Raw genomic sequence first — 115,107 nt, forward strand, 5'->3', positions numbered from 1 at the left:
CGGGCCGGGTCCGCTGGTGACCGAGGATCCGGCGCTCGGGCTGACCGAGCCGCACAATGGGACGAACCCGTGGCAGGGCCGCTTCCGGTTCGGCCACTTCGACGCCGTCGCCCACGCGTACGCCCTGGCGGTCGCCGGTGGGGTCGACGGCCTGGCGCTGACCCACCTGGATCTCGTCGGGCAAGGTCTCGACCTGCGGATCTGCCAACGTTACGCCGACCCGGACGGACTGCGGCCGGGTCCACCCGGAGACCTCGACCGGCAGGCGGCGCTCACCGCCCGCCTGCTGCGGACCCGACCGGTGTACGACGACCCTGCGCCGGTCGACTGGCCCACGGCGGTGGAGCAGGCGCTGGGCGTACCCGTCGTGTTCACCTCCCACGGCCCCACAGCCGAGGACAAGGCGGTTCGGCTCGACGCCAGCCGTTCCGAACGCGGCACGGTCACCCGGTCCACGGTGGCAACGGGTGGAAGGCCCCATTAGCGGTGATCCGTCCGTCCCGCCCCGATGCCTCCGTCCGGCGGCGAGCATGTATCCATGGAAGCCGCGCTCGACCTGCTCCGGCACACGCTCACCTCACCGTGGGTGTATCTGCTGCTGTTCGGACTCACCGCGATCGACGCGATCTTCCCGTTGGTGCCGGCCGAGGCGGCGGTCATCACGGTCACCGTTCTCGCCACCGGCGGCGAGCCGAATCTGGTGGTGGTGATCGTGGTGACCATGCTCGGTGCCATGCTCGGCGACCACGTCTCCTACGCCATCGGGCGCGGCGGCGGCTCAGGTCGTCTGGATCGTTCGCCGGAGGACAGCCGACGCCGGGCCGGATCGCAGTGGGCGCGGCGGGCGGTGTGCCGGCACGGCGGCGTCATCCTGACCTCCGCCCGGTACCTGCCCGGCGGGCGGACGGCGGTCACCCTGACCATGGGGGCGGTGCGCTACCCGCTGCGCCCGTTTCTCCTCTACGACCTGATCGGTGCCGGCACCTGGGCGCTCTACTGCGTGCTGCTCGGCCTCTTCGGCGGGCTGGCCTTCGAACGTGAGCCGATCTACGGGATCCTCGCCGGAATCGGCCTGTCGATCGCGGTAACCCTGCTGGTGCAACTGGCACGCGGACTGCGCCGCCGCGCCCATCGCCGGGCCGCACGACGCTGAGGGGCGGTGGGGTCACCCGGGCGGGTGCCAGGTGACGCCGCGCAGCAGTTGCCCGGCGCCGAGCCAGGCGACGTTCATCATCTGGGTGGCGGTCTTCTCCGGGTCGGCTTCCGGATGGTCGGCCAACCAGTCGGCCAGTGACTCGCTCGCGCCGACCAGCGCGTACGCGACCACCTCCAACTCGGTGTGGGCCACCTCTCGCCCCTCGGCGCGCAGCGCGTGGTCGAGCATCCCGGCGGCCACCTCCACCAGCCGCGCCCGCATCACGGTCAACTCACGCGCGAAGGGTTGCTCGGCGCGGGCCTGCCGGTAGAGCACCGCCCAGCCGTCCCGATGCGCGCCGACGAAGCCGAAGAACGCCCGCAGCCCGCGCCAGAGCCGCTCGTCGGCGGGCAGGTCGGGGTCGGCGGCACCGGCGATGGCCTCCATCATCCGGGTGCCCTCGCGGTGCAGGCAGGCGACGAAGAGTTCCTCCTTGGTGCCCAGGTACGCGTACACCATGGGCTTGGAAATGCCCGCCACCTCGGCGATCTCGTCCATGCTGGCGCCGTGGTACCCACGCCGGGAGAAGATTCGCACCGCGGAGTCGAGCATCTGCTGCTGCCGTACGGCGCGTGGGAGGCGCTTGAAGGCGGGACCGGTGGACACCTTGCAAGCATACCTACTCGTGCGTAAGGTTACGCACGAGTAGCCACTGTCCGAGAGGTGCTTTTCCATGACTGACTTCGACCCGGCCAACTTCGCAAACGTCGGCCCGAAGGAGTTCGCCCAGCTCGTCAAGAACACCCCGGAGAGCAAGCTGGCCGAGGTGATGTCCGGTGACCTGCGCGGCAAGATCCTCGGCGAGGTCTTCGGGCGGATGCCGCAGCTGTTCCGCGCCGACCGGGCCGGCTCCACCAACGCGGTCATCCACTGGAACATCACCGGCGCCCCGGACGGCGGCACCGACACCTACGAGGTGGTCATCGCCGACGGCACCTGCACGGTCAACGAGACCCCGCAGCACGACCCCCGGCTGAGCCTGACCATGGGCCCGGTCGAGTTCCTGAAGATCGTCTCCGGCGGCGCCAACCCGGTCATGATGTTCATGACCGGCAAGCTCAAGGCCAAGGGCGACCTGGGCCTGGCCGCCAACATCGCGAACCTCTTCGACATCCCCAAGGCCTGACATGGCCGAGTTCTCGCTCGACCTGAACGAGGAACAGCGGGATCTACGGGACTGGGTGCACGGCTTCGCCAGCGTGGTCGTGCGCCCAGCCGCGGCCGAGTGGGACACCCGCGAGGAGACCCCCTGGCCGATCATCCAGGAGGCGGCGAAGGTCGGGCTCTACGGCTTCGAGTTCCTCGCCACCTGCTGGGCCGATCCCACCGGACTGTCGCTGCCGATCGCCAGTGAGGAACTGTTCTGGGGCGATGCCGGCATCGGGCTGAGCATCTTCGGCACCTCGCTCGCGGTCGCCGCCATCTACGGCGCGGGCACCCCGGACCAGCTCGTCGAGTGGGTGCCGCAGTGCTTCGGCGACGCCGACTCCCCGGCCGTCGCGGCCTTCTGCAGCTCCGAGCCGGAGGCCGGTTCGGACGTCGCCGCGATGCGTACCCGGGCCAGCTACGACGAAGCCACCGACGAGTGGGTGCTGCGCGGGCAGAAGGCGTATGCCACCAACGGCGGGATCGCCGGCGTGCACGTGGTTACCGCCTCGGTCGAGCCGGAACTGGGCTCGCGGGGACAGGCCGCGTTCGTCGTACCGCCCGGCACCGCTGGGCTGAGCGCCACCCGCAAGCTGCGCAAACTCGGCCTGCGCGCCTCACACACCGCCGACGTCTTCCTCGACGACGTCCGGGTACCGGGCCGGTGCCTGCTCGGCGGCAAGGAAGCGCTCGACGAACGCCTGGCCCGCGCCCGCTCCGGGCAACGCGCCTCCGGCCAGGCCGCGATGCGTACGTTCGAGCTGTCCCGACCCACCGTCGGCGCGCAGGCGCTCGGCGTGGCCCGGGCCGCGTACGAGTACGCCCTGGACTACGCGAAGGAGCGGGTCCAGTTCGGCCGGCCGATCATCACCAACCAGGCGGTCGCGTTCACGCTGGCCGACATGCGCATGGAGATCGACGCCGCTCGACTGCTGGTCTGGCGGGCCTCCTGGATGGGGCGCAACAACCGGCCGTTCACCGCCGGTGAGGGCTCGATGTCCAAGCTCAAGGCCGGCGAGGTGGCCGTCTCGGTGACCGAGAAGGCGGTCCAGCTGCTCGGTGGTGCCGGTTTCCTGCGGGACCACCCGGTCGAGCGCTGGTACCGCGACGCCAAGATCTACACCATCTTCGAGGGCACCTCGGAGATCCAGCGGCTGGTCATCTCCCGGGCGATCTCCGGGATGCAGATCCGCTGACATGGACCTGCCGTTCATCGTCAGCACGCTGACTCGGCGGGGCCTGCTCGCCCCGGGTCGTCCGATCCGCGTCGCATCCCAGCTCAGCGCGCTGCGCAAGTGGGGTTGGAGCCTCGCCGGTGAACTGCGCCAGGCGGCGGCCCGGGACCCGGGCCGGGTCGCGGTCATCGACGAGCAGGGCACCGAGCTGACGTACGCCGAACTGCTCGACCGGTCCATGCGGCTCGCCCGCGCGCTGCGTGCCGCACTCGGCGTCCAGGCCGGCGACCGGGTCGGCGTGCTCGGCCGCAACCACCCGGGGTTGATCGAGACCGTCGTCGCCGCCACGCTGCTGGGCGCCGACGCCGTGCTGGTCAACACCGGCCTCTCCCCGGCGCAGCTGGCCACCGTGGTGCAGGAGCAGCGGCTGCGGGTCCTGGTGCACGACGACGAGTTCACCGAACGGACCCTCGGGCTGCCGGCGGAACTGCACCGCCTCGACGAACAGGCCCGGAGCGAACTGATCGACACCGCCCTACCCGGTGAACTTCACCCGCCCGAACGGGACGGTCGGATCATCGTGCTCACCTCCGGCACCACAGGTGCGCCGAAAGGCGCCCGCCGGCCCATCCCCAACGGCTTCGGCCCGCTGGTGTCCATCATCGACCGGATTCCGCTGCACGTCCGGGACCGGGTGCTGATCGCCGCCCCCATCTTTCACACCTGGGGGTACGCGGCCCTACAGGTCTGTTTCGCCCTGCGGGCCACCATCGTGCTGCACCGCCGCTTCGACCCGGCCACCACCCTGGACGACCTGGTGCGGCACCGCTGCCAGGCCCTGTTCGCGGTGCCGGTGATGCTGCAACGGCTGATGGAGCTGCCGGCGCCGGAGCACCGGCCGCCGCTGAAGGTGGTCGCGGTGAGCGGCTCGGCGCTGCCCGGCGGCCTCCCGGCGGCGTTCATGGACACCTACGGCGACGTGCTCTACAACCTGTACGGCTCGACCGAGGCGTCCTGGGCCTCCATCGCCACTCCCGCCGACCTGCGCCGGGCACCCACCACCGCGGGCAGGCCGCCGCACGGGACCCGGCTGGAGATCGTCGACGACGACGGCCAGCCGGTGTCCGGTGGCCGGGTCGGACGGATCCTGGTCGGCAACGAGATGCTCTTCGAGGGCTACACGTCCGGCCCCGACCGGGACCGGCACGACGGCCTGCTGGACACCGGCGACCTGGGCCGGGTCAACGCCGACGGACTGCTCTTCGTGGACGGCCGCGCCGACGACATGATCGTCTCAGGTGGGGAGAACGTCTTCCCCGCCGAGGTGGAACAGTTGCTCGCCCAACTCCCCCAGGTACGCGAGGCCGCCGTCATCGGGGTACCCGACCCTGACTACGGCCAGCGGCTCGCCGCCTTCCTCGCCCTGTACCCCGGCGAAACCCTCGACGCCGAGGCGGTCCGCGAGTACGTCCGGCACTACCTGGCCCGCTTCTCCGTGCCCCGCGACGTCGTCTTCGTCAAGTACCTGCCCCGCAACGCCACCGGCAAGGTGCTCACCCGCGAACTTCGCCGCTACTACGCCTGACGCCAACGGTGCTGCCGCGACCTGCGGCAACGCCGAAGGGCGCGGTGGGCGCAACCTGCCGCCACACCAACGCCCTCGACCGGATCCCCAGCGTCGCACCGGCCCTGGCCGTACACCCCCCGAACCGGGCGACGTCCGGGTCAGCCGACGACGATGTCGCAGTCGGCCTGCCCGGTCGCCACCAGCGCGTCGAAGCTGACCTGGATGAACGGCTCGTACGCGGCGGCGTTTAGGCTGCGGGTCTTCTTACCCGGCACCCACTTGGTGCCGGTCGACTTCCGCAGGTCCGACGAGCCCAACGTCAGGTCGCAGATCCAGTGCGCGTTGCGGCCGATCAGGTTCCCGTTTCGGGCGTCCGCGTCGATCTCCCAGTTCCCGTCCCGGCTGATCGTGAAGGAAACGTTCCCGCTTACCTTCCGGCTGCTGTCGCTGGTGTTGAAGGTGACGGTGTCGCCGTCGGACGCCACCGTCTTGGTGGTCGCGTTGGCGTACGCCGGAACGGCTCCGAGCAGCACGGAGCCGGCGACCGTCCCGGCGGCGGCGACCAGCGCCAGTCCACGCCGGCCGAGGATGGCGGCGGTCACACCGGAGTTGTTGGATCGCATGTCGTTACCCCACTTCTCTCGTGATTCGACGGATGCCCGCTGCTGGCGGTACGGCACGCCGCAGCCGACACATGTAAGTGTCGTTATCGGCGTCAGCGTTTTCTTGTGGGAAGTCTGAGGAAGAAATAGGGAAATGCTGAGATTCGGAAAGCGGGCCAAAATCGGACGTTGTTTTCGATTGAGATCCGACAATCCGCTACTTGACTCGACAGCGATTTGTGCGAGGTTGCCCGCCGACCGGACCTAGTCACCGGCGGCGACCCGGTGGGAGGGGGAATCGGGACACGCCCCTACGGGAGAGTCCTCAGGGGACGGTCGGGTGGATTCCGGATACCTCCCGCTCCGCCGGGCTCGGCAGGCTCTCCCCATGAAACTCACCAGGCGTAATCTCCTCGCCGGAGTCACCGTCGGCGCGCTGCTGGCCGGCACCCTGGCGGTACCCGCCGGCGCGACCCACCGCGACTGCCCGATCGGATCGTTCGACCCCACGAGCCTGATCACGGCGGTCGGCGAGATCCCCGATCCCGAACTCACCACCACCAGCGTCCAACTGCGGGTCACCACCCCGACCGGCTGTTTCGAGGACACCTTCGGCGTACGCGACCTGCGCTCCTCGGCACCGGTACCGCAGGACGCCCGGATCCGGATCGGCAGCGTGACCAAGGTCTTCACCGCCGTCGTGGTCTACCAGCTGGTGGCGGAGGGCCAGTTGGACCTCGACGATCCGGTACGCCCGCACCTGCCGGACCTGATCCCGGCCGACTGGCCGACGATGACCGTACGGCAGCTGCTCGCCCACACCAGTGGCCTGCCCAGCCCGGTCCTGCCCGACGGGCTGGCGTGGCAACTCCAGCACCGCTTCGACCGCTGGACCCCCGAGCAGATCGTCCGGACGGCGCTGACGAACCCACCGGAGTACGTCCCGGGCACCGCCCAGCGCTACACCAACATGGGCTACATCGTCGCCGGCATCCTGATCGAGCGGGTGACCGGCCGGTCGTACGCCGAGCAGATGCGGCACCGGATCTTCCGGCCGCTCGGCTTACGCGACACGTACGCCCCGGGCTACGCCACCGGGATCCGTGGCCCGCACGTGCGGGGCTACCAGCAGGTGGACCGCGACGGGCGGACCGAGCTGGTGGACGCGACGCGCTGGAGTCAGAGCTTCACCCCCGCCTCGGGTGACCTGATCTCGACCGTCGCCGACCTGGACCGGTTCGCCGCGGCCCTGTTCGACGGCCGGCTGCTCGCCCCCGCTCAGCAACGTGAACTGTTCACCCTTCCGTGGGCGGGCGCGGAGTACAGCAACGGTGGCCTCTCCTCGATCCGACTGCCCGACGGCCGGGTGTTCTGGGGCAAGTCCGGCGCCCGTTACGGCTACCAGGCGGCCGTCGGTGCCCTCGACGACGGCGGCCTGCGGCTCGTGTTCGCCGCCAGCCCGACCGATGCCAAGGCCGAGGGGCAGACCGCGCTGGTCCAGCGGGTACTGGGGGCTGTGCTGGCGCTCACCTGAGGTCAGCCGCGACACCGCAGTGTCAGGAAGGGCCCCTGTCGTACTGGAGGCGTCGGCAGGGGCCGTGCCTGACGTCGGGGTTCAGCGGTCGGTGGCCCGGCCGATGGCGGCGGCGACGCCGCTGACCCGGTCGGCGAGCAGGCCGAGCGCGCCCACCGCCCGGTCGACCGGGTCGTCGCCGGTTCCGCCGAGCGCCCGCGAACGCTGGAAGGCGGCCTTCACCTCGGCCCAGCGGGCGGCCTGTTCCGGGGTGAGCCGACCGCGCAACTCGGCGAGCTTCAGCAGGTTCGCCTCCGCGCCGGCCGCCAGGGTCTGCGCCTCACCCAGGTAGTGATCGTCGATCACCGCCTCCAACTCCTCGTCGGTGAGCACCGGGACGATCCGTTCGGCCAGCTTGTTCATGTTCCGGTAGGACCCCTGTAGCTGGAACGGCGGTTCGGTGCGGGCGTCGTCGGACTGCGCCGCCGAGGCGATGTACGCCTGGTTGTTGGCCAGCACCACCTGCTGCACCCGCAGCAGCTTGCGCAGCACCGAGACGACCTGCTCCAGCTCCACCGGCTGGTACGGGTGCGACAGCTGGTCGGGGCGGACCGTGTCGTCGCCCCGGGCCATCCGCACCAGTAGTTCCAGGTCGGCGCGATCACGCCCGGACAACGGTGCCAGCACCGGGTTCGCGGTGAGCGCGTTCTCGACGTAACTGAGCGCGAAGACCGCCTCCCGGCCGGAGAGCACGTCACCCAGGTTCCACACGTCGGCCCGGTTGGCGAGCATGTCCGGCACCCGGAACCGCTTCCCCGACTCGGTGTACGGGTTGCCCGCCATGCACACCGCGAACCGCTTGCCGCGCAGGTCGTACGTGCGGGTCCGGCCCTCCCAGACACCCTCCATCCGGCGTTGCCCGTCGCAGAGCGAGATGAACTTCTGCAACAGCTCCGGGTTGGTGTGCTGGATGTCGTCCAGGTAGAGCAGGACGTTGTTGCCCAGCTCCAGGGCGAACGAGATCTTCTCGACCTCCTGCCGGGCGGTGGCGTCGGGCGCCTCGGCCGGGTCCAGCGACGTGACCTTCGTGCCCAGGGCCGGCCCGTTGACCTTGACGAAGACCAGGCCGAGCCGGCTGGCCATGTACTCCATCAGGGTGGTCTTGCCGTAGCCGGGCGGTGAGATCAGCAGTAGCAGGCCGGACTGGTCGACCCGCTTGCCGTCACCGGTAGCGCCGAGCTGCCGGGCCAGGTTGTCGCCGATCAGCGGCAGGTAAACCTCGTCGAGCAGCCGGTTGCGGACGAAGGCGTTCATCACCTTCGGCCGGTACTCCTCCAGCCGCAGTCGCTCCCGCTCGACCTCCACCAGCGCGTTGCGTCGCCGCTGGTAGTCCCGGTACGCCGGGACCAGTTCGGTGCGGAAGCTGCGGGTCCGGGCCAGCGTCTCGTCCAACCGGACGTCCAGGGTGGAGCCCTCGACACGCGAATGCGCGCCGAGCAGGCCGCCGACCGTTTCGGTCATCGTCGCCGCGCTGTCCTCCCGGGCCAGGTCCGGGCCACACAACTCGACGGCGACCGCCTCCGGCAGGTCGTAACCGGACAGGCCGCCGTCGTCGGTGGCCAGGAAGGCGGTCAGCCACGCGTCGATCAGCTGGTACCTGCCGGCCAGGTCGTCGCCGAGCGCCCGCAGGTCATCGTCGAACTCGCGGGACGAACGGGACTGCGGGCCACCGAGCGCCCGGCGGAACCGGTCCAGCAGGGTACGCGCCCCGCCCCCGGTGACGAAGCGCACCGGCGGTGCGGCGAGTTCGGCGAACAGGTACTCGCCGGCGAGCGCGGTGCCACCGGGCGGCACCGGCAGTCCTGCCCCACACAGGAACACCTCGATCGCCTCGGCCAACTGGTCGCAGAGCAGGTCGGCGGCGTCCTCGCCGTCCGGGCGACCGAACCGCGCCCGAGCCCGGGCCAGCGAGGCGGCACGCGCCGTCCAGGTCGACCGGGCCGCCTCGTCCGTAGCGTACCGCCAGAAAAGCTGGGCGGCGGCGCGGTCGGCCGGCGGGTAGCGCAACAGCCCCGCCCCGGCGTGCAGGCGCAGCAGCACCCGCAGAATCTCGGCCGCGTCGTGGTCGTGCACGCCGCGCTCGTACCCCTCGTCGTAGCGGTTCTCGGCGATCCGCCGGACCAGCTCCCGCAGCCCGTCGGGATCCACCGCCACCGTGTGCAACTCGTCCAGACCGGGGCCGTCGCGACCGGCCTCGGCGGCGGCCAGAATCGAGGTCGCCAGGTACTCGGCCCGATACACCTGCGCCGACTCGGAGACCAGCAGCTGATCCCAGAACCGCCGGGTCTGCTGGAACTCCTCGTCGCGTACCGGGGCGCGATAGTCGGTGCCGGTCACCGCCACCACCATCCGGCCCTCGGCCGGCACCACCGCCACGTCGATCGGTTGCGTGTTCACCGCGAAGCGGTGCCGGCCCAGCCGGATCGTCTCGCCGCCGTCGGCGTACAGGTCGAGACGGTCACGCAGGCCACGCCCGGCCTCCTGGCGGGCGGCCCGGATCCGGCCGTCCAGCTCCTCGGCCCGCACCACGTCGCCGAGCGTACGCAGCTCCTCGACCACCGCGCGCAGCTTGTCCACCATCGGATCGGCCGCGAAGTAGGTGTTGATGTCGTCGAGCGAGCCGAGACTGCCGGCTCGCCGGTGCACGCTCACCAGGATCCGTTCGGCGGAGGTGACGAGCCGGTCGGCCCGGCGGGCCCGCTCGTCCAGCAGCGCCTGCTTGCGCGAGGAGAACGCCTCGTAGATGTCGGTACGCCGGGTGGCCAACTCGGCGAGGAAGTCGTCGAACTCGCCGAACCGGGACTCCAGTTCCTCCACCCGCAGCAGCAGCCGGCCCAGCTGCTCGTCGCAGCGCTCGGCGGTGTCCGCCGCCGCCAGCGCACCGGTGACCGCCTGCCCGAGCAGGGCGAACTCGGCGGCGAAGCCGGCCCGTCCCTCCGCCGCGGCCAGTTCCTGACGGCGCTTGTCCAGCACCGCGCGGGCCCGGTTGACCGCGCCCAGCACCTCACCGACGCGGCCCAGGATGCCGGTGCGGACCGTCGCGTCGGCGATGTCCAACCCGCCGACCACGTCGGTGATGGTCTGAAGTCCGTCGGTACGCGCGGCCAGCTCGTCGCGGACGGTGCCCGCCTCGGCCACCGTGCCGATCTCACCGGCCTTCGTGGCGAGCCGCTCCACCTCCTGCTGGTAACCGGTGAACGCCTCGTCCCGGCGCAGGAACTCCACCGCCCGACGACCGGCCACCGCCAGTTCCTCGTCGAGTCGACCGGCCAACTCGTCGATCCGGGCGTGGTCGACGTACCGCAGTTCCCGCAGCGTTTCCAGGTGGCCCCGGGCGCGGCGCAGGCCGCCCAACTGGGTGACCCAGTCGTCGGCGGTCAGCGGCGCCTCGCCGCGCGCCCGGCGGGCCAGCGAGGCGATCTGCTCCGCGCTGTCGTCCAGTTCGGCGCGGGCCCGCTCGGTGAGCGTCCGGACCTTCTCGTGTTCCTCCAGCACGGCGGCGGCGGTGCGGCGCAGCCCGGCCAGCGGCGTGGCCAGGTCACCGAGTTCGTCCTCGCCGAGCCAGTGGTAGTGGTCGGCGATCCGGGCGCAGGCGGCGATCAGCGCCTCGTAGAGCCCGGCGGTGGCGGTGTCGTCGACCATCCCGGCCGCCGAGAGGCAGTCCGAGATGCCGCGTACCAGGTCGGCGTTGCCGATCCGCTCCAGCGGCCCGGTGCCGGCCGGCTGCGCCGCCGCGTACGCGTCCGAGACGTACGGCGTCTGCCAGACCTGCATCGGATGGACCCGGGTCGGTTCCTCGGACACGGCCCGGAACACCACGAGCGTGCCGTCGTCGAACAGCGAGAAACCGTGACACGGGATCGGCGCGGCCACCTCCTTGCGGATCGCGTTGTACGGCAGCAGCAGGCTTCGGCCGTCGGCGCGGGCATGGAAGACGTAGAGCACGTCCTCGCCGTTGGGCGAGCGCACCACCCGCTCGAACTCCAGGTCCGACACGTCGGTGTCGAACGTCCTGGTGACTCCGGTGACCAGGTGGTACCCGCCGGGAAAGATGATGCCGTGGTCCTCCGGCAGCCGTTGACAGGCGACGCCGATGCCGTCGAGCCGGATCACCTCCCGGGTGAGCGTGTTGAACACCAGGTGCCGCCACTGCGTCTCCTTGTACGGCCGCAGCCGCAACAGGATCAGCGGCCCCACCCGGGCCCAGTGCACGTCGGCGTCGGCGAGGCTCTGCAACGGCTCGTCCACCGGCTCGCTGTAGATGCCCTCGCCGACCTCGGTGTTGTTCTCCACCTTCACGGTCAGCGTGCCACCGACCGTCTCCACGAAGACCTGGCCGTCGATGGAGATGTGCGGGTGCCGGCCCAGGACGTGGTCCTCGCGGGTCGTCTCGGTCCACTCGAAGTCGTGCGACGGCGGGAAGACGTGGTCGCGCTCGCCCCGGCTGTCCAGGTACTCGGGCACGCCGTCGACGCCGACCCGCCACCGCAGCACCCGAATGTCCTCGGTGCGCGGCCCGGTCTGGAACACCGCCAGCAGCCGGCCGTCGACCCGACGCAGCTGCAACAGGCGGGCCTGCCGGTAGTAGCGGTACAGCTCACCGAAGTCGCGGACGAACTGCGGGTCGCGGAGCAGCCCGGGCAGTTCGTCGTGACCCGCTTCGTCGAACCGGAACCCGGCCACCTCCGGGCCGCCGCCCTTGCCCGCGCCCGGTTTCCCGGGCTCCTGGCTGAACCGGTGGAGCGAGAAGACGTCGTCGACGGAGGTCTCCGGCTTCAATCCGATGAAGACGTTGTAGCCGAACAGCATCAGCCCGCCCACCGAGACGATGTCCCGAGGTACGCAGTTGTGCTCCGTACGGATCCGCTCAGTGCTCAGCAGTCGTAGCTCGGTGCTGCCGAAGACCTCCAGTCGCCGGGCGTTGAGCGCCTCCGCTCGCCGGGCCAGTTCGGCAGCCTGCGTGGCGAGCCGCCGACGCAGCACCTCGTAGCTACCGTCGTCCAGTCCCGGTCGGCTACCGGCGTCCGCCGCCCCCGGCCCGGTCGGTTCCGGTGCGGCCGGAGCCGGTCCGGCGTCGCCAGGCGTACGCCCGGCAGCGTCCGGACCGGCGGTCGGCTCACTCACCGGCACGCTGCCGTGGGCCGGCCAGGGCGGCGACCGGGGTCTCCGCCACTCCGAGGCGCTGCGCGGCCTTCAACAGCTCCTGGAGCTTGCCCTTGTCCCCGCCGCCGGAGCGCATCTGCTGCATCAGGAACGCCGACAACGTGAGGTTCTGCACGTCGGCGCTGTCGATCGAGCCGACCATGCGAGCCAGGTCGTCGGTGAAGCTGGCGGTGCCGTCCAGCCACGGCTGGGCGAGGTTCTTCGCCACGTCCGAGTGGGCCACGAAACCGTCCACGCTCTTGCCGTACGAGATCGAGCTGAGCAGCCGGTCGAAGAAGACGCTGTCGCCGCCGACGATGTCGATGTTCGCCTTCTCCAGACCGGTGGCGACCAGCTTGGCCTGTGCCTCGGCGACCTGACGCTGGGTGTCCAGCCCGGCCAGCCGGACCTCCTTCTCCAGTTCCAGGCGCAGCCGGTACTCCTCGTGCTCGCGGGTCGCGTCGTCCAGCGCGGCCATCGCGGCGGCCTTCTCGGTCAGACCCTCGGCCTCGCCCTTCAGCTTCTCGCGCACCGCCTCGGCGGCGGCCACGGCCTTCTCCCGCTCGACGGCGGCCTCGGCGCGCCCGACCTTCTCGATCGCCTCGGCGCTGCGCTCCTGGACCTGCACGTCGGCCAGGCCGGCCGCTGCCGCCTCGGCCTGGGCGCCTTCGGCCAGCCGGATCTTCGCCCGGGTGTCCAGCTCGGCGGCCTGCTGCCGGGCCTCGGCCAGCACCAGTTCCTCGCGGGCCCGGTGCTTCGCCGCCGCCTCGGCGGCCTCCGCCGCCTTGATGTCCTTGACCAGGTTCTCCTGCGCCTCGGCCTCGGCCTGAATCACCACCGCCTGGCGGGTCCGCTCGGCCTCCTCGACGACCCGCAGCCGCTTGATGTTCTCCTCCTGCTCGGCCACGGTCTTCTCCACCGCGATCCGCTCCCGGATCACCTCGGCGATGGCCCGCTTCTCGGCCTCGACCTCCTTGTCCTTGGCGATCGTGCTCAGCTCGGTCTCCCGGTCCCGGCCGATCACCTCCAGCAGGCGGTCCTTCTCGATCCGCTCGGTCTCGATGGCGATGACCCGCTCGCGGTTCTTCTCGGCGACCGCGATCTCCCGGGCGCGGTTCTCGTGCTGGATGCCCAACTGCTCGTCGGTACGGATGTTCGCGGTCTCCGCCCGCAGTCGCTCCTCCGCGCGTACCCGGGTGACCTCGGCCTCCTCGCGGGCCCGTACCGTCTCGATCTCGCGGCGCTGCTTGGCCTCGGCGTCCGCCTGCCGGCGCTCCAGCTCCAGGATGGCTTCCCGGGCGTCGACGTTCTGCCGGGTGATCTCCTTCTCCTCGCTGCGGCGGAACTCGTTGGTCCGCACGTGCTCCAGCGCGGTCAGCTCGGTGATCTTCCGGATGCCCTGGGCGTCGAGGATGTTCTTCGGGTCGAGCTGCGCCATCGGCGTCTGCTCCAAGAAGTCGATCGCCGCGTCCTCCAGGCTGTAGCCATTGAGGTCGGTGCCGATCACCCGAATGATCTGGTCCCGGAACTCGTCACGCTTGGTGTAGAGGTCGACGAAGTCGAGCTGCTTGCCGACCGTCTTGAGCGCCTCGGAGAACTTCGCGTTGAACAGCTCCTGGAGGGTCTCCCGGTCGCTGGCCCGAGCGGTGCCGATCGCCTGCGCCACCTTGATGACGTCCTCGACGGTCTTGTTGACCCGGACGAAGAAGGTGATCCGGATGTCGGCCCGGATGTTGTCGCGGCAGATCAGACCCTCGTTGCCGGTCCGTTCGATGTCGATCGTCTTGACCGAGATATCCATGATCTCGGCCTTGTGCAGGACGGGCAGCACGACCGCGCCGGTGAAGGTCACGTCGACCCGCCGGACCTTGGAGACGATCAGAGCCTTGCCCTGCTCGACCTTGCGGAACAGCCGGCTGACCATGAACACCACGCCGAGCGCGACGAGCAGGACGACGGCGAGGAGTACGCCTATACCGGTGGTGATGACATCCATGACTGGGCGCGCGTGCGGTGGCGACCGGCCGACGGGCCGGGCGGTACGCCGCGCATCCTCCTTTCGGGGGCGGCTCAGGGGCAGCGTGGGGCGGGCCGGCCGAAGGGGGTTGACCGGCCGAGCTCGACAGATTGGTGGGCTATTCGGGAACGTGTCTCATCGGGTCGAAGGCGGGTCCGGCGGGCATCACCCAGAAGAACTCGCCGTCGGTGTCGTAGTCGTAGATCAACGCGGAGCTGCCGGCCGTCATCCGCTCGTCGCCCGGTTGCCGGATCTGCACCACCGCCGACGAACCGTCGGCCGCGGTCACCTCGGCCTGACCGAAGTCGGCGGTGACCGTACCGGTGCGAACGACGCAGAGGCGACCGACGAAGGAGTGCCGGGTGGCGTCTGTCTCGGTGGGAAAGAGTCGGCTCAACGGCACCGCGATCAGGCGGGTCACCAGCCACGCGCAGGCCGCGGCGGCCAGCAGCACACCGACCGAGACGGCGATCCGGGTGCCGGAGCCGAGCCCGAGGCCGTCGAGCAGGGCGGTGCCGGCGAGGCTGACGAACCAGGCCACCGCCACGAGCAGGGAGAAGATGACGGCACTGGGCACGCCGCCCAGGCCGAGACCGGCCAGTACGGTGCCGGGTACGCCGTCGACGTCGAGGTCGTCGCCGAGATCCAGCACACCGGTCAGCACCAGCAGCCAGTAGCCGACGACCACCACCAGGAGGAAGCTGAACAGCACTGTGGGAAAGCTGAGCGCCGCGCCGAGAAATCCGGTCACCGCGTCCTCCTCCCCGTTCCGATGGGTCCTGGCCAGCCACCGGCACGATGATCGTGACACGGGATGTCAACGCCTCACGGTGGCCGATCGGCTGATCCCGCCGGCCTGACCGGTCAGGGTCGGGACGACGACCTCAACCGAGATTGGCCTCGATGAGGGCGTCCAGCGTCGACGACCGGACCTCGGCATCCGCCGCCGTCACGGCGATGAACCAGCAGCGCCCGTCCGGCGCCCACGCGGACAGGTACGCCGTGGACGTCGCCGGCTCATCCGTGGCCAGCACCTCGGCGCGGGTCGGGACGGTCACCTCGCGTGGCGTGCCGGGCAGGCCACGCGGCGCCTCGAAGTCGAACACCACCACCACCCGGGACACCGGCCCGGCCCCCTCGTACGCCGACCGGTTGCCGGTCGGCACCACCTCCGGCCGAGCCATCCGCAGCACCGCGTCCGTGGCATCGACGGGCCGCAGATAGGACGGCAGGCCCCGCAACTCGGGCACGGCCGGGCTGGCAGACGGCCCGGCCACGGAGGGCTCGTCGTGTCGTGTGGTCGCGGCCATGAACACCGCCGTTCCGACGACCGCGCACGAGGCGAGCGCGGCGGCGGCGGCCCGAAGCTTGCGGCGACGACGCAGGCGGGCCCGCACCGCCGGCAATGGATCCCGGGCGGGCGGCCCGGGATCGCTGCTCCAGATCTCGCGGAGCGCGTCCCGGACATCGGTCATCCCGCCACCTCGCGTTCCGCGCGTACCCGGGCGATCGGCAGCCCTGCCCGCAGCAGGGCGCGATGGCGCAGCGAGCGGACGGTCGCCGGTCGACGCCCGATCGCCGCCGCGATGGACTCGTCGTCCAGGTCGTCCAGATAGGTCATGACCAGTACGACTCGCTGCAACGGAGAAAGCCCGGCGAGCAGCCGACGCAGTCTGTCGACCTCGTCGGTAGCCGCCGACGGCGGAGCGGCCGGGGTCGACCGGGCCCGCCGGACGATCGTCCGCAGCCGACTCACGTGCAGGCGCACCATGGTGAGCTTCGCGTACGTCAGTGGTCCGCCCTCGGCCACGAGGCGATGCCATGCGGTGGCCATCCGCACGTAGGTCTGCTGGAGGAGTTCCTCGGCCTGGTCCGGGTCGGCGGTGACGGCGCGTGCGTACCGACGTAGCGCCGGTGCGGAGTTGCGTACGAATGTCTCGAACTCGTCGGCGTCCATCCCACCTCCCTCACCGGTAAGAAACGCCACCACCGGTGCGTCGAGTTGCAGTGTCGTCCGGCGGTTTTCACCGACCGGCGGGACGCCTCACGACAATGCGGGGACGAGCACCATCAGCACCGAGAAGACGGCGCCGCAGTGTCCCTTCTCGACCTGGGCAGACAGTAACAACGACCGGGGCGGGTCGGTCGCCCCGAGAGGCATACAAGTCAATGTCGGCATGCGCCCCCTATGGCGCACAGCACGGCCACCAGGTCGATTGGTGGTGAAGCGGCACGAAAGGGACGGCAGGAGCGCCGACCATGGCCTCGTGCGGCCACGACAGACAACTACGCGCGCAGCGACCGATCGACCGAGCCGCCGGTCACCCTGGTAGGGCGATCCGTCCGTCGACCGCGGCGGCGGCGATGTCCCGGCGGTAGTGCGAGCCGGAGAGCGTGACGCCGCGTACCACCTGGTAAGCGGCATCACGGGCGGCAGCCAGGTCCGGGCCGGTGGCCGTACCACAAAGGACCCGACCGCCGGCGGAGAGCAGGGCGCCGTCGGTGGCCCGGCGGGCGGTGCCCGCGTGGATCACACCGGGCTGTTCTCCGCCGGTGATGACATCGCCGGTACGCGGTCCCGCCGGATAGCCCTCGGCCGCGACCACCACCGTCACCGCGGCGCCGGCACGCCAGCGCAGCGGCGGATGGTCGGCCAGCGAACCGCTGGCGGCGGCGTGCAGCAGCCCACCCAGCGGCGTCTCCAGCAGCGCCAGCACCACCTGGGTCTCGGGGTCACCGAAGCGGGCGTTGAACTCGATCACCCGGGGGCCATCGGCGGTGATCGCCAACCCGACGTAGAGCAGGCCGGCGAAGGGCGTGCCCCGGCGACGCATCTCGGTAAGCGTCGGGTGCACCACATCCCGCATGACGTCGTCCACGAGGTCGGCCGGCGCCCACGAAAGCGGCGCGTACGCCCCCATGCCGCCGGTGTTCGGGCCGCTGTCGTCGTCACCGACCCGCTTGAAGTCCTGTGCCGGCAGCAGCGGCACCGCCGTCTCGCCGTCGGTCACCACGAACAGCGACACCTCGGGACCGGAGAGGTACTCCTCGATCACCACCCGGCCGCACTCACGCGCGTGCGCCTCGGCAACGGCGCGGTCGTCGGTGACCACCACGCCCTTACCGGCGGCGAGCCCGTCGTTCTTGACCACGTACGGTGGGTCGAACCGGTCCAGGGCGGCGGCCGTGCTCGCCTCGTCGGTGCAGGTGTACGCCCGTGCGGTAGGGACACCTGCGGCGGTCATCACCTCTTTGGCGAAGGTCTTGGAGCCCTCCAGCCGGGCCGCCTCGGCCGACGGCCCGAAGACCGCGATGCCCTTGGCCCGGACCGCGTCGGCCACCCCGGCGACCAGCGGCGCCTCCGGCCCGATCACGACCAGGTCCGCGCTCACCTCGACGGCGAGCCCCGCCACCGCCACCGGATCGACCGGATCGACGGCCCGCAACTCCGCCACCGCCGCGATCCCCGGGTTACCGGGTGCCGCGAACAGCGCCTCGACGGACGGATCATCGGCCAACCTCAGCGCGAGCGCATGCTCCCGCCCACCGCCACCAAGAAGAAGAACCCGCACGCCGAGTAATCCTACCCACCCCACCGGCCACCCCCACCGGCCCCGTCGATCAAGAAGTTTTCGTCTCGGATCTGGCGTGCGCGCGACCAAACGCTCTTGGTCATCTATCCAAGGCGCGGCGCACCGTCTCGGGTATGTAGTCCGGGCGGAGGGTGTCGGGCCAGGTGAACCGGAGGATCCTCCAGCCGGCGTTGGTGAGGCGGTTCTGCCTGATCCGGTCCTCGTAGACCGCCTGTGGTGTGCGATGCGGAGCCGCACCGTCCGCCTCGGCGATCACCCTGGATCGACGCCAGCCCAGATCGCCGATGCCGAGCAGGTACCCGTCGTCATCGCGCACCTCCAACTGAAGAACATCGGGCGGGACGCCCCCGTCGACGCACCTCAGACGGGTGCGGGTCTCCAGCGGGGACTGCGCACGGCCATCCGCCTCGGCCAGGCATTGCCGCGCCACCCTTGCTCCCCGCCGGCCAGCGATGAGCGCCGGGATAGCCGCAAAGTCAGCCTCGCTGACAAGTTTCCGGTTGAGTGCCGAGTCCAGTACGCAGACCGCTGGGTAGCGGCCCACCCGGAGGATGACGTCGGCAACGGTTCGCACGGCACTGGTGACCGGGATCCCGGCGACCACGCCCACATCGGCCGACCCCAGCGTGAGTTGGTGCACCACGAGATCGGGATCGTTCCGACGCTGCGGACGAGGGCTGTCCGGCGGTACCGACACGTGGATTGTGGAGGTGGCTCGGAGTCCGGCGACGCCGTGCAGCTCGACAGCCGTGTCGAGGACTGCCACCGCCCCCGGCCCCAGGCTGTCCACGGCGGCGCCGATCCGCGCCCGACGGTGGCGGAGCACGTCCAGCGCGGGGTCGGGCAGGAACCGCCCGCGAGCCACCCTCGTCCAGCGCCCCGACCTGACCAGATGTCGGATCTGGTCACGGGTGTAGCCGGCGGCCAACGCCTGCGTCGCCGTCACCACACCACCCTGCTCGGCAGCTACTCGTGTCAATACCTCGAACGCCTCCACCCACCCACCCTGTCCACCGCCGCCCAACCCCCGCAGCCCCTGTGGACAACCCTGTGGACAACGAACCCCTTCGCCGCGTTGATCAAGAAGTTTGCGTCGGGCCAGCGCTCGATCCCAGACCAAAACTTCTTGATCAACGCGGGGGTACGCGGGGGTGGGTGGGGGTGGGGGTGGGGGTTTAGGGGAGGAGGGGGTGGCGGGTTACGTTTTCTTCGCGGCCGGGGCCTACGCCTACGACGCTCACCCGGGTTCCGGTGAGTTCCTCGATGCGGGCGATGTAGCGGCGGGCGTTCTCAGGGAGGTCATCCTCCGTACGCGCCTTGGTGATGTCTTCCCACCAGCCGGGGTGCTCCTCGTAGATCGGCACGGCGTGGTGGAAGTCGGTCTGGGTCATCGGCATGTCGTCGACCCGCTTGCCGTTGATCTCGTAGCCGACGCAGATCGGAACCGTGGGCAGGCCGGTGAGCACGTCCAGCTTGGTGATCACCAGGTCGGTGACGCCGTTGAGGCGGCAGGCGTACCGGGCGACGACCGCGTCGAACCAGCCGCACCGACGTTCCCGACCGGTGGTGGTGCCGTACTCGTGGCCGACCTTCCGCAGGTGCTGACCGTTGTCGTCGAACAGCTCGGTCGGGAACGGTCCGGAACCGACCCGCGTGGTGTACGCCTTGCTCACCGCGATCACCTTCGTGATCGCAGTCGGCGGGATGCCGGTGCCCACGCACGCCCCACCAGCCGTCGGGTTCGACGAGGTGACGAAGGGGTACGTGCCGTGGTCCATGTCGAGCATGGTGGCCTGGGCACCCTCCAACAGGACGGTGTCCCCACGGTCCAGCGCGTCCCAGAGCATCGCCCGGGTCTCCGCGATGTACGGCCGCAGCCGCTCCGCGTACTCGAGGTATTCCTCGATGGTGCCGTCGACGTCGATCGCCTTGCGGTTGTAGACCTTGAACAGCACCTGGTTCTTCTCGCGCAACGCGAGTTCCAGCTTCTTGCGCAGGATGCCCGGGTCGAGCAGGTCCTGCACCCGGATGCCCATCCGGGCCACCTTGTCGCCGTACGCGGGCCCGATGCCCCGGCCGGTGGTGCCGATCCGCGAGCTGCCCAGGTATCGCTCGACCACTCGGTCCAGCGCCCGGTGGTGCGGCATGATCAGGTGCGCGTCGCCGGAGATCCGCAGCCGGGACACGTCCACGCCCCGCTCGGCCAAGCCGTCGATCTCGCTGAGCAGCACCTTCGGATCGACCACCACGCCGTTGCCGATGACGATCACGGCGTTCGGGGAGAGCGCACCCGACGGCATCAGGTGCAGCGCGTACTTCTGCCCGTCCGGGGTGATCACCGTGTGACCGGCGTTGTTGCCGCCCGAGAAGCGGACGACGTAGTCGACCCGCTCACCCAGCTGGTCGGTAACCTTGCCCTTGCCCTCGTCGCCCCACTGGGCGCCGAGGAGCACGATCGCTGGCATCTTCTCGCCTCCAGAAGGCTCGGGTGCCAGATGGCGACCGGTCAGCGAGCCCGGGGTGTCAGGCTAACAAGTAGTGACGGCACGACCGGCAGGGGTCGCGTCGGGGACAGCAGGAGGAGCTACCCGTGTACGACGTGGTGCTGCTCACCCTGGGCTCGGAGCGGGACGCTCCAGGAGCCGGGTGCGGCAGCGGCGGAGCCTGCTGCGGCGGTGGCACCGACGCCGCCGAGGGTCGCGAGGAACGCTGCGAGACGCCGCGCGTACCGGTGCTGACCTGCTCCGATGCGTTGACGGCCCGAGGTGCCCGGGTCGAGACGGTGACCGCCCGCTCGGACGCGGAGATCGACGAAGTATTGGCCCGACTGGACGGGCCACCGCGAGCGGACGGCCTCACCTGGCCGGATGGCGATGCCAAGACGCGGCTCGTGGTCGCGGTGGCCGGTGACGCACAGTTGCGCGCCGTGCTCCGCCGCATGGTCCGGCGGTACGCGCCGCCGCCGAGTCGCCGCCCGACCGACCTGGCCGGCAACCGGACCGTGCCGGATCTGCCAGCGGTCGGCATACTGCCGCTCGACCCGGCGCGCAGCACCACGCACCGCGACCTCGCCGCGCAGCTCGGGTTGGCCCGCGATCCGGCGGCGGTGGCTGCCGCGGTGCTGGACGGTTCGCCGCGCCGGCTCGACCTGCTGCGGCATGACGGTGGCTCGGTGACGTTGGACGGCGCACTGCTCGGTGCCGCCGGTGAGGATGGCACCCCACTGCCCTGGCGCGGCCGGGTGGAGGTGGACGACACCGTGCTGTCGAACGGCGAAGAACCGCTGCTCGCCTGCGCGATCGGCAACGCGGGCGGCTACGCCCGGCTCGACGACGTGGCGCTGCTGGCCGGGCCCGACCCGACCGACGGGCTGGTGGAGGTGGCGGTGGCCGTACCGGTGGTCACCCGGTCGCGGTGGGGTCGCCGCCGGGTACGCCTGGAGGTCCGGCGGGCCCGGGGCCGGGCCGCGTCGGTGCTGCCCCGGGACGATGCGGCGCTGCCGTACCTGGACGATGGCGTGGCGGGGCAGCTGACGCGCAAGCGGTCCTGGTGGACCGAGCCGGGTGCCTGGGCGGTCTGGACGGCCTGACCTGACCCGGCCGGCGCAGCGGAGGCCGGGGTCGGCCGCTGGGCCTATCCTCGTCAGGAGGAATGGGGAGGACACCGTGGTGGACGACAACGCCGACCGGGTGCACGTGCCCGGCCAGCATGGCATGCCGGAACGGGACATCGAACCACTCTGGCCGCCGGAGCAGATCGACGGCTTCGGCGCACCCACGTGGGGTGCCCCGCCGCCGGTGCCGCCCACCGTGCCGCCTCCGCCCGGGCAGCCGTCGCCCGCACAACCGACCAGCCGGCCTCCGGTCGCGCAACCGACCGATCCGCCCCAGGTCGCCGGACCGGCCTATCCGCCCCAGGTCGCGGGACCGGCCTATCCGCCCACGACGGCGGGGCCGCAGCACGTGTCCGGACGGCCGACGCACGCACCCGGTGCACCTCCCTCACCTGCGGACTATCCGTCGTTGACAAACGGCGCGCCGACCGCCACCGGCTGGGAGCCGGCACCGCAACCCGGGCCCGGCCAGGTCGACCTGGACCTGCCCTTCACCCTGGACCGACCCACTGCCGTCACACCCACCCGCGACGGTGGGCCGACCGAATCGGGTGCCCAGGATCCGTCAGACGACGCGATGACCGTGGCCGACACCCGTGTCGACGACGACGCGGCTCCGCAAGTGGCCCGACCGCAAGCGGAGCCGGTAGGCCGACCGCAGACGGAATCGCCGTGGGCACATCCACCACAGCGGTCCGGATCCGAGTCGGTCGCGTCCGCCGAGACCTCTGCCGGCGCGCCCCGCCCCACCTGGGCCGGACCGGCCCAGCCGCTGCCACCGATTCCGCAGCCGCTGCCGGCGACGCCTCAGCAACCCGGCCCGTACCCTTTCGTCGCGCCGCCGACCGCCCAGCACGGCAGCGCCCCGGTGCCGCAACCCGGTGCTCCCCTGCCGCCGGTGCCCTCCGATGCCGGTGTGCCCTCCGATGCCGGTGTGCCGGCCGCGCCGCCGCCCTCCGGTCCGCAACCGGCGGACGTCGGGCCCGACGCGCTGCCGCCTCCCGAGCCGCTGACCCCGCCGTCGTACGCGCCGGCGCCACCCGGTCCGTTTCCGCCGCAGCCGGCGTGGAGCCCCGCGCCCTGGCAGCAGGGTGGGACGCCGCCGATGGCACCGCCGGCACCCCAGCAGCCCTACCCGCAGACGAACACCGCATCGCGGGTGCCGTCGGCGTACTCGGAGCCGGCCTGGAACCCGGAGGTCGGTGCCGCGCCCACCGCCGAGGACTTCGCCCGCCGTCGGCAGGTGCGTCCCGCCGACCCGGTCGCGACGACCGGGCTCCGCGCCGTGGTCAACAAGACGGGCCTGGTGAAGCTCCCGCCGGGGCGGCACGAGCTGGAACGCAAGCGGGACATCGAGATGGTGCGCCGCAACTTCGGCGGGCTGCGGCAGGTCACCGTGGTCAACCCGAAGGGCGGCGCCGGCAAGACCGTCGCCATCCTGCTGCTCGCGATGACCTTTGGTCAGAATCGCGGTGGATACGTGCTGGCCTGGGACAACAACGAGACCCAGGGCACCCTCGGCATGCGGGCCCAGCAGGATTTCCATTCGCGTACGGTGCGGGACCTGCTGCGGGATCTCGGCCAGTTCCACGGCGCGCAGGGTCGGGTCGGCGACCTGTCCCAGTACGTCCGCTCGCAGGGGGAGGGGATGTTCGACGTGCTCGCCTCCGACGAGTCGGCCACCGGCGGTGAAATGCTCACCGCTTCCGCCTTTGGCGAGATCCGCGAGGTGGTCAGCCGGTTCTACAAGTTGATCTTCGTGGACACCGGGAACAACGTCCGGGCGCAGAACTGGCAGGCCGCCATGGATGCCACCGACCAGCTGGTGGTCACCATGTCCGCCCGGAACGACTCCGCCGAGACAGCCGCCCGGATGCTCGACCACCTGGAACAGAGCGGGCGGCAACGGCTGGTCCGGCAGGCGGTCACCGTGGTCTCCATGCCACCGTCCCGCAAGGAGATCGACCTGCCCGCCATCCAGGAACATTTCGCCGCCCGTACCCGGGCGGTGCTGCTGGCCCCGTACGAGCGACTCATCGACACCGGCGAACCGCTGCGATACGCGCAGCTCTCGACGGCCACTCGGGACGCCTGGCTCAAGATCGCCGCCTCGGTGGCCGAGGGCCTGTAAGTTGCTGTCGACGCGCTGCCGACCCGGGCGTACCCGGGCCGGCGACAGCGCACCGGGTCAGTTGCTGGCCAGCGCGTCGGCGGCGGCCGGATCGCAGTCGCGGAGGAACTGGGCGCAGCGGGCCGCCTCGTCCGCCTCGGCGATCGCGTCGGCAGCCCGGGACAGCACGTAGAGGCAGCGCAGGAAGCCACGGTTCGGCTCGTGCGACCACGGCACCGGCCCGTGCCCCTTCCAGCCGCTGCGTCGCAGCTGGTCCAGACCCCGGTGGTAGCCGGTACGGGCGTACGCGTACGCCGGCACGACCTGGCCCTGCGCGAACGCCCGGGCGGCGAGCGCCGCCCACGCCGCGCTGTGCGTCGGGTACCGGGCCGCCACCTCGGCGAACGCCTCGTCACTGCCGGCCTGCTCGGCCGCGGCCAGCGCGGAGTCGGCCTCGACGTGCGCGGGCAGGAGCGTGGCGGGCGGCTCAGGTAGGAGGTTCTGCATCGCCCCATTCAACCCGCTTCGCACGGCGGCCCGCGAGGGGGTCCGGTCAGCCGGTCGGCTGAACGGCCGAGAGGTCGGTCACGCCTGCGGCCCATGCCGCCGTCGGATCGGATCCACTACAACTATGGATCCGGAGCCTCCCCAGGAACCGGAAGTGCGGGAGCCCGGCCAGGCCGCCGGGCTCCCGTCTCGTCAGCGGGTCGTCCCGGGGTCACGTTCACGGCGTTGCGCCGGCCCGGCAGGATGACCCGATGCCGACTCCACCTCCCGCGGACGTCATCGAGCCGCACACCTGGACGGACGAGATCCAGACCCGGGCGGAGTTCGACCGGCGCCTGGCCACCGGCAGCCTGGTCGGGCTCACCGTGCAGGGCCTCCGGCTGGACCTGGAGCCGGTCCCCGACCTGGCCGGGGTCGAGGTGGCCGGCACGCTCTTCGTCGGCTGCCGCTTCGCCTCCCGGCAGGTCGGAGCCGACCTGGTCCGGCGGGGCGCGAACGTGGTGCCGCCGTTCTCCGGGCTGCCGTACCCGACCCAGCCGTCCCACCTCTACACCCCGGAGGAACTCGCCGCCGGCTTCGCCGAGGGCGGCTTCGCGGCGATGTACGACACCCGGGTGTACGCGCACTTCCGCGCGCACGGTGGCGCGTTACCCGATGTCCGGGAGGCGCTCGGCCAGCGGCTGCACGACCACGGGGTGGACAACGCGCTCGCCGACGCCACCCGTGCCTGGCTGACCACCCACGGGCCGCAGTCGGTGGTCGGGGTGATGGGCGGACACGCGGTCCGCCGCGGCAGTGAGCCGTACCGGATGGCCGCGGTGCTCGGCCGGGAGCTCGCACGGGCACACCGGTTGGTGGTCACCGGTGGGGGGCCGGGCGTGATGGAGGCGGCCAACCTGGGTGCGTACCTGTCGACCCGGCCGGCGGAGGACCTCAATGCGGCCATCGACCTGCTCGCCACCGCGCCGGACTACACCGACCACGACCGCTACACGGCGGCGGCGCTGCGGGTACGGGAACTCTTCGGCCGGTCGGTCACGCCGCCGCTGAACGGCACCGAGCCGATGACCGCCTATCAGGCGGACTCGGCCGCGCTGACCACCGGTGATCTGGACTGGGCGGGCTGCGGCGGCCTCGCCGTGCCGACCTGGCTGTACGGGCACGAGCCGGCGAACCTGTTCGCGGGCCGGATCGCCAAGTACTTCTCCAACGCCATCCGGGAGGACACCATCCTGCGGCTGGCCCGGGGTGGCATCGTCTTCGCCCCCGGCCGGGCAGGCACCGTGCAGGAGGTGTTCCAGGCGGCCACCAAGACCTACTACGGCACCGACGGAGCCAGTGGCGCGTACGTCTTCCTGGATCGCGCGTACTGGACGACGGAGCTGCCGGTCGAGTCCTTGCTGCGACCGCTGCTGGCCGCCTCCCCCTTCGGTGACCTCTCGAACACGGTGCACCTGACCGACGACGTCCACGAGGCCGCGCGCCTGCTGACGAGGTGAGGACGGACGCTCGTGCGGGTGCAACAACGGCACGGCGGCCGGCCCCGAGTCGGGGTCGGCCGCCGTCCGGGCGACGTCAGTTCGTCACTTGGTCATCGTGGTGCCGGTGGAGCGCAGGTGCTCGCAGGCCTCCGCCACGCGGGTGGCCATGCCCGCCTCGGCGGCCTTGCCCCACACCCGCGGGTCGTACATCTTCTTGTTGCCGACCTCGCCGTCGACCTTGAGCACGCCGTCGTAGTTGCGGAGCATGTGGTCCGCCGCCGGACGCGTGAAGGCGTACTGGGTGTCGGTGTCGATGTTCATCTTCACCACGCCGTAGTCGAGCGCCTCGCGGATCTCCGAGAGCAGCGACCCGGAGCCGCCGTGGAAGACCAGGCTGAGCGGCTTGTCCTTGCCGTACTTGGCGCCGACCGCCTCCTGGATCTGGTTGAGGATCTCCGGGCGGAGCTTGACGTTGCCCGGCTTGTAGACGCCGTGCACGTTGCCGAAGGTCAGCGCCGCCATGTAGCGGCCCTTCTCGCCCAGGCCGAGCGCCTCGACCATGGCCAGGCCGTCCTCGACGGTGGTGTAGAGCTTGTCGTTGATGGCGTTCTCGACGCCGTCCTCCTCGCCGCCGACGACGCCGACCTCGATCTCCAGGACGATCTTGCCCTTGGCCGCCTCGTCGAGCAGCTGGGCCGCGATCTCCAGGTTCTCCGCCACCGGCACGGCCGAACCGTCCCACATGTGCGACTGGTACAGCGGCTCCTGGCCCGCCTTCACCCGCTCCTGGGAGATGGCCATCAGCGGCCGGACGAACTTGTCCAGCTTGTCCTTCGGGCAGTGGTCGGTGTGCAGGGCGATGTTGACCGGGTACTTCTTGGCCACCTCGTGCGCGTACGCGGCGAACGCCACCGCACCGGTGACCATGTCCTTGACCGAGGGGCCGGAAAGGTACTCCGCGCCACCGGTGGAGACCTGGATGATGCCGTCGCTCTCCGCGTCGGCGAAGCCCTTGAGCGCCGCGTTCAGCGTCTGCGAGGACGTCACGTTGATCGCCGGGTACGCGTACCGGCCGGCCTTGGCGCGGTCCAGCATCTCGGCGTAAGCCTCGGGGGAAGCGATGGGCATGTCGAACGCTCCTTACTTGCCGCTGTCGGCCGTACGGCCGCTGTTCTCCGTAGGGGCCCGGCCGTGCGGCCGCCTCTTCTACCTTGGGGGCCGGCCGTGCGGCCGCCAGTCCTACCGTGCTGCGCCGGACCGCGCTGTCCTCCGCGGGCAGTATCCCGTAGCGGCACCGGACCGGCACAACCGGGCCGGTTCACCGCCGGTCCGCTGGATCCGGTACGACGACGCTGATCAGCCAGGTGACCACCGCCATCACGATGGCCCCCCAGAAGGCCGCCCAGAAGCCGTCCACCTGAAACGGCAGTTCGAGCGCCCGGGCGATCCGGTCGGTCAGCAGGAACAACAGGGCGTTGACCACAAGCGCGAACAGGCCGAGGGTCAGCAGGTAGAAGACGCAGCCCACCACCTTGATGACCGGCTTGAGCACCGCGTTGACCAGGCCGAAGATCAGCGCCACGATGAGCAGGGTGAACGCCGTGTCGTAACCGGTCCGCCCGGTCACCTCGACACCGGGCACGATCAGCGTGGTGATCCACAGTGCGATGGCGGTCGCCGCCAGTCGGATGAGGAAGCCCACGGCACCATCCTGGCACCGGCGAGAGTCACCGGTGGGCCGATTCGGCCGACTCGGCTGCGACGACGGCGTACTCTCGGCGGCTCGGCACCGGCGTACGGCTCGGTGGCTCGGTGGTTCCCAGCGTGCCGCCGGCACACCCCGTACGGTGGGTGGGTACCAGACCGCCGACATCCCGGAGGCATCGAATGGGCCAGCCCGACGAGGACTTCGCCCCCGGCGACCACCTGAGCCCGGAGGAGCGCGACCTGGAGGCCGAGCCGGCCGACGCTGTCGAGCAGGCCGCCGTGGTCGACCCGAGCCAGGTCGACGTCGAGCCGCATCGCGGCCTGGAGGTCGACGACTGGGACGCCATGGAACAGGCCCGCGTGGTCGGTGCCGACGAGGACGACTACCGCTGATCAACCTTTCGGTCAGACCTCGCCCGGGACAGTCGATGCGGACAGCGGGAACCTTAGAGATTCCTTAGCATCCGGGGGCTTCACCTGCACCCCTCACGGGAGGACCCCCCTTCATGCTCACCCACTCCACCCGGCGCCGGCTGGCCGGGTTGGGCGTGGCCGGCGCGCTGATCGCGGCCGTCGCCACCCCTGCCACTCCCGCCTCGGCCGAGGAGTCCGAGATCTCGCTGGGCGTCTACTTCGGCGACACCACCATCGCCGCCGGCTCCCCCGGCAAGATCGACAGCCCGATCCTGTTCGCTTCCTCCACGGTGGTGGTACACGACCTCACCGTGCGCTACGACTTCACCGGGCTCGCGGGCAAGGCGACCGTGACGCCGGAGTACGACGCCGACTACTGCTCGACGCCCGAACCGAACGTCCTCGTCTGCACGGACCCGTTCGAGGTCGAGCTTTACGAGGGCGGTTTCGGTGGCCTCTACTCGGTGGTCATCGCACCCACCAAGGACGCCAAGGACGGCGACGAGGGCACCGTCAAGGTGAGCCTCGGTGCCACCGGCTACACGGCCGTGACCCACGAGGCGCGGGTGCGGATCGGCGAGGGCGTCGATCTGGCCGCCGGCCCCGAGACGGAGCACTCCGGCAAGCCGGGCTCGTCGTTCACCGTGCCGCTGCGGGTCGGCAACCCGGGCGAGACGGTCGCCAAGGGCGCCGTCGCCGTCTTCTACAACGACTACGGGATCCAGGCCGACAAGCAGTACGCCAACTGCACGTACGAGGGAAGTTGGCTGCGTACCTGCCACTTCGACCGCTCGCTGGAGCCGCGTACCAGCTACGTCGCCACTCTGCCGTACCGGATCGCCAAGGACGCGTTCGCGCCGGGCTTCGACTACGGCGAGATCCTGTGGCTGACTCCTGCCGAGTTCGAGGACTACGAGGCGTACGTGAAGAGCCGCGGGGCCACCATCGGCAAGCCGGGCACCGGCGGCGAACTGCTGCTGGACGAGGCCGGTCCGAGCATCGCAGCGCGTACCTTCCAGGCCGACACCCAGCCGGACAACAACTGGTCGAGCCTCGGGGTGACGGTCACCGGCAAGAACAGCACCGACCTTGAGGCGGTCGGCGACGAGGTCTCCGGCGCGAAGGGCGACGAGGTCGTCGCCACCGTCGGCTTCCGCAACAACGGCCCGGCCACCCTGGACTACGGCCGCTCCGGATCCTCGGTCACCAACATGCAGGTCGAAATTCCGAACGGCACCAGCGCGGTCAAGGTGCCCGACAACTGCTCCCCGGTCCGCGGCGAGAACGAGTGGGGCGAGCCGGGCGAGCCGGGTGCCAGTCTGTACCGCTGCTACACCAGCTGGTTCATCAAGGCCGGTGACGCGGAGACCATGGAGTTCGGGCTCCGGATCGACAAGGTCGTGCCGAACGCCACCGGCGAGGTCAAGGTCAACGTCGCCTGCCAGTGCGACGGTGGCTTCTACGCCGACTTGAAGCCGGCGAACGACGTCGCCAAGCTCGTCGTCAACCCGAGCGGCGGCCAGGGTGGCGACGGCGGCGGTGACGGCGGCGAGCTGCCGATCACCGGCGCCAACACCGTGCTGATCGCGGGCGTCGGCGGCGTGCTGCTCGCCGCCGGTGTGGCCGGCTTCGTGCTGGCCCGCCGCCGCCGTACCCACTTCACGGCGTAGCCCGCCCGGACGACAGCACCACCGGTGCCCCGCCGACCACCCTCGGCGGGGCACCGCCCTTTCCCCACCTCCCGCTGGCCACGAGTTGTTCGTCGCGATCCTGGCCTGCGAATCGGAGCCGGTCGACCGGCGGCTCTGACCTGGTCGGGCGGGTGACGCGGGCCCCGGTAGCCTGATTGACCGTGGCGGACGCCACACGGGGCCAGTGATCGAGCGATTCACGGAACGGAATCTTCATGGCATTGGGCGAACGGGTAGGCCATGTCCTGCGCGGCGCGGCCATCGGTGTGGCCGAGGCCGTGCCAGGGGTCAGCGGCGGGACGATCGCGCTGGTGACCGGCGTGTACGAGCGGGTCATCGCGTCCGCCGGGCATCTGGTGAACACGGTGCGGTACGCGGTGACCGACGTGCCGCGCGGGCGTGGGTGGACGCGGGCGGGGCACCAGCTACGGCAGGTGCACTGGGAGGTGGTGATCCCGCTGCTGATCGGCATGCTGCCCGGCCTGCTGATCGCGGCGAAGCTACTCGAACCGCTTCTGGTCGACCATCCGGAGCAGACCCGAGGACTCTTTCTCGGGCTGGTCCTCGCCTCGGTGCTGGTGCCGATCTCAATGGTCGGCAAGCCGTGGCGAGGGCTGGAGGTGCTCGCTCTGATCGTCGCCGCGGTGGCGGCGTTCGTACTGACCGGCCTGCCACAGGCCACCATCGAGCCGCATCCGCTGGTCGTACTGGTCGCGGCGGCGGTCGCGGTCTGCGCCCTGGTGCTGCCCGGGGTCTCCGGGTCGTTCCTGCTGCTCACCGTCGGCCTGTACGAGCCCACCATCAGCGCCGTCAACGACCGCGACTTCGGCTATCTGGCGATCTTCGCCACCGGCATGGTCATCGGCTTGGCGCTCTTCGTCAAGCTGCTCCAGTGGCTGCTTGAGCAGCACCGCCGGATGACTTTGGCGGTGATGGCCGGCGTCATCCTGGGTAGCCTGCGCGCGCTGTGGCCATGGCAGTCCGAAGACCGTGCCCTGTACGCCCCGGGCGACCACGTTCCGTCCATTGTGGCGCTGTTCCTGATCGGAGTCGCCGTGGTCACGGCAATGATCATCGCCGAGCGTCGCCGGCTGCGCCGGGCCGCCCGGGACCTCACCGAGGAGACGTACGAGACGCCGCGCGTCCACTGACGACCGCCGCTTGGTGGCGGCCCAGCTGGGCCGCCACCAAGCGGGTTCCGGTTCAGCGAGCCTTTTTGGTGGCCCGCTTACGCGGCGGGGTCAGTAGGTCGGCGATCGTGGCGATCGCGGTCGGGACCAACCGGTAGTAGGCCCACACACCGCGCTTCTCCCGCTCCAGCAACCCGGCCTCGGTGAGGATTCGGAGGTGGTGGCTGACCGTCGGCTGGGAGAGACCGAGCGGCGCGGTGAGGTCACACACGCACGCTTCTCCCTCGGGTGCCGACTGGATCAGGCTGAGCAGCCGCAGCCGAGCGGGGTCGGCAAGGGCCTTGAGGACCCCCGCCAGCCGCTCGGCGTCGGCGCGTTCGATCGGCTCGCCGGCAAGCGGCGAGATCTGAGGCATAGTCATTTCGGCCAACGCAGTTCCCACGTATTCCATCCTTCCACCAGCAGCATCGATCCGCCTGCATATCAGCAGATCCGAATCGGCAGACTTTTACGCCACAAGGCCGAGGTCAGCCAACGTATAGGCCGCCCGATAGGGCAATCCGGCGGCTCGCACCGCGTCGCCGGCACCACGATCAACGATAACCGCCACCCCCACGACCTCGGCCCCGGCCTCGCGAAGCGCTTCGACGGCGGTCAACACACTCCCCCCGGTGGTGGAGGTGTCCTCCACCGCCAGCACCCGGCGACCCGCCACATCGGGCCCCTCGATCCGACGTTGCAGCCCGTGCGCCTTGCCCGCCTTGCGGACCACGAACGCGTCCAACGGACGCCCGGCAGCGTGCAGCATCGCGAAGGCGATCGGGTCGGCCCCCAAGGTCAGACCGCCCACCGCGTCGTACGACCAGTCGGCGGTCAGCTCCCGCATCACCCGTCCCACCAACGGTGCCGCCTGGTTATGCAGCGTGACGCGACGCAGGTCCACATACCAGTCGGCCTCCCGCCCGGAGGAGAGCACCACCCGGCCATGGACCACAGCCAGGTCGGAGATGAATTTACGCAGGTCGTCGTGGTCCCCCATGGCGATAGAGGGTACTGCGCGAGTCTGTGTGCCGCGTGTGCGGGCCACCCTGGTCAACCCACCGGGGGACCGATGAGTGGCGATGTCCGGTTACGCTACGTCGATCATCGCGGGCGGATCGAGATATGCCTTCCTCCCCGCCACGCGGTCGGCCGCTCGGCCGTCGGTCAGCCGCGGTCGCGGCCGATGCGCCCACGGGTGTCCCGGGAGACCACGTCGAGCAGGCGACGCGGGGCGTGCCGCAGCCCCGCCACGGCCACTTTGTACTTCCACGACGGGACGCTCACCAACTTGCCTTTGCGCAGGTCACGCAGGGCCTCGTCGACCACATCGACGGCTTCGAGCCACATCCATTCGGGGGTTTTCGACATGTCGATGCCGGCTCGTTGGTGAAACTCCGTGCGGGTGTAGCCCGGGCAGAGCGCCATAACGCGTACGCCGAAGGGGCGGGCGGACTGCCCGACGGACTCGCTGAAGTTGGTTACCCACGCCTTGCTGGCCGAGTAGGTGGACCCGGACATCACCGCGCCGAAACCTGCCACCGAAGAGACATTAATCACTGCCCCGCTGTGCCGCTCGGTCATCGTGGCCAGCGCGGCGAGGGTCAGCCGAAGCACCGCATGGACGTTCAGCCGCAGCAGTCGGGTCTCGTCCTGGACGGACGACCGGAGGAAGGGCTTGTTCAGGCTGATGCCGGCGTTGTTGATCAGAAACTCGACGGGCGGCCCGTCGGCCAACCGTCGTTCCACCGCGGCGCAACCGTCGTCGGTGGACAGATCGGCGGTGAGGGTCTCGGTCTCCACGCCGTGCCGACCGGTCAACTCGGCGGCCTGGGCCGCCAGCCGGGTCGCGTCGCGGGCGACCAGCACCAGGTGCCATCCGTCGGAGGCGAGCCGGGCGGCGAACGCCGCCCCGATGCCCGCCGTCGCCCCGGTGATCAACGCCCATCGTTCGGTCGTCCGGTCGGGCGTCACGGGCGTCATCACCTCGGTGGGTTCGGGGGCGGCGGCGCCCCGGGCGGCGGGTAGGGCTGGTACGGCGGCTGGTACGGCGGTGCCGCCGGTGGCTGTCCGAATGGTGGTGTGGGTGGCTGGTCAGCGGACACCGTTCGCTGGGGTGCGGGCCGACGCCGGAACCAGGCGTTGGCCGCAGGCAGTGCCAGCAGCACGGCTACCACAAGGTAACCGAGCACCTGAGCGATCGAAAGGGTGGCGGTGAGCGGAATCCACCAGGACGGATAGGCGTCCGGCGTCCGGGCGAGCAACTCGGCGGTCGCCCGGTCGTCACCGAAATCCAGGGGCACAGCGCGCTGCACGATCAGGGTGGCGAGCCCACCACACCCGCAGCACATGCCCAACCCGGCGACCACCCAGGTCGCCACCCGGGCCGCCGGCCGGCGGGTGGCCAGCCCCAGGGCCAGGCCGACCAGAAGCAGAGCGGCGAGAACGCTCAGCACCGCCGACACCACGACCGAGGCACGCAACAGAGCCACCGCCGCGTCGACCTGACCGGGGTCGGCGTCGGCGTCGGCCGTTGCACGGAACCGGTCCACGGTGCCGCTTACCGACGCGAGCCCGATCACCGCGTACACGAACGCGCCGAGCGCCATCACCATCAGTGTCGACACGGCCAGCACGACCGCGGCCGGCCGGCGAGCCGGTGCCTGTTCGGGGTACGACACGACGAGTCCCTCCGGTAGGCGTTCGGAAAGCAACCTACTCGGAGGGACCGTCGCGGTCGTGTGTTACGCGGGTGTCGAAGACCTGGGGCAGGCCGAGGCAGAGTTCAGGCACCGGCCGGACAGAGACGTCGACACCCGCGCCAACCCACCGAAGTTCAGCCGGGGCGATCGGTGGGCGGCTGGGTACCGGGCTGCTCCGGGCCGTCCGACGGCGGGGTCTGCCCGCTCGGCTGGCCACCCTGGTCGCCGGCCGGTGGCTGGCCGCCGGTGGCCGGGTAGCCGGGCTCGCCCGGCTGCTGCGGGGTGCCCGGGTAACCCGGCTCGGCCGGGCTGGTGCCCGGGTAACCGGGGGCCTGCGGGTAGCCGGGCTGGCTCGGGTAGGCACCACCGGGCGTGGGCGGCTCCCACTGCTGGGTCGGCTTACGGAAGAACTCGTTCGCCTTCGGCAGCGCCAGCAGGATCAGCGCCGTCAACAGCGAGATCAGGCTGATCACGCCGAGCAGGATGTTGACCGGGGTGATCCAGCCCGGCAGCGCCTCCTCCAGTCGACGCTGGATCTCCTCGCCGCTGGGCATGTCGCCGCTGTTCTCGCCGGGCGCGCTGAAGTTACCGACGAAACCGCTGAGCAGGTTGAAGCCGGTGCAGCAGAAAAGGATGCCACCGACGATCCAGGTGGCGATCCGGGAGCCGTTCTTGCCGCGCAGGTTCATCAGCCCAAGGCCGAACAGCGCGAACGCCACCACCAGCAGGAAGATGGCGGTGCCGACGCCGATCACGACGGTGATGTCGGCGACGTTCTCCGCCCCCTCGACGGTGGAGTCGCGGTACGCCTCCTCCATGACCTCGCGGACGGTGCCGATGGTGGCCAGCGAGATGATCACGCTGATCAGCTGGCAGATCGCGAACAGCAACAGCAGGTAGGTGGATATCGTCACCACGCCCGGCCGCGTCCGGGCCGGCGTGTTCTGAGGATCGACCATCTTTCTCCCTTCCTGGAACGCGCTTCACCGTATCGGCAACAGGCCATTCCGGCACGGTGCGACGCCGAGCGGTGGGCACGTAACCGGCCACCCGGTCGACCGGGATCGATCGGACGGGCTGGTTTCCCGGCTCAGGACCCGTTCTGCGGGTGCACGGTCACCCCGTCGCTGCCCAGCCGTTCGCCACGGGCCATCGCCCAGCCCGCCTCCCCGTACGCCTCGAAGGTGAGCCTCGCTCCGCCCGGTGCACGGTAGTCGTGGTAGCGCATGGTGCCGCTCGGCGTCAGGTCGGTGGCTCCGGAGGCGGTGTACCGGGCCTGGCCGGACTCGTGCCAGCTGTAGCGCCGGCCGCCGGACTCCACCTCGGGCGCGCCCGGCGTCACTGTGGCGTCGCGCGGCACCGACTCCCACAGCACCAGTTCGAACCCGGGACTCTCCGCCACCGAGAGCCGACGCCGGCCGCCGTGCTCATCGCGGTCGTCGAGGAGGTGCTCGGCCCACCTCCACTCGCCCTCGACCAGGCGAATCGAGCCCCGCACCGAATAGGTGGCGTCACCGATCTCGACGATGTCCCCGACCTCGATCCGCCTCGGGTCACGTCGGTGCCCGTCGCCGTACCGCTCCTGCTTCCGACGTGCCGCTGCCGACCGGTCGCGCCACCAGCGCAGCGTCAGCCCGGCAACGACCACCCCGACCAGGCAACCGGCCGCCAGGTACGCCGTCGTCCCGTCCATCCGGTCACCTCCCGAGACAGTTCGGCGGGGACGTCGACCATGATCCGGGCAGCCGCTGCCTCCCGCCAACCGGCTACCGGTCGGCGGGATCCGTTCCGCCGGGGGCGGCGGCATCCCCCTGCCCACCATCGCCGGAGGAGGCGGTGGCACCGCCCGGGAAGGTCGGTCCGTCCGACGCGGTTGGCGCGGCCGGCACCGGAGGTGTCTCCGGGACGGTCGGCGAGGTCGCGTGGTGCGGGGGATGCCCGGCCGGACCCGGGCCGCCCTCCGCACCGGGTACGGCGTACCCGGGATGTCCGGGCACCGCATACCCCGCACCGGGCACCCCATACCCCGGTGGCATCGGATACCCAGGCGGCGGATACCCCGGCGGATACCCCGGCGGATACCCCGGCTGCGGTGGATAGCCCAGCGGAAAACCGGGCTGCGGTGGGTAACCGGGCGGGGGCGGATAGCCCGGCGGCGCAGGAAAGGCGGGATAGCCCGTCGGCAAGGCATAGCCGACCAGGTGGGCGTTCGGGATGTCGCGCCCGGCGGGTGGCCAGGTGGCGGCCGGTTCGGCGCGGGGCACGAACCAGCGATGGGCCGGCGGCAGCGCCAGCAGCAGCACTACCGCCGCCGTGAGCAGGAACACCAGCAGCACCCCGAGGCCCGCCAGCGGGAAGAACATCTCGAACGGATTCGGCTGGTCGTACAGCGCCTCGATGAAGTCCGACTCCTGCCAGAATTCGTCGTCCGGCGGCGGCACGTCCTCCGGGTACGACTCATCGATATAAGGCCCCTCGGCCATCGCGAACGCCAGACCGAACGGAATCAGGAACGCGCCGGCACAGCCCTGGGCGACGCAGAGCAGCAGTTGCACGCCACCGGCGACGAAGACCATGACCCGGGCGGTGTTGCTGCCCGCGCGTACCCGGGGCGCGGTCAGGCCCAGCCAGAGCGCCAGCAGCAGGGCGGGAACGCCGAACACCGCCGCCATCATGACGCTGTTCCAGCGCTCCGCGCGTACCTGGTCCGGGTCCGCGTTCGGCACCTGCCGCACCGCCTGGTCAACTGCCTGGTTCCAGTCGATCGCCGCCAACACCAGCAGCGTGACGAGGCCGAGCAGGATCAGCACGGTGGCGAGTTGCAGCCAGAAGGTCACCGTGACGGTGCCGGGACGCGGCGGACGGGGTGGGGGTACGCCTGCCGGAGCTTCGGCGGTCGCGGTCATGTCGCGGACGGTACGGCCCGATCGCAAGCCTCGGCAGCGCCGTTCGGGCGGACTCGTCCCGGCGGACGGATCAAGCTCCGTTGAGTCGCTCGACCGCGTACCCGCCGACCGTGGTGCTTCCCATCACGCAGCCGGTCATGGTGTTCAGCTCCGCCGGGTCTCCGCGCAGCGCCGTCCAGGCCGCCCGCCCGGCCGCCGGGTCGAGCCGTTCCAGCAGGGTGGCGGCGTACACGCGGCCCGCGGAGGTGCCCCCGGTGAGCAGCCGGTCGAGCAGGTCGCGTACCTCCTCCGGGTGGTCGGTCATCGCCGCCGCGACGCGCTGGTACGCCTCGGTCTCGGGCAGCAGCGTGCCCGCGATGCCGACCCCGCCGAACGCCAACGTGCTGGCGTGGCCGAGTTCCGCGACGGCCCTCGCCAACTCCGATTCCTTCTTGCGCCGCATCCCGAACATGTCTCCATCCTCGCCCCGGGAGCCCGCCTCCGCCCGTCGGAGGCGGGCCCGGTGCGACGGGTTCAGCTGGACGTGACCGACAGGCCGTCCTTGCTGTCCCGGAGGTCGACCCGCACCGCGTCGCCGTCGCGGACCTCACCGGCGAGCAGGGCTCTGGCGAGCTGGTCGCCGATCGCCGACTGGACCAGCCGACGCAGCGGCCGGGCACCGTAGATCGGGTCGTACCCGTGCTCGGCGAGCCAGCCGCGGGCGTCGTCGGTGACGTCCAACGTCAACCGGCGGTCGGCGAGACGCCGACCCAGCCGCGCCAGTTGGATGTCCACGATGGCCCGGAGGTCGTCACCGTGCAGGGCGGCGAAGACCACGATGTCGTCGAGTCGGTTGAGGAACTCCGGCTTGAAATGCGACCGGACCGTCGCCAGGACGCCCTCGCGGCGCTGCTCCTCGGCCAACGTCAGGTCGCTGATCACCGCCGAGCCGAGGTTGGAGGTGAGGATCAGGATGGCGTTGCGGAAGTCGACCGTACGCCCCTGGCCGTCGGTGAGCCGACCGTCGTCGAGCACCTGGAGCAGGATGTCGAAGACGTCCGGGTGGGCCTTCTCCACCTCGTCCAGCAGGATCACCGAGTACGGCCGGCGGCGCACCGCCTCGGTGAGCTGGCCGCCCTCCTCGTAGCCGACGTAGCCGGGCGGCGCGCCGACCAGGCGGGCCACGGAGTGCTTCTCGCCGTACTCGCTCATGTCGATGCGGACCATGGCCCGCTCGTCGTCGAAGAGGAACTCGGCGAGCGCCTTGGCCAACTCGGTCTTTCCGACACCGGTCGGGCCGAGGAAGAGGAAACTGCCGGTCGGGCGGTCCGGGTCGGCGACTCCGGCCCGCGCGCGTCGGACGGAATCGGAGACCGCGGCGACCGCCTCGGTCTGGCCGACCACGCGCCCGCGCAGCGACTCCTCCATCCGCAGCAGCTTGGCGGTCTCGCCCTCCAGCAGCCGGCCGGCGGGAATGCCGGTCCAGGAGGCGACGACCGCGGCGATGTCGTCCGCGCCGACCTCCTCCTTGAGCATCGCACCGGCGGACTGGAGTCGCGCCAACTCCTCCTCGGCGGTGGCCAGTTCGGCCTGGAGGGCGGGGATCCGGCCGTACCGCAGTTCGGCGGCGCGTTCCAGCTCGCCGTCGCGCTCGGCCCGTTCGGCCTCGCCACCGAGCCGCTCCAGCTCCTCCTTGGCGGTGGAGAGCTTGGTGATGTGACTCTTCTCCAGTTGCCACCGCTCGGAGAGGGCGGTGAGCTGCTCGCGCTTGTCGGCCAGCTCCTTGCGTAGCCGCTCCAGCCGCTCGGCGGACGCCGCGTCCGGCTCCTTGGCCAGCGCCATCTCCTCGATTTCCAGCCGGCGCACCGCTCGCTCGATCTCGTCCACCTCGACCGGACGCGAGTCGATCTCCATCCGGAGCCGGGACGCGGACTCGTCGACCAGGTCGATCGCCTTGTCCGGCAGGAACCGGTCGGTGATGTACCGGTCGGAGAGGGCGGCGGCGGCGACCAGGGCGGCGTCGGTGATGCGTACGCCGTGGTGCACCTCGTAGCGCTCCTTGAGCCCGCGCAGGATGCCGATGGTGTCCTCCACTGTGGGCTCACCGACCAGCACCGGCTGGAAGCGGCGCTCCAGGGCCGGATCCTTCTCGATGTGCTCGCGGTACTCGTCGAGCGTGGTCGCGCCGACCATACGCAGCTCACCACGGGCCAGCATCGGCTTGAGCATGTTGCCGGCGTCCATCGATCCCTCGCCCTTGCCGGCGCCCACGACGGTGTGCAACTCGTCGAGGAAGGTGATGACCTGCCCGTCAGAGTTCTTGATCTCCTCCAGGACGGACTTCAGCCGCTCCTCGAACTGGCCCCGGTACTGTGCGCCCGCCACCATGGCGCCGAGGTCGAGCGAGACGAGTTTCTTGTCGCGCAGCGACTCCGGCACGTCGCCGGCCACGATCCGCTGTGCCAGGCCCTCGACGATCGCGGTCTTGCCGACACCGGGCTCGCCGATCAGCACCGGGTTGTTCTTGGTACGCCGGGACAGCACCTGGATCACCCGGCGGATCTCGGAGTCCCGGCCGATCACCGGGTCGATCTTGCCGTCCCGTGCGCTCGCGGTCAGGTCCACGCCGTACTTGGTAAGCGCCTGGTAGGTCTGCTCCGGATCGGCGGTGGTCACCCGGCGGTCTCCGCCGCGCACCGTCGGGAAGGCGGCCACCAGGCTCTCCTCGGTGGCACCGGCGGCCTTCAGCGCGGCGGACACGGCCCCGCCGACCCGGGACAGCCCGGCCAGCAGGTGCTCGGTGGAGGTGTACTCGTCGCCCAGCGGGCGGGCGATCTGCTCGGCGGCGCCGATGGCGTTGACGAACTCGCGGGCCAGGGTCGGCTCGGCGATGCTGGAGCCGCGGGCGGCGGGCAGCGCGTCGACGGCCCGCTGGGTGGCCCGGCGCAGCTCGGTCGGGTCGGCCCCGACGGCGCGCAGCAGGCCGGCAGCGGTCGAGCCCTCGGTGTCCAGCAGCGACAACAACAGGTGCCACGGCTCCACCGTGGCGTGCCCGCGCTGGTTGGCCAGGGCGACGGCACCGGTGATGGTCTCGCGGCTCTTGGTGGTGAGGCGTTCGGTGTTCATGGGCTCCCCTGGATCGGCGTGTCCACTGGTACCGACAGAACCAGAGTTGAGTCTATTCCGCTCAACCTAGGGGACGTGACCTGAGTCACATCAGTCGCTCACCAGGTTGATCGCGACCCAGCTTCGTTCGGCGTACTGGCCGGCGCCGAGCAGGACACCCTGCGGCCCCGCCGCGAAGAGCGTGCCGTCGGGCAGCAGTCGGAGGGAGTGCTCGGCCGTGACCGGCCAGGGCAGGTCCAGGTACCGACCGCCGACGACGGCACCCGCGCCGCGTGGGCTGATCACCGCCGCCGTGCTGCCACCCAGCGGCACCACCCGCCCGGTTTCCGGGCCACCGTCGACCGACACCGGCAACCAGCCCGGACCCCGCGAGACCCAGAGCGCCGGAAGGGCCGTCCGTTCGGGTCGCTCACCGACCAGCCACCGCTCGTCCTGCGTCATCGCCACGCGCAGCACGCTCACCTGCCCCTCAGGTGGCGGCAGCGGGTCCAACTCCCAGCTCCGGCCATCGTCCCAGGACGTCGCGACGGACGGCCTGCCGTTCTCGGTGAGCCCCGCGACAGTCGGCGGGTGATAGGACCCGGCAAACAGTTGCCCGCCGCCGCCGATCGTCTGCACCACCGGCACTGGCGGCTGGGTACGCAGCGCGCGCAGCCTTCGACCGTCCCAGCGACCGATCTTGCCCGAGCCCTCGATGACCTGAAACTGCCCCTGAGCCTGCCGCCAGCTGGCCGGAGCCGCCTCTCCCGGGCTGTGTCGGAAGGTCTCGCCGCCGTCGGTCGAGGTCCACCAACCGTGCGGCTCGGCCCAGAGGGCGAGCACCTCGACGGTGGCGTACATCTGTTGGTTGCCTGCCACCGGTCTCGGGTGGCGCAGCGACTGCCAGGACCGGCCGCCGTCGCGGGTCGACCAGAGCAGGGCGGGGCACTCCGGGCCACCGGGCGGGCGGCCGTCGCAGGCAGCGAAGAGGGCGTACCCGCGCTGGGCGTCGACAAATTCGACGTACGGCTGGTCGTACCGCTCGGAGACCGCGAGGCGGGTGGTGCGGGTCTCCGCGACGGGCCTCGGTGCCGGCGGCGCGGAGGCGCTGTCCGACAGCGTCGGCTCGGGTGCCGGAGCGGTACGACGCACGTCACCGATCGAACAGCCGGCAAGTGTCATCACCAGCGCGGACAGGAGCAGTAGGCGGGCCTGACGCGAGGTCATTCGGCCTCCGACGCGAGAGTAGCCTGGGCGCGTGCGAGTACGTGTCGAACAGACTGCCTTACCGGGGATCGGCGTACGTCATGACATGATGACGGAATCCGGCCGGCGGTTGGGGGTCGTCTCTCACCGCAGCGGTCGCCGCGACCTCGTCCTGTACGACCCGGACGACCCGGACGGCTGCTCGGCGGACATCCCACTCACCGACGACGAGGCGGGGGCGCTGGCCGACATCCTGGGTGCGTCGCTGATCCTCGGGCAGCTCTCCGGGCTGCGCGAACAGGCCGCCGGCCTGCTCACCGAACAGATCGCCGTCCCGGCCTCCTCCACCTATGTCAACCGGCCCCTCGGTGACGCGAAGGTGCGCACCCGCACGGGAGCCTCGATCGTGGCGATCCTGCGCGCCGGCGAGGTGATCGTTTCGCCGAGTCCGACCTTCCGCCTCGCCGCCGGCGACGTGCTCGTCATCGTCGGCAACCGGCAGGGCCTGGACGGGGCGAGCGCGATCTTCGCCGCCGACGATCCCGCCGGCTGAGCCCCGATGCACGACTTCAGCACCCTGCTCATCGAGGTCGGCGGGCTGCTGTTCCTGCTCGGGCTGCTCGGCCGGCTGGGCCGCCGGGTCGGGCTCTCGCCGATTCCGTTCTATCTGCTGGCGGGGCTGGCCTTCGGTCACGGCGGCGTGCTGGAGTTGAGCGCCAGCGAGGAGTTCTTCGCGATCGGCGCCGAGATCGGTGTGATCCTGCTGCTGGTGATGCTCGGACTGGAGTACTCCGCCGACGAACTCGTCGGCAGCCTGCGGTCGGCCGCGCCGGCAGGACTGCTCGACGCGCTGTTGAACGCGCTGCCCGGTGCGGCATTCGCGCTGCTGCTCGGTTGGGGTTGGGTGGCTGCGGTGGTGCTCGGCGGGATCACCTGGGTCTCGTCCTCGGGGGTGATCGCCAAGGTGCTGGCCGACCTGGGCCGACTCGGTAACCGGGAGACCCCCGTGATCCTCTCCGTGCTGGTGGTCGAGGACCTCGCGATGGCCTTCTACCTGCCGCTGCTGACCGCTCTGCTGGCCGGAGTCGGATTCGTCAAGGGCGGTGTCTCCCTCGCCGTCGCGGTGCTGACCGTGATCGCGGTGCTGGTGATGGCCCTTCGTTATGGGAACGTCCTCTCCCGGGCGTTGTCGGCCGGCAGCGCCGAGGCACTGCTGCTCGGGGTACTCGGACTGACCCTGCTGGTGGCCGGAGTAGCCGCGAAGTTGCAGGTGTCGGCGGCGGTAGGCGCGTTCCTGGTCGGCATTGCGCTCTCCGGGCCGGTCGCCCACCATGCCACCGAGCTGCTGACTCCGCTGCGGGACCTCTTCGCCGCCGTGTTCTTCGTCTTCTTCGGCCTCGCCACCGATCCACGGCACATCCCACCGGTGCTGCTACCGGCGCTGCTGCTCGCGCTGGCCACCATGGGAACCAAGACGCTGACCGGCTACCTGGCCGCCCGGCGGGCGGGCATCGCCGAACCGGGCCGCTGGCGTGCCGGCCTGGCGCTGGTACCCCGGGGCGAGTTCTCCATCGTCATCGCCGGAATCGCGGTGGCCTCCGGCACCGTCTCACCGAAGCTGGCGGCACTGGCGGCGACGTACGTGCTGATCACGGTCGTCACCGGGCCGGTGCTGGCCCGGCTGCCCGACCTCGCCTGGTTCAAGGGTTGGCTACGGGCCCGGGCTGCGGCGCAGCGGGTCCGGGCTGCGACCGCGTCGAACCGGGCGTGAGCGTCGGACCAGCCGATTTCACCGTCCGGAGGGCCCGTGTCGACCAAGAGATGCCGAATTGCTTCCCGTAGGGGCTACCGGTACTCACCGGTACCGCGTTAACGTGTCGCCCCAGCAGCCAGGGTTCGCGGTGGGCGGACGCCCCCGCGGGCGAGAGCGGAAGGTTGGCCGGTGAGCGTGCAGGAGTCAGCGTTCCACGGCTTCGCCAACCCCGTCGACCCAACCCCGGCGGAGTTGCGAGCGTGGGCTTACCACCCCGATTCCGTCCCGTTGACGTCGATGCCGCCGGACTGGGACCTGCTGGTCTCCGGTGACCGGTTGGTGATGACGCTGTTCGACCTCGCCATGGACACCCGCTGTCCGGCGCGCCGGTTCGCGCTGCACTGTCTCTACATCTACGCCGCCGACGGGATCCGGACGAACTTCCGGGCACATCCGAAGCGTCGCTTCCGGAAGCTGGTCGACCAGGCCGAGCGCAACGGCGACGAGATGATGCGCAACTGGGCGCACAACAGTCGGGTACTGCTGACCCGACCGGAGCTTTTCGTGTACCGGGAGTGGTGCGAGGGCGGGCTGGTGCGGGAGAACCGCCGACTCTGAACGCCGAACGGGCCGGGACCCCCCGTGGCTCCCGGCCCGCACGTCGGCGGATCGTCAGCGCGACCCGCCCCGCTCGCGACGGTGCTGATCGCTGCGTGCCTGGCCGGCGCCATGGCCGACCCGGCCGCTGTCCGCGGCGACCCGATCGCCCCGGCCGCTGAACCTGCCGGCCTGGATCTGGTCGGAGAAGCGTCCCTTGGTGATCCGGTCGAACCGGTGCTGGACGTTCTCAGCCAGGTCGTCGAGGCGTTGCTCCGTCTCCTCGGCCACCTTCCTCGCCGATTCCGTCATGGCTCCCCCCGCCAGATCGGAGTCCGGATTGAGATGGTTTAGACCTGATTTCTGAAGACTAGTCGAGACAACCTGTCTCTCGCTCGGGTTTGCGGAAACACGAGCGGCGCGGCGGCTGCGGACAAGCAGCGGCGCGGCGGCTGCGGCCAAGCGAAAGGGGTGTGGCCCACTCGGAGCCACACCCCTCTCGCCGTGGCGGGCGTCAGCGCCCGGAGCTGCGTCGGGGACGCCAGACCACCAGGGCGGTCGAGGTCTGGTTGGTGGGGACGAGATCCCGACCGGGAAAGCGGGCCAGCGACTCCAGCTCGGCCATCCGGCGGTACGCGGCGTCGAGTTCCGCCTCCAGCTGGGCGACCCGCTGCTGTGCCTGCTCCAGCAGTCGCTCCAGCCCGATGATCCGCTTGATCCCGGCGAGGTTGACGCCGTCGTCCTGGCTGAGCCGCTGCACCTCGCGCAGCAGCACCACGTCCCGGACGCTGTACCGCCGCCCACCACCGGCCGCCCGGCCGGCCTGCACCAGGCCGAGCCGGTCGTACTGGCGCAGCGTCTGCGGGTGCATGCCCGCCATCCGCGCCGCAACCGAGATCATCAGCACCTTGGCCTCGTATGCCGGGTCATCCGAGCCGACGAACCCGTCCATCCCGCTCACCTCCGCACCGCTTCACCGATCAACCGAACCGACGCACCCGCGCGTCGAGATGTTCCCGCGCCGCCGGCGGAGTCTGCTCGGCGAACGTCTCCAACGCGGCCCGCGCCTCGTCCGAGATCCGCGCCGGCACCACGACGTCCAGGGTGACCAGCAGATCGCCCTGCTGGCCGTCCCGGCGGCTGACCCCCTTGCCCCTGGCCCGCAGGATGCGACCGCTCGGCGTACCCGGCGGCACCCGCAGGGTCACCGGACCATCGAGCGTCGGCACCCGCAGGTCGGTGCCGAGGACGGCCTCCGCGAACGTGATCGGCACGGTCAGGGTGAGGTCGTCGCCGGTACGCCCGAAGACCTCGTCCGGGCGAACCTTCACGTGCACGAACAGGTCACCCGCCGGACCGCCGCGCTCACCCGGCTCGCCTCGGCCGGCCAGCCGGATCCGCTGGCCGTCGGCCACCCCGGTGGGAAACCGGACGTTGAGCGTACGGGTCTTGGTGACCCCGCCGGTGCCCTGGCACTCCGGGCACTTCTCGTCCACCACCGTGCCCACGCCCTGACAGTTGCGGCAGGGCTCGGAAAAACTGAACGCACCCTGGTTCCGGTTGGTGACCCCGGCACCGTGGCAGACCGGGCAGGTGCGCGGCGCGGTGCCAGGCTTGGCACCGTTGCCGTGGCAGGTGTCGCAGACACCGGGCGCGCGCAGCGTCAGCGGCAGGGTCACGCCGCGCACCGCGTCGTCGAAGTCGAGCGCCACCTCGGTCTCGATGTCCCGCCCTCGGGCCGGACCCGGCGCGCCCGCACCCCCGCCACCACCGGAGAAGATCGAGCTGAACAGGTCGGAGATGTTGCCACCGGCGAACCGGCCACCACCCGGCTGCGCGCCACCGAACAGGTCGGAGACGTCGAACGGCGCACCACCCGGCTGGCCGCCCTGGCGGGCACCACGCCGGAACGCGCCCGAGCCGAAGAGCGAGCGCATCTCGTCGTACTCGCGGCGCTTGGCGTCGTCGCCGAGCACCGCGTACGCCTCGGACACCGCTTTGAAGCGTTCCTCGGCCTTTGCGTCGCCGGGGTTGTGGTCCGGGTGCGACTCGCGGGCCAGCTTGCGGTACGCCTTCTTGATCTCATCAGAGGGAGCGGTTTTCGCCACGCCCAGGACCGCGTAGTAGTCCTTCTCGATCCAGTCCTTCGAACTCACCCGTTCACCTCCTCCCCACCTCCGGGCCCGGTCCGCCCCGCCCACCGGGTTTCGGCGAGCGGGGCGGCCGGATCACCGTCGCGCACTATTCCGGGTCGGCGACCGCGACCAGCGCGGGCCGCAGCAGTCGCTCGCCGACCTGGTAGCCCCGGCGCATCACCTGCACGCAGGTCGGCTCGGTGACGTCGGACGAGGTCTGGTGGGCCACCGCCTCGTGCCGCGTCGGGTCGAACGGATCGCCCTGCTCACCGAACGGGGTCAGCCCGAACTTGCCCAGCGCGGTGATGAGCTGCTCGGCCACCGAACCGAACGGGCCGACCAGATCGCCATGCTCCCGGGCCCGGTCGAGATCGTCCAGGATCGGCAGCAGCGCGGCGAGCACGGACCCGGTGGCCTGCTCGGTGACCAGGCCACGGTCGCGCTCGACCCGCTTGCGGTAGTTGGCGTACTCGGCCGACACCCGCTGCACGTCGCGGGTGCGTTCGTCCAGCTCGGCGCGGAGCGCCTCCAGCTCGGCGCCCAGCCCACCTGCGGTCGGCTCGGTCGGCTCCCCGACCGGCTGTGCCGGCGCGTCCACGACCGGCGGACCCTCGGTGGAGGCGTCGCTGAGCGCGCTCGCCTCGACCTCGATCGAGTCGACCACGACCTCGGCCTCCTCGACCAGGCCCTCCGCTGGCACGTCCGGTCCGGCGTCCGCCGCCGTACCGTCGGGTTCGCGGATCTGACTGATCTTGCGGTTGTTGCGGATGACGACCCGCGGCGCGTCGCCGGTGGCCGGCTCGGACGCCGAGCCACCCGGCGCCGACCCGGTGTCACCCGGGTCGGCGGCTCGTGGCTTCTCCGTCATACGACTACCTCATCCCTCTGCCCGTGCGTTCGGGTGGCCAGGACCGTCACTTCTTGTCCTCGTCCACGATCTCCGCGTCGACCACGTCGTCCGCACCGGGACGGGCGCCGCCGGCCTGCGCGCCACCGGTCGCGTCGGCGCCGCCGGCCGCACCGGGACCGGCCTCGCCGCCGGCCTGGGACTGCTCGGCCTGCTGGGCGTAGAGCAGCGAGCCCGCCTCCTGGGAGACCTGCGCGAGCCGCTCGTGCGCCGACTTGATCTTCTCCATGTCGCTGCCACCGAGAGCGCCACGCAGCTCGCCGAGGGCCTCGTTGAGCTTCTCGCGGTTCTCGGCGGGGAGCTTCTCACCGTTCTCGGCGAGGAACTTCTCGGTCTGCCACTGCAGGGCCTCGGCCACGTTGCGGGTCTCGGCCTCCTCGCGGCGGCGCTTGTCCTCCTCCGCGTGCTCCTCGGCGTCCCGGCGCATCCGCTCGATGTCGTCCTTCGGCAGCGAGGAGCCGCCGGTGATCGTCATCTTCTGTTCCTTGCCGGTGCCCAGGTCCTTGGCGTGGACGTTGACGATGCCGTTGGCGTCGATGTCGAAGGTGACCTCGATCTGCGGCACGCCACGCGGGGCCGGCGGAAGGCCGGTCAGCTCGAAGGTGCCGAGCTTCTTGTTGTACGCGGCGATCTCACGCTCGCCCTGGAAGACCTGGATCAGCACCGACGGCTGGTTGTCGTCGGCGGTGGTGAACACCTCGGAGCGCTTGGTCGGGATGGTGGTGTTGCGCTCGATGAGCTTGGTGAAGATGCCACCCTTGGTCTCGATGCCCAGGCTCAGCGGCGTCACGTCGAGCAGCAGGACGTCCTTGACCTCGCCCTTGAGCACGCCGGCCTGAAGTGCGGCGCCCACGGCGACGACCTCGTCCGGGTTGACGCCCTTGTTGGGCTCCTTGCCGGTGAGCTGCTTGACCAGGTCGGTCACGGCCGGCATCCGGGTCGAGCCACCGACGAGGATCACGTGGTCGACGTCGGAGACCTTGATCCCGGCGTCCTTCACGGCCTGCTCGAACGGGCCCTTGCAGCGGTCCAGCAGATCCTGCGTCATCCGCTGGAACTCAGCCCGGCTGAGGGTCACGTCCAGGTGCAGCGGGCCGGCGGCACCGGCGGTGATGTACGGCAGGTTGATGTTGGTGGTGGTGGCGGCGGAAAGCTCGATCTTGGCCTTCTCGGCGGCCTCCTTGAGCCGCTGCATCGCCATCTTGTCCTGCGACAGGTCGATGCCGTGCTCACCCCGGAAGGTCTTCACCAGGTGGTCCATGATCCGCTGGTCCCAGTCGTCACCACCGAGGAGGTTGTCACCGCTTGTCGACTTGACCTCGATGACGCCCTCGGCCAACTCCAACAGCGACACGTCGAAGGTGCCGCCACCGAGGTCGAAGACCAGGACGGTCTGCTCCTTGGAGCCCTTGTCCAGCCCGTACGCCAGGGCGGCCGCGGTCGGCTCGTTCACGATCCGCAGCACGTTGAAGCCGGCGATCTCGCCAGCCTCCTTGGTGGCCTGCCGCTGGCCGTCGTTGAAGTAGGCCGGGACGGTGATCACCGCGTCGGTGATCTGCTCGCCCAGGTAGGCCTCGGCGTCCCGCTTGAGCTTCATCAGCGTCCGGGCCGAGATCTCCTGCGGGGTGTACTTCTTGCCGTCGATGTCGACGGACCAGTTGGTGCCGATCTCCCGCTTGACCGAGCGGATCGTCCGGTCCGGGTTCGTCACCGCCTGGCGCTTGGCGACCTCACCGACGAGCACCTCGCCGTTACGGGCGAACGCGACGATCGACGGGGTCGTCCGCGAGCCCTCAGCGTTGGCGATGACGGTGGGCTCACCGCCCTCCAGAACGCTGACGCAGGAGTTCGTCGTGCCGAGGTCGATACCGACCGCACGTGCCATCTTCGCTTCCTCGCTTCGTTACGTTGAGCAGGTGACGGGCCCTCCCGTCCCGCTGCGCGGCACCTGCCGTCCGCAGCGACCCCACCTCAAGTTGAGTGAACTTGACTCAATAGTGCCACGCCCCCGGAAATCGTCAAGTCAGGGTTGAGTCGGATCGGCGCAACTCGGCAGTCCTACCGACCGGTTGTCTTACCTTGTGTCGGTCGGGCACGCTTTAGCGGTGACGACGCATGGCGATTCCGCCTCACCGTCCGGCGCGCCCGCCGTCGCAGCCCGCACCGGGTCCACCGGCGCCGGCGAGGACCGGCCCGCGCCCACCGGGGACGACACCCTGCCAGACGCCCTGACCAGCCTGCGCGCCGCGATCGGGGCGGCCCGGTTCCCGCTGGCCCTGCCCTCGGCCGAGCTGGCCGCGCGCACCGTCGCCGCCCTCGCCGACCAGCTCGACGACTACCTGCTGCCCCGCCTGACCCGCCTCGACGCTCCGCTGCTTGTGGTGGTCGGCGGATCCACCGGCGCCGGCAAGTCGACCCTGGTCAACAGCCTGGTGCAGGCCCGGGTCAGCGCCGCCGGGGTGTTGCGGCCGACCACCCGGTCTCCGGTACTGGTCTGCAACCCGGCCGACTCGGCCTGGTTCCGCCGGGGGGAGCTGCTGCCCGGGCTGACCCGCACCAACCAGCCCAGCGACGATCCCCGCACCCTGCATCTGGTCACCGCCCCGGCGCTCCCGCCGGGGCTGGCGTTCCTGGACGCCCCCGACATCGACTCGGTGGTCGACGCCAACCGGGCCCTGGCCAACCAGCTGCTCGCCGCCGCCGACCTCTGGCTCTTCGTCACCACCGCCGCCCGGTACGCCGACGCCGTCCCCTGGGAGCTGCTGCACAACGCCCGGGCCAGGGGCGCGGTACTCGCCCTGGTGCTCAACCGGGTGCCGGCGGAGGCGACCGACGAGGTGGCCGCCCATCTCGCCGAGATGCTCGCCGAGCAGGGTCTCGACGCCGCGCCGCTGTTCGTGCTCCCGGAGACCTGGGTCGACGGGCAGGGGCTGCTACCGGGCCGCAGCACCGCGCCGCTGGCCGACTGGTTCGCCCGGCTCGCCGCCGACGCGGAGGCTCGCTCGGCAGTGGTCCGGCAGACGCTGGGCGGCGCGCTGGCCCTGCTGCAACCGACCGTCGAGAGCCTGGCGCTCGCCGTTGACGAGCAGGTCGCCGCCGCCGACGCGCTGGACGACCGGGTACGTGCGGCGTACCGGGCCGCGAACCGGACCGTCGACCAGGGGCTGCGCGACGGTCGACTGCTCCGTGGCGAGGTGCTCGCCCGTTGGCAGGAGTTCATCGGCACCAGCGACCTCTTCCGCACCCTTGAGGCACGGATCGGCCGGCTGCGGGACCGCGTCATGGCCGCCTTCTCCCGACGCCCGGTCCCCGCCGTCGAGCTGCGGGACGCGATCGAGTCGCAGCTTGTCACCCTGCTACGGGGGGTGGCCGCCGAGGCGGCCGAGCACGCGTACACCGGATGGAAGGCGCACCCGGCCGGCGCGGCCCTGCTCGAACCCGACCTCGCCCACCATGCCACCGACCTGCCGCAGCGCGCCGAGCGCCTGGTCCGTGACTGGCAGCGCGGCGTGCTGGAACTGGTCCGGGCCGAAGGTGGCGACCGGCGCTTCGTGGCGCGGACCGCGGCGTACGCGGTGAACGCCACCGGGCTGGCCGTGATGATCGCTGTCTTCGCCTCCACCGCCTTCATCCCGACCGGGCTGGAGGTCGCCACCGGCGCCGGCACCACCCTCGCCGGTCAGGCGGTCCTTCAGGCGATCTTCGGTGATCAGGCCGTGCGTACGTTGGCCAGAAAGGCCCGGGAGGACCTGCTGGAGCGGGTGACGGTGCTGCTGGACGACGAGGCCACCCGCTATCTCGCCCGGACCAGGCAGGCCCGACCGCCGGCCCGGAACGCGACGGCGCTGCGTCAGGCGGCCGAACGGGTGGAGGCGGCCCGGTTGGGCAGCGGCTTCGCCGACGCCGCACCCGTGCTCAGCGCCCAGACGACGGGCGTCGACGCCCAGCTGACCGATGGGGAGCGGCCGTGACCGGCATGGGCGGACGCCTCCGCGAGGCGTTGCGAATCGCCGACGGGCGGGTGGACGCCGACCAACTTGTCGCCCGGCTGGAGGCGGTACGGCGGTTCCTCGGCATCGTCGACGGCCACCTGCCGGACACTCCGTTGGTGCCGGCCCGCACCCTTGTCGAACGTGCGGGGACCCGGCTGGCGCTCTCCCGCGACCACACCGTGGTGGCACTGGCCGGAGCCACGGGCAGCGGCAAGTCGAGCCTGTTCAACGCGATGGCCCGGATGGACCTCTCACCCGTCGGGGTACGCCGACCCACCACCGGTGTCACGCACGCCTGCGTGTGGGGCCCGCTCGACGGGGGCACCCGGCTGCTCGACTGGCTCGGCGTGCTGCCCCGCCACCGCTTCGTCCGGGAGAGCCTGCTCGACGGCGAAGACGAGTCCACGTTGCATGGGCTGATCCTGCTCGACCTGCCGGACTTCGATTCCGTCGACCACTCGCACCGGCTTGAGGTGGACCGGCTGCTCGGCCTGGTGGACCTGGTGGTCTGGGTGGTCGACCCGCAGAAGTACGCCGACCGGGTGATGCACCGAAGCTACCTCCGCGAGTTCCACCGGCACCGGGACGTGACAGTGGTCGTGCTCAACCAGACCGACCGGCTGCCGCCCGCCGAGGTGCCCCGGGTCCTGGCCGACCTGCGCCGCCTGCTCGACGCGGATGGGCTGGACGGGGTACCGCTGCTGGCCACCACCGTCGCCGACCCGGAGGGCCCGGAGCGGCTGCGGGCGGCGCTGGAGCGCACCGTCGCCGAACGCCAGGCCGCGCTGCGTCGTCTCTCCGGTGACGTGGACACCGTCGTCGCCGCGCTGGACGACATGGTCGGCGCGCCCCGCACCGCACTCGCCGCCGACGATCCCGCGGTCACCGCGCTGGACCGTGCCCTGTGCCGGGCAGCCGGAGTGCCGACCGTCGTGGCGGCGGTCGAGCAGGCGTACCGGCATCGCGCCGCAGCAGCCACCGGCTGGCCGTTGCTGCGGCTCTGGCGGCGACTGCGGGCCGATCCGCTGCGCCGGCTGCACCTGCCCGACCGGCGGACCGGTGGTGACCCGGCGGAGAGCCTGGTGGCCGCCACCTCCGTACCCGAGCCCAACGCGGCCGACAAGTCCGCACTGGCCCTGGCCCTGCGGACGGTGGCCGAGCGGGCCGGGGACGGGCTGCCGAACGCCTGGCCTGACGCGATGGCCGCAGCTGCCCGGTCCCGCCTCGGTGACCTGCCGGACGCCTTGGACGGCGCGCTCGCCAGCACCGACCTCGGCGTCGACCGTCCTCGTGCGTGGTGGCGACTTGTGGGTGGGGTGCAGTGGCTGGTGACGTTCGCCGCGGTGGCCGGGCTGGGCTGGCTGGTCCTCGGCTACGCGGTGCGGGCTCTCGGGTTGCCGGAGTTGCGGCACCCGATGGTAGGTGAGGTACCGGTGCCGACCCTGCTGCTGCTCGGCGGGTTGCTGACCGGGTTGGTCGTGGCGGCCCTGACCCGCCCGCTGGTCAGGTGGGCCGCCCGGCAGGCCCGTCACCGGGCGGAGGCGCAGCTGACCCGGGCCGTCGCCAGCGTCGGCGAACAGCAGGTGCTGGCCCCGGTGCGGGCCGTCATCGCCGCGCACGCCGACGCACGCACCGTCCTCGAGGTTGCCCGACACCGCTGACCCGGCCGCTGAACGTTCCTGGACACCGCGCGATCGGCGTAGGGTCGGGTCATGGCCACGCCACAGACCCCCTACGACGCGGTGCTGCACGCCGCACGCGACGTGACCAAGCTCGACTCGGCCCTCGACGCGGAGATGCTCGGTGCGGCCCTGCTCGGCAGCGTGTACGAGGTCGCCGAGACGGACCGGGAGGCGGCGGTACGCGACTTCGTGGGCGACTTCCTCGCCGCCACCTCCAGACGACGGGCGGTCGCGGCGACGACGGTCCGGGCCGTCTTCGCGGCCCTGGTGCCGGACGCGGCCGGCGCGGACCGGGTCCGTCCCGGCGCGACGGCACCGGCCTGGTCCGGGCAGCTCGGCAAGGTGCACGTCACCGGCACCTGGTCGTACGGCGACGTGTACGGCGACCAGACCTCCTACCTGGCGACGTTCGCCTACGACGACGCGACCGGGGGGCCGGAACACGCCCTGGTCGCCCTGATCGACCACAACATCGGCATCACCAAGGACGTGTTCGTCGGCGGGCCGGCGGGCCGGATCCTGGAGCAGGTCCGACAGTTGTGCGCCGAAGACGAGTTGACCTGGTTCCGGGAGGAGAGCCCGACCCGGATGCGCGACGAGGTGAGCCGGCATCTGGCCGTCACCGACCATCTGGGTCAGCTACCCGGTGCCGCCTCGCTCGCCACCGACCGGGCGCTGGTCGGGGCTCGGCTGGCGGTCCTGCCGGCCACGACCGCACCACCGCCCCGGCAGGCCGACGACCCGTTGCCCGATGCCGAGCGGGCCGCGGAGATCCGCCGGTTCCTGGGCTCGCCGGACGCCGCCCGGGCCGGACTGGACGCGGTCGACGACGCCGAACTGGCCTCACTGCACTTCTGCCTGGGGCTGCTGCTCGACCACGCGGCCACCTTCCCCGACGCCGACCCGCTGCGGTGGAGCCCGACCGTCGCCGGGCTCTTCCTGCTCGACTGGGTGCACCGTCGGGCCGTGCTCGACATGGACGACGCGGCGATGCTGCCCCGGGTGCTGCGCGCCTGGGCCGGATACGCGGCGCACCGGCGTGGGCTGCCCGATTCGGCAGCCGCCGCCACGGACGCCGCGATCGAGGAGATGGTGCCGGAGTTCGTCCGGCTCTACGCGACCGGCGAGCGTCGCAGCCCGGCCACTGCCGCGGTGGCCCAGTTGATGGCCGACGGCATCGACCCGGATGACCCGGCGGCCCTGGACGCCTGGATCGAGGCCAACCGACACCGCCTCGCCGACGACGGCTGACCCGCACCCAACGCTCACCGAACCGTCCGCGTCCGGCACCGCCCGTCGAGCCGGCACCGCCCGTCGAGCCGGCACCGCCCTTGGAGCCGGCGGCGGGCCGGCAGTGCCCTCGCAGGCGGAACGCGCCCGGGCGCGGGCGCTGCCGGTGCGCTCGGATGTGCCGGAGAACAGCAGCTCCATCACGAGGTGGTCGGCGGGGGCTCCGGCGCGGACCCACCGCCGCCCGGGGTGGCCGGCGGACCGCCCGGCGCGGTCGGATCGGCGGACGCGGAAGGGCCGCTGGACGTACTCGGGTCGGTCGTCGGCGACGGGTCACTCGACGTGGTCGGTTCGGCAGACGCGGTAGGACCGTCCGAGGGGCCCGGGTCGGCGGACGCCGATGGATCACTCGACGCGGTCGGACCGGCGGACGCGGAGGGATCGGTCGACGGGACCGGGCCCGCGGTAGGCGGGTCGTTGGACGCGGTCGGTTCGACCGGATCGCTCGGGGCAGCCGAGGCGGTCGGCGGGTCCGGATCGGCGGTCGGCGTGGGCGAACCGCTCGTCGGGTTCGGCGACGGTGACCGGGTCGGGGTGGGCGCCGGGCGAGGGGCCGGGGTGCTGGTGGGCGGCCGGGGAGCCGGAGCGGTGGCCGGCGCCTCGGGGCGACGGGACGGCGGGTGCTCGACCGGGGTGCCGACGATCGTCAGTCGTTGCGTCGGCACCACTGGGTTGACCGGCGGTGCCGCCGGCTCGACCGAGGGCACCGCGGTCGCGGTGGCCGTCGGCGAACCGGTGGGCGGCGGCGGGACCACCACCGGACCGATGGAGGGCGTCGGGATGAACGGCGTACTGCCGTCCGGCAGTGCCGTGCTGCCGACCGTCGCGGAGCCGGTGCTGATCGCGGCGAGGACCGGCATCGAGGCCGTGCCGGCGAGCAGCGCCACCGTCAGCAGATAGCCCCGGCTGGGGCCTGCGGTACGCACGGCGCGGTGCGCACCCACGACGGGGCGGTAGCCGGACGCCCGGTGCCGGCCGAGGATCGGCGTCCCGGGACCTTCACCTGGTTCGGACACCACGCGCTCCTCGTCGTCGCCCCTGGTCAGGGCCGCCCGATGGGTACCCTGGCGAGCCGCCGAGGTTGGATCCGGCCCGCGCGATCAGCCTGGGGCAGTGACTCTGCGTCAGCCAACCCCCTACCGCGTGTCGACATGCTTATCTGGCCGAATGGTGACGAACCATCACCGGAACGGTCGCGCGTCGATCGGCCGGACACTCCGGCGCTTCAGGTAACGAAGCGGGCCGGCCACCGGATGCGGGGCGGGCGGGGTGTGGGACGCCTCACCTCTGATGCGAAACTGGAGGCACGGCGGCAGCGCAGCCGCGACCTCCGCGCACCCACGCGGTAGGCGCGACTGGGCACCGGCGCTCCCGAACCGGGTTCGGCCAGAATCCGGCTCATGCCGCGCGGCAGCCCCTACCGGGGTCAGGCGCGGCCGCCAGGAACCATCCCGGCACCAGCCGGGACGGGCGCACGAGTCGCGCGGCCGGGTGACCCCCCGGTGCCGACGCAGACACGACAGGGAGAGACGGATGGCAAAGGGCGACCCCGGGGCCCCGGCCCGCGGCCGGCGAGCCGCACCCCGATCCAGGAAGGCCATCACCGGCGATCCGGAGCTGGTGCAGTTGCTCACGCCCTCCGGCGAGCGGATCGAGAGCGTGACCGGCCCGGACGGCACCGAGTACCGCGTCGACTTCACCGACGAGGAGTACCGCGGCCTCTATCGCGACCTGGTGCTCGTCCGGAAGCTGGACGCCGAGGCGACGGCCCTGCAACGGCAGGGCGAGCTGGGCATCTGGGCGAGCCTGCTCGGCCAGGAGGCGGCGCAGGTCGGTTCTGGCCGGGCGCTGCGTACGCAGGACATGGCGTTCCCCACCTACCGCGAGCACGGCGTGCTCTACTGCCGTGGCATCGACCCGATCATGCCGCTGGGCCTGTTCCGCGGGGTCGACCAGGGTGGCTGGGACCCGAACGAGTTCAAGTTCAACATGTACACGATCGTGATCGGGGCGCAGACCCTGCACGCCACCGGTTACGCCATGGGCGTCGCGATGGACGGCAAGACCGGCACCGACGACGGCGAGGCGGTGATCGCCTACTTCGGCGACGGCGCCACCAGCCAGGGTGACGTCAACGAGGCGTTCGTCTGGGCCGGCGTGTTCAACTCCCCCCTGGTGTTCTTCTGCCAGAACAACCAGTACGCCATCTCCGAGCCGCTGGAGCGGCAGACCCGCATCCCCCTCTACCGGCGGGCCGCCGGTTTCGGGTTCCCCGGCGTCCGGGTCGACGGCAACGACGTGCTGGCCACGTACGCGGTGACGCGGCACGCGCTGGACAACGCCCGGCACGGGCAGGGCCCGAGCCTGATCGAGGCGTACACCTATCGGATGGGCGCACACACCACCTCCGACGACCCGACCCGCTACCGGATCGCCAGCGAGGTCGAGGCGTGGCAGGCCAAGGACCCGATCGCCCGGATGAAGGCGTTCCTGGAGCGGGAGAAGATCGCCGACGCCGGGTTCTTCACGGAGGTCGACGAGCAGGCCCGCCGGGAGGCGGTGGACCTGCGTGAGCGGGTGCTCGCCATGCCGAACCCGGAACCGGACACCATGTTCGACCACGTCTACCCCAACGGGTCGCCGCTGCTCGACGAGCAGCGCGCACAGTTCAGCCGGTACCTGGAGTCGTTCGAGGGGAGCGCGCACTGATGGCCACGGAGACGCTCACCCTCGGCAAGGCCCTCAACGCCGGCCTGCGCAAGGCACTGGAGAACGACCCGAAGGTCGTCATCATGGGCGAGGACGTCGGCAAGCTCGGCGGCGTCTTCCGGATCACCGACGGGTTGCAGAAGGACTTCGGCGACCAGCGGGTGATCGACACCCCGCTCGCCGAGTCGGGCATCATCGGCACCGCGGTCGGCCTGGCCATCCGCGGCTACCGCCCGGTCTGCGAGATCCAGTTCGACGGATTCGTCTACCCCGCGTACGACCAGATCGTGTCGCAGGTCGCGAAGATGCACTACCGCTCGCGGGGCAAGCTCAACATCCCGATGGTGATCCGGATCCCGTTCGGCGGCGGCATCGGCGCGGTGGAGCACCACTCCGAGTCGCCCGAGGCGTACTTCGCGCACACCGCCGGGTTGAAGGTGGTCTCCTGCGCCAGTCCGCAGGACGCCTACGTGATGATCCAGCAGGCCATCGCCTCGGACGACCCGATCGTGTTCCTGGAGCCGAAGCGGCGTTACTGGGAGAAGGGGCAGGTCGAGCTGGACGCTCCGCTGTCCGAGGCGTACCCGCTGCACGCCTCCCGGGTCGCCCGGGCCGGCACCGACGCCACCCTGCTCGCGTACGGTCCGATGGTGCGTACCTGCCTCGACGCGGCGACCGCCGCCGCGGAGGACGGGCGGAACCTGGAGGTCATCGACCTGCGCACGCTCTCCCCGCTGGACCTCGGGGTGGTGTACGAGTCGGTGCGGCGTACCGGCCGCGCGGTGGTGGTGCACGAGGCACCGTCCAACCTGGGCATGGGTGCGGAGATCGCGGCCCGGATCACCGAGGAGTGCTTCTACTCGCTGGAGTCGCCGGTGCTGCGGGTGGCCGGCTTCGACACCCCCTACCCGGCAGCCCGGGTGGAGGAGGAGTACCTTCCCGACCTCGACCGGGTGCTCGACGCCGTCGACCGCACCTTCGGCTGGTGAGCGGCATGTCACGGATCAAGGAATTCAACCTGCCCGACCTGGGCGAGGGCCTGACCGAGGGTGAGATCCTCGCCTGGCTGGTCAAGGTGGGCGACACGATCGAGCTGAACCAGCCGATCGTCGAGGTGGAGACGGCCAAGGCGGCCGTGGAGATTCCGGCGAAGTGGGCCGGCCAGGTCCAGGCGATCTTCCACCCGGAGGGCTCCACGGTCGAGGTCGGCACCCCGATCATCGCGATCGACACCGACCCGGGCGCCGGTCCGGTGGAGCAGTCCACCACTGGTGCGCCCACCACCGACCTGCCCGCCCCGTCGGCGGCGTCGTTGGCCGCCGTCGAGGTCGCGCCGACCGAGGGTGCGGTCGAGCCGGGCCTGATCGGCGGTCCCGCCCCGGGGGGCCGTACCGCCGTTCTCGTCGGTTACGGTCCGCGCACCACGGCGGCGAAGCGCCGCCCCCGCAAGGACACGACCCCGGCCGCGGCCGCACCGGCGGCGCCGATGCCGGCCGCACCGGTCCAGGTCGGCCCGGCGCGGGTCGTTCCGGCACCGGTCCAGCCCACGTCCGTGCCAACGGTCAACGGTAATGGTCGGAGCGGCGGACCGGTGCTGGCCAAGCCGCCGGTCCGCAAGCTCGCCAAGGACCTGGGGGTCGACCTGGGCATGCTGACCGGGTCCGGTCCGTCGGGCTCGATCACGCGGGAGGACGTACAGCGGGCGGCGGCCCCGGCGGCGGCCGAACCGGTGGCGGTCACCACCTCGGCCAGCTCGGCCGCGAGCTTCGGCGCGGACCGCGAGCAGCGCATTCCGGTCAAGGGCGTACGCAAGCTCACCGCCGAGAACATGTCCCGCTCGGCCTTCACCGCTCCGCACGTCACCGAGTTCCTGACCGTGGACGTGACCCGAGCCATGAAGGCGCTGGACCGGCTGCGCGGGCGACGGGAGTGGCGTGACGTGCGGGTCTCGCCGCTGCTGCTGGTCGCGAAGGCGGTGCTGCTGGCGGTCCGGCGGCATCCGCTGGTCAACTCCAGTTGGGCCGGCGACGAGATCGTCGTCAAGGAGTACGTCAACCTCGGCATCGCGGCGGCCACCGAGCGCGGTCTGATCGTGCCGAACATCAAGGACGCCGGCCGGTTGACCCTGCGCGAACTCGCCGACGCGATGACCGACCTGGTGCAGACCGCCAAGGCCGGTAAGACCTCGCCGGCCGACATGTCCGGCGGCACTCTGACGATCACCAACGTCGGGGTGTTCGGGGTGGACACCGGTACGCCGATCCTGCCTCCGGGCGAGTCGGCGATCCTGGCCTTCGGTGCGGTTCGCGAACAGCCCTGGGTCCACAAGGGCAAGGTCAAGCCGCGCCTGGTCACCACGCTCGGCCTCTCCTTCGACCACCGGATCATCGATGGTGAGCTGGGTTCGAAGTTCCTCCGCGACGTGGGCGACTTCCTCGCCGATCCGGAGGCGGCCCTGCTCGCCTGGACCTGACGCGCGACGACGGCGACGGCCGGTGTGCCACGGGTTGACGCCCGGCACACCGGCCGTAATCGTTTGGCGAAGAAAGAGTTGCCATCAGGTATTGCTTACCTAAGATTCTTAGGCTGGTGGCTCAGCTCACCTAATAATCGCTGGCAAAGCGGGGCGCGGTGCGCTTCAATGGAGGGGACGACGGGACGACAACCGAATAGCCCAGGAGGAGAGACACCATGAGCATGATCGAGCGAATCCGCAACCGCCGCGACGCCAGCCGCCGCGCCCGCGCCATCGAGCGGGCCCTGCGCTCCGCCAGTTCGCCCGCGGTTCGCGACGAGATCCTCGCCATCGCCCAGCGTCACATGCACTGACGCCACACGACGTTATCCGCCTCCTCCAGATCGACGACCCGCCCGGGCGAACCGGGCGGGTCGTCGGCGTTGCGACCGCCGCTGACACCGGGATACCGCCCCGACGCAGCGCCCGGTACGGTGGGGCTCGGTCGTCGTCCGCACTCGGGGACAGGTCGAGGCGATAGAAGCACCTCGACACCGCCCGGCGACGGACAGTGATGGCCGAAGCTCCCCGGAAGCCCACCGGCGGCGACCGGGATACGGTGCGGGGAGCCGGCACAGCCGGTACGCCGGCACCGCCGGCTGCCCTGCCGAGACCATCGGCGACGGCGGCCGACATGTGATGAGGGAGGCGCACGCATGACGTCCGAGGGCCCGCACCGCCCCGGCCAGGAGCCGGACGAGGTGCCGCCGGGCGGCGGCGGATCGGCGCCGTACGGCGACCGACCGGCTCAGCAGGACAACGGGTACGGCGCATCCGCACCCGACCTCGGTTGGGCGCCGCCACCACCCGCCCGCCCGGACACGTCCGCACCAGCCTGGGTCAACCAGCAGGGCAACGCGTGGGGCAGCGCCCAGGCGACCCGGCAGGCGGAAGCCACACCCGGCAGTTGGGACCAGCCCGCCGGCAACCAGCCGGACTGGGCGTCCCAGGGAGACCAGCCGCAGCAGCCCGCCCCCGGCTGGGCACCGGCCACACCGCCCACATCGGATCGGCCGGCCTGGGCAAACGGCGCCCAGGCCGGACCCGCCTGGGCCACGGATCCCGCCACTGGGGACACCGCGCACCCCGCCGAATGGACGCCGAACCAACCGGCCACGAGTCAGCCCGACTGGGCTGCCAACCAACCGGCCACGAGTCAGCCGGGCTGGGCCGGCGAGCAGCCCGCCCCGGGCCAGTCCCACCCGGCAGCGGCCACCGGGTGGGCCGGTGGCCAGCAGCCTGACTGGGCCGCCGCGCCGAGTGCCGACGACCAGACTCCCGGCTGGGCCTCGACCGCAGGTCAGCCCCAGCCGACCCAGCCGACCTGGGCGCAGGCCGACCAGCCGCCCCCCGCCCGCGAGCCGGCAGCCCGGGCCAGCGCCCAGGTACCGGCCCCGGACGCGGGCCAGCAGCAGCGGCCCACCGACGGGTCGTCACGCGCCGAGGCATGGCCGCCCGAGCAGCCGGAGCAGTCCGGTTGGGCGACCGGCCAGCGAGGGGAGCCGGCCGGGGGCGGTTGGGCCGAGCAGCCGGCCGAGGGCTGGCACCCAGGCGGTGACCGGCCGGCGCAGCCCGACTGGGCCACGCCCGCACGGGAGGAGTCGACCGGCTGGGCCGGAGGCAATCCGGCTGCCGGCCCGCCACCGTCCTGGAGCCCGTCCGCCGAGCCGCTGCCGTCCCGCACCGCCGCCGATCGGTCCGCCGTGCCGGACGTCGAGCCGTGGGCACCCGGTGAGGCATGGGGTCAGGCGGCGGAGCCTGCCGCACCCCGAACCACCTCCGAACCCGACGCAGGCCGGTCCGAGGACGCGGTCTACCAGCCCGCGCCCGGCCCGGGTATTTCCCCCGCCAACATGGTGCCGTTGCCTCCGCAGGAGCAGCGGGTGCCGGGGGCCAGCCTGGCCGCCACACCGCCTGCGGACTTCGCTCAGCCCACGCCGTTCACCGACGACCCGGCCGGACCGCCTGGCCGCCCGGTCGCCGACCAGCCGGCCGGCGGCCCGGCCTGGGGTCACCCCGAGCCCCGGCACGACGAGCCGCAGTCGCCGGTCATCCCGGCGCCGCGTACCTCTCCGGAGGCCGAGGGCCGCGCCGCGCCGCCAGCCGGCGGCGGTGTCGCGGCGAGCGCCTCCGTGCCACTGTCCAGCCGGGTCATGCCCCCGGCCGACCACGCGGTTCGCCCGACCGGTTCGCCCGCGCCACAACCACGGGTGTACGGCCGGCCGGCCCGTCCCGAGCACACCGAGGAACCGGCCCAGGAGCACGGCGAGCAACCCCTGGTGCCCCGCTTCGACCAGAGCCCGGGGCGGTTCGACGTCGACCAGGCTGGGGCGCGCGGCGATCAGGGCCCGGATCGGTTCGAGCAGACCCCGGAGCCCCGCTTCGCCGACCGGGAGCCGTCGATGGGCGGGCCGAACGCCTTCGCCGGACCGGCCGCCCCGGCTTCGCCAGCTGCTCCACCCGCCTTCCCGCCGGGGATACCGTCCTTCATCGACGCGCCTCCGGCGAACCGGCCGGTCAACGGCGTACGGCCGCACGCCGAGCCGGAGCGTCCGGCCGACCCGTTCGGCGGCGCACCGCGTGACCCGTTCGGCGGGCCGGGCAACGATCCGTTCGGTGGGCCGTCCGAGCGCCCGGGCGGCGCCTACGGCTCTCCCGTCCGGTCCGAGCCGGGCGGCGAGCACAACTCGGCGTTCCCCCCGCCGCCGCAGTCCGCACCCCCGTGGAGCCCGGGTCCGGGCGAGGCCGAGCAGGGTCGCTTCGACGCGTTCAAGCCGGTCGCTGAGCCGGCGCCGGAAACCCCGGCACCGAAGGTACGCAACGGGCGGGTACTCGCCGCGGTGCTGGTCGCCGCCGTGCTCATCCTGGCCATTCCGCTCGGCCTGCTGATGCTCCTCGGCATGGTCGGTGGATCGGACGACTCGAATGCCTTCGACCCCCCGGTCGGCTCGTGCGTCAAGCGTTCCGGCGACACCGCCGTGGCGGTCGACTGCGCCGATCCGGAAGCCTTCAGCGTGGTGTCCAAGGTCGAGTCGAAGGACAAGTGCCCCGACCCGGCCATGCCCTACGTGGACCTCCGCGGCGCCACCGCCAACCCGGTGCTCTGCCTGAAGGAGGCAACCGGCGGCTGATCCGTCGCACACTCGACGGCGGGGTCACGGGCAACCGTGACCCCGCCTCTTTACTGCCCGGCGGACCTCGGCCGGGCCCGGCTCGCCTCCCCTTCGAGCCGGCTGGCCTCCGCCGGTAGGGCACGATGGGGGCATGAGTGCACGCGTGCGGGCGCCCGAGCTTCGAGGTCGGGCCTGGTTGAACACCGGCGGGCGGCAGCTGACGCTCGCCGACCTTCGAGGTCGGATAACCGTCCTGGATTTCTGGACCTTCTGTTGCATCAACTGCCTGCACGTGCTGGACGAGTTGCGCCCCCTTGAGCAGAAGTACGCCGACGTTCTCGTGGTGATCGGGGTGCACTCGCCGAAGTTCGAGCACGAGAAGGACGCCGACGCGCTGGCCGCCGCCGTCGAGCGGTACGGCGTGCACCACCCCGTCCTCGACGATCCTGAGCTGGACATGTGGCAGCAGTACGCGGCCCGTGCCTGGCCGACCCTCGCGGTGATCGACCCGGAGGGATACGTGGTGGCCACCATGGCGGGTGAGGGCCACGCGGACGGGCTGGCCCGGCTGATCGACGACCTGATCGCCACCCACGAGGTCAAGGGCACGCTGCACCGGGGCGACGGTCCGTACGTCCCGGTCGCCGAGCCGGAGACCACCCTCCGCTTCCCGGGCAAGGCGGTGGCCCTGCCCGAGGGTGGCCTGCTGGTCTCCGACTCGGCGCGGCACCGCCTGGTCGAGCTGGCCGCCGACGCTGAGACCGTCGTCCGTACCGTCGGCACCGGCGAGCGGGGCCGGACCGACGGTTCCGCCGGTGCCGCAACCTTCTCCGAGCCGCAGGGGCTGTGTCTGCTGCCGCCACACGTCGCCGAGGTCGCCGGCTACGACCTGGTGGTCGCCGACACCGTCAACCACCTGCTGCGGGGCGTACGACTGGCCACCGGCGAGGTGCTCACCGTGGCCGGCACCGGGCGGCAGTGGCGGTCGACGGTCGACGACCACGCGCACGACGCCCGATCGGTCGACCTCTCCTCACCCTGGGATCTCGCCTGGTACGACGACAAGATCGTCGTCGCCATGGCCGGCATCCACCAGCTCTGGTGGTTCGACCCGATCAAGCGCACCGCCGGCATGTACGCCGGCACCACGGTGGAGGCGCTGCGCGACGGGCCGCTGGCCGAAGCATGGCTGGCCCAGCCGTCCGGGCTTGCCGTCTCCACCGACGGCGACCGGCTCTGGGTGGCCGACAGTGAGACGAGCGCCATCCGCTACGTGCAGAACGGCGTGCTGGGCACCGCCGTGGGTCAGGGCCTGTTCGACTTCGGGCACGTGGACGGGCCGGCAGCGGAGGCCCTGCTTCAGCACCCGCTCGGCGTCTGTGCCCTGCCCGACGGCTCGGTCCTGATCGCCGACACCTACAACGGCGCGGTACGCCGGTACGACCCGGCCAGCGATCGGGTCGCCACCGTCGCCAGCGGCCTGGCCGAGCCCAGCGACCTGGTGCTCACCGCCGACGGCGCGGTGCTGGTGGTGGAGTCGGCGGCGCACCGGATCACCCGGCTGGCGCCCGGTGCGCTCTCGGCGGCCGGCGCGGAAACCGTCGACGGTCCACGGCACCGCACCGAGCGCCAGCCGACGGAACTGGCCTCGGGCGAGGTCGTGCTGGATGTCGTCTTCACCCCGGCCCCCGGGCAGAAGCTGGACGACACCTTCGGACCGTCCACCCGGCTCGTCGTCTCCGCGTCGCCGCCGGAGTTGCTGGTCGAGGGGGCAGGCACCGGCACCGACCTGTCCCGGCGTCTGGTGATCGACGGTACGGTGCCCGACGGGGTGCTTCAGGTGACCGCCCAGGCGGCCACCTGTGACGCCGACGTGGAGCACGCGGCCTGCCACCTGACCCGGCAGGACTGGGGCGTACCGGTGCGGGTGGTCGACGGCGGCGCCCGCCGGCTGCCGTTGGTCCTGCGCGGCATGGACGCCGGCTGACGCCCGGCCACGGTGCCCTGCCTCGCACCTCAGGCGAACGAGGCGGGGGTGACCCCGGCGTCGACGAGGGCGGCACGGACGAGTTCCGCGGCGGCCACCGCGCCGGGGCTGTCGCCGTGCAGGCAGACCGACTCCACCACGCACGGGACCGTACCGCCGTCGACGGTGACCACGACCCGCTCGGTGGCCATCCGTACCGCCCGGCGGGCGACCTCCTGCGGGTCGGTGACCAACGCGTCCGGCGACGTGCGCGGGACCAGACGACCGTTGGGCAGGTAGTTCCGGTCGGCGAAGCCCTCTGCCACCACCCGGACACCGGCACCTTGGGCGAGTTGGGCGAGCACCGATCCGGGCGGGCAGAGGACAGGCAGCTCCGGGTCGAAGTCTTCGAGGGCGGCCAGCAGGGCCGCCGCCGGCAGTTCCTCGCTGGCCGCCGCGTGGTAGAGCGCGCCGTGTGGCTTGAGGTAGCGGACCCGGGTGCGGTACGCCCGGCAGAACGCGTTGAGCGCGCCGAGTTGGTAGAGCACCTCGTCGCGCAGCTCCGCGAACTCGTACTCGATGTGCCGTCGGCCGAAGCCGGCGAGGTCCCGGTACCCGACCTGGGCTCCGACGGCGACTCCCCGTTCTGCGGCGGCGGCGCAGACCCGGCGCATGGTGGCCGGGTCCCCGGCGTGGAAGCCGCAGGCGACGTTGGCGGAGGTGACCAGGTTCAGCAGGGCCTGGTCGTCGCCGAGACGCCAGATGCCGAAGCCCTCGCCGAGGTCAGCGTTGAGGTCCATGAAATCTCACCGTAGTGCCTGGGCGGGCCTGCGCGAGCGGGGTCACGTCGTCCACCACCGCGATGACCGGGTATCCGCCGGTGGTGGGGTGGTCGGCGAGGAAGACCAGTGGTTGACCGTCCGCCGGCACCTGTACCGCGCCGAGGACGAGTCCTTCGCTGGGCAGTTCCCCGGCCACCGCGCGGGGCAGCGGCGCGCCGCTGAGGCGCGCGCCGACCCGGTTGCTCAGCGGACTCACCTGGTACGCCGTGCCGAGCAGCCGGTCCAGTGCCGCCGGGGTGAACCAGGCGTGCCGAGGACCGAGCCGCACGGTCAGCCGCAACTCCGTCGGGGACGCCACCGGCATGGTTACGTCGACCGGGGCGGGCGGGTTGGCGGGGGTGCCCAGCGGCAGCAGGTCGCCGTCGCGCAGCGGGGCCGGTCCGAGCCCGGCGAGGGTGTCGGTCGAGCGGCTGCCCAGCACCGGTGTGACGGCGATGCCACCGGCCACCGCGAGCCAGCAGCGCAGGCCCCGTCGGGCGGGGCCGATGCGCAGCGGGGCACCCCCCGGTACGGCCAGCGGGCGGCCGGTGTCACCGGGGCGCTGGCCGACCCGAACGTCCGCCTCGGCACCGACGACGGCGACGGTGGTGGCCCGGGTGGGTCGCAGCTCGCAGCCGGTCAGGGTGATCTCCAGCCCGGCCGCGTGCTCCGGATTGCCGACCAGGCGGTTGGCAAGGCGCAGCGCCGCCGGGTCGAGGGCACCGGAACGGGGTACGCCGAGGTGCGCCCAGCCGGGCCGACCGAGGTCCTGCACGGTGGTCAACGCCCCGGCCCGGAGCACTTCGAGGGTGCCGCTCACCGCTCCACCAGCCGGACGCGGGTGCCGGGGCTGAGCAGGGCCGGCGGGTCCGCCGTCACGTCGAAGAGGGGCACCTCGGTCCGCCCGACCAGCAGCCAACCTCCCGGGGACGCGGTGGGGTAGATGCCCGCGTACCGGCCGGCCAGGGCGACCGAACCGGCCGGCACCCGTTGCCGGGGCGTCGGCAGCCGGGGCACCGCCAGCTCGGCGGGTAGCCCGGTGAGGTACCCGAAGCCGGGCGCGAAGCCGCAGAATGCGACCTGGAACTCGGTGTCCCGCAGGCGACGCACCACGCCCGGTACGTCCGTGCGCCAGTGATCGGCCACCTGGGAGAGGTCTGCTCCGTCGTAGCTGACGGGTACCTCGACGAGAGGGGCGGATGCGGCGGTGGGCGCCGCCGTCATCGTTCCGTCGGGCGGCGCGGAGGCGGTCCAGGTGGCGATCAGGGCGGCGGTGGCCGGTGGATCGGGTACGCCGTCGAGCAACACGGTGGTGGCGGCCGGCACGATCTCGACGGCGACCAGTTCGCCCAGTTCGCGGCGGTGCCACAGCTCCGCCCGCCACGCCTCGACGGCGGCGGTCACCTCGGTGTCCCGACTCGGCGGCGCGGCGGGATCGATGTCCTCCGGTGGCGCGAGGTCGAGCAGGAGGGCGTGCGTGCCGACCGGTCTGATCCGCATTCCGCCATCCTCCCGGAAGAGTGGATGCTTTCGGGTCGGCCACTGGTCGGACAGCGTGACCAGTTGCACTACCCGAAAGTAACCTACGCTGCCGTAACCTAAGGGCGTGACCACCTCAGCACGCCCCCGGCTCAAGCCGGTCGACATCGGGAAACCCCGGATGCGCGGCTGGCTGCACACGTACGCGTTCTTCGTCGCCCTGGTCTGCGGCATCGTGCTCTGTTCGATCGCCGCCACCCGCCCGGGCTGGACCCCCCTGGTCAGCTCCGCCGTCTACAGCTTCACCGTCTGCGGCCTCTTCGGCACCAGCGCGTTGTACCACCGTCGGGTGTGGTCGACCCGCGGCTACGCGGTCATGCGCCGGATGGACCACTCGATGATCTTCCTGTTCATCGCCGGCACGTACACCCCGTTCTGCCTGCTGCTGCTGGAGACCCGGGCCGCCGTCATGATGCTGTCGATCGTCTGGGGCGGTGCCTTGGGCGGTGTGGCGCTCAAGCTGATCTGGCCGCACGCCAACCGGTGGATCTCCGCGCCGCTCTACCTCGCCCTCGGCTGGGTGTCCGTGGCGATGCTGCCCGACATCCTCCACCAGGGTGGAGTCACGGCCCTGGTGCTGCTCGCCGTGGGCGGCGGGATCTACACCGTGGGCGCGGTCTTCTACGCGCTGCGCCGCCCCAACCCGTGGCCCACCGTCTTCGGCCACCACGAGTTCTTCCACGCCTGCACGTTGGTCGCCGCGATCTGCCACCACATCGCCATCTACTTCGCACTGTTCGCCTGAGCCGACACCCGACGACAGCGGGGGTGGTGAGCCTCGTCGCTCACCACCCCCGCTGGGTCCGTCGGGCTGGGCCCTGAGGTCAGATCGTGGGACCGGGCCGGCGCACCTCGCGGTACTCCTGGACCACCCGGTCGTCCCGGACCGGCACGGCGCGCTCGGCCACCACCCGTTCCTCGCGTACCGGCGCGACGACCGTACGCCGACGCGAGTTCCAGTAGTAGAGGGTCACGATCAGCCCGGCGACGCCCGCGAACATCAGCACCCAGCCGACAACGCTCAGGTTGAGCCAGCCCAGGTCCGCCTCCACGGCAAACGCGAAGATCGCGCCCAGCGCGATCAGGAAAATACTGCCACCGATGCCCATCTGGTCGTCTCCTTGGCTATCGAAGCTGGCATTCCACTCCGCCGCGGCCACGGATGAGGTTGCGGCATCGACCGACTTACCCCGGCACGGAGATCGCCAATCCGGCAAGCTGGAGACATGACGGACAGCCCGCACGACGAGCGGACACTTGTGCTGCTGCGGCATGCCAAGGCCGAACAGCCCACCACGGACGGTCCCGACGTCGAACGTCCGCTGGCCGCTCGCGGCCGGGCGGACGCCGCGGCGGCCGGGGCGTGGCTGGCTCGACACGGGCTGCTGCCGGACGTGGTGCTCTGCTCGGCGGCCGTACGAACCAGACAGACGTGGCACGCCGTCCAGTTGGGGATCACCGGCTCACCGCCGGAGAGCGGTCCCGCAGGTCCGGCTCCGGTGATCCGCTACGAACCGGACGCCTACGAGGCACATCCGGAAGACCTGCTGCACCTGATCCGGCAGGTGTCACCGACCGCGGCCACGGTCCTGTTGATTGCCCACAATCCCGGCATATCCCTACTGTCCGAACTGCTCGATCCGGTGCGGGCCGATCCGGAAGGGCTGCGTACCGGCGGTCTCGTGGTGCACCGGACGGCCCTGCCCTGGGCGGAGCTGAGCCGCGGCGGGGCCCGGATCGAGACACGGCACACCGCACGCGGCTAGCCCGCGTGCGGTGTGCCGTGGAGGTGCTCGCTCAGCTCGGTGGCGCGGTCGGTGGCGGTGGATCGGGCGGCGGCGGCATCATCGCGGTCGGGTGCGAGAGCCGGTTCTCCTCCACGATCAAGGTCCGGGCCCGCTTGCGGCGGTCCTGCCAGAACCAGAGCGTGGTGAGCAGCACGGCCAGCCCGGCCAGGATGAAGACCCAACCGACCGCCCGCAGGTCGACCCACCAGACGTTGGCCCGGATGGCGAAGGTCAGGATCGCGCCGATCGCGATCAGGAAGATCCCACTACCAATGCCCATGTGCGCGGCACTCCCCCGTGCGGTTGCTCTGGGCGTACTCGGACTGGCCCACACCGCATACCCACCCACCCCCCAGTTACCCACCCCCGCACCCCCACGAACAAGGGGTTGATCATGAGGTGAGCGGCGATGTTGCTCTTGAACCGCCGCCCAACCTCATGATCAACGAGACCGGGTGGGTGGGTTAGAAGGCTTCTTCGGGGAGGTCCATGACGTCGAGGTCGGCGCCCTCGACGATGCGGCGGTCGGCGCCGATGCGGGGCAGCACCTCGCGGGCGAAGAACCGGGCGGCAGCCACCTTTCCGGTGTAGAACGCCTTGTCTGCCGCCGTCACCTCAGCGGCGAGAGCCTTCAGCGCCACGTCGGCCTGCTTCTGAAGCAACCAGCCGACGACCAGGTCACCGAGGGCCAGCAGGAACCGCCGGCTGCTCAGCCCGACCTTGTACAGCGCCCGGGTGTCCCCGCCCTGCGCCTCACCCAACCAGCCGGTCATCACGCCGAGCATGTTCTGGATCTCGGCGAGCGCCTTGCCGAGCGCCTGGCGCTCCTCCTTGAGCTGGCCGTTGCCCGCCTCGGTGGCGATGAACTCCTGGATCTCGCCGGCCACGGCCAGCAGTGCCTTGCCGTTGTCCCGGACGATCTTCCGGAAGATCAGGTCGAGGCTCTGGATGGCCGTGGTGCCCTCGTACAGGGTGTCGATCTTGGCGTCCCGGACGTACTGCTCCAGCGGGTAGTCCTGGAGGAATCCGGAGCCGCCGAAGGTCTGCAGCGACTCGTGTCCGAGCAGCTCGTACGCCCGCTCCGAGCCGACGCCCTTGACCAGCGGGAGGAGCAGGTCGTTCACCCGCTTGGCCAGCTTGATGGCCTTCTCGTCGCCGGCCGCCTCCGCCATGGCGACCTTGTCCTGCCAGGTGGCGGTGTAGAGGACCAGGGCTCGCAGACCCTCGGCGTACGACTTCTGCAGCAGCAACGAGCGACGCACGTCGGGGTGCGCGGTGATGGCCACCCGGGGGGCCGTCTTGTCCGCCATCTGGGTCAGGTCAGCGCCCTGCACCCGGTTCTTGGCGTACTCCAACGCGTTGAGGTAACCGGTGGACAGGGTGGCGATGGCCTTCGTGCCGACCATCATCCGGGCGTACTCGATGATCATGAACATCTGCCGAATGCCGTCGTGCTTCTCGCCCAGCAACCAGCCCTTGGCCGGTACACCGTGTTCGCCGAAGGTGATCTCGCAGGTGTTGGAGACCTTCAGGCCCATCTTGTGCTCGACGTTGGTGGCGAAGACGCCGTTGCGCTCGCCCAGCTCGCCGGTGTTCTCGTCGAAGTGGTACTTCGGGACGACGAACAGCGACAGGCCCTTGGTGCCGGGGCCACCCACGCCCTCCACCCCGACCGGGCGGGCGAGTACGTAGTGGACGATGTTGTCGCTCAGGTCGTGCTCACCGGAGGTGATGAAGCGCTTGACGCCCTCGATGTGCCACGAGCCGTCCGGCTGCGGGATCGCCCGCGCCCGGCCAGCGCCCACGTCCGAGCCGGCGTCCGGCTCGGTGAGCACCATCGTGGAGCCCCACTGCCGGTCGATGAAGAGCTTGGCCCAGCTCTTCTGCTGCTCGGTGCCCTCCACGTGCAGCACGTGCGCGAAGGACGGACCGGAGGCGTACATCCAGACCGGCGCGTTCGAGCCGAGCACCAGCTCGGCGAGCGCCCACCACAGCGCCCGGGGGGCGTTGGTGCCGTCCAGCTCCGAGGGCAGGTCCAGGCGCCAGAACTCGGACTCCATGAAGGCCCGGTACGACTTCTTGAACGACTCCGGCAGCGGCGCGGTGTGCGTGGCCGGGTCGAAGACCGGCGGGTTGCGGTCGCTGTCCTGGTAACTGGTGGCCAGGTCCTGCCGAGCCAGCCGGTCGACCTCGGCGAGGAAGCTCCGCGCGGTGTCGACGTCGAGGTCGGAGTACGGCTCCTGGCCGAACGCCCGGTCCGCTCCGAACACCTCGAACAGGTTGAATTCGAGGTCCCGAAGGTTGCTCTTGTAGTGGGTCACGTTGCTGGCCCCGCTTCCGGACAGGTGTTACCGATCAGTAACCCTGACTCTATTACTCACGGGTAGGCAGCGACAAGCCGATCCTGATAGTGACAGGCATTACACACCTGTCGTTCAGGTCACCAACCCGGGCCCTCAGGGTCCTCACCCCTCGGCCGCACCGACCTCCCAGCTCGGCACCGCCGCCGTCGCATTGCCCGGCGAGCCCGTGTACTCCATCAGGACCAACGCGATGTCGTCGTCGAGCCGGCCGTGCACCCATTCGACCAGAGCGGTCTCCAGGGAGGCGAGGCCGTCACCGACCGTACCGTGCCCGAGCAGCCGCCAGGCCCGGTCCGCGGTGGGAAAGAACTCGCCGTCCCGCCGCGCCTCGCCGAGCCCATCGGTGAACAGCAGCAACCGGTCGCCCGGCTCCAGCCGTTCCACCCGTGGCCGGACCACAGGCATGAAGCCGAGCGGGGGCGCCGGTGCCGGCGGCTCAAGAGAGATCACCGCGCCACGCCGCAGCAGCAGCGGCGCGGGATGTCCACAGTTGACGATGGTGAGCGTGCCACCGCGCTCCTCGACCAACGCGGCCGTGACGAAGTCCTCGTCACCGACGTTGCGCGCCACTGCCCGGTCCAGATCCGTCACCACGGCCCGCAGATCGGCCCGCTCGTAGGCCACGTGCCGGTACGAGCCGAGGACGATGCTCGCCAGCCGGACCGCCTCCAGTCCCTTGCCGCGTACGTCCCCGATGATCATGCGGACGCCGTACGGAGTTTCGATCGCCTCGTAGAGGTCCCCGCCGATCTCGGCCGTGGCGGTCGACGAGATGTACCTGCCGGCCACGGAAAGAGCACCCACCCGAGGACCGAGCGGGCGCAGCACCGCCTGTTGAGCCACCATGGCCAGCTTCGACAGCTCGGCGATCTGCTCCGCCTGCCGCTGCCGTACCGCCGCCACCGCCCCCGCGATACCCGTACCCAACGCGATGCCGGCCACGGCGACGGCCGTGGCGACCGACACCGTCCGCTCGGCCAGGGCGAAGGTCGCCCCCAGCACGGAGGCGGCGGCACCGACGCCGAGCACGATCCGCCAGGAGGCGAGCGCGGCGGCCAGGAACGGCGCGGCAACCATCAGCGCGATGTAGTTCGCCGTACGGCCGTCCGCCAACTCGACCGCGGACACGATTGCGAGCAGGACGAGGGCCGCGCCGAGGCCGGCGCGGGATCCGGGGCTCAGCGGGCCGCGGCCCGGCTGGAGGAGTTGCGTGCGTACATCCGACAGCATGCCCGATGTAGGTGAGCGAAAGAATGAGCCTGGCCCCTCGGACGAGACGGATCTGGCCGCGAGGATCCGGGGCCGGAGCCGATCGCGACGCTCCACCGGGTCAGCCGAGCACCTCGTAGCGGACCTCGATGTGACCGAGATCGAGTGACGCGATCTCGGCGAACGCTGCCCGGGCCAGGTCCAGGCAACGCCCCTCGATGAACGGACCACGATCGTTGATCCGGACGGTGACCGACTTGCCGTTGGCTGGGTTGGTCACCCGCACCTTCGTGTCGAATGGCAGGGTCTTGTGGGCGGCCGTCATTCCCTCCGGATCGAACGTCTCGCCATTGGCGGTCATCTGACCCTGCCAGTAGAAGGACGCGCCGCAGGAGCCGGTGTCGACCACCGGGCGGGCCGTCGTCTTCTTGGCCGTCGGCTTCGGCTTCGGGCTGGCCGTACGCTGCTTGCTCCGCGACGGCGCCTGGACGGTACGACTCGGCGTCGGGCTCACCGTCGGGCTCGGCGAGGCACTGGCGCTGGCGGTCGGCGACGCGGTCGGCGAGCCGGTCGTGGGGACGCCCGTTCCCAGGGTGGGCGACAGGTCGATCGCGGCCGGTCGAGCCGGCTCCGCGTCGGCGGTCAGTCGTACGGCGCCGACAGTGCCTCCGACGGCGAGTGCGACCGCCACCACAGCGCTGGCCGTCAGACCGGCCGGCGAGGTGAACCTGCGGGTACGGGAGTGCTTACCAGCCACCGGCCCGGTCCTTTCTCAGCGGGTCAAACCGGGTCGGACCATAACGAGAGAAGCACTTCCGAAGTCAACGTGATCATGGCGTTATGACTGCAATTGCGGTGATACGTGCAGCCGATCATCCGAGTCGTGGTGGGCCGGGAGGGCCGGTGTTCGACTGTCGGGTGACGCAGGATGGTGACATGCCCGTTGAGCTGAGCAGACGCCTCGTCGAGCTGTTCGGGTGGGTCGACCCCGGTCCGGGCGCGAGCCACCTGGTCAGCGACACCTCCGGGTGGTGGCGGGATCCGGCGACGCTTGCCGAGCTGGGGCCGGCGCTTGTCGCGCCGTTCCGGGCAGCTCGACCCACGGTGGTCGTGTCCCCGGCGGTCACCGGGTTCCTGCTCGGGCCGCTGGCGGCCACCGCGCTCGGCGTGGGATTCGTGGCGGCGCACAAGCCGGGGGACGGACGCTTGCCTGCCGGCTCGCTGACCTGGGCGCAGAGTCCCCCCGACTTTCGCGGTCGACGGGTGGACCTCGCGGTGCGTGACCGGCACCTGGGTCCGGGCGACCGGGTGCTGGTGGTTGACGACTGGGTGGACACCGCCGCCCAGGTACGCGCGATCTACGAGATCTGTACGGCCCGGGGCGCCGACCCGGTCGGCACCGCCGCCGTGGTCGCCACCTGTCCACCAACCCTGGCGGCCACCCTACGAATCACCGCACTCCTCACCACCCCCGACCTCCCCGGCTGAAAACCCGTTTCATCGCGTTGATCATGATGTTGCTGCCCCTCGCTCCGGCGAGGCGCGACAACAACGTCATGAACGGGGTCAGCGGACGAAGTCTTCGACGACGGTGCAGACCTGGCCGAGCGCCTCGGCGGAGCGGGCCAGCGGGCCGGGCACCATCAGCGCATGGTCGGCGCCGGGGATCTCCAACACGTGCGGAGTGAGCCGCCGGGCGGCTCCGCCGTCCCAGGACGAGTCGGCGGTGCCGCCGACCAGGATGAACGGGGCGGTGGCCCGGCGCAGCGCGTCGACAACGTCGCCGCGGTGCAGCAACGGGGTGAGCCAGACCGCGGGCAGCCCCCGGCCGGCCGCGAGCGGCGCGGCGAGGGTGCCGAGTGACTTGCCGACCAGCAGGTCCGTTCGCTCGTTCAGGGCCGGGGAGACCTGGTCACACACCCATCTGCCGATGGTGTCGATGTCGAAGTGCTCCGGCACCTGCCAGGAGATCCCGTGCAGCCCGAAACCGACCCGGCGCAGTGCCTCGCCCAGGTAGAGAAAGAGGGGGTACCGGGTGTCGTACCCGCGTCCCGGGATGAGCACCGCACGTCGGTCCGCCATGGACATCTCCTTGTCGTCGGCCATCGACCGTACTCCCATTCGCACCCTTCCGGGACGACTCACTCAGGCTCCACCGGATGCCGGCGATCGGGCGGTAGCCTCGACCCGATGTGGCCACGGATCGGCGGACTCCGCGCGCTGGCTCTCGGCACCCCCGGTGAGCTACGGGCGCGCCTCAACACCCTCGTGCTGGCCGGCGTGAAGACCGCCACCGCCGGCCTGCTCAACGAGTACGCCGATGAGGGCGAGGAACTTGAGCACGTCGGAGAGCGGCTGGCCCTCGTCGACGACGCCGACGCGTTGGTGGCCGTCGTCCAGGTGACCGGCATCGAGGTGACCCGGTTCGCCGAGGTGCCGTGGGACTTCGCCCGCGCCGAGGGGGAGGGCGACCGCTCGATCGAGGAATGGCGGGCCGGACACGCCGCGTACTGGGCCCGCGTCGGCACCCCGGTCACCGACGACAGCGAGATCGTCTGCGTACGCTTCCGCCTGGTGTCCGCCGGAGCTGGCGGCATCGCCACCGGCGACCTCGGCACCTGAGCGGCCATCCGGCCCGCAGCCCGCGCCGATCTGACGGGCAGCGCGCAGGTTCAGCGACGCAGCTCGGGCAGGAGGCGGGTGGCGACATCCACCAGGACCGCCTCGTCACCGGCGTACCAACTGCTCTCCCGCGGCCAGTGCGTGATCACATCGGTGAAGCCGAGCTTCGCCGCCCGCTCCACCTGATCGGCGAAGAACTGCGCGCTACGCAACGAGAAGACCGGTGCCGAGTCCAGCGAAAGGTAACGGTCCAGGCTGGCCGGGTCACGCCCCTGCGCTGCCAGGGTCGCGTCGAGGCGGGTGGTCAGCTCGGCCACCCCGGTCCACCAGTCGTCCAGATCGTCGGCGGCGGGCCCGGTGGTCACCCAGCCCTGCCCGAAGCGGGCCGCGGCGCACATCGACCGGGGGCCGTTGGCGGCCACCACGAACGGCACCCGGGGCTCCTGAACGCAGCCCGGATTGCTCCGGGCGTCGACCGCCGCGAACCATTCGCCCCGCCAGGTCGTGCCGTCCTGTCGCAGAATGGCGTCGAGCAACTCGGTGAACTCGGCGAACCGATCCACCCGCTGCCGTGGGGGCAGCGTCTCACCGCCGAGAACGGCCGCGTCGAACCCGATGCCGCCCGCGCCGAGGCCGAGCAGCGCCCGACCGTCGGAGACGTCGTCCAACGCGGTCACCTGCCGGGCGAAGGCCGCCGGATGCCGGAAGTTCGGAGAGGCGACGAGCGTGCCGAGACGGATCCGGGTGGTCACCGTCGCGGCGGCGGTCAAGGTGGTCATCGAGTCGAACCAGGGCCCGTCCACCAGGTCGCGCCAGCCCAGATGATCGTACGTCCAGGCGTGGTCGAAGCCCCACTCGTCGGCTCGCCGCCAGCGGTGCCGCGCCACCGACCAGCGCTGGTCGGGCAGGATCACGATGCCAACCCTCATGATCACGATGGTACGCGGGTACGGGTCACACCGCTGGGGCACGGCGAGGGGCCCGGCCCCAGGGTCTCCCCTGGGACCGGGCCCCTCGTGCTGCCTAGACCAGCCCTCACATGAGAGCTTCGACCGCTGCCGGTGCCCGGGTCAGCGTCACCGTGGTCGGCGCGAGTTCGACCTGCACGGTCTCACCCTGGTAGTTCGGGTCGTTCGCCCAGGCGCTGCCGGTGACCTCGACCTTTCCCCGCTGGAACGGCGTGGTGCCGGTCGGGTCCGCCGTCGCGGACCACTGCGCCGTCTCACCCTCGACGCAGTCGACCCGGCCAGTGAAGGGACCACGGATGATGACCTTCTTCTTGACCTGGGTGACCAGGCCACTGAGCTGCACCGTCGCGTCCGCGTTGCAGGCCACGGTGCCGTGCACCGTGGCCTTGCCGTTCAGCTTGCTGAAGACGCCGTCCGCCGCCGGCGTGACGGTGAACTCCAGCGGGGCCGGCGGCGGCGGATTGCCGATCACGACCCGGCCTCGCAGGGCCGGCTCGCCGCCCTCGCAATGCTGCTCGAAGGTGGCGTCGAGGCGCTCCACGTACCCGTGCGGGCCGAACGCCACGTCGGCGACCACGAATGAGCCGGTAATCGTGTTGCAGCCCCGGCCGTTGCCACTGATGTCGATGCCGGCGCCCGCACCGCTGAACGGCGCGCGGGTGGCGTCGGGGTAGTCGCCGACGGCCAACTGCTGGCCGGCCGGTGCCTTGAGCTCCATCGACCACCAGTCACCGTTACTGCCGTTGATCGACAGGTAGACCCCGCGAAGCTGATCGTCGGCGCGAATCGACAGCTGGTCTCCCGCCCCGGCGTCGTAGCTGTAGGTGGCGCCGCCGGTGACCCAGTCGCCTGGATCCCCGGTCATCGTGAAGGTGCCGGCCGTCACCGGCTCGGCCTGGGCTGCGGCCGCCCCCGTGAGCAGGCCGGTCGCGGTGACGACGCCCGCAAGGAGCGTCGCCGCGATGGCCCGACTGGTGCGCATGGTCATGGATGCCTCGTCTCCCCGAATTAGGCGCTTTCTCGCCTCGCCGGGGAGAGCCTAGGAACGACGAGCCGGGCGCGTAGCCCCACCGGTCAAAGTGGACACTTCAGCCCACGCGCGAGCGGTCGGGCCCTCTAGCCGGTCCACACCGGCAACTCATCGGCCCGCACCAGGCTCATCACAGTGCCGAGTGCCGCCCGCCGATCATCACAGAGCTGATCGACCAGAACGCTGCACCCTACCCAGCTGCTGCCGCACCGCTCGACCATCTGTCTGGTGGTGAGCGCCTGGCTGCCTGTCTCGATCCAGTCGTCCACGAGCAGAACCCGGTCGTGTGATCCGAGTGAGGATCGCTGCAAGCGCAGGGTGTGCGACCGTTGGCGGTAGTCCGGTTCGGCTGCCGCTGTGATCTTGTCGCCGGGAAACAGCCCGTCACGCTTGCGCACTGGGATGAACCCGACGCCCAACTCCACGGCCGCAGCGCCCCCGAGAAGGAACCCCCGGGACTCGATCCCGCAGATGGCGGTGACGTCCGAGTTCTTGAACGGCTCGACCAGACCTGCGACGACATGACGGAGTGCGTTGGCGTCGCGGAATACCGCCCACACGTCAGCGTGCCCCTCGATCCATCGGAAGTGCTTCAGGAGCAGACCACGTGCGGAGTCGGACATGGTGGGATTGTGGCTGCCCAGCCTCGCGACGATCAACGCGATAGCGTCGATGCGGACCGGTGTGTCGGGAGACGGAGACCCGACGCCCCTGCCTTGTACAGGTCAAGACTGCTGTCCGCCGATGACCGCCGTGGCCCGTCGGCCGCTCGTGGCCCAGGAAGGGTCGAAGGCCCTGGTTGGGACTTGCGTCCTGACCAGGGCCGTTCGCATGGAGCGGGTGACGGGAATCGAACCCGCACTGTCAGCTTGGGAATCGGGTTGATCTACACCTACCGTGGCCGTGTTCCCTCGCGATGAGCACGGAGAGTGCAGCTTCCGGCTCTCGGGAAGGCCGCTGTCTGCCGCTGTTGACCCCTGCTTCGGGCACGCATCGGGCACATAGTCGGCCGAGTGTTGCAGGCTTGAGGGATGATCTGAAGATGGCCAAATGGTGGGAGCTCGCCATCCCTACAGCGGGAACCTTGATAGGGACGCTATCGGCGGGGTGGCTTGGAGCTGTATATCAAAGAAAAAACGGTGAACGACTCCTACTCATCCAATCCGAGGAGAATGAGCGCCAACGCGAGGCGCAGGCACGAGAGGCTGAACGTGCTCGAACTTTCGAAGTATGGAAAGAGCGCGAGGCTCGCAGTCATGAGGAGCGCAAGAGTGCCTATATAACCTTCTGGTCCCTATTCGGCGAACTGAGAAAAAACGAGTCAGTTCAAGCGCAACTTGAAGAACAAATCGCCGCCCTAGGCGATAGCGACGAAACAGCGGTGGAACGCGAGAGGCTCAAGTCGCAACACCTCCAGGCGATTAAGCGGTTCAAAGAAATTGCACCCAGGCAGATCGCTGCACTCGAAACACTCATGTTTGTCGGTGCGAAGTCCGTCGCAAATGCCGCAAACCGTCTTTTGCTAGTGCGCAATAATGGCGAAAGCGAAGATGATATAAATGCGGCAGTATCCGAATTCTTGAGATGCGCCCACGCCGACTTGAGCCATTCTTTCGAGACATCCACTACTCATCCGTCCCGTCTGCCGTCGACCCGCCCTCCTGGGGAGCGGGCCGCCGCCCGGCCCGCCACGTCAAGCGGACCTTGACGCAGGTTCGGACGCTGGCGGGTCGGGCGGTGGTCTGCTCGGCTCGCCCGGGTCGAGGGCAGACGGGATGGCCTACCGCAACCACCCACAGACCGCGACCCGCCGGCGGAGCCCTGGCCATCCTGGAGCCCGAGCGCCCCCGCCGGAGGCGCTCTAACGGCAACCCCCGCGACCGCCGCCAGCTCGCCGTCGCGGCCGGCGTGCGCTCTCCTCCGCCGCGCGGGCTCGTGGTCGCGCGGCCCGGCCGGCTGCCGGCCCCACCACCACCCGGTCAATGCTGCTGTCGTGCTGCGGCGGCCCACCGGGCTTTCCGCCCTTCGCGCCAGCCGCCGGGCGTGTTGCGTGGCCGGAGCCGGAGCGCCAGCGGAGCGACGGACGCGCGCCCAGGCGGCGGCGCGTGCGGCCCGTCAAGGGCCGCCTTGAAGACGTACAGAAAGTTCTCACCACCCGGCCGGCAGCCGGCTCGCACATAGGCTCACGGAACACCGCCGGCAGCGTGCGTGGTAGTCACGCTAGGCGGCTAGCGTGTGAAACTGTGACTGTGAAGGTGAGTCCGGGCCAGGAGGCGGAATGGTGGACAACGTCTGACGTGGCGGCGTACCTGGGTGTGAAGGTGTCGACGGTTTCGAACTACCGCAAGCGCGGGCAGATGCCGGAGCCGGACATGACCGTAGGCCGTACGCACATGTGGCGGCCGGATCGGGTCAGGGCATGGCACACGGCGCGACCACGGCCAGGTGTAGGCGGTCGACCATCCCCAGAGGGCCAGGAACCTAGCTGACGGAGTGGGCGAGCGCGCGAACCTCGTCCAGATAGGCCGCCACCTCCGGTTGCCGCTGGTGCTTCCGGGCTAGGAGTCCGGTCAACTCCTGGGAACACATCAGCAAGGACGGCAACGACTGGCGGTCACCTTCGAGAGCCCGTCGGCCGTACGCGACTGCCGCTTCGACATCTCCGGAGCGAGCGGCCACGACTCCGAGCGTGATTCGGGCTTCGGCGTTGCGCATGGGCTTCCGCTCGACTCCGTTGGGCTCGGTCGAAGACTTGATGACCTCTCGCGCGTACATGCGGGCTAGGCGGTCCTCGCCTGCGATTCGGTAGCAGTCCATCGCGTAGAAGTCGAACTTGGCAGGGTCAACAACGAAATGGTGATCGGTGTCTTCCGGGTACGGCAGGGCTTCCAGCATCCGCCGCCCACGGTCGAGGGTCGCCTCTACCTGTCGCCGGTCCCCGAGTCGCGCCCAAGCCTTCGCCTGTTGGGCTGCGAGCTGAACCGCTGCGCTCTGGTTTACTGCTGCTACTTCGCCGGCTTCGGCAGCGGCAATGACTCCCCGGTAATCACCCTGGGTCAGGGCGTACCAAGCGCGCATCTCGTACGCCCAACCGACAACAGCCGCGTTGCCGCCTTCCTCCCCGAGCGACAGCGCCGCCCGGCGCGTTGCCTCTGCTGCCCGTCGGTTACCCATGTCGTACTCGACGCATCCAACGAGAAGTGCTACCCAACCAGCAAGAGTCAGAATTTCTCGATGCTGTGCAAGAGTGAGCCTTCTGTCCATGAGAGCGGTAATTCGGCGAAGCCACGCCCGTCCCTCAGCATGAAGCTCCGCTGACGGCATGTAGGGATACTCGCAGCAAAGACGGTCGGCTGTGATGCGCAGGGCCTCTAGCGTTGCTGGCGAGACATCCGACGCGCGCACACGGGCAAGAATTTCGAGCGTCTCCATGCCGGTCCCGGCCAGGAGCAGCCGGTCACTGTCCTGGACACTTTGCGGCGGAAAGAATGCGGCGGTAACAGTTCCGAACGTCTTGGCGATCAAGCTCTTGTAGAAGTTGTCAGGCTCGGAACTGCCCGACTCCCACCGCTTCCAGTTGCGCAGTAGCGTGCTGTCGGCGGGAAGGGGCTCGTTCGAATGTGCGCGCAATGCCCGGACAGCATCGCCCTGCGACCAGCTCCGCGCAGTCCGTTCCGCGCGTAGCCTCGTCGCCCAAACCGGCCGCTCGTCGTTGCCGTGTTCGTCTCCGCCCATGACGCCAGTATTGCCCTCTGAGCCAGTGACATGACAGGGGACTTTGACCTGTCCCCGTGCTGACACCTGCCGTTGGTCGGCAATCAAGGTCATCGTTGGATGCGGGCGAGCCACAAGGCACCTACCCAACCCACCTTGGCTAGTACCAACTCAGTTGGTACTCTGCCGAAAGAGAAAGGCCCCAGCGAGCTGCAACTCGCTGAGGCCGGTGCATCGGTCTACCTCTGCGAAAGGACCACACGATGCCTGTTCAGCGTACCCATGTCCCTGCGAGTCGCGTCTCGGGTCTTCAGACGAACGCCACGGCCCTGCCGACTGTTGACCGGCATCGGCCGGTGGCGTTGACCCCTGTGAAGGCGTTCTACGACACGCTGCCGGGTGCTCGTTCGCACCTGACCTCCGCTGACCTTCGGCCCACCCTCCCCACTACCGGCACCGCTGCCTCTGCTCCCATCCACTGCAATGAGCGGCTGCGTGAGACTCTGCTCGCGCTCGGCTGTTCACCGGCTGACCTCGCCGCCAGGCTCGGCGTCGATCCGAAGACCGTGGAACGGTGGATCGGCAACGCCAACCGCACGCCCTACCCGCGTACCGCCTACCAGGCCGCGCGGATCCTCGACGTGGACGTCACCTACCTGTGGCCCACCATCCACAACAACCGCGTCAGCAAGATCGAGGGCACTGACGAACTGTCCGCCTGCTGGCCCGGCCGGGCCACCGTCCCCGCCGACCTGTGGGGCCGGCTCCTCATCGACGCGCAGCGTCGCATCATCATCATGGGCGATCTCGCCCTGTCCGACCTGGTCCCGAACCTTCCCGGGCTCCTGCTCGACAAGGCTGACCAAGGTGTGCGCCTGCGGGTCATCCTCAGCGACCCGGACGCCATCGCCAACCCCATCGACCGCATCCGCGCCATTGAGGCCGAAGCCGTCTACCTGCCCCTGGCCGGGCACGGCATCTCGGTCAGCCGCTATCCCGGTCGATTGGCCACCACGATCCTGCGGGTCGACGACGACCTGATCGTCCGCACCGGCATCGACGGATGCCCTACCGCCTTCGCCCCGGTCATGCACCTGCGTGCACTGCCGAACGGGCCGCTGTCCCGGCTGTACCTGACCAGCATCGACAGCGTCATCGAAACCGCCGTCCCGGTCACCCCGGCACCAGCCATGCAGGCGGTGGCCTGATGACCACCACCCCGACCCCTGCCGCCTACCGGTGGCGTCAACCTCGTCTTGCTCGGGGTTGGGAACCTGTCCAGCTCATCGGCCGTATGAAGATCCTCGCCGCTCGTGACGGTGTGGAGCTGCCGAAGACCTACGTCCTGATCCGCTACATCTACCTGTGGGAGCACCACCGGGCCGACCTGCCCGCCTACGTGGCGTCCCTGCTCGGCCGGATCTTCGACACGCCGAACCCGTTCGGCACCGGCCCCATCACGCACCTACCGGCCAAGGCGGTCCGCACCCGTGGCCGCTGACCTGATCGCCGTTGTCCCGGGCCAGGCTTACCTGTCTGGTCCGGGGCACCGGCCCCACCCCACCCCCGGCCCGTCGTCGGGTGCGTTCGTCGGCCGCGACGAGTCGGCCTTCACCCGTGCCACCGGCCCGGACTACTTCGGCTGGCTGGAACACGTCCGATCGGCCGCGGGCTGCTCCCACCCGATCCGCCTGGCCGGTGAGGTCGCCACCATCGATCGCACCACCGGCCGGCTCCTGGCCTCGGTCACGACAGCCGAGCTGCCGGACGGGGAGATCTACAAGCCGTGCGGCAACCGCCGCCACACGGTCTGCCCGTCCTGCGCCCACACCTACCAACGCGACGCCTAGAGCCTGTGTCGAAGTCGGTGCCAGGGCTTGAGTTGTTGGTTGAGGATCTTCGCGTGTCGGTGTTCGAGATGTAGCGAGGTCTCCGGTATCTGGTTCAGCGACCAAGCAGAACCCGAACACCGGAGACCTCGTGGACACCCTAGCGGTGGCGAGGCGGCATGACCTGACCGACGCAGAGTGGGTGGCGCTGGAGCCGCTGCTGCCTGCGGGGCGTAGGCCAGGTCGGCCGTCGACGTGGACGAAACGGCAGCTCATTGATGGGATCAGGTGGCGGATAAGGGTCGGTGCGCCGTGGCGGGATGTTCCGGAGTGCTACGGATCCTGGGCCGCGGCGTATGGGCTGTTCCGGCGTTGGCAGCGTGATGGAACCTGGGTGAAGATCCTGACCGTGTTGCAGGCTGTGGCTGATGCGGCCGGGCGCGTGGTCTGGGACGTGTCGGTGGACTCGACGGTCGCCCGGGCTCATCAGCACGCCGCTGGGGCGCGTAAAAGGGGGATCTGCAGGCCGAGCCGCCGGGCGGGGTCACGGTCGAGCCGACCGATCACGCGCTCGGCCGGTCGCGCGGTGGGCTGACCACAAAGCTGCATCTGGCCTGCGAGCAGGGGCAGAAGCCGTTGTCGATCGTGTTGACCGCTGGGCAGCGCGGGGACAGCCCGCAGTTCAGGGCGGTGCTCGACGGGATCCGAGTGCCCCGTCTCGGCGCCGGCCGGCCCAGGACCCGCCCGGACCGGGTCCTGGCCGACAAGGCGTACACGTCGAAGGCCAACCGCCGCTACCTGCGCCGTCGCGGCATCGCCGCGACGATCCCCTCGAAGGCCGACCAGGACACCAACCGGCGCAAGCTGGGGTCCAAGGGCGGCCGTCCACCGGCCTTCGATCCCGAGCGGTACAAGCAGCGTCACGCCGTGGAATGCGGCATCAACCGGCTCAAGCGCAACCGCGCCGTGGCCACCCGATTCGACAAGCTCGCCGTGCGTTACGAAGCCACCGTGCACGTCGCCGCGATCAGCGAGTGGCTGTGACCGACTTCGACACAGGCTCTACCAGCTCGTCCGCGCCGGCCTCGCCGGCGGCAAAGGCATCCCCGCCACCGTCGCTGCGCATCCAGCGGTGTTCGCCACCGTCACCGCACCCTCGTTCGGCCCGGTGCACACGCAGCGCACCGACCGCGCCGGCCGGCAGATCCCGTGCCGGCCCCGCCGCCACCCCGACCTGTGCCCGCACGGTGTGGATGTGCGCTGCCATCAGCGGCACGCCGACGACGACCCAACCCTCGGCGTCCCGTTGTGCTTGGACTGCTACGACCACGATGCCCAGGTGGTGTGGAACCACTCCGCTCCGGAGTTGTGGCGGCGCACGACCATCGCTATCACCCGCCACATCCGTGCCCGGGTGCGCCAGCTCGGGTTGCCGTGGGTGGAGCAGGTCACCGCCAGCGGTCGGGTGCGTCGGGTGCCGCCGGTCAAACTGTCCTTCGGCAAGGTCGCCGAGATGCAGCGCCGGGGCGTCGTTCACTACCACGCCGTGATCCGCCTCGACGGCGTCGACCCGTACGACCCGTCCGCGATCGTGCCGCCGCCGGCCGGGCTCGGCGTTGACGACCTGGTCGCCGCCGTCACCCACGCCGCCGCCACGGTCGGGTTCACCACCCGCCCCCACCCGGTCCAACCGGCCGGCTGGCACATCACCTGGGGCGACCCTGACATCGGCCTCGACGTAGAGCCGGTCAACGCCGACGGCAACATCACCGACAGCCGCGGCGCGGGCTACCTCGCCAAGTACGCCACCAAGAGCACCGAAGCGACCGGGCATGTCTCCCGCCGCCTCACCGGCGACACCATCGACCTGTACGCCAACCACCAGGGCACCCATCCCGAACGGCTCATCGACGCCTGCTGGACCCTCGGCGGCCACCGCGACTGGCAGATGCTCCGACGCTGGGCACACATGCTCGGCTTCGGCGGCCACTTCCTCACCAAAAGCCGCGCCTACTCCGTCACGTTCCGCATCCTCCGCGATGCCCGGGTCATCTGGCGACGCACGGAGGAGGGTCACGAGTACGCCGACCAGGGCGACGACACGACCCTGATCGTCGGGCTACTCACCTACGCCGGCTCCGGCTGGCGCACCACCGGAGACGCCCTGCTGGCCAACACCGCCGCCGCCATGGCGCGGGAACGACACCAGATCGCACGAGAGGAGATGACCGCTGCTGCCTGATCCCGCACGACCGGTCCGCCATCACGAGAGGAGTACCGCGCTGAACGAACCCCGCGACGTCGACATGCTCACCGTCGAGCAAGCCGCACAGCGTCTCGGCACCGGAGTTCGCTTCGTTCGCCGCATCGTCGCTGAGCGCCGTATCCGCTTCTACAAAGTCGGCAAGTACGTCCGGTTCCACCCCGACGACATCGCCGACTACATCCGTCAAGGCCGCATTGACGCCATCCGGCCCGTCCTGCGCTACCGGAAGGGAGAGCACGTCTATGGCTAGCAAGCGCCGCTTCGGCCGTATCCGCAAGCTGCCGTCCGGTCGGTACCAGGCTCGCTACCTCGGCCCAGACGGCATCGACCGACCCGCACCACACACCTTCGCCAGCAAGACCGACGCTGACCGCTGGCTCACCGCCACCGAAGCCGACATGATCCGGGGTACCTGGCGCAACCCGGACCTCGGCCGTGTCGCCCTGGGCGACTACCTCACCGAGTGGATCGACCACCGTCCGGGTCTGCGTCCCCGGACTCTCGATCTGTACCGCTGGCTGCACCGGAAGTACCTCGCGCCTCGCCTCGGCGACTACTTCCTCGCTGACCTGACGCCCGGTGCTATCCGGGCCTGGCGCGCTGATCTCCTCGCTGATGGGGTGAGTGCCACCATGACGGCCAAGGCGTACCGTCTTCTTCGCGCCGTGCTGAACACCGCCGTTGACGACGAACTGATCCGGCGCAACCCCTGCCGCATCCAGGGTGCCGGCATCGAACGGCCGACCGAGCGCCCGACTGCCACCGTCGCCCAGGTCTTCCAGCTCGCCGACATCGTTCCCGGACGCCTCCGCGTTCTCATCCTGCTGGCCGCCTTCGCCAGCCTCCGCTACGGAGAGCTGGCGGCCCTGCGCCGCCGCGACTTCGACCCGCGCTGTCGGACCTTGACGGTCCGCGCGACTCTGGTCGAGCGCCAGAACGGCACACTGACTTTCGGCCCGCCCAAGACCGATGCCGGCCTGCGGACCATCACCATCCCAACGGCGATCCGCCGTGACGTGCGCGCACACCTGGCCGAGTTCGTCGACGACGACCAGGACGCGCTCGTCTTCACCGGCGCGGCCGGCGCGGTGCTGCGCCGCTCCAACTTCCAGCGCACCTGCAACTGGCGGGTGTCCGTGGCGGCGGTCGGGCTGCCCGGCTTCCACTTCCACGACCTACGGCACACCGGGAACACCCTCGCGTCACGGACCGGGGCGAGCCTCGCCGACCTGATGGCCCGGATGGGCCACGCCTCCACCCGGGCAGCGCTGATCTACCAGCACACCGCTCAGGAGCGTGACCAGCGCATCGCCGACGGGCTCAGCGAGCAGATCAAGAAGGGGCGAGATCGGGCACGCAGCGGGCACGGCAAGCCCAAGAAGTGATCCCCATAAGTGAAGCCCAGGTCGGGAACGTGTCCTGACCTGGGCTTTGCTCGTGGAGCGGGTGACGGGAATCGAACCCGCACTGTCAGCTTGGGAAGCTGATGTTCTGCCATTGAACTACACCCGCAAGCGGCATCACTCTACCCGAGTCACCCAGGCCGTCGCACCCAGGGCTCCACCCCGTCTACGAGTCACCCGCAGAACGTCTCGTCCTCGCAACTTCACCGAACCTGCTGCATGAGGGCGGTTCGGAGAGAGCGATATCCCCGAAAGTGCACGGATCTTGGCGACCTTCGACGTGCACGCCCGGGGCGGGGCGGGGCCGGCGCGGGGCGGGCGGGTAGGCCCGGGGGTGGGGTGGGGAAGAAGTTTCACCATCGCAACATATGGCCATGTTCAAATCTGTCTATCGGTTGTAACGTCTGCCCCACGTTTTCCACACGACGCGACACAACCCCCGGTCGCGTCGCCAGAAAGAGGTGGGCATATGGGACTGCGTCCCGTCCTGCTGAACCGGCGCATGGCCGGCATCGCATCGACGTCACTCGCGCTGGCGCTCGGCGTGGCCACGGTCGGCCTACTGCCGGCCGCGACCACGACCGCGAGCCCGGCTGCGGCCGCCGTCACCGCCGACGAGGTGTGTGAGGATCCGACGGGCACCCTGGCCCGGGCCAAGGCTGGCGGTGCCGCCGGGCACGATCCGAACCAGCTGACCCTCGCCCAGGTGCATCAGCGCGAGGCCGAGTTCGCCGACATCCTGCAGGAGCGAGCCAAGCGAGTCGGCCAACGTACGCTGAACGCCCAGGCCGCTGCGGCCTCGGTAACCATCCCGGTGGTGGTGCACGTGATCCGCCGGGACACGACCCGGGCCGGCGGGAACATCCCCGACTCGATGATCCAGTCCCAGATCAACGTGCTCAACCAGTCGTTCAGCGGCGCGACCGGTGGTGCCGCGACCGCCTTCGCGTTTCAGTTGCAGAGCATCAACCGGGTGACCAACTCGTCGTGGTACCCGATCCGGCAGGGCTCGTCGGCCGAGCGGCAGATGAAGACCCAACTGCGTCAGGGCAGCAAGTCGACGCTCAACATCTACCTTGGCGCGCTCAGCAACAACCTGCTCGGCTGGGCGACCTTCCCGCAGCGCAACCTGAACGTCATGGACGGCGTGGTCGTGCTCAGCGAATCCCTGCCCGGTGGCACCGCCACCAACTACAACCAGGGTGACACCGGCACCCACGAGGTCGGCCACTGGCTGAACCTCTACCACACGTTCCAGGGTGGCTGCTCGGGCAGCGGTGACCAGGTCGGGGACACCCCGGCCGAAGCCTCGCCGGCAAGCGGCTGCCCGACCGGCCGGGACACCTGCTCCAGCCAGGGCCTCGACCCGATCACCAACTTCATGGACTACTCGTACGACGGCTGTATGTACCAGTTCACCCCCGGCCAGGCCACCCGCATGATCAACGCCTGGAACTCCTACCGCGCGGCATAGCACCAGCGCAGCACCGCGTACCACAGGTGCCGGCTCCGTCGGACGGGGCCGGCACCTGCGCATGTGGGTCAGGCGGCGCGGCGGTGATGCCTCCCGGAGTGGGCCGGCACCGGGCGTACGGCCTGAGGCGCGACACCGGCCGGGTCCAGCCAGACCTGGACCGCCGGACTGGACGCCAACTCGCTCGGCCCGCCCACCGACTGCTCGCGCCGGGCCAGCATTGCCACGTCGACCGTGAACTCGAAGAGGCGCCAGTCGGCGTGCGGGGCGGCCCGCGCGGCGAGCGCCAACCGGGCGACCGTGGCGTCGTCGGTGACTGGCCGGGCGCGTCCGGCGACGTACGCCTCGTCGTCGCTCTCCTCCGGCGGAAACGAGTGCAGCGCGTAACGACCGTCGCGTTCCAGGTCGCGCCGCTTCGGTGAGTCGATCACGAAGCAGTAGAGACCGTCGTCGGTGATCACCGGAGAAACCGGGTGCACCCGGGGCCCGCCGTCGGCACGAACCGTGGCCAGGTAGCCGAAGCCGGGGCCGTACTGCTGCATGAGAAGGCGGATCCCGTCGGCGAGTCGAGGCTCGTCAGCGGCGAATTCGGTCCAGGAAGCCATGCCGACATCCTATCGAACACACGTTCGAAGCGGGTAGTCCGACACGCGTGTCACATACCGGCAGCTATGGTGTGGCGATGCTGCTCTCCGACCGTGACCTGGTGTCCGAGATCAAGGCGGGCACCCTGGCGCTCGAACCGTTCGAGCCCACGCTGGTGCAGCCCTCCAGCATCGACGTACGACTGGACAAACTGTTCCGGGTCTTCAACAACCACCTCTACACCCACATCGACCCGGCGACCCGACAGGACGACCTCACCTCCGCCGTCGAGGTGCCCGACGGCCAAGCGTTCGTGCTGCACCCGGGCGAGTTCGTGCTCGCCTCGACGCTTGAGGTCATCTCGCTGGGCGACCAGCTCGCCGGCCGCCTCGAGGGCAAGTCCAGCCTGGGAAGACTCGGCCTGCTCACTCACTCGACCGCCGGCTTCATCGATCCCGGCTTCTCCGGTCACGTCACCCTGGAGCTGTCCAACGTGGCCAACCTGCCGATCACCCTCTGGCCGGGCATGAAGATCGGGCAGCTCTGTATCTTCCGGCTCTCCTCGCCGGCCGAGCACCCGTACGGCTCGGCCGTCTACGGTTCCCGTTACCAGGGCCAGCGCGGCCCGACGCCGAGTCGCGCCTGGCAGAGCTGGCGCACCTGGCCCACCCGCTGACACCGCAGGGTCGCTGCGGGCGATGATTCACTGCCCGTGCCGCGACCGCCGCAACCGTAAGGGCCCGACGTCGTACGCTCCGAAGCCTCAGCCCGGCCGGCCGAAGCTGTGCACCGGGCCGCTGTCCAGTCGCTTCATCTTGACCGGCTGACCCGCCCGGGAGGCGTGCACCACCCAGCCACCACCGACGTACATGCCGACGTGGTGCAGGTCCCGGTAGTAGAAGACGAGGTCGCCGGGGCGCAGTGCGCCGCGACTGACCGACGCGGTGACCCGGCGCTGCCTGGCCGCGTTGTGCGGCAGTGCGACACCGGCCCGCGACCATGCGGCCAGCGTCAGCCCGGAGCAGTCGTACGCGTTCGGGCCTTCGGCGCCCCAGGAGTACGGCTTGCCGATCTGGGCGCAGGCGAAGGTGACCGCCTCACCGGCCGGTCCGCCGGGGTAGCTGGCCGGACAGGGCGCCGGCCGCAGCGGGCCACCGCCACCCTTGCCGTACGCCCGTAGCCGGAGCCGCTGCAACCGGTCGATTTCGGCGTCGATCCGTCGCCGCTTGTCTGCGAGATCGGCCTCGGTGCGGGCGAGCTGATCGATGGTGTGGTCCAGCCCGGCCTTGGCCGCGGCGAGTTCGTCGCGCAGTTCACTCGCGTGCCGGACGTCCTGCTGCTGCACGCGCGCATACCGGTCGAGCAGGCCGAGCTGCTCGACCACCTCGCCCGGCGACCGGCTGCCGAGCAGCGCGTTGACGGCCCGCACCTGCTCGCCCTTGTACGCGCCGGCAGCGAGCTTGCCGACCCGGTCCATCGCCTGGTCCACCTGGCGTTGCAGCGGCGCGATCCGAGCGGCCAGCGCGTCCGCCTCCCGCCGCTTGCCGGCCAGGTCCTGCCGGGTGGCGTTGTGCTGTTCGATGACGGGTTCGAGCCGGTTCCAGTCCTCGTCGATCCGGCGCTCGATGTCGGCGACCGTGGGGTCGGCCCAGGCCGCCGCCGCACCGCCGGTCAACATCACGGCGGTCGCGGCCAGGGCGGCGGGGATGCAGCGGTACCAGCGGAAACGCGGCGCTGCCGTCGGCCGGCCGGGCAATTCCGGACGCGGTGACGGCGGCCGCGGGGCATGGTCTGCCACCGGGCTCAGCACTCCTTCTTCCCATACCGCCTACCGGGTTAGCTGACGGGTTCGGGCGGGAAGGGGCGCCCTACCGTGACCCGCACGGATTCACCCCGGGTACCTGGTTCCCGGCTCGCTCACGAGCGATTCGGCGGTGTCGGACCGTTACCGCCCCGGATGGACGGACCTGCCAGCGGTCGACGATTGCCCAGCGTAGGGACGATCAGCGTCGATACGCAACACAACCACACCGTCACTGTGGGTGCTGACATCCGACAATGGCGAGGGCCCCCGTCGACTTGACCGGGGACCCCTCGGGAGATCCTGTGCGACCGCTCAGCGGGCGCTGGTGGCGGCTCAGCCGGGTCGGCGGAAACCGGCGAGCGGCATGGTCGTGATCGGCGAGACGTTTACCGGCTTACCGGCTCGGGCCGCATGCACCATCTGGTTGTTGCCCAGGTAGAGCCCCACGTGGTGCAGGTCGCTGAAGAAGAAGACCAGGTCACCCGGACGGGCGTCGGACCGCGAGATTGCCTTGCCCTCGTTCCACTGTGCGCCGGTGAAGTGGGTGAGCGAGATGCCGGCAGCCCGGTAGGCGTACTGGGTCAGACCCGAGCAGTCGAACGAGTTCGGGCCGGTGGCGCCCCACACGTACGGCTTGCCGACCTGGGCGCATGCCGTACGGATGGCGGTGCGAGCGGCATCGCTGACCACACCGTTGATGGTCGGGCAGTTGGTGGTCTTCACCGTGGTCACCGGCAGCGACCGTTCGAGCCGCTTGATCTCGGCGTCGATCTGCTTCTTCTTCGCCGCCAGCTGCTTCGCCTTCGTCTCCTGGTCGGCGATCAGGGCGTCGAGCTTGGCCTTCTGGTCGTCGTACTTCTTGCGGATCTTCATGACGCCTTCGAGCTCGCGGCGCTCCTGCGACGCGAGTCGGTCAAGGAAGGCCATCTGCTCGCCGAGCTCGTTCGGCTTGGAGTTGAGCAGCACAACACCGATCTCTTTGGACGGGCCGGTGATGTAGTACCGGGAGGCGAGATCGGCGACCCGGTTCATCGCCAGCTCGGTCTCCAGAGCCAGCGGCTGGATCTTCTTCTCCAGGCTCTTCGACTTCTGCTTGTTGACCCGCAGCTGGGAGCGCACCTTGTTGTACTGCTCGATTGTGGGTTCCAGCTTCTCCCACTGCTTGTCGATCTGGGCCTCGATCTCGTCGACCGAGGGTTCGGCGTACGCGGGGGCGGCGAGCAGGCCGGCACCGACCGCGGCGGCGGCGACGAGGACGACCAGCCCACGGGCGGCCCTACGCAGGCCACCCGGACGAGATCGCCCTGGCGCACGACGATGGAGGGGCATGGTTGCCACCGGCAGCGTCTCCTTTGCAGCCGACCACCGGGCGTCCCGCGAGCGGTAAGGGGCGGGGACAGACGACCCATGGCGGTCGGTGCCCAACATTAGGGAACGGTAGGTGGGGAATCAAGGCGACCAACGGCTCATTCACCTTTGCGCGACGGTACGCATACAAAGGGTGTCGACCAATTCGTTACAGTTACGTACGTCAATTAAAAACCGGGCGGGTGGCACTGGTTGAGGTGCCGCCCGCCCGGTGCGTTGAAGGCGGTCAGCCGGCCACCGGCGTGCTGTCCCCGGTGCCGCCGACCCGCTCGGGCTTGACCGACCGGAGCAGGACGCTGGCCACGTCGATCACCTCGACCTGCTCGCCGGCACCCTTGCCGTTGACCCCGTCGCTGAGCATTGTCGAGCAGAACGGACAGCCGACGGCGACCGTCCTCGCTCCGGTGGACATGGCCTCCTCGACCCGGTCCACGTTGATCCGCTTGCCGATGCGCTCCTCCATCCACATGCGGGCGCCACCAGCACCACAGCAGAAGGAGCGCTCGCTGTTACGCGGCATTTCGGTCAGCTCACCCTCGATGGCGCTGCCGAGCACCTCGCGCGGCGGGGTGAAGACCCGGTTGTGCCGCCCCAGGTAACACGGGTCGTGGTAGGTCACACCGCCGTCGACCGGCTGCACCGGGGTGAGCCTGCCGGTGGCGACCAGGTGGGCCAGCAACTGGGTGTGGTGCACCACCTCGAACTCACCGCCCAGTTGGCCGTACTCATTGCCCAGCGTGTTGAAACAGTGCGGGCAGGTTGCGACGATCTTGCGCTTGGTCTTCTCCCGACCCTCGAACGCTTCGTTCAGCGTCTCGACATTCTGTTGCGCGAGCATCTGGAAGACGAACTCGTTGCCGATCCGTCGGGCCGGGTCGCCGGTGCAGGTCTCCCCCTCGCCGAGGATGGCGAAGGAGACCCCCGCCTCGTTCAGCAGGGTCGCGACGGCCCGGGTGGTCTTCTTCGCCCGGTCCTCGAACGCGCCGGCGCAGCCCACCCAGAAGAGGTACTCGAAGTCCTCGACCTCGCCGACCCGGGGCACCTCGAAGTCGAGCCCCTTGGTCCAGTCCTCACGGGTGTTCTGCGGCGCACCCCACGGGTTGCCCTTGTTCTCCAGGTTGCGCAGCATCACGCCCGCCTCGGAGGGGAAGCTGGACTCGATGAGGACCTGGTAGCGACGCATGTCGACGATGTGGTCGACATGCTCGATGTCCACCGGGCACTGCTCGACGCAGGCGCCGCAGGTGGTGCAGGACCAGAGCACGTCGGGGTCGATCACGCCGCCGGCCTCGGCATCGCCGATCAGCGGCTTCTCCGCCTCGGCGAGGGCCAGCACGTCGACGTGGGCGAGCTGCGCGGCGGTGGCCTTCTCCTCACCGGTGAGGTCCTTGCCACCGCCGGCCAGCAGGTAGGGCGCCTTGGCGTACGCATGATCCCGCAGGCTGAGCACGAGCAGCTTCGGCGACAGCGGCTTGCCGGTGTTCCACGCCGGGCACTGCGACTGGCAGCGGCCACACTCGGTGCAGGTGCTGAAGTCCAGCAGACCCTTCCAGGTGAACTGCTCGACCTGGGCGACGCCGAACTGGTCGGACTCCGGGTCGGCCTCCTCGAAGTCGAGCGGCTTGCCGTCGCTCATCATCGGCCGCAGCGCGCCGAGGCCGGAGCCGGCCGAACCCGGCTTGCGCTTGAAGAAGATGTTGGGGAAGGCCAGGAAGCGGTGCCAGGCCACACCCATGGTGACGTTCAACGAGATCACGATGACCCAGGCCATCGAGATCGAGATCTTGACGAGCGCGGCGACGCTGACGCCGGAGTCCCAGGCTGGCAGCAGGGCACCGACCGCGTGACTGAGCGGGGTGGCCCAGGTGGGGTACTCGAAGTGGTCGGTGGCCACCTTGAAGCCGCGGATCAGAAAGCCCATGACCAGTACGGCGAGGACGACCGCCTCGACGAAGTAGCCCTGCCACATGGTGGAGCCGGTGAACCGCGACCGACGTCCCGCCCGATTCGGCCGGTTCGCCAGCCGGATCCCGATAAGGACGCCGATGCCGACAACGCCCAGAATTCCGATCCACTCGGTGACCAGCCCGTAGAGGGTCCAGCCACCGATCAGCGGCAGCCCACCGGTCGGCGAGACCACCTCGAAGTACGCCTCGAGCACCAGCAGCGACAGCACGATGAAGCCGACCATCACGAACCAGTGCGCCGCGCCCACCACGCCCCAGCGGAGCATCCGGGTGTGCCCGGCGGTCTCCGCCAGCATGGTCCTGGTGCGGCTGACCTTGTCGCCGGAGCGGGTCGGATCGGGCTGACCCAGCCGGATGACGGCCACCATCTTCGAGACCGCGCGTACCGCAAGCCACACCGCGACAGCGGTGATGGCGGCCGCGAGGATCGTGGTGACGATCTGGACGCTGCCCATTCGAGTTGGCCTCCCGGTCTGCTGCCTGTCGAGCGGCTCGGCGACCGGGGCGTCGGTGCGATCGTCGACCCACGCCGCCGCACCTCAACCTGATCGGTCGATGACCTCGCTCCGCTCGGTCATGCAGTGCAGCCTACGCGCAAGGTTACCCAGCAGTAACGTGAGTCATCTCGCACCGGGGGCCACGCTGCCCTGCGCACACCTTAGGAGGCCGACGGCACCGCCGCTCGGGCGGGCCGCCGGTGGCGCCGGACAGTCAGGGCGTTGAGCTGCGGTTCAGCGCCAGCGGGAAAGCACGATCAGGGAGGCGACCATCGCGCCGAACCCGACCGCCAGGTTCCAGTACCCCAGCTCCATGACCGGGTACTCCTGCTCGGAGAGGTAGTAGACCACCAGCCAGCCGATGCCGAAGACGATCAGCGACACCGCCAGGACCGGCAGCCACACCGGGCTGGGCTTGTTGGTGGCCGCGGTCGTCGCCGTCGGGCGGACGTCCGTAGGCGGGGTGTACACCTTCTTCTTGCGGACCTGAGACTTGGGCACGGCGCTCTCCAGAGGGGTTACGACCTCGTCCGGCCTGACAACCGGGCGCGAGGGCGACGGTCCATGGCCAATAATGTTCGACAGCTAGCGTAGTCCGGAAGACCCGTCCGATCCACGAATGAGGTGAGACCGGTACCGGGCAGCACCGGAAAACCGGGCAGCACGGCCGGCGCCCCGCCCACACCGGGTGGCGTCGGAGCGCGATGACGAGGGAGACTGACCCGTGGAGTACACATCCGGCGCAGCGTCGTGGCAGAAGGCGCTGCGACGACTCGTCGCCGGGTTGCTGCCTCGACGGCCACGTCAACGCCGGCCGTTCTGGTCGGTAGGCGTACCGCTGATCGCCCTGGCGGCCGGCCTGCTCTTCACCACGACGGCCACGACGGCGGGCGGCACCGCTCTGCGCGAGGACCGCCGACCCCAACTGACCGAGCTGATCGAGGACCGCCGGGCACAGGTGGCGGCGAACGAGGAGCGGGCCGCCACGCTGCGCGGGGAGTTGGAGAACCGGACGGCCGTCCTGGCCAACTCCGACGGCCCGATCAGGGAACAGCAGCAGCGGGCCAACGCCAGTCGGGCCGCCGCCGGCTTCACCGCCCTCACCGGTACCGGCCTGACCGTCGAGCTCAATGACGCACCGCAGCTCAGCAACCTGCCCGAAGGGGCCTCCAACGACGACCTGGTCGTCCATCAGGGCGATGTGCAGGCGGTGGTCAACGCGCTCTGGGCCGGCGGTGCCGAGGCGATGTCAATCATGAACGTGCGCGTGCTGGCGACCAGCGCGGTACGCTGCGTGGGTAACACCCTGCTGTTGCACGGCCGGGTGTACTCCCCACCTTTCAAGATCGTAGCAATTGGCGACCCCGCCGCACTCCGGCAGGCCCTCGCCGCTTCCGAGGGAGTCCGGTGGTTCAGGGACGCGGTCGACAACTACCAACTCGGTTACTCAGAGACCCCAGGCACCGTCACGGTGCCCGCCTTCGAGGACTCCACCACCCTGCGATCGGCGACGGTGCCGGCGGTGCCGCAGTGAGCGCGCGGTGAGCCCGCAGTCCGACGGTCGGCACCGCGACCAGACCGACGAGCCCACCGCCTTCATCCCCAAGGTCGAGCGGGGTGGGTCCACCGACGCCCGCACGACGGGGTCCTGGCCCGACCCGGTGCTACCCACCCGGTCCGGGCCGTCCCAGGCACCGCACGATCCGCGGCCGACCGCAGCTCCGCGTCCGACCGATCAGGCTTCGGCCGAGGGTCGACCGCCGGACGGCCAGCGGCCGACCAACTCCGGCCGCTTCGACGGCGCCGCCGAGACCACCTCGCCCGTCGGCGGCCGGTGGGACGCACCAGCGCCGACGGACCCACCTGCCCGGACCGCTACCACGCCCGGCGTTCCGACCGGCTGGAGCACACCTGCGGGGCCGGAGCGGACCACCGCGCCGACGGCCGACCGTCGGGGTGCCGGCCCCCGCCAGGAGCAGCCGACCGCACCCGGACGTTGGGACACCGCCCCGGCCACCGACCGCCGGGCGAACCAGTGGGACGCTGCGGCGGCCACCGGGCGTAGCGCCAACCAGTGGGACCCGGCACCGAGCGGGCAGCGTGCGGTGGATCCCGACCGTACGGCGAACCAGTGGGACGCAGCGCCGGGTCCGGCTCCTGAGGCCGCCGGCCGGCAGCCGGACGCGACAACCAACGACCAGTGGCAGGGCGTACCCCTGCCGTCGGGTCAGCCGGACATTCCGGTGGGGCCCACGCCGTGGCGCGGAGCCTTCCAGCCGTCCCGGAGCGCGGGCGATCGGGAGCAGCCGAGCGGCACCCGCCCGGCCGACACGGACGCCGGCCACGCCGGTCACCCGAGTATCACCGGCACCGCCGGCCGGCCGGGCTGGACGGACCCGGCCGACACCGCGGCCCGACCGGGCGTCGGCCAAGCCGTCGGCACCCCGCCGCCCTGGCCCGGTGCCCAACCCCAGACGCCCGGTCCGAACCGGTCCGGCACCGGAACGGCGCAGCCCAGCGGCGGCCGGACCTGGCCCAGCGGCGAGCAGCCGAGACAGCCCGCCGGGACCACGCCACCTGCCGCTGTACGGCCGGCCACACCACCGTCCGATTCGTCACCACAGCCGTCGCAACCGGTGCCCGCCCCGCAGTTCGGGGCACCCTACGGCGCGCACCCGCCGCGTCCCGGTGCCGGGCAGCCTGCCGGCGCAGCGCCGACACCGCACCCGCCGTACGTCGGACCGGCAAGCAACAGCGGCCCGGAGCGGTCGTCTGATCCCGGGCGGCCGGTTCCGTACGGCCCGGCGACGCAGCCGGCGAAGGCTGGCCAGGACAGCTCGGCACCGCATGTGTCACGCCCCGCGCCGGCCGGCCAGGACCGGCCCGCTGGCAGCGGTCCGCCGTACCCGGTGCCTGGTCAGCCACCGGCCACACCGTCCCGGTCGACCGAGGGGCGACGCTCGCCCGGTGTGGAGCCGCCACGGCAGTCGACGGACCACGCACCCGGCCAGGGTGACTGGTCCGGTGAGGGGCCGACCGCGTTGATGCCGAAGGTCGGCGACCGTGCCGGCTCGGCTGATGGCGGCCGGGCGACGGAGCCGACCCGGGCGACGAACGGCCATCCCGCCGCCGCGGCCGTCCCGGGCAGCCCGGCGGCCACGGACCGTCCGGTCAACGCCACCTCGGGTCAGCAGGCCCGCCCGGCGGCACCCGGCCAGCCGACCGCACCGGGGCAAGCTTCCGCACCCGGCCAACCGTCCGCGCCGAGCCGATCGGCCGACCCGGCGGCGACCGCCCTCATCCCGGCGGTCACCGGGGCGCGGCCGAACGCCGTGCCCGCACTGGACTCGACCGCCCTGATGGGTGCCGTACCCCGGCCGCCCAAGAGCGAGGAACCGTCCGACGGTGCCGACCAGCCCGTCGAGGCACCGAAGCCGCGGCGCGGCGACCGGGTGGTGCAGCTTCGCGCCCACCAGACGGGCGAGGGCTACAAGAGCGTCTACTCGGAGCTGACCCGCCCGTCGCTGTGGTCGAGGGTGCGTACCGGTCTGCGGTTCAGCGGCGAGTTGCTGATCACCTTCGGCCTGGTGGTGCTGCTCTTCGCCGGCTACGAGATCTGGGGCAAGTCGGCGATCGTCGACGCCCACCAGGGCGAACTGAGCGAGCAACTGGCCCAGGCGTGGGCACCCGAACCGGTGACGGACCCGACGGTGTCGGCGTCGGCCAGCCCGTCCGCCAAGCCGAAGCCGGCGGTGCAGGGCACGCCGATCGCCGGCCTCTACATTCCGAAGTTCGACAAGGAATGGATCGTGGTCGAGGGCGTCGGCCAGCAGGACATCCGGTACGCCCCGGGCCACTACCCGGACAGCGCCATGCCGGGCCAGGTGGGCAACTTCTCGGTGGCCGGGCACCGGAACCGGGCCACCTTCTGGCGGCTTGACGAGCTGCGCGAGGGCGACCCGATCCTGGTCGAAGGCCGGAACGAGTGGTATGTGTACCAGGTGACCGAGAGCCTGATCGTCAAACCGACGCAGGTCGAGGTGGTGGCGCCGGTGCCGGGTCGGCCGGGTGAGAAGCCGACCAAGCGGATGCTGACCCTGACCACCTGCAACCCGAAGTTCGACAACTACCAGCGGCTGATCATTCACGCCGAGTTGACGCGTACCCAGCCCAAGGCCGAGGGACGCCCGGCGGAGCTGGGGACCTGACCATGTACGCCTGGATCTGGCGCAAACTACCCTTCGGGCTGCCCGGCAAGCTCGTCGGCAGCCTGCTGCTCGCCACCACGATGGTGGCGTTACTGTGGTACGTGGTGTTTCCCTGGGCGGAGCCGCTGCTGCCCTTCGACGACGTGCAGGTCACCCAGGACGACTCCGGCGTACCGAGTGCGCCGGAGGGCGACGTCGGGCCCGGGGACGACGGCGCGGTCGACGACGCGCCACCGGGCGACGAGCACGATCTGCCGTACGACACCGACCGGAACAACAGCCCACCGCCGGACGAGGACGAGTGAGCCCGATGCGCGTCCTGGTGATCGACAATTACGACTCGTTCGTCTTCAACCTCGTGCAGTACCTCGGCCAGCTCGGTGTGGAGTGCGAGGTACGACGTAACGACGAGATCGAGGTGGCCGAGGTCGGCCGGGTCGGCGCGGCCGGCGTCCTGCTCTCCCCGGGTCCAGGTACGCCCGACCGGGCCGGCATCTGCCTCGACGTGATCCGGGAGTACGCCGGCAAGCTGCCGATCTTCGGAGTGTGCCTGGGTCATCAGGCCATCGGCGAGGCGTTCGGCGCGACTGTCGCCCGCGCCCCGGAGCTGCTGCACGGCAAGACCTCGGAGGTCCGGCACGACGACACCGGTGTCCTCGCCGGTCTGCCCGACCCCTTCACGGCGACCCGTTACCACTCCCTCGCCGTGCTGCGGGAGACCCTGCCAGCGGAGCTGGAGGTGACCGGCTGGACGGCCTCCGGGATCGTGATGGCGATGCGGCACCGCACCCTGTCGATCGAGGGCGTCCAGTTCCACCCCGAGTCGGTGCTCACCGAGGGCGGTCACCTGATGCTGGCCAACTGGCTCGCCGCCTGCGGCCACCCTGACGCCCTGGAGCGCGCCCCGGAACTGGCCGCCGAGGTCGACGCCCGCCGCCGGGCCGCCTTCGCCACCACCTGAGGGTCAGGTCGACCACCTTCCCATCCGGGCGACGACATCCGGGACCGCCGCGGGGATCGCGGCGGTCCCGGATGTGACCGGCAAGTCGCCTGGCTGCTGGTGCCGTGGGCCTAGTGCGGTGGCCAGCAACGTTCACCGGGCCGCCAACGTTCCTGGACACCGCACTAGTAACGACTCGTGCAGGACCAGATCGACGGGCCACCGATCTGCGTGTCATAGCAGGCCTTGTAGGTGTAGCCCGCGTCGTCGAGCATGGCGGTCCAGACGTTGGTGCCGTTGAACCGGCCGTCGTAGTTGTAGACCGAGAGGCGGAGATTCCCGTTGGCGTAGTACCCGAAGCCAGCGATTGAGGTGTAGCAGCAGCCGCGGCTCCACGCCGTTCGGCAGGTCGGGCTGTATCGCAGCTCGACTCGCGAGTCGTAACCGTTGTACTTGCTGTAGATGGTGACGGCGTCGGTGCTGCAGTAGGCGTAGTTTGACGGGCCTCCCGGCATCGGTGCCAGGAACGACGCGGGATCCTTGCCGTCGCAGGCCGAGCCGCAGGCGTCGCCGACGGCGAGCGTGGAGCGGAGCGCCCGGACGGCGGCCGGGTCCGCGATGGTCTCGACGCTTCCGTCGGCGTGCCGGACGGTGCGGCTGGGCAGGCTGACCTCCGCCCGGCCGTCCCGCTCCTTGGCGATGGCTTCCTCCCGGGTCGGCTTGGCGGGTTCGGCTGGCGCGACGACAGGAGAGGCCGCCGCGTCCGACGGCCCAGCCGCCAATGACTGCCCAGGTGCGACAAAGAGGAGCGGGATCAGGGCGGCGAGCAGTAGGGATGCGCGGACAGGTTTACGCATGAATGGAACCCCCGTGCTGTGATGCGGTCGCCACGATTTGTGACGGGCCAATATCATCACGACAGGGAGCATCCGTCAAGATACTTAAATATTCGGATGGAGCCGCGTCCCGAGGCTCTACCCCGTCACTCTTCGGACAGGCGGAACGGGCTGAAGGTGGGCAGGAGCCCGCCGCCGCCACCCTCGTCGTCATCGTCCGGCGGGGGCGTGGTGGGAGCGCCGGTGGTTGGCGGGGTCTGGGTCGGCGGGTCCGGGTCCTCCTCCGGCTCCGGCACCGACACAATGATCTTCACCGTGCTGCCCTTGGTACGCTCGGCGTTGGCGTTCGGGCTCTGGTCGACCACCCGCCCGGCCTCATCCGCAGGGCGCTCCGGGCCAAGGTCGACGTCGACGTCGAAGCCAGCGCGTTCCAGGGTCCGCTCCGCCTCCGCCTGGGACAGGCCGACCACCGACGGCACCGTCGCCACGTTGCCCTTCGACACGGTGAGGATGACCTCGGTGCCCTCCGCGACCTTCTCGCCCGAGGGCGGGTCGACCTTCAACACCTGGCCTTCGGTGGCCGAGTTGTTTGCCTGCTCGACCTTGACATCAAGATTGAGGTTCTCGAGCTGCGTCCTGGCGGCTTCCTCGGTGCTGCCGACGAGGCCGGGCGGGATTTCCACCTCGGGCTTGCCGCCGCAGATGCGTACGGTCACCGTGCTGTTCGGTTCCGCCCGCTCGCCGGGGGGTGGGGACTGGTTGGTGACCGTCCCCTCCTTGCAGTCCGAGGTGAACTCCGGCTCGCCGCGCGCCGGCACGAAGCCGTCCCGCTCGATCTGGGCGAACGCTTCGGCCTGGGTCAACCCGGTGACCGTCGGCACCGCGACGTCCTGCGGCTCGTCACGCTGGTTCAGCAGCAGCGCGGCGACCAGGGCGATCACCGCGAGCACGCCGAGCGCGGCGAACGTGGCGATCAGCCAGGACGACGCCTTGCGCTGGCGCGGATCACCCACCCGGGCGGGAATCTGCCGGGTCTGCGTCGCGCCCCCCGTCGGGTAGCCGGGGTGGCCGGCCGCGGCCATCGCCACGGTCTCGTCCTCGCGCATCACCGGAGTCGCCAGCACCGGTCGGCCGGCTGCCGCGCGGAGCAGGTCCGCCCGCATCTCCCCGGCGCTCTGATAGCGGTTCAACGGGTTCTTCGACAGTGCCTTGAGCACGATCGCGTCGACCGCCGGGTTGACGTCCGGGTTGAGATCGCTCGGGGTGGGCGGAGTCTCCCGTACGTGCTGGTAGGCGACGCTTACCGGGCTGTCCCCGACGAACGGCGGATGACCGCAGAGCAGCTCGAAAAGCACGCAGCCGGCGGCGTACACGTCGGAACGGGCGTCGACCGCCTCGCCGCGCGCCTGCTCCGGGGAGAGGTACTGCGCGGTGCCGATGACCGCGCTGGTCTGCGTCATCGTGGTGGCGCCGCTGGCCAACGCCCGCGCGATGCCGAAGTCCATCACCTTGACCTGGCCGGTCTGGGTGAGCATCACGTTGCCCGGCTTGATGTCGCGGTGGATGATGCCGTGCCGGTGGCTGAAGTCCAGCGCGGCGCAGATGTCGGCGGAGATCTCCAGCGCCCGCCGGGGCTGCAACCGGCCCTCGGCGCCGAGCACCTCCTTCAGCGTGCGCCCGTTGACGAACTCCATCACGATGAACGGCAGCGTCTCGCCGGTCGGCGCCTGCTCCTCGCCGGTGTCGTAGACGGCGACGATGGCCGGGTGGTTGAGCGAGGCGGCGTTCTGCGCCTCCCGCCGGAAACGCATCTGGAAGGTGGCGTCGCGGGCCAGGTCGGCGCGGAGCATCTTGATCGCGACGTCCCGGCCGAGCCGCAGGTCACGACCGCGATGCACCTCGGCCATGCCGCCGTACCCGAGCAGCTCGCCGACCTGGTACCTGCCACCGAGCAGGCGGGCCTGCGCTGTCATCGCGTCTGTCGTCCTTCGCTCGTCGTCGTCACGTCGCCGCCCATCCGGGGCTGATCCAGTCGACGGTACGCCGTATCGACCAGATCGTCTCGCCCGTCAGGCCGCAGCGCGTCGGACGTCACCGTTGGCACGGAAGCCCCACCCGGCGTGCCCGCGCCGAGGTTGTTCCGCAGTTGGTAGGAAATCACGCCGGAGCAGATGAGGACCAGTGCGCCCAACATGATGGCCAGGAAGACCATGCCGGATCGTGACCGTCGGGGCACCGGGCGTGACGGCCCCGGCTGCGGAGCGTACCCGGGTGGGACCGTGGCCGCGCCACGCGGATAGCCGGCAGCGGCCGGCGCCACCGCAGTGGGACGGTGTGGGGCCACCGGCGGACGGGCCTGCGGATGAGCCGGCGGCGGCCGGTGCCCGACGGCCGGCGGGTGCGCCGGGGCCGGGGAGTGCGGGGCGGCGACCGGACGCGGTGGCTGCGGAACCTGCGCCCGGCCCGGCGCCGGCGAGGCCGGCGCGGCGGAGATCGGTGCGGCCTGCCCTCCGGCTCGGGCCTGCCGGGACAGCGCGGTCTTCAACTGCCGGGCCGCACCGGCCAGCGCGGCGGCGCTCGGCCAACGCTCCTTCGGGTCCTTCGCCAACGCCCGCTCCACAAGCGCGCGGACGTGGGGCGGGATGTCGGAGGGCAGCGGTCGGGGCGTCTCCCGGACGTGCCGCATGGCGATGTCGAGGGGGTTGTCACCCTCGAACGGCCGCCGACCGGCGAGGCACTGGTAGGCGACCACGCCGAGCGCGTAGACGTCGGAGGCGGGGGTGGCGACCTGGCCGGTGGCCTGCTCCGGCGAGATGTACGAGGCGGTGCCGAGCACCGAACCGGCCGCGGTGAGCTGCCCGACCAGGTCCGACCGGGCGATGCCGAAGTCGGTCAGCACCAGCGTGCCGTTGGGGCGGACCAGCAGGTTGCCGGGCTTCACGTCCCGGTGCACGATGCCCTTCACGTGCGCGGCGTGCAGCGCGTCCGCCGCCTGGGCGACGAGCGCCATGGTCCGCGCCGGGGTGAGCCGGCCGACCCGGCTCAGCGTGGCCGAGAGGGGGTCACCCTCCACGTACTCCATCACCAGGAAGGCGATGTGCTGGTCGTTGCCGAAGTCGTAGACGTCGACCACGCCCGGGTGGTTGATCGTGGCCATGGTGCGGGCCTCGCCGCGGAACCGCTCGGCGAACCCGGGCTCGTCCAGCAACGCCGGAAGCAGACTCTTGACCGCCACCGTACGACCGAGCACCTGGTCGGTGCCGCGCCAGACGTCACCCATGCCGCCGCTGGCGATCCGCTCGTCGAGGCGGTAGCGGTTACCGAGCTGCACCCCGGGACTGAGCATGTCAGCGCCCCCCGGGTTCGGCGATCACGGCCCGCATGATCTGACCGGCGATCCGGGCGGCCTCGGCGCTGCCGCCGCTGCCGGCCTCCTCCAGGACGACGCAGACGGCGGAGATCGGCTTGCCCTCGGAGTCGAGGACGAAGCCGATGAACCAACCGTGGTCGGGGCGGTCCGGCGCGGACTGTGCGGTGCCGGTCTTGCCGCCGACGGTGTAGCCGTTGATCCGGGAGTTCCGGCCGGTGCCGTTCTCCACCACGCTGACCATCATGTCTCGCAGGTCGGCGGCGACCTGACCACTCACCGGCCGGCGCAGCTCGCGCGGGTTGGCGGTGTCGTAGACGGTGGTGCGGTCCGGTGCCAGCAGCTGACGCACCAGGTACGGCCGCATCTGGCTGCCGCCGTTGGCCACCGCTGCGGCGATCATGGCGCCCTGCAACGGGGTCATCCGCACGTCACGCTGCCCGATGGAGGACTGCGCCAGCGCCGCCGGGTCGGGACTACCGTCCGGGTTCTCCATGCTGCCCGTCCGGCTGGCCGCCACGCTCAGGCCGCCCTCGCCGAGCCGGCCGACGGTCAGGTCCTCCTGCTCGAAGCCGAACTGCCGGGCCTTCTCCTTGAGCACGTCGGGACCGAGCTGGCCGCCGAGCTTGGCGAACCCGGTGTTGCAGGATTCGGTGACCGCGCTCATCAGGGTCACCTGCGACTCGGGGCAGATCGACGGCGCGGCGTTGCCGATCGGCTCGCTGGAGGTGGGCGGGGTGTAGCTCGACCCGGCCGGGATGTTTGTCTCCTTGGTGATCCCGTTCTCCAGCGCGGCCGCGGCGACCACGATCTTGAAGGTGGAGCCCGGCGGCAGCACCTCGCCGATCGCCCGGTTCCGCAGCGGGCGTCCCGCCTCCTGTTCGAGCCGGTTGTACGCGGCCGTCGCGTCGTCGGTGTCGTGGCTGGCCAGCGGGTTCGGATCGAAGCTGGGGATGGAGACCAGCGCCTGCACCGCCCCGGTGGCCGGGTCGATGGCGATCGCCGCGCCCTTGTTTGCGCCGACGTTGTTGCCCCGCAGCTCGTCGTACGCGGTGTCCTGGGCCCGCTTCGACAGGGTCAGCAGCACGTTGCCGCCGGCGGTGGTGTCACCGGTCACCATGTCCCGCAGCCGGTTGACGATGAGCTGGTCGCTGGTGCCGGCGAGGAAGTCGTTCTCGGCGCGTTCCAGACCGGTCGCGGAGCCGTTGACCGGCTCGTACCCCAGCACGTGGGCGTACTTTTCCCCGCCCGGGTAGGTGCGCAGGTACTTCAGCTCGCCGTCGGTCTCCTTGCTGACCGCCAGGGCGGTGCCGCCGGCCTCGATGTTGCCCCGCTTCCGGTCGTACTTGGCGACCTGGACCCGACCGTTGTAGTCGCTGGTGCGGTACTCGTCGGCCTTGTACGCCTGGATCCAGTTCAGGTTGGCGAAGAGCAGGCCGAACAGGACGATGACGACGACGCCGACCCGACGCAGGGGTGCGTTCACGGCTTGATCACCTCCGTGGGGGCACCGTGCAGCTGCTCGGGCGGGCCGGAGGGACGGGTCACCTTGCCACCGGCACCGTCGACCGGCCGGCGGCCGGCGTCGGAGACGCGCAGCAGCACCGCGATGAGCAGCCAGTTCGCCATCAGCGAGGAGCCACCGGCGGAGAGGAACGGCGTGGTCTGACCGGTCAGCGGGATGAGCTTGCTGATCCCGCCGACGATCACGAAGACCTGGAGCGCGAGGGTGAAGGCCAGGCCACCGGCGAGCAGCTTGCCGAACGAGTCCCGGACCGCCAGGGCTGCCCGCAGACCGCGCTCGACGATGAGCAGGTAGATCACCAGTAGCGCGGAGAGGCCGAAGAGACCGATCTCCTCACCGATGCCGGCGAAGATGAAGTCGTTGCGTACCTCCGGTAGTAGCAGCGGCTGACCGCCGCCCGGACCGGCGCCGAACAACCCGCCGGAGCCGAGCGCTAGCAGCCCCTGCACCAGCTGGTAGCCGTCGTCGTACGGCTGGGCGAAGGGGTCGAGCCAGATCTGTGCCCGCAGGTAGAAGTTCGCGAACGGACCACCCACCGCCTCGCCGAGCACGTACGCGAGGTAGGCGCCGCCGAAGAAGAGGACCAGGCCGATGAGCAACCAGCTGACCCGCTCGGTGGCGATGTAGACAGTGGCCACGAACATGCCGAAGTAGAGCAGCGAGGTGCCCAGGTCCTTCTCGAAGACGAGGACCAGCAGGCTGATCACCCAGACGACGAGCACCGGGCCGAGGTCGCGCCCCCGCGGGAAGTCGATGCCGAGAAACCGGTGACTCGCCAGCGACAGCACCTCGCGCTTGCGCACCAGGTAGTAGGCGAAGAAGACCAGCAGGGCCAGCTTGGCGAACTCGCCGGGCTGGATCGAGAAACTGCCGATGCGTACCCAGAGCTTCGCACCGTTGATCTCGGAGATGCTGGCCGGCAGCACCGCCGGCAGCATGACCAGCACGATGCCCGCCAGACCCAGGGTGTACGCGTACCGGGAGATCGACCGGTGGTCGCGCATCAACGCCAGCAGCCCGGCGGCGAGCATCACCGAGATCAGCGTCCAGGCGAGCTGCCGCCCGCCGATGCCGGCGAAGATGGCCAGGTCGGCTCGTTCCTCAGGGGCCGCATTGGCCAGGTCGAGCCGGCGGAGGAAGCCGACTCCCAACCCGTTGAGCAGGGCCACCGCCGGTAGCAGCGCCGGATCGGCGAAGGGCGCCAGGAACCGGATCACCAGATGCATGCCGAGGAACACCGCGGTGAGCGTGGCGGCCGGCACCCAGAAGCCTGGCGTGACCGTGTCGAGCACGTTCGCCTCGACCATCGCGCCGTACGCGGCGACCAGCGCCATCGCCAGCAGGAGCAGCGACAGCTCGGCGTTGCGGCGGGACCGCGCCATGCGTACGCCGGGTCGCTCGCCCGTGGTCGCGGGCGAGGATGCCGGGGTGGCCGCTGCGGTCACGATCGTCCTCGGGTGGGAGCCGGCGCCTACTCGGGCGACCGGCAGGCCGCCGGATCGACCGTGGGCGTGAAGGTGTCGACGGGGGGCGCGTCGGGGGTGCTGTCGGGTGCGGCGGCGGAGGCACCGGTCGGCGTGACCGTGGCTCCGGCCGGGGGTGATGCCGAGATGCTGCCGACCTGACTCGGTGAGCCGGCCGGACCGCTCGGCGATCCCGCCGGCGCGCTCGGCGTCGGGGACGGCGAACCCACAAGCGAGGGCGTGGGGCTCGGTGTCGGCGGACAGATCGGCTTCAGGTTCACGTTTGTCGGGCTATCCATCGTCAGCTCGGCCAGCCGTCGTTCCGCGTCCGGCTCACTCTTGGCCGGAATGCCCTGCTTGACCTGCTCCTGCGCGGCCAGGGTGAGGTCGTCCAACTGGGCGCTGCTCTCGGAGTGCACGCTGGAGAGATCCATGCCGGCGATCTGGCCCTGGATGCCACGGAACACGGCCACCTGGCCGTTCTCGGTTGCGCCCACGTAGTACTGGCGCTGGGTGTAGCTCCAACCGGCGAACACCCCACCGCCCACGATCACCAGCAGTGCGGTCGTCATCGCGAGCGCACGCAGCGGACGCCGGCGGGCCTCGGGTTCGTCGTCGTTGTTGGCGGACTCGTCAGGCGTCGCCGGCCGGGGCGCGGAGAGCGCCGAGGCACGAGCGGCCGGAGTGGAGACGTCCGCCGAGGTGGCCATCCCCCGGTCCCGGGCCGCCGCACCGCCGACTATCGGCGCCGCCTCGACGATGTCCCGGTCGGTGGCGTCGGCGATGATCACGGTGATGTTGTCCGGACCGCCACCGCGCAGGGCGAGCTGGACGAGCCGTTCGACGCACTGCTGCGGGTCGGCGTACTCCCGCATGGTCTCGGCGATGGTCTCCGCGCTGACCACGCCGGAGAGCCCGTCGGAACAGATCAGGTACCGGTCGCCGGGCAACACCTGCCGGACCGAGTACTCCGGATCGATGTCGCGGCCGTCCAGCGCCCGGGTGAGCAACGAGCGCTGGGGGTGGCTACTCGCCTCCTCCGGGCTGATCCGGCCTTCGTCGACGAGCATCTGTACGTAGGTGTCGTCCTTGGTGATCTGCGCGAACTCTCCGCCGCGCAGCAGGTAGGCGCGCGAGTCGCCGATGTGGACCATGCCCAGCTTGCTGCCGGAGAACAGGGTCGCGGTGAGCGTGGTGCCCATCCCCTCCAACTGGGGATTGGCCTCCACCGTCTCGCGGAGTTGCTGGTTGGCGGTGCCCACCGCGGAGCGGAGCGCGTCGACCAGGGCGTCGCCGGGGACGTCCTCGTCCAGTGGCGCCATGGCACCGATGACGATGTTGCTGGCGACGTCACCGGCGGCCATACCGCCCATGCCGTCGGCAACGGCGAGTAGCCGCGGCCCGGCGTAGACGGAATCTTGATTACCGTCTCGGATCAGACCGCGGTCGCTGTGGGCCGCATAGCGCAGGGTCAGAGTCATGGCCGTAATTCGAGAGAGGTGCGGCCGATCCGGATCGGCACGCCGAGGGGGACGGGGGTCGGTCCGGTGACCTTAGCGCGATCCAGGTACGTCCCGTTAGTCGAACCCAGGTCCTCGACGAACCATTGCCCGTCGCGCGGCACGAGCCGGGCGTGTCGCGCGGACGCGTAGTCGTCGGTGATGACGAGGGTGGAGTCCTCGGCACGACCGATCGTTATCTGCGCCTCACCCAACGTGATCCGCGTTCCGGCCAGCTGACCTGCGGTCACCACCAACTGGTGCGCCGCCCGCCCCCGCTTCACCTTCGCCGGCTTCGCCGACGCCTGCCCCGTCGACGCGCCCACCGTCCGGGGCGCGGCTACCAGTCGACCCGAGCGGGCCCCCGCGAAGAGGTCCCGGCGGATGACGCCGACCACCGTGAACACGAAGATCCACAGCAGGACGAGGAATCCGAACCGGGCAACGGTGATAACGAGTTCCGGCAAGGCGGATCAGCCGTCCACGCGGAAGGTCAGAGTGGTCGTACCGAGCTGGATCATGTCACCGGGGTTCAACGCCACGGCGGAGACCCGCTGGCCGTTGACCATGGTGCCGTTGGTCGAGCCGAGATCGGTCAGCACGACCTGCCCACCGTCGAAGTCCAGCCGGGCGTGTCGCCGGGAGATGCCGACGTCCGGCAGGCGCAGGTTGGCCTGGTCGCCACGACCGATCACGGTCGAGCCCATCTGTAGCGGGTAGGTGCGGCCGTCGCCGGAGACCAGCCGGATGTTGCGCCCACCGCCGTGACCCGGCGGCGGGCCGTAGCCACCACCCTGGTCGTAGGACGGGTAGCCGGGCGGGCCGGCGTCGTATCCGGGCGGACCGGCGTCATAGCCGGGCGCCGAAACCGGGGCGACCTCGCCACCGGTGTAGACCTCCGCGGTGACCCGGAACATACCGGTGTCCAGTCCTTCACCGCGCTCGATCTCGACGATCACGTCCCCGTAGACCGTCCAGGCCTGCTCGCCGATGAACTCCGCCTGCGACTGGGCCAACTCCTGGGCCAGCGCGGCGGCGTACGGCGCCAGCCGACTGTGGTCGTACGGGGAGAGATCGATCACGTAGCGGTTGGGCACCAACGTGCGCCCACCAGCCAGGATGGCCTTGTGTGCCTCGGCCTCCCGCTGCATGGCGTTGAGGATCTCCACGGGGTGGACCACCCCTTTGAAGACCTTGGCGAAAGCCCCTTCGACCAGGCCTTCCAGACGCTTCTCGAAGCGTTGCAGCACGCTCACCGGCTCCTCCTCGGGTCCCGAGGACATGATGGTATCCGTCCAGAGCGCACGCAGCTCACACGCCGCTCGGCCGGCAGGCCGCGGCCCGTTCGGACGGCTTCTGATTGTCGTGCTACTCTTTCGTCCGCCACGAACGGTAACCGCTGCGAGCAGCGAAAGCCATTCGTGGCAGCAGACCAAGGTCACGTAGCATGGCCGAGGCCCGCCGGTCATCGGCGGTGTCCGGCCCAGGCGACGTTGACTGAGGTCAGGCCACGGGGAAGTGGCGGAATGGCAGACGCGCACGGTTCAGGTCCGTGTGTCCGAAAGGACGTGGGGGTTCAACTCCCCCCTTCCCCACCACAGTTGAGGGCTCCGCGACTGCGGGGCCCTCGCTCCGTATCCGGGCGTGCCGGACGTCACGCTATGCTCCGATGGTTTCTGGCTCCGACGCACCAGGAGTGGCGTGTGACTGTCGCATTCGTGACCGGGTCGGGCGGGCTGATCGGCTCCGAGGCGGTCCGGCATTTCGCCGGCCTCGGTCTCGACGTCGTCGGCATCGACAACGACATGCGGCAGGAATTCTTCGGCGAGGAGGCGTCCACCGCCTGGAATGTCCGCCGGCTGACCGACGAGCTTGGTGAGGCGTACTCCCACCACAGCATCGACATCCGGGACCGGGCGGCGCTCGGCGCGCTGTTCGGCCGGTACGGCCGGGACGTGGCCGTGGTGATCCACACCGCCGCCCAGCCCTCCCACGACTGGGCGGTGCGTGACCCGTTCACCGACTTCGACGTCAACGCCGCCGGCACGCTCAACGTCCTGCAGAACGTCCGGGAACACTGCATCGACGCCCCGGTCATCCACTGCTCCACCAACAAGGTCTACGGCGACCGGCCGAACAGCCTGCCCCTCATGGAGCTGGAGACCCGCTGGGAGATCGAGCCGGGTCACCCGTACGAGCAGGGCATCCGGGAGGACATGTCGATCGACGCGTGCCTGCACTCGATCTTCGGTGCCTCGAAGGTGGCGGCGGACGTCATGGTGCAGGAGTACGGCCGCTACTTCGGCATGAAGACGGCCTGCTTCCGGGGCGGGACGCTCACCGGTCCGGCGCACTCGGCGACCGAGTTGCACGGCTTCCTCGGCTACGTGATGCGGGCGAACATGGAGCGCCGCACCTACAAGATCTTCGGCTACCAGGGCAAGCAGGTCCGCGACGCCATCCACAGTTCGGACGTGGTCTCCGCGTTCGAAGCCTTCTTCCGCAATCCCCGCTCGGCCGCCGTCTACAACCTCGGCGGCGGCCGGCACTCGAACACCTCCAACCGGGAGGCGTTCCTGCTGGCCGAGCAGATCACCGGCCAAGAGATGATCACCGAGTACGTCGAGGCCAACCGGATCGGCGACCACAAGTGGTGGATCGGCTCCAACGAGGCTTTCCAGGCCGACTACCCGGACTGGAAGCAGGTGTACGACGTACCAATGATCATGCGAGAGATCTACGAGGCCAACGTGGACAAGTGGGTGCCGGGAGCATGACCAAGAAGAACGTGCTCGGTGTCCTGGTCGATGCGACCGACTACGCCGAGGCCACCGAGCAGGTGGTGGCCGCCGCGCAGGAACGCCGGCCGCTGGCACTTACCGCGCTGGCCGTGCACGGCGTGATGACCGGAGTGCTGGACCGGGCGCACAACGCCCGGCTCAACTCCTTCGACGTGGTGACCCCGGACGGTCAGCCGGTGCGCTGGGCGCTGAACCTGCTGCACGGCGCCCAGCTCACCGATCGGGTCTACGGGCCGACGCTGACTCTGCACGTGCTGTCCCGCTTCGCCGACGAAGGGCTGCCGGTCTACCTGTACGGCTCGACCGAGGAGACCCTCACCCGGCTGATCCCGGCGCTGGAGCGGATGTTCCCGGCGCTCAAGATCGCCGGAGTTGAAGCGTCCAAGTTCCGCGGCGTACAGCCGGGCGAGGACGTCGAGATCGCCGACCGGATCAAGGCCAGCGGTGCCCGGCTGGTCCTGGTCGGGCTCGGCTGCCCCCGGCAGGAGATCTTCGCGTACGCGATGCGCCCGCTGCTGGACATGCCGCTGATGGCGGTCGGCGCGGCCTTCGACTACCACGCCGGGTTGTTGCGCCAGCCGCCGCCGTGGATGCAGCGTGCCGGGTTGGAGTGGTTCTGGCGCCTCGGCCTGGAACCCAAGCGCCTGTGGCGGCGCTACGTGATCCTGAACCCCGCGTACCTGGGTCGCCTGTTCGCGCAGAAGACCGGGCTGTGGAAGGCCCGGCCGCCCGCTCCGGCCACCGAACGGCCGACCACGTTCGCGGTCTGAACCGGCACAGCTGACGGGCCCCGGCGCTACGCCGGGGCCCGTTGCCGTACCGGACGTCAGAGAGTCAGCGTCCAGGTGTTGATGTAGCCGGTGTCACCGCCGTAGACGTCGCGGACCTGGAGACGCCAGGTGCCGTTCGCCGCCTCGCTGGACAGGTTCACCGTGTAGGTGGTGTTCACGTTGTCCGTGCCGTCGAAGATGCTGCTGTTCTTCAGCCGGTAGGACGAACCGTCCGGGGCGAGCAGGTCGATGACCAGGTCGCCGCGGTAGGTGTGCACGATGTTCACCGCGACGGTCGAGCTCGACGAGGCGTTCCGGTTGCAGCCGGAGATGGTGATCGAGCTGGTCACCGCCGAGCCCGAGTCCGGGATCGGCACGTCGCTGCCGTTGGTCCCGGAGCAGCCGCCGCCGCTGCCACCGGTGACCGTCAGCGAGTACGTCGCGCTCCTGGTGCCGGAGGCCGCGGTGCCGGTGACGGTCACGGGGTACGTGCCGGCCGGCGTGCTGGCCGACGTGCTGATGGTCAGCGTGGACGATCCGCCGGAGGTGACGGTGGCCGGGCTGAACGAGGCGGTCGCCCCGGACGGCAGGCCGCTGGCCGAGAGGCTGACCGACTGGGCGGAGCCGTTTGTGGTCGCCGTGGACACGGTGGCGCTCGCCGAGCTACCCGCCGTGACCGAACCGGAGGTCGGCGACACCGAGACCGAGAAGTCGTTGGCCGGCGGCGGGGTGTCACCGTTGACCACGTAGAGCAACCGGTTGGGGGTGCCGCTGCCCACGTTCGAGACCACGTTCGGAGTGGCGTTGTTGACCAGGTAGTCCCGGACCTGCTGGGGCGTCCAGGACGGGTTGGCCGAGAGGACCAGCGCCGCCGCGCCGGCCACGTGGGGCGAGGCCATCGAGGTGCCGCTGATGGTGTTCGTCGCGGTGTTGCTGGTGTGCCAGGCGGAGGTGATGCTCACCCCCGGGGCGAGGATGTCCACGCAGGTGCCGTAGTTGGAGAAGCTGGCAGCGGCGTCGTTGCTCTGGGTGGCACCGACGGTGATCGCCGCTGCGGCCCGGGCCGGCGAGTAGTTGCAGGCGTTCTGCCGCTGGCCGAAAGCGTTGCCGTTGCCGGCGGCCACCGCGTACGTGACACCGGAGTTGATGGAGTTGATGACCGCGTTGTCGACCGAGGTGTTCGCCCCGCCGCCGAGGCTCATGTTGGCCACGGCCGGCTTCACCGCGTTGGCGGTGACCCAGTCGATGCCGGCGATGACACCGGCGTTGGTGCCGCTGCCGGAGCAGTTGAGCACCTTGACCGCCACCAGGCGGGTCGCCTTGGCCACGCCGTACGCCGAGCCACCGACCGTACCCGCCACGTGCGTGCCGTGGCCGTTGCAGTCGGTGTTGTTGGAGTCGACCGTGTTGGTGCCCCAGGTCGCCCGGCCGCCGAAGTCGGAGTGGGTGGTCCGGATGCCGGTGTCGATGACGTACGAGGTCACGTTCGTGGCGGTGTTGGGATAGGTGTACGAGCTGTTGAGCGGCAGGTTCCGCTGGTCGATCCGGTCCAGGCCCCAGGACGGGGGGTTCGTCTGGGTACCCGCGAGAGACACGACGTGGTTCTGTTCGACGTACGCGACAGCGGGGTCCGCCGCGATCCGCGCCGCGGCCCGCGCGCTGACCCGCACCTCGGCGCCCCGGACGGCCGCGCTGTAGGTCCGGGCCGTGGCGCCGCCGTGCCGGCGTAGCAGCCGGTCCACGGAGGAGCCGACGGCCGTACGACTGACTTCGCTGTCCTTGAACACGACGATGTAGCTGTCCTTGACGGCGGTTGCGCCGCCGGCGCTTCGGACGGTGCCGACCGGCTCGGCCGCCATGGCCGGCGTGGCCGCCGCCATCATGGCCAGCGTGGCCAGCCCGACAAGCAGCGATCTCTGTGGAAGAACCATCTTCCTACCTCCCTCCGACCGGCATCGAGCGTCCATCTGCTCGTGGCAGATTGATCGATGAATGCCGATCACGGTGAGGGTAGTCGGATGTGTGCGGACAGTTAAACATGTCGGATCCCCCATAACACTGAAGAGATGGTTCCCCTACGGGGACGAGTACGGGACGAACGGGGGGTGGGCCCGGATTCGACGAGCCCGAATTCGGGCAAGGCTGATGGACATGCAGAGCCATCTCGCCCTCCTGCTTCCGGTCGCGGCCGTCTGGTGGACCGTCGGCTACCTCGCGGACGGGTTGCCCCGCCTGAAGCACGCTCGCGAGCTGCGCCAGCATTCGGGCCGGCTGCTCGCGCTGACGTTGACCGCGCTCGGTCTGACGATGGCTCTGCCGATCGCCGGGCTGGTCACCGTCGGACCGACCCTGGCGGACCGGGCCGCCGACGGGCTGACGCTCGCCGCCGTACCCGCCCTGCTGGTGGCCGGCTGCACCGTGCGCCGGTTACGCCGGTTGTGGGCCGGGGCCGGCGCGCTGGCCGTCGCCGCCGGCACACCGGCCCCGCACGGACTGCGGGCCGCCGCTGCCCACCCGTTGATCGGGCTGCCGTTGCAGGTGACAGGTTTGGCGCTGCTGCCGGCCGTCATCGTGGCGAGCGGCGTCGGCCAGTATCTCGGGCCCTCGGCAACCGGGCCGGCGATCACCATCGCGGCACTGGCCGTCGCTTCGATCGGCGTACGCCACGCGTTGCGGCACAACCGGTTCGCCGAGCGGGCCATGCCCGAGCGGGTGTCGTCACCGCGCCCGACCGCCGGTGCCCTGCACGTATAGCAGTTCCAGGATCGCCCTGGTCGCCTCGAACCAGCGGTCGAGCCAGCCGGGTGGCGGCACGCTGCCCTTCGGTGGCAGCTCCATCAACAGGCCACGCAGCAGCGGATGGTCCACGAGGGAAGCGTCGTCGACCGTCGACCAGCCACCGGCCGGAAAGGACGGCTCGGTCAGCGGATTCGGATCCAGCGACGGCAGGGTGAGCGGCGACGGCGACTCCGTCGCCGCCGGGGTCTCCCGGCTGGCGTGCTCGGTTTCCGCCGACACCACCTCGGTCAGCACGGTGTCCCGCCGGGCCCCGCGATACTTGCCGCCGAACCGTTCCGGCTTTCCCGGTCCGTTGGTGAGGTTCTCCGACCCGATACTCGTCATCCGTCTCGCCTGCCTCGCTCGGTTACCCGCCCTGCCGGGGGGATGTCGACCAGCGCGTACCGAGAGGTACAACGACACGGGCAGGATGTGGCGACGGCAGCCGGCGGAGCACGCGTCTGCGGGCCGCACCGCAGACGCTGTTCGACGCCCGACGCCGGGGCCGGGTCACAACAGCGAATCCCCGCTCGGCCACCGGCCGAACGGGGATTCGTCGTCACCGCCCCCGGGTGTCAGGCCCGAGGGAACGCGCCGTCCCTGGTACTGGCGACGAAAGCGTGCCAGTCACCCGGTGCGAAGACCAGGGCCGGTCCGGCCTTGTCCTTCGAGTCCCGGACGCCGACCGCCCCGGTCACGTACGCCACCTCGACGCAGTTGTCACAGTTCGGCCCGCTCTTCGAGCTCTTGAACCATGTCGCCTGCGCCAGGTTCACGGAGAATCCTTGCGTCGCCACTTCCACAACGGCTCCTCTGCCAGTCTCGCGATGTACTCGACGGACTCCTCCGGACGCTTGGCCGCTGCTCGAATGTGATCGAAGATGAAGCTGTACTTCTGTAGTTCGTCGCTCTTCTCCAGGAAGAGCCCACCCGTGGCGTTCTCCGCGTACACGACATCCGGATCACCGGGTTCGGGGAAGCTGAGGATCGTGAAGGTGCCGTCCATGCCGGCGTGCGCCCCGACCTCGAACGGCAGGACCTGAAGCGTCACGTTCGGCAGCTGTGCCACCTCCACCAACCGGTTGAGCTGGTCACGCATGACCTTGTCCCCGCCCACCGGACGGCTCAACACCGCTTCATCGAGCACCACCCACAGATCGACCGGATCATCCTGGGTCAACAACGACTGACGGCCGAGTCGGACACGCACCCGTTGCTGTACCTGTTCCGGACTGAAGTCGGGGCGGGCCGCACGGATCATCGCGCTGGCGTAGTCCTCGGTCTCCAGCAGCCCCGGCACCACCTGCTGCTCGTACGCGCGAATCGAACTGGCCGCCGCCTCCAGGCCCACGTACGCCCCGACCAGCACCGTGCTGTAGGGATGCCACCAGCCCTTCTGCCGCGCCTCACGGGCGATCTGCACCAGCTCGTCGCTCTCGGCACCGACCACTCCGTAGATCCGGAGCATGTCCCGCACGTCCCGGGGAGTCGCGGTGGTGTGACCTGTCTCGATACGCGAAATCTTGGAAGCCGAGCATTCCAACTGCTCCGCCACGGCCTCTATGGTGATTCCGGCGGCCTCGCGCTGCCGGCGCAGTTCTGCGCCAAGCCGGCGCCGCCGGATGGTCGGGCTGCGCCGCTCGCTCACCGTGCCACCTCTCCGCTTCGACGCGCCGCGCTGACCGCCCGCCCACGGCGCGATTCTTCCGGCGAGCGTTCGCGGCGTGGAGTGTCCCGGTCCTCGGCCGGCCGCGGCGGGCGAAACCGGCTCTCAGTGTGCCGCCCGGGTGGCAGCCCGTTCAAGCGCCGTTTCGCGCGAGCCGCTCACGTATCGGCAAAAGTCGACGTGCAACTTGCATGAAGCACACTCCTCATGCACTCTGTCCGTATGACCCGGGTTACTGAACGTCTCCGATCCGTCTCCACGAGTGATCAACCTCGTGGAGAGGTGGGTCGCCGGGGAGGAGCTTCGCCACCAGCCGCTCCACGCTGACCGACCACGACACCGGCTCCGGTCCCCCGAGACACGACCTCGTCGCTGGAGCCAGCAACCCCCCATCCTCCAGCCGGCACCTTCCCCGCCGGCCGACCATTTCAGGAGCCCATGTGCTTCCCCGCTCCGGTGACGTACTGCACGTGACACGCGCGGCGAGTGTCCAGTTCCTCAGGCCCATCCTGTTCCGGGTGATCCGGGTGCTCGACCGGCCCACCTACGACGGTTGGCTCTGGCTCGAAGGCTACGAGTTGAACGCGGCGGGGGACGCGGTCAACCGTCGGTCGATCTTCGTCCAGCGGGCCGGGCTGCGGCAGGTCCAGGCGGCCCCGCAGCCGCGTCCACACACCGTACGCTCGGCCCGCCGGCCGGCCGTACGGACGCCGGTTCGGGTGCACTGAGCATCACCGACGTCAGGTGAA

The 115,107-nt window shown here is 70.7% G+C and carries 102 protein-coding genes, 2 tRNA genes, 3 pseudogenes and 1 riboswitch (1 of these 108 running past the window's edge); of the genes and pseudogenes, 48 read left to right on the top strand and 59 right to left on the bottom strand.

Annotation, left to right across the window (positions count from 1 at the left end; genetic code table 11):
• Both O7624_RS14905 and O7624_RS14910 read left to right on the top strand, forming a co-directional pair.
• A protein-coding gene (locus O7624_RS14905; RefSeq protein WP_282240638.1) for an adenylosuccinate synthetase crosses the window boundary here: on the top strand, positions 1–484 show its final stretch. The gene continues 806 nt to the left of window position 1, outside the view; only the last 484 of its 1,290 coding nucleotides appear in the window; its start codon lies off the left edge, out of view; its stop codon occupies positions 482–484.
• Between the two features lie 54 nt (positions 485–538).
• Positions 539–1,153, top strand: coding sequence for a DedA family protein (locus tag O7624_RS14910; protein ID WP_093403805.1), 615 nt, complete (start codon positions 539–541; stop codon positions 1,151–1,153).
• Positions 1,154–1,165: 12 nt separating this feature from the next.
• On the opposite strand, the gene O7624_RS14915 is transcribed toward O7624_RS14910, so the two are convergent.
• Positions 1,166–1,801 carry a TetR/AcrR family transcriptional regulator gene (locus O7624_RS14915; protein ID WP_282240438.1) on the bottom strand — a complete coding sequence of 212 codons (636 nt, stop codon included), beginning with the start codon at positions 1,799–1,801 and terminating at the stop codon, positions 1,166–1,168.
• Between the two features lie 67 nt (positions 1,802–1,868).
• Here O7624_RS14915 and O7624_RS14920 point away from each other — a divergent pair, with 67 nt between their 5' ends.
• From O7624_RS14920 to O7624_RS14930, 3 genes are read left to right on the top strand one after another with little or no spacing between them, the layout of a single operon-like run.
• A complete protein-coding gene (locus tag O7624_RS14920) occupies positions 1,869–2,321 on the top strand; it encodes an SCP2 sterol-binding domain-containing protein (protein WP_093403799.1) in 453 nt (150 codons plus the stop codon).
• Between the two features lies 1 nt (position 2,322).
• On the top strand, positions 2,323–3,537 hold the full coding sequence (locus tag O7624_RS14925) for an acyl-CoA dehydrogenase family protein (RefSeq protein WP_282240439.1): 1,215 nt from the start codon (positions 2,323–2,325) through the stop codon (positions 3,535–3,537).
• Between the two features lies 1 nt (position 3,538).
• Positions 3,539–5,101, top strand: coding sequence for an AMP-binding protein (locus O7624_RS14930; RefSeq protein WP_282240440.1), 1,563 nt, complete (start codon positions 3,539–3,541; stop codon positions 5,099–5,101).
• A gap of 140 nt (positions 5,102–5,241) precedes the next feature.
• Here O7624_RS14930 and O7624_RS14935 read toward each other — a convergent pair whose 3' ends face one another.
• The gene (locus O7624_RS14935; RefSeq protein WP_093403795.1) at positions 5,242–5,706 is read right to left on the bottom strand and encodes a hypothetical protein; all 465 of its coding nucleotides are present in this window, start codon (positions 5,704–5,706) and stop codon (positions 5,242–5,244) included.
• A gap of 367 nt (positions 5,707–6,073) precedes the next feature.
• Here O7624_RS14935 and O7624_RS14940 point away from each other — a divergent pair, with 367 nt between their 5' ends.
• Positions 6,074–7,219 carry a serine hydrolase domain-containing protein gene (locus O7624_RS14940; protein WP_282240441.1) on the top strand — a complete coding sequence of 382 codons (1,146 nt, stop codon included), beginning with the start codon at positions 6,074–6,076 and terminating at the stop codon, positions 7,217–7,219.
• 81 nt (positions 7,220–7,300) lie between these two features.
• Here O7624_RS14940 and O7624_RS14945 read toward each other — a convergent pair whose 3' ends face one another.
• The 8 genes from O7624_RS14945 to O7624_RS14980 all read right to left on the bottom strand — a co-directional run bounded on the left by O7624_RS14945 (position 7,301) and on the right by O7624_RS14980 (position 20,475).
• Positions 7,301–12,382, bottom strand: coding sequence for a DNA repair ATPase (locus O7624_RS14945; RefSeq protein WP_282240442.1), 5,082 nt, complete (start codon positions 12,380–12,382; stop codon positions 7,301–7,303).
• Positions 12,375–14,396 (bottom strand): flotillin family protein, encoded by a 2,022-nt coding sequence (locus O7624_RS14950; protein ID WP_282240443.1) that lies wholly within the window; start codon positions 14,394–14,396, stop codon positions 12,375–12,377. The genes O7624_RS14945 and O7624_RS14950 overlap by 8 nt, the downstream gene beginning before the upstream one ends.
• 139 nt (positions 14,397–14,535) lie before the next feature.
• On the bottom strand, positions 14,536–15,168 hold the full coding sequence (locus O7624_RS14955) for a hypothetical protein (RefSeq protein WP_282240444.1): 633 nt from the start codon (positions 15,166–15,168) through the stop codon (positions 14,536–14,538).
• Positions 15,169–15,301: 133 nt separating this feature from the next.
• On the bottom strand, positions 15,302–15,892 hold the full coding sequence (locus O7624_RS14960; RefSeq protein WP_282240445.1) for a hypothetical protein: 591 nt from the start codon (positions 15,890–15,892) through the stop codon (positions 15,302–15,304).
• The gene (locus O7624_RS14965) at positions 15,889–16,374 is read right to left on the bottom strand and encodes an RNA polymerase sigma factor (RefSeq protein WP_282240446.1); all 486 of its coding nucleotides are present in this window, start codon (positions 16,372–16,374) and stop codon (positions 15,889–15,891) included. The genes O7624_RS14960 and O7624_RS14965 overlap by 4 nt, the downstream gene beginning before the upstream one ends.
• A 364-nt stretch (positions 16,375–16,738) precedes the next feature.
• A complete protein-coding gene (purD, locus tag O7624_RS14970) occupies positions 16,739–17,989 on the bottom strand; it encodes a phosphoribosylamine--glycine ligase (protein WP_282240447.1) in 1,251 nt (416 codons plus the stop codon).
• 100 nt (positions 17,990–18,089) lie between these two features.
• On the bottom strand, positions 18,090–19,007 hold the full coding sequence (locus tag O7624_RS14975) for a type IV toxin-antitoxin system AbiEi family antitoxin domain-containing protein (RefSeq protein ID WP_282240448.1): 918 nt from the start codon (positions 19,005–19,007) through the stop codon (positions 18,090–18,092).
• 178 nt (positions 19,008–19,185) lie between these two features.
• Complete coding sequence (locus O7624_RS14980; RefSeq protein WP_282240449.1) at positions 19,186–20,475, bottom strand: adenylosuccinate synthase; 1,290 nt, start codon at positions 20,473–20,475, stop codon at positions 19,186–19,188.
• 125 nt (positions 20,476–20,600) lie between these two features.
• Here O7624_RS14980 and O7624_RS14985 point away from each other — a divergent pair, with 125 nt between their 5' ends.
• Together O7624_RS14985 and O7624_RS14990 are read left to right on the top strand one after the other, a co-directional pair.
• Entirely contained in the window at positions 20,601–21,599 is a 999-nt protein-coding gene (locus O7624_RS14985) for a hypothetical protein (RefSeq protein WP_282240450.1), read from the top strand.
• 76 nt (positions 21,600–21,675) lie between these two features.
• Positions 21,676–23,754: a chromosome partitioning protein gene (locus O7624_RS14990; protein WP_282240451.1), complete on the top strand. Its 2,079-nt coding sequence runs from the start codon at positions 21,676–21,678 to the stop codon at positions 23,752–23,754.
• Positions 23,755–23,811: 57 nt separating this feature from the next.
• On the opposite strand, the gene O7624_RS14995 is transcribed toward O7624_RS14990, so the two are convergent.
• Positions 23,812–24,240, bottom strand: coding sequence for a DUF3151 domain-containing protein (locus O7624_RS14995; RefSeq protein WP_093403779.1), 429 nt, complete (start codon positions 24,238–24,240; stop codon positions 23,812–23,814).
• A gap of 251 nt (positions 24,241–24,491) precedes the next feature.
• On the opposite strand from O7624_RS14995, the gene O7624_RS15000 reads away from it, so the two are divergent.
• Complete coding sequence (locus O7624_RS15000; protein ID WP_282240452.1) at positions 24,492–25,739, top strand: hypothetical protein; 1,248 nt, start codon at positions 24,492–24,494, stop codon at positions 25,737–25,739.
• A gap of 84 nt (positions 25,740–25,823) precedes the next feature.
• Here O7624_RS15000 and fbaA read toward each other — a convergent pair whose 3' ends face one another.
• On the bottom strand, positions 25,824–26,849 hold the full coding sequence (gene fbaA / locus O7624_RS15005; RefSeq protein WP_093403777.1) for a class II fructose-bisphosphate aldolase: 1,026 nt from the start codon (positions 26,847–26,849) through the stop codon (positions 25,824–25,826).
• 190 nt (positions 26,850–27,039) lie between these two features.
• The gene (locus O7624_RS15010) at positions 27,040–27,423 is read right to left on the bottom strand and encodes a phage holin family protein (RefSeq protein ID WP_282240453.1); all 384 of its coding nucleotides are present in this window, start codon (positions 27,421–27,423) and stop codon (positions 27,040–27,042) included.
• A gap of 185 nt (positions 27,424–27,608) precedes the next feature.
• Here O7624_RS15010 and O7624_RS15015 point away from each other — a divergent pair, with 185 nt between their 5' ends.
• The 3 genes from O7624_RS15015 to O7624_RS15025 all read left to right on the top strand — a co-directional run bounded on the left by O7624_RS15015 (position 27,609) and on the right by O7624_RS15025 (position 30,684).
• Complete coding sequence (locus tag O7624_RS15015) at positions 27,609–27,821, top strand: hypothetical protein (protein ID WP_093403775.1); 213 nt, start codon at positions 27,609–27,611, stop codon at positions 27,819–27,821.
• A gap of 113 nt (positions 27,822–27,934) precedes the next feature.
• A complete protein-coding gene (locus tag O7624_RS15020) occupies positions 27,935–29,512 on the top strand; it encodes an LPXTG cell wall anchor domain-containing protein (protein WP_282240454.1) in 1,578 nt (525 codons plus the stop codon).
• 236 nt (positions 29,513–29,748) lie between these two features.
• Positions 29,749–30,684, top strand: coding sequence for a DUF368 domain-containing protein (locus O7624_RS15025; RefSeq protein ID WP_170863412.1), 936 nt, complete (start codon positions 29,749–29,751; stop codon positions 30,682–30,684).
• Between the two features lie 52 nt (positions 30,685–30,736).
• Here O7624_RS15025 and O7624_RS15030 read toward each other — a convergent pair whose 3' ends face one another.
• From O7624_RS15030 to O7624_RS15075, 10 genes are all read right to left on the bottom strand, one after another.
• Positions 30,737–31,114 carry a metalloregulator ArsR/SmtB family transcription factor gene (locus tag O7624_RS15030; RefSeq protein ID WP_007073957.1) on the bottom strand — a complete coding sequence of 126 codons (378 nt, stop codon included), beginning with the start codon at positions 31,112–31,114 and terminating at the stop codon, positions 30,737–30,739.
• 57 nt (positions 31,115–31,171) lie between these two features.
• Positions 31,172–31,702, bottom strand: a complete 531-nt coding sequence (gene pyrE / locus O7624_RS15035; RefSeq protein ID WP_210938365.1) for an orotate phosphoribosyltransferase — start codon at positions 31,700–31,702, stop codon at positions 31,172–31,174.
• Between the two features lie 167 nt (positions 31,703–31,869).
• Positions 31,870–32,685, bottom strand: coding sequence for an SDR family oxidoreductase (locus tag O7624_RS15040; protein ID WP_282240455.1), 816 nt, complete (start codon positions 32,683–32,685; stop codon positions 31,870–31,872).
• Complete coding sequence (locus O7624_RS15045; RefSeq protein ID WP_282240456.1) at positions 32,685–33,383, bottom strand: hypothetical protein; 699 nt, start codon at positions 33,381–33,383, stop codon at positions 32,685–32,687. The genes O7624_RS15040 and O7624_RS15045 overlap by 1 nt, the downstream gene beginning before the upstream one ends.
• A 155-nt stretch (positions 33,384–33,538) precedes the next feature.
• Positions 33,539–34,363: a hypothetical protein gene (locus tag O7624_RS15050; RefSeq protein WP_282240457.1), complete on the bottom strand. Its 825-nt coding sequence runs from the start codon at positions 34,361–34,363 to the stop codon at positions 33,539–33,541.
• Positions 34,364–34,494: 131 nt separating this feature from the next.
• The gene (locus O7624_RS15055; protein ID WP_093403766.1) at positions 34,495–35,097 is read right to left on the bottom strand and encodes a DUF4178 domain-containing protein; all 603 of its coding nucleotides are present in this window, start codon (positions 35,095–35,097) and stop codon (positions 34,495–34,497) included.
• Between the two features lie 73 nt (positions 35,098–35,170).
• Positions 35,171–36,310 (bottom strand): hypothetical protein, encoded by a 1,140-nt coding sequence (locus O7624_RS15060; RefSeq protein WP_282240458.1) that lies wholly within the window; start codon positions 36,308–36,310, stop codon positions 35,171–35,173.
• Between the two features lie 70 nt (positions 36,311–36,380).
• Positions 36,381–36,761, bottom strand: coding sequence for a hypothetical protein (locus O7624_RS15065; RefSeq protein ID WP_282240459.1), 381 nt, complete (start codon positions 36,759–36,761; stop codon positions 36,381–36,383).
• A gap of 62 nt (positions 36,762–36,823) precedes the next feature.
• Entirely contained in the window at positions 36,824–39,415 is a 2,592-nt protein-coding gene (gene clpB, locus O7624_RS15070; protein WP_282240460.1) for an ATP-dependent chaperone ClpB, read from the bottom strand.
• Positions 39,416–39,505: 90 nt separating this feature from the next.
• A complete protein-coding gene (locus O7624_RS15075; protein ID WP_282240461.1) occupies positions 39,506–40,621 on the bottom strand; it encodes a hypothetical protein in 1,116 nt (371 codons plus the stop codon).
• 31 nt (positions 40,622–40,652) lie between these two features.
• Here O7624_RS15075 and O7624_RS15080 point away from each other — a divergent pair, with 31 nt between their 5' ends.
• The 3 genes from O7624_RS15080 to O7624_RS15090 all read left to right on the top strand — a co-directional run bounded on the left by O7624_RS15080 (position 40,653) and on the right by O7624_RS15090 (position 42,971).
• Positions 40,653–41,153, top strand: a complete 501-nt coding sequence (locus tag O7624_RS15080) for a cation:proton antiporter regulatory subunit (protein ID WP_093403757.1) — start codon at positions 40,653–40,655, stop codon at positions 41,151–41,153.
• 6 nt (positions 41,154–41,159) lie between these two features.
• Positions 41,160–42,371, top strand: a complete 1,212-nt coding sequence (locus O7624_RS15085; RefSeq protein WP_282240462.1) for a cation:proton antiporter — start codon at positions 41,160–41,162, stop codon at positions 42,369–42,371.
• 171 nt (positions 42,372–42,542) lie between these two features.
• The gene (locus tag O7624_RS15090; protein ID WP_282240463.1) at positions 42,543–42,971 is read left to right on the top strand and encodes a hypothetical protein; all 429 of its coding nucleotides are present in this window, start codon (positions 42,543–42,545) and stop codon (positions 42,969–42,971) included.
• Between the two features lie 54 nt (positions 42,972–43,025).
• Here O7624_RS15090 and O7624_RS15095 read toward each other — a convergent pair whose 3' ends face one another.
• From O7624_RS15095 to dnaK, 5 genes are all read right to left on the bottom strand, one after another.
• Positions 43,026–43,262, bottom strand: a complete 237-nt coding sequence (locus O7624_RS15095) for a hypothetical protein (RefSeq protein WP_093403752.1) — start codon at positions 43,260–43,262, stop codon at positions 43,026–43,028.
• Between the two features lie 202 nt (positions 43,263–43,464).
• Complete coding sequence (locus O7624_RS15100; RefSeq protein ID WP_093403750.1) at positions 43,465–43,902, bottom strand: MerR family transcriptional regulator; 438 nt, start codon at positions 43,900–43,902, stop codon at positions 43,465–43,467.
• A gap of 28 nt (positions 43,903–43,930) precedes the next feature.
• Positions 43,931–45,106, bottom strand: coding sequence for a molecular chaperone DnaJ (gene dnaJ / locus O7624_RS15105; protein WP_282240464.1), 1,176 nt, complete (start codon positions 45,104–45,106; stop codon positions 43,931–43,933).
• Positions 45,107–45,191: 85 nt separating this feature from the next.
• On the bottom strand, positions 45,192–45,953 hold the full coding sequence (gene grpE / locus O7624_RS15110; RefSeq protein ID WP_093403746.1) for a nucleotide exchange factor GrpE: 762 nt from the start codon (positions 45,951–45,953) through the stop codon (positions 45,192–45,194).
• 46 nt (positions 45,954–45,999) lie between these two features.
• The gene (dnaK, locus tag O7624_RS15115; RefSeq protein ID WP_282240465.1) at positions 46,000–47,877 is read right to left on the bottom strand and encodes a molecular chaperone DnaK; all 1,878 of its coding nucleotides are present in this window, start codon (positions 47,875–47,877) and stop codon (positions 46,000–46,002) included.
• 220 nt (positions 47,878–48,097) lie between these two features.
• Between dnaK and O7624_RS15120 the strand changes: the two genes are divergently transcribed.
• From O7624_RS15120 to O7624_RS15165, 10 genes are all read left to right on the top strand, one after another.
• Positions 48,098–49,963, top strand: a complete 1,866-nt coding sequence (locus O7624_RS15120) for a GTPase domain-containing protein (protein WP_282240466.1) — start codon at positions 48,098–48,100, stop codon at positions 49,961–49,963.
• Positions 49,964–49,968: 5 nt separating this feature from the next.
• On the top strand, positions 49,969–51,645 hold the full coding sequence (locus tag O7624_RS15125; protein ID WP_282240639.1) for a GTPase: 1,677 nt from the start codon (positions 49,969–49,971) through the stop codon (positions 51,643–51,645).
• 51 nt (positions 51,646–51,696) lie between these two features.
• Positions 51,697–52,917: a hypothetical protein gene (locus tag O7624_RS15130; RefSeq protein WP_093409105.1), complete on the top strand. Its 1,221-nt coding sequence runs from the start codon at positions 51,697–51,699 to the stop codon at positions 52,915–52,917.
• A gap of 186 nt (positions 52,918–53,103) precedes the next feature.
• Positions 53,104–53,856, top strand: a complete 753-nt coding sequence (locus O7624_RS15135) for a hypothetical protein (protein ID WP_282240467.1) — start codon at positions 53,104–53,106, stop codon at positions 53,854–53,856.
• Between the two features lie 633 nt (positions 53,857–54,489).
• Entirely contained in the window at positions 54,490–55,665 is a 1,176-nt protein-coding gene (gene pdhA, locus O7624_RS15140; RefSeq protein WP_282240468.1) for a pyruvate dehydrogenase (acetyl-transferring) E1 component subunit alpha, read from the top strand.
• Entirely contained in the window at positions 55,665–56,654 is a 990-nt protein-coding gene (locus tag O7624_RS15145; RefSeq protein ID WP_093409117.1) for an alpha-ketoacid dehydrogenase subunit beta, read from the top strand. The genes pdhA and O7624_RS15145 overlap by 1 nt, the downstream gene beginning before the upstream one ends.
• A 5-nt stretch (positions 56,655–56,659) precedes the next feature.
• On the top strand, positions 56,660–58,138 hold the full coding sequence (locus O7624_RS15150; RefSeq protein WP_282240640.1) for a dihydrolipoamide acetyltransferase family protein: 1,479 nt from the start codon (positions 56,660–56,662) through the stop codon (positions 58,136–58,138).
• Between the two features lie 218 nt (positions 58,139–58,356).
• Complete coding sequence (locus tag O7624_RS15155) at positions 58,357–58,494, top strand: hypothetical protein (RefSeq protein WP_165437957.1); 138 nt, start codon at positions 58,357–58,359, stop codon at positions 58,492–58,494.
• A 342-nt stretch (positions 58,495–58,836) separates the two neighbouring features.
• On the top strand, positions 58,837–61,311 hold the full coding sequence (locus tag O7624_RS15160) for a hypothetical protein (protein WP_282240469.1): 2,475 nt from the start codon (positions 58,837–58,839) through the stop codon (positions 61,309–61,311).
• Between the two features lie 133 nt (positions 61,312–61,444).
• Positions 61,445–63,280 (top strand): NHL domain-containing thioredoxin family protein, encoded by a 1,836-nt coding sequence (locus tag O7624_RS15165; RefSeq protein ID WP_282240470.1) that lies wholly within the window; start codon positions 61,445–61,447, stop codon positions 63,278–63,280.
• 29 nt (positions 63,281–63,309) lie between these two features.
• Here the strand turns inward: O7624_RS15165 and O7624_RS15170 are convergent, their stop codons facing one another.
• From O7624_RS15170 to O7624_RS15180, 3 genes are read right to left on the bottom strand one after another with little or no spacing between them, the layout of a single operon-like run.
• The gene (locus O7624_RS15170) at positions 63,310–64,059 is read right to left on the bottom strand and encodes a 5-oxoprolinase subunit PxpA (protein ID WP_282240471.1); all 750 of its coding nucleotides are present in this window, start codon (positions 64,057–64,059) and stop codon (positions 63,310–63,312) included.
• Positions 64,043–64,900 (bottom strand): biotin-dependent carboxyltransferase family protein, encoded by an 858-nt coding sequence (locus O7624_RS15175; protein WP_282240472.1) that lies wholly within the window; start codon positions 64,898–64,900, stop codon positions 64,043–64,045. Before O7624_RS15175 ends, O7624_RS15170 begins: the two co-directional genes overlap by 17 nt.
• Entirely contained in the window at positions 64,897–65,580 is a 684-nt protein-coding gene (locus O7624_RS15180) for an allophanate hydrolase subunit 1 (protein WP_282240473.1), read from the bottom strand. Before O7624_RS15180 ends, O7624_RS15175 begins: the two co-directional genes overlap by 4 nt.
• Positions 65,581–65,686: 106 nt before the next feature.
• Here O7624_RS15180 and O7624_RS15185 point away from each other — a divergent pair, with 106 nt between their 5' ends.
• The gene (locus O7624_RS15185) at positions 65,687–66,364 is read left to right on the top strand and encodes a hemolysin III family protein (protein ID WP_093409137.1); all 678 of its coding nucleotides are present in this window, start codon (positions 65,687–65,689) and stop codon (positions 66,362–66,364) included.
• A gap of 79 nt (positions 66,365–66,443) precedes the next feature.
• Here O7624_RS15185 and O7624_RS15190 read toward each other — a convergent pair whose 3' ends face one another.
• Positions 66,444–66,728, bottom strand: coding sequence for a DUF6458 family protein (locus O7624_RS15190; protein ID WP_093409140.1), 285 nt, complete (start codon positions 66,726–66,728; stop codon positions 66,444–66,446).
• Between the two features lie 117 nt (positions 66,729–66,845).
• Here O7624_RS15190 and O7624_RS15195 point away from each other — a divergent pair, with 117 nt between their 5' ends.
• Positions 66,846–67,385, top strand: a complete 540-nt coding sequence (locus O7624_RS15195; RefSeq protein ID WP_282240474.1) for a histidine phosphatase family protein — start codon at positions 66,846–66,848, stop codon at positions 67,383–67,385.
• 31 nt (positions 67,386–67,416) lie between these two features.
• On the opposite strand, the gene O7624_RS15200 is transcribed toward O7624_RS15195, so the two are convergent.
• The 4 genes from O7624_RS15200 to O7624_RS15215 all read right to left on the bottom strand — a co-directional run bounded on the left by O7624_RS15200 (position 67,417) and on the right by O7624_RS15215 (position 71,735).
• A complete protein-coding gene (locus O7624_RS15200; protein WP_043961115.1) occupies positions 67,417–67,686 on the bottom strand; it encodes a DUF6458 family protein in 270 nt (89 codons plus the stop codon).
• 184 nt (positions 67,687–67,870) lie between these two features.
• Entirely contained in the window at positions 67,871–69,727 is a 1,857-nt protein-coding gene (locus tag O7624_RS15205) for an acyl-CoA dehydrogenase (RefSeq protein ID WP_282240475.1), read from the bottom strand.
• Positions 69,728–69,871: 144 nt separating this feature from the next.
• The gene (locus O7624_RS15210; protein WP_282240476.1) at positions 69,872–70,999 is read right to left on the bottom strand and encodes a PP2C family protein-serine/threonine phosphatase; all 1,128 of its coding nucleotides are present in this window, start codon (positions 70,997–70,999) and stop codon (positions 69,872–69,874) included.
• Positions 71,000–71,099: 100 nt separating this feature from the next.
• Positions 71,100–71,735 (bottom strand): septal ring lytic transglycosylase RlpA family protein, encoded by a 636-nt coding sequence (locus O7624_RS15215; RefSeq protein ID WP_282240477.1) that lies wholly within the window; start codon positions 71,733–71,735, stop codon positions 71,100–71,102.
• Between the two features lie 179 nt (positions 71,736–71,914).
• On the opposite strand from O7624_RS15215, the gene O7624_RS15220 reads away from it, so the two are divergent.
• The gene (locus O7624_RS15220; RefSeq protein WP_282240478.1) at positions 71,915–72,466 is read left to right on the top strand and encodes a phosphoribosyltransferase family protein; all 552 of its coding nucleotides are present in this window, start codon (positions 71,915–71,917) and stop codon (positions 72,464–72,466) included.
• Between the two features lie 78 nt (positions 72,467–72,544).
• On the opposite strand, the gene O7624_RS15225 is transcribed toward O7624_RS15220, so the two are convergent.
• Positions 72,545–73,060 (bottom strand): alpha/beta hydrolase, encoded by a 516-nt coding sequence (locus O7624_RS15225; protein ID WP_093409425.1) that lies wholly within the window; start codon positions 73,058–73,060, stop codon positions 72,545–72,547.
• Between the two features lie 108 nt (positions 73,061–73,168).
• Between O7624_RS15225 and O7624_RS15230 the strand changes: the two genes are divergently transcribed.
• Entirely contained in the window at positions 73,169–73,600 is a 432-nt protein-coding gene (locus O7624_RS15230; RefSeq protein ID WP_282240479.1) for an ASCH domain-containing protein, read from the top strand.
• Between the two features lie 50 nt (positions 73,601–73,650).
• On the opposite strand, the gene O7624_RS15235 is transcribed toward O7624_RS15230, so the two are convergent.
• The 3 genes from O7624_RS15235 to O7624_RS15245 form a co-directional block, all read right to left on the bottom strand.
• The gene (locus tag O7624_RS15235) at positions 73,651–74,529 is read right to left on the bottom strand and encodes an LLM class flavin-dependent oxidoreductase (RefSeq protein WP_282240480.1); all 879 of its coding nucleotides are present in this window, start codon (positions 74,527–74,529) and stop codon (positions 73,651–73,653) included.
• A 106-nt stretch (positions 74,530–74,635) separates the two neighbouring features.
• Positions 74,636–75,556, bottom strand: coding sequence for a hypothetical protein (locus tag O7624_RS15240; protein ID WP_282240481.1), 921 nt, complete (start codon positions 75,554–75,556; stop codon positions 74,636–74,638).
• A gap of 128 nt (positions 75,557–75,684) precedes the next feature.
• Positions 75,685–76,221 (bottom strand): phosphoribosyltransferase family protein, encoded by a 537-nt coding sequence (locus O7624_RS15245; protein WP_282240482.1) that lies wholly within the window; start codon positions 76,219–76,221, stop codon positions 75,685–75,687.
• A gap of 419 nt (positions 76,222–76,640) precedes the next feature.
• On the opposite strand from O7624_RS15245, the gene O7624_RS15250 reads away from it, so the two are divergent.
• Complete coding sequence (locus O7624_RS15250; RefSeq protein ID WP_282240483.1) at positions 76,641–77,306, top strand: hypothetical protein; 666 nt, start codon at positions 76,641–76,643, stop codon at positions 77,304–77,306.
• Between the two features lie 773 nt (positions 77,307–78,079).
• Here the strand turns inward: O7624_RS15250 and O7624_RS15255 are convergent.
• Complete coding sequence (locus O7624_RS15255; protein WP_282240484.1) at positions 78,080–79,333, bottom strand: XRE family transcriptional regulator; 1,254 nt, start codon at positions 79,331–79,333, stop codon at positions 78,080–78,082.
• A gap of 335 nt (positions 79,334–79,668) precedes the next feature.
• On the opposite strand from O7624_RS15255, the gene O7624_RS15260 reads away from it, so the two are divergent.
• The 7 genes and pseudogenes from O7624_RS15260 to O7624_RS15290 all read left to right on the top strand — a co-directional run bounded on the left by O7624_RS15260 (position 79,669) and on the right by O7624_RS15290 (position 84,792).
• Positions 79,669–80,520, top strand: a complete 852-nt coding sequence (locus O7624_RS15260) for a helix-turn-helix transcriptional regulator (protein ID WP_282240485.1) — start codon at positions 79,669–79,671, stop codon at positions 80,518–80,520.
• Positions 80,520–80,813 (top strand): hypothetical protein, encoded by a 294-nt coding sequence (locus O7624_RS15265; protein WP_282240486.1) that lies wholly within the window; start codon positions 80,520–80,522, stop codon positions 80,811–80,813. The genes O7624_RS15260 and O7624_RS15265 overlap by 1 nt, the downstream gene beginning before the upstream one ends.
• A pseudogene (locus O7624_RS15270) lies at positions 80,803–81,159 on the top strand (replication initiator); the annotation flags it as partial. The gene O7624_RS15265 and the pseudogene O7624_RS15270, both read left to right, overlap by 11 nt.
• 133 nt (positions 81,160–81,292) lie before the next feature.
• Positions 81,293–82,185, top strand: a pseudogene (locus O7624_RS15275) (IS5 family transposase).
• 19 nt (positions 82,186–82,204) lie between these two features.
• A pseudogene (locus O7624_RS15280) lies at positions 82,205–83,383 on the top strand (replication initiator); the annotation flags it as partial.
• Positions 83,384–83,447: 64 nt separating this feature from the next.
• Positions 83,448–83,657 (top strand): helix-turn-helix domain-containing protein, encoded by a 210-nt coding sequence (locus tag O7624_RS15285; RefSeq protein WP_282240487.1) that lies wholly within the window; start codon positions 83,448–83,450, stop codon positions 83,655–83,657.
• Entirely contained in the window at positions 83,650–84,792 is a 1,143-nt protein-coding gene (locus O7624_RS15290) for a site-specific integrase (protein WP_282240488.1), read from the top strand. Before O7624_RS15285 ends, O7624_RS15290 begins: the two co-directional genes overlap by 8 nt.
• Before the next feature lie 53 nt (positions 84,793–84,845).
• Here the strand turns inward: O7624_RS15290 and O7624_RS15295 are convergent.
• Positions 84,846–84,919: transfer RNA gene (locus tag O7624_RS15295), tRNA-Gly, on the bottom strand.
• Positions 84,920–85,279: 360 nt separating this feature from the next.
• On the opposite strand from O7624_RS15295, the gene O7624_RS15300 reads away from it, so the two are divergent.
• On the top strand, positions 85,280–86,284 hold the full coding sequence (locus O7624_RS15300; RefSeq protein WP_170863580.1) for a zinc metalloprotease: 1,005 nt from the start codon (positions 85,280–85,282) through the stop codon (positions 86,282–86,284).
• A gap of 68 nt (positions 86,285–86,352) precedes the next feature.
• Here O7624_RS15300 and O7624_RS15305 read toward each other — a convergent pair whose 3' ends face one another.
• On the bottom strand, positions 86,353–86,889 hold the full coding sequence (locus O7624_RS15305) for a pyridoxamine 5'-phosphate oxidase family protein (RefSeq protein ID WP_093409162.1): 537 nt from the start codon (positions 86,887–86,889) through the stop codon (positions 86,353–86,355).
• Positions 86,890–86,966: 77 nt separating this feature from the next.
• On the opposite strand from O7624_RS15305, the gene dcd reads away from it, so the two are divergent.
• A complete protein-coding gene (gene dcd / locus O7624_RS15310; RefSeq protein ID WP_093409429.1) occupies positions 86,967–87,545 on the top strand; it encodes a dCTP deaminase in 579 nt (192 codons plus the stop codon).
• Positions 87,546–87,632: 87 nt separating this feature from the next.
• Here the strand turns inward: dcd and O7624_RS15315 are convergent, their stop codons facing one another.
• From O7624_RS15315 to O7624_RS15330, 4 genes are all read right to left on the bottom strand, one after another.
• Positions 87,633–88,667, bottom strand: a complete 1,035-nt coding sequence (locus O7624_RS15315; RefSeq protein WP_282240489.1) for an NlpC/P60 family protein — start codon at positions 88,665–88,667, stop codon at positions 87,633–87,635.
• Positions 88,668–88,679: 12 nt separating this feature from the next.
• A riboswitch (cyclic di-AMP (ydaO/yuaA leader) is annotated at positions 88,680–88,813 on the bottom strand.
• A 193-nt stretch (positions 88,814–89,006) separates the two neighbouring features.
• Positions 89,007–90,017: a C40 family peptidase gene (locus O7624_RS15320; protein WP_170863586.1), complete on the bottom strand. Its 1,011-nt coding sequence runs from the start codon at positions 90,015–90,017 to the stop codon at positions 89,007–89,009.
• 250 nt (positions 90,018–90,267) lie between these two features.
• Positions 90,268–92,463: a (Fe-S)-binding protein gene (locus tag O7624_RS15325; RefSeq protein ID WP_282240490.1), complete on the bottom strand. Its 2,196-nt coding sequence runs from the start codon at positions 92,461–92,463 to the stop codon at positions 90,268–90,270.
• Positions 92,464–92,739: 276 nt separating this feature from the next.
• On the bottom strand, positions 92,740–93,006 hold the full coding sequence (locus O7624_RS15330; protein ID WP_093409169.1) for a cell division protein CrgA: 267 nt from the start codon (positions 93,004–93,006) through the stop codon (positions 92,740–92,742).
• 223 nt (positions 93,007–93,229) lie between these two features.
• On the opposite strand from O7624_RS15330, the gene O7624_RS15335 reads away from it, so the two are divergent.
• Genes O7624_RS15335 through O7624_RS15350 form a run of 4 tightly spaced genes read left to right on the top strand, consistent with a single transcriptional unit; the run spans position 93,230 to position 97,674 of the window.
• Positions 93,230–94,039 carry a DUF881 domain-containing protein gene (locus O7624_RS15335; RefSeq protein WP_282240491.1) on the top strand — a complete coding sequence of 270 codons (810 nt, stop codon included), beginning with the start codon at positions 93,230–93,232 and terminating at the stop codon, positions 94,037–94,039.
• A 7-nt stretch (positions 94,040–94,046) separates the two neighbouring features.
• Entirely contained in the window at positions 94,047–96,713 is a 2,667-nt protein-coding gene (locus O7624_RS15340; RefSeq protein WP_282240492.1) for a class E sortase, read from the top strand.
• Positions 96,714–96,715: 2 nt separating this feature from the next.
• The gene (locus tag O7624_RS15345) at positions 96,716–97,018 is read left to right on the top strand and encodes a hypothetical protein (protein ID WP_282240493.1); all 303 of its coding nucleotides are present in this window, start codon (positions 96,716–96,718) and stop codon (positions 97,016–97,018) included.
• A gap of 5 nt (positions 97,019–97,023) precedes the next feature.
• Positions 97,024–97,674, top strand: coding sequence for an aminodeoxychorismate/anthranilate synthase component II (locus tag O7624_RS15350; protein ID WP_282240494.1), 651 nt, complete (start codon positions 97,024–97,026; stop codon positions 97,672–97,674).
• A gap of 164 nt (positions 97,675–97,838) precedes the next feature.
• Here O7624_RS15350 and O7624_RS15355 read toward each other — a convergent pair whose 3' ends face one another.
• The 8 genes from O7624_RS15355 to O7624_RS15390 all read right to left on the bottom strand — a co-directional run bounded on the left by O7624_RS15355 (position 97,839) and on the right by O7624_RS15390 (position 107,626).
• Entirely contained in the window at positions 97,839–98,510 is a 672-nt protein-coding gene (locus O7624_RS15355; RefSeq protein ID WP_282240495.1) for a DUF2690 domain-containing protein, read from the bottom strand.
• 125 nt (positions 98,511–98,635) lie between these two features.
• The gene (gene pknB, locus O7624_RS15360; protein WP_282240496.1) at positions 98,636–100,462 is read right to left on the bottom strand and encodes a Stk1 family PASTA domain-containing Ser/Thr kinase; all 1,827 of its coding nucleotides are present in this window, start codon (positions 100,460–100,462) and stop codon (positions 98,636–98,638) included.
• Positions 100,459–101,835 (bottom strand): serine/threonine-protein kinase, encoded by a 1,377-nt coding sequence (locus O7624_RS15365; RefSeq protein WP_282240497.1) that lies wholly within the window; start codon positions 101,833–101,835, stop codon positions 100,459–100,461. Before O7624_RS15365 ends, pknB begins: the two co-directional genes overlap by 4 nt.
• Before the next feature lies 1 nt (position 101,836).
• On the bottom strand, positions 101,837–103,342 hold the full coding sequence (locus O7624_RS15370; protein WP_282240498.1) for a penicillin-binding protein 2: 1,506 nt from the start codon (positions 103,340–103,342) through the stop codon (positions 101,837–101,839).
• Complete coding sequence (locus tag O7624_RS15375) at positions 103,339–104,826, bottom strand: FtsW/RodA/SpoVE family cell cycle protein (RefSeq protein ID WP_093409185.1); 1,488 nt, start codon at positions 104,824–104,826, stop codon at positions 103,339–103,341. Before O7624_RS15375 ends, O7624_RS15370 begins: the two co-directional genes overlap by 4 nt.
• A gap of 26 nt (positions 104,827–104,852) precedes the next feature.
• Complete coding sequence (locus tag O7624_RS15380; RefSeq protein WP_282240499.1) at positions 104,853–106,325, bottom strand: protein phosphatase 2C domain-containing protein; 1,473 nt, start codon at positions 106,323–106,325, stop codon at positions 104,853–104,855.
• Entirely contained in the window at positions 106,322–106,810 is a 489-nt protein-coding gene (locus tag O7624_RS15385) for an FHA domain-containing protein (protein WP_093409190.1), read from the bottom strand. The genes O7624_RS15380 and O7624_RS15385 overlap by 4 nt, the downstream gene beginning before the upstream one ends.
• A gap of 6 nt (positions 106,811–106,816) precedes the next feature.
• Positions 106,817–107,626 (bottom strand): DUF3662 and FHA domain-containing protein, encoded by an 810-nt coding sequence (locus O7624_RS15390; protein WP_093409193.1) that lies wholly within the window; start codon positions 107,624–107,626, stop codon positions 106,817–106,819.
• A gap of 229 nt (positions 107,627–107,855) precedes the next feature.
• Between O7624_RS15390 and O7624_RS15395 the strand changes: the two genes are divergently transcribed.
• The 3 genes from O7624_RS15395 (at position 107,856) to O7624_RS15405 (ending at position 109,914) form a co-directional block, all read left to right on the top strand.
• Positions 107,856–107,941, top strand: a tRNA-Leu gene (locus O7624_RS15395).
• A gap of 63 nt (positions 107,942–108,004) precedes the next feature.
• Entirely contained in the window at positions 108,005–109,120 is a 1,116-nt protein-coding gene (locus O7624_RS15400) for an NAD-dependent epimerase/dehydratase family protein (protein ID WP_170863582.1), read from the top strand.
• On the top strand, positions 109,117–109,914 hold the full coding sequence (locus O7624_RS15405) for a WecB/TagA/CpsF family glycosyltransferase (protein WP_282236276.1): 798 nt from the start codon (positions 109,117–109,119) through the stop codon (positions 109,912–109,914). The genes O7624_RS15400 and O7624_RS15405 overlap by 4 nt, the downstream gene beginning before the upstream one ends.
• A gap of 56 nt (positions 109,915–109,970) precedes the next feature.
• On the opposite strand, the gene O7624_RS15410 is transcribed toward O7624_RS15405, so the two are convergent.
• The gene (locus O7624_RS15410) at positions 109,971–111,845 is read right to left on the bottom strand and encodes a S8 family serine peptidase (RefSeq protein ID WP_282236277.1); all 1,875 of its coding nucleotides are present in this window, start codon (positions 111,843–111,845) and stop codon (positions 109,971–109,973) included.
• 220 nt (positions 111,846–112,065) lie between these two features.
• Here O7624_RS15410 and O7624_RS15415 point away from each other — a divergent pair, with 220 nt between their 5' ends.
• Positions 112,066–112,668, top strand: a complete 603-nt coding sequence (locus tag O7624_RS15415) for a hypothetical protein (RefSeq protein WP_282236278.1) — start codon at positions 112,066–112,068, stop codon at positions 112,666–112,668.
• On the opposite strand, the gene O7624_RS15420 is transcribed toward O7624_RS15415, so the two are convergent.
• From O7624_RS15420 to O7624_RS15430, 3 genes are all read right to left on the bottom strand, one after another.
• A complete protein-coding gene (locus O7624_RS15420) occupies positions 112,633–113,037 on the bottom strand; it encodes a hypothetical protein (protein WP_282236279.1) in 405 nt (134 codons plus the stop codon). The genes O7624_RS15415 and O7624_RS15420 overlap by 36 nt on opposite strands.
• A gap of 230 nt (positions 113,038–113,267) precedes the next feature.
• Positions 113,268–113,489 (bottom strand): DUF397 domain-containing protein, encoded by a 222-nt coding sequence (locus tag O7624_RS15425; protein WP_093409203.1) that lies wholly within the window; start codon positions 113,487–113,489, stop codon positions 113,268–113,270.
• Entirely contained in the window at positions 113,465–114,340 is an 876-nt protein-coding gene (locus O7624_RS15430) for a helix-turn-helix transcriptional regulator (protein ID WP_093409207.1), read from the bottom strand. The genes O7624_RS15425 and O7624_RS15430 overlap by 25 nt, the downstream gene beginning before the upstream one ends.
• Before the next feature lie 458 nt (positions 114,341–114,798).
• On the opposite strand from O7624_RS15430, the gene O7624_RS15435 reads away from it, so the two are divergent.
• Positions 114,799–115,086, top strand: a complete 288-nt coding sequence (locus O7624_RS15435) for a hypothetical protein (protein WP_093409209.1) — start codon at positions 114,799–114,801, stop codon at positions 115,084–115,086.
• The last annotated feature ends 21 nt before the right edge of the window (positions 115,087–115,107 follow it).

Source organism: Verrucosispora sp. WMMD1129, from assembly GCF_029581255.1.
Taxonomy (GTDB): domain Bacteria; phylum Actinomycetota; class Actinomycetes; order Mycobacteriales; family Micromonosporaceae; genus Micromonospora; species Micromonospora sediminimaris.

Coding starts and splice junctions, on each gene's coding strand:
- O7624_RS14910 (WP_093403805.1), top strand. CDS start 539: ATGGAAGCCGCGCTCGACCTGCTCCGGCACACGCTCACCTCACCGTGG.
- O7624_RS14920 (WP_093403799.1), top strand. CDS start 1,869: ATGACTGACTTCGACCCGGCCAACTTCGCAAACGTCGGCCCGAAGGAG.
- O7624_RS14925 (WP_282240439.1), top strand. CDS start 2,323: ATGGCCGAGTTCTCGCTCGACCTGAACGAGGAACAGCGGGATCTACGG.
- O7624_RS14930 (WP_282240440.1), top strand. CDS start 3,539: ATGGACCTGCCGTTCATCGTCAGCACGCTGACTCGGCGGGGCCTGCTC.
- O7624_RS14935 (WP_093403795.1), bottom strand. CDS start 5,706: ATGCGATCCAACAACTCCGGTGTGACCGCCGCCATCCTCGGCCGGCGT.
- O7624_RS14940 (WP_282240441.1), top strand. CDS start 6,074: ATGAAACTCACCAGGCGTAATCTCCTCGCCGGAGTCACCGTCGGCGCG.
- O7624_RS14950 (WP_282240443.1), bottom strand. CDS start 14,396: ATGGATGTCATCACCACCGGTATAGGCGTACTCCTCGCCGTCGTCCTG.
- O7624_RS14960 (WP_282240445.1), bottom strand. CDS start 15,892: ATGACCGATGTCCGGGACGCGCTCCGCGAGATCTGGAGCAGCGATCCC.
- O7624_RS14965 (WP_282240446.1), bottom strand. CDS start 16,374: ATGGACGCCGACGAGTTCGAGACATTCGTACGCAACTCCGCACCGGCG.
- O7624_RS14980 (WP_282240449.1), bottom strand. CDS start 20,475: ATGCCAGCGATCGTGCTCCTCGGCGCCCAGTGGGGCGACGAGGGCAAG.
- O7624_RS14995 (WP_093403779.1), bottom strand. CDS start 24,240: ATGCAGAACCTCCTACCTGAGCCGCCCGCCACGCTCCTGCCCGCGCAC.
- O7624_RS15000 (WP_282240452.1), top strand. CDS start 24,492: ATGCCGACTCCACCTCCCGCGGACGTCATCGAGCCGCACACCTGGACG.
- fbaA (WP_093403777.1), bottom strand. CDS start 26,849: ATGCCCATCGCTTCCCCCGAGGCTTACGCCGAGATGCTGGACCGCGCC.
- O7624_RS15015 (WP_093403775.1), top strand. CDS start 27,609: ATGGGCCAGCCCGACGAGGACTTCGCCCCCGGCGACCACCTGAGCCCG.
- O7624_RS15020 (WP_282240454.1), top strand. CDS start 27,935: ATGCTCACCCACTCCACCCGGCGCCGGCTGGCCGGGTTGGGCGTGGCC.
- O7624_RS15025 (WP_170863412.1), top strand. CDS start 29,749: ATGGCATTGGGCGAACGGGTAGGCCATGTCCTGCGCGGCGCGGCCATC.
- O7624_RS15030 (WP_007073957.1), bottom strand. CDS start 31,114: ATGGAATACGTGGGAACTGCGTTGGCCGAAATGACTATGCCTCAGATC.
- pyrE (WP_210938365.1), bottom strand. CDS start 31,702: ATGGGGGACCACGACGACCTGCGTAAATTCATCTCCGACCTGGCTGTG.
- O7624_RS15040 (WP_282240455.1), bottom strand. CDS start 32,685: ATGACGCCCGTGACGCCCGACCGGACGACCGAACGATGGGCGTTGATC.
- O7624_RS15050 (WP_282240457.1), bottom strand. CDS start 34,363: ATGGTCGATCCTCAGAACACGCCGGCCCGGACGCGGCCGGGCGTGGTG.
- O7624_RS15055 (WP_093403766.1), bottom strand. CDS start 35,097: ATGGACGGGACGACGGCGTACCTGGCGGCCGGTTGCCTGGTCGGGGTG.
- O7624_RS15060 (WP_282240458.1), bottom strand. CDS start 36,310: ATGACCGCGACCGCCGAAGCTCCGGCAGGCGTACCCCCACCCCGTCCG.
- O7624_RS15065 (WP_282240459.1), bottom strand. CDS start 36,761: ATGTTCGGGATGCGGCGCAAGAAGGAATCGGAGTTGGCGAGGGCCGTC.
- clpB (WP_282240460.1), bottom strand. CDS start 39,415: ATGAACACCGAACGCCTCACCACCAAGAGCCGCGAGACCATCACCGGT.
- O7624_RS15075 (WP_282240461.1), bottom strand. CDS start 40,621: ATGACCTCGCGTCAGGCCCGCCTACTGCTCCTGTCCGCGCTGGTGATG.
- O7624_RS15085 (WP_282240462.1), top strand. CDS start 41,160: ATGCACGACTTCAGCACCCTGCTCATCGAGGTCGGCGGGCTGCTGTTC.
- O7624_RS15095 (WP_093403752.1), bottom strand. CDS start 43,262: ATGACGGAATCGGCGAGGAAGGTGGCCGAGGAGACGGAGCAACGCCTC.
- O7624_RS15100 (WP_093403750.1), bottom strand. CDS start 43,902: ATGGACGGGTTCGTCGGCTCGGATGACCCGGCATACGAGGCCAAGGTG.
- grpE (WP_093403746.1), bottom strand. CDS start 45,953: ATGACGGAGAAGCCACGAGCCGCCGACCCGGGTGACACCGGGTCGGCG.
- dnaK (WP_282240465.1), bottom strand. CDS start 47,877: ATGGCACGTGCGGTCGGTATCGACCTCGGCACGACGAACTCCTGCGTC.
- O7624_RS15125 (WP_282240639.1), top strand. CDS start 49,969: ATGGGCGGACGCCTCCGCGAGGCGTTGCGAATCGCCGACGGGCGGGTG.
- O7624_RS15130 (WP_093409105.1), top strand. CDS start 51,697: ATGGCCACGCCACAGACCCCCTACGACGCGGTGCTGCACGCCGCACGC.
- pdhA (WP_282240468.1), top strand. CDS start 54,490: ATGGCAAAGGGCGACCCCGGGGCCCCGGCCCGCGGCCGGCGAGCCGCA.
- O7624_RS15145 (WP_093409117.1), top strand. CDS start 55,665: ATGGCCACGGAGACGCTCACCCTCGGCAAGGCCCTCAACGCCGGCCTG.
- O7624_RS15150 (WP_282240640.1), top strand. CDS start 56,660: ATGTCACGGATCAAGGAATTCAACCTGCCCGACCTGGGCGAGGGCCTG.
- O7624_RS15155 (WP_165437957.1), top strand. CDS start 58,357: ATGAGCATGATCGAGCGAATCCGCAACCGCCGCGACGCCAGCCGCCGC.
- O7624_RS15160 (WP_282240469.1), top strand. CDS start 58,837: ATGACGTCCGAGGGCCCGCACCGCCCCGGCCAGGAGCCGGACGAGGTG.
- O7624_RS15165 (WP_282240470.1), top strand. CDS start 61,445: ATGAGTGCACGCGTGCGGGCGCCCGAGCTTCGAGGTCGGGCCTGGTTG.
- O7624_RS15170 (WP_282240471.1), bottom strand. CDS start 64,059: ATGGACCTCAACGCTGACCTCGGCGAGGGCTTCGGCATCTGGCGTCTC.
- O7624_RS15180 (WP_282240473.1), bottom strand. CDS start 65,580: ATGCGGATCAGACCGGTCGGCACGCACGCCCTCCTGCTCGACCTCGCG.
- O7624_RS15190 (WP_093409140.1), bottom strand. CDS start 66,728: ATGGGCATCGGTGGCAGTATTTTCCTGATCGCGCTGGGCGCGATCTTC.
- O7624_RS15195 (WP_282240474.1), top strand. CDS start 66,846: ATGACGGACAGCCCGCACGACGAGCGGACACTTGTGCTGCTGCGGCAT.
- O7624_RS15200 (WP_043961115.1), bottom strand. CDS start 67,686: ATGGGCATTGGTAGTGGGATCTTCCTGATCGCGATCGGCGCGATCCTG.
- O7624_RS15210 (WP_282240476.1), bottom strand. CDS start 70,999: ATGCTGTCGGATGTACGCACGCAACTCCTCCAGCCGGGCCGCGGCCCG.
- O7624_RS15220 (WP_282240478.1), top strand. CDS start 71,915: ATGCCCGTTGAGCTGAGCAGACGCCTCGTCGAGCTGTTCGGGTGGGTC.
- O7624_RS15225 (WP_093409425.1), bottom strand. CDS start 73,060: ATGGCGGACCGACGTGCGGTGCTCATCCCGGGACGCGGGTACGACACC.
- O7624_RS15230 (WP_282240479.1), top strand. CDS start 73,169: ATGTGGCCACGGATCGGCGGACTCCGCGCGCTGGCTCTCGGCACCCCC.
- O7624_RS15235 (WP_282240480.1), bottom strand. CDS start 74,529: ATGAGGGTTGGCATCGTGATCCTGCCCGACCAGCGCTGGTCGGTGGCG.
- O7624_RS15240 (WP_282240481.1), bottom strand. CDS start 75,556: ATGACCATGCGCACCAGTCGGGCCATCGCGGCGACGCTCCTTGCGGGC.
- O7624_RS15245 (WP_282240482.1), bottom strand. CDS start 76,221: ATGTCCGACTCCGCACGTGGTCTGCTCCTGAAGCACTTCCGATGGATC.
- O7624_RS15250 (WP_282240483.1), top strand. CDS start 76,641: ATGGCCAAATGGTGGGAGCTCGCCATCCCTACAGCGGGAACCTTGATA.
- O7624_RS15255 (WP_282240484.1), bottom strand. CDS start 79,333: ATGGGCGGAGACGAACACGGCAACGACGAGCGGCCGGTTTGGGCGACG.
- O7624_RS15265 (WP_282240486.1), top strand. CDS start 80,520: ATGACCACCACCCCGACCCCTGCCGCCTACCGGTGGCGTCAACCTCGT.
- O7624_RS15285 (WP_282240487.1), top strand. CDS start 83,448: ATGCTCACCGTCGAGCAAGCCGCACAGCGTCTCGGCACCGGAGTTCGC.
- O7624_RS15290 (WP_282240488.1), top strand. CDS start 83,650: ATGGCTAGCAAGCGCCGCTTCGGCCGTATCCGCAAGCTGCCGTCCGGT.
- O7624_RS15300 (WP_170863580.1), top strand. CDS start 85,280: ATGGGACTGCGTCCCGTCCTGCTGAACCGGCGCATGGCCGGCATCGCA.
- O7624_RS15305 (WP_093409162.1), bottom strand. CDS start 86,889: ATGGCTTCCTGGACCGAATTCGCCGCTGACGAGCCTCGACTCGCCGAC.
- dcd (WP_093409429.1), top strand. CDS start 86,967: ATGCTGCTCTCCGACCGTGACCTGGTGTCCGAGATCAAGGCGGGCACC.
- O7624_RS15325 (WP_282240490.1), bottom strand. CDS start 92,463: ATGGGCAGCGTCCAGATCGTCACCACGATCCTCGCGGCCGCCATCACC.
- O7624_RS15345 (WP_282240493.1), top strand. CDS start 96,716: ATGTACGCCTGGATCTGGCGCAAACTACCCTTCGGGCTGCCCGGCAAG.
- O7624_RS15350 (WP_282240494.1), top strand. CDS start 97,024: ATGCGCGTCCTGGTGATCGACAATTACGACTCGTTCGTCTTCAACCTC.
- O7624_RS15355 (WP_282240495.1), bottom strand. CDS start 98,510: ATGCGTAAACCTGTCCGCGCATCCCTACTGCTCGCCGCCCTGATCCCG.
- pknB (WP_282240496.1), bottom strand. CDS start 100,462: ATGACAGCGCAGGCCCGCCTGCTCGGTGGCAGGTACCAGGTCGGCGAG.
- O7624_RS15365 (WP_282240497.1), bottom strand. CDS start 101,835: ATGCTCAGTCCCGGGGTGCAGCTCGGTAACCGCTACCGCCTCGACGAG.
- O7624_RS15380 (WP_282240499.1), bottom strand. CDS start 106,325: ATGACTCTGACCCTGCGCTATGCGGCCCACAGCGACCGCGGTCTGATC.
- O7624_RS15390 (WP_093409193.1), bottom strand. CDS start 107,626: ATGTCCTCGGGACCCGAGGAGGAGCCGGTGAGCGTGCTGCAACGCTTC.
- O7624_RS15400 (WP_170863582.1), top strand. CDS start 108,005: ATGCTCCGATGGTTTCTGGCTCCGACGCACCAGGAGTGGCGTGTGACT.
- O7624_RS15405 (WP_282236276.1), top strand. CDS start 109,117: ATGACCAAGAAGAACGTGCTCGGTGTCCTGGTCGATGCGACCGACTAC.
- O7624_RS15410 (WP_282236277.1), bottom strand. CDS start 111,845: ATGGTTCTTCCACAGAGATCGCTGCTTGTCGGGCTGGCCACGCTGGCC.
- O7624_RS15415 (WP_282236278.1), top strand. CDS start 112,066: ATGCAGAGCCATCTCGCCCTCCTGCTTCCGGTCGCGGCCGTCTGGTGG.
- O7624_RS15420 (WP_282236279.1), bottom strand. CDS start 113,037: ATGACGAGTATCGGGTCGGAGAACCTCACCAACGGACCGGGAAAGCCG.